General features: G+C 67.9%; 96 protein-coding genes. 61 read left to right on the top strand and 35 right to left on the bottom strand.

Going from position 1 to position 103,793, the window contains the following annotated elements:
- Nucleotides 1-97: 97 nt before the first annotated feature.
- From A3ES_RS48760 to A3ES_RS0128320, 4 genes are all read right to left on the bottom strand, one after another.
- Entirely contained in the window at nucleotides 98-1,651 is a 1,554-nt protein-coding gene (locus tag A3ES_RS48760) for a carboxylesterase/lipase family protein (RefSeq protein WP_020390222.1), read from the bottom strand.
- Between the two features lie 134 nt (nucleotides 1,652-1,785).
- Nucleotides 1,786-2,544 (bottom strand): IclR family transcriptional regulator, encoded by a 759-nt coding sequence (locus tag A3ES_RS0128330; RefSeq protein ID WP_020390221.1) that lies wholly within the window; start codon nucleotides 2,542-2,544, stop codon nucleotides 1,786-1,788.
- Between the two features lie 24 nt (nucleotides 2,545-2,568).
- The gene (locus A3ES_RS0128325) at nucleotides 2,569-2,760 is read right to left on the bottom strand and encodes a hypothetical protein (protein WP_157630785.1); all 192 of its coding nucleotides are present in this window, start codon (nucleotides 2,758-2,760) and stop codon (nucleotides 2,569-2,571) included.
- A gap of 3 nt (nucleotides 2,761-2,763) precedes the next feature.
- Nucleotides 2,764-3,660 (bottom strand): GNAT family N-acetyltransferase, encoded by an 897-nt coding sequence (locus A3ES_RS0128320; RefSeq protein WP_040455779.1) that lies wholly within the window; start codon nucleotides 3,658-3,660, stop codon nucleotides 2,764-2,766.
- 104 nt (nucleotides 3,661-3,764) lie between these two features.
- Between A3ES_RS0128320 and hutH the strand changes: the two genes are divergently transcribed.
- The 9 genes from hutH to hutI all read left to right on the top strand — a co-directional run bounded on the left by hutH (nucleotide 3,765) and on the right by hutI (nucleotide 14,264).
- Nucleotides 3,765-5,318 (top strand): histidine ammonia-lyase, encoded by a 1,554-nt coding sequence (gene hutH, locus A3ES_RS0128315; protein ID WP_040455778.1) that lies wholly within the window; start codon nucleotides 3,765-3,767, stop codon nucleotides 5,316-5,318.
- 30 nt (nucleotides 5,319-5,348) lie between these two features.
- On the top strand, nucleotides 5,349-7,004 hold the full coding sequence (hutU, locus tag A3ES_RS0128310) for a urocanate hydratase (RefSeq protein WP_026163277.1): 1,656 nt from the start codon (nucleotides 5,349-5,351) through the stop codon (nucleotides 7,002-7,004).
- A gap of 39 nt (nucleotides 7,005-7,043) precedes the next feature.
- Complete coding sequence (locus A3ES_RS0128305; protein ID WP_020390216.1) at nucleotides 7,044-8,042, top strand: ABC transporter ATP-binding protein; 999 nt, start codon at nucleotides 7,044-7,046, stop codon at nucleotides 8,040-8,042.
- Nucleotides 8,039-8,692 (top strand): ABC transporter permease, encoded by a 654-nt coding sequence (locus tag A3ES_RS0128300; protein WP_020390215.1) that lies wholly within the window; start codon nucleotides 8,039-8,041, stop codon nucleotides 8,690-8,692. Before A3ES_RS0128305 ends, A3ES_RS0128300 begins: the two co-directional genes overlap by 4 nt.
- Nucleotides 8,693-8,694: 2 nt before the next feature.
- Nucleotides 8,695-9,453: an ABC transporter permease gene (locus A3ES_RS0128295; protein ID WP_020390214.1), complete on the top strand. Its 759-nt coding sequence runs from the start codon at nucleotides 8,695-8,697 to the stop codon at nucleotides 9,451-9,453.
- A gap of 140 nt (nucleotides 9,454-9,593) precedes the next feature.
- Entirely contained in the window at nucleotides 9,594-10,526 is a 933-nt protein-coding gene (locus A3ES_RS0128290) for an ABC transporter substrate-binding protein (RefSeq protein WP_020390213.1), read from the top strand.
- Nucleotides 10,523-11,782: an allantoate amidohydrolase gene (locus A3ES_RS0128285; protein WP_020390212.1), complete on the top strand. Its 1,260-nt coding sequence runs from the start codon at nucleotides 10,523-10,525 to the stop codon at nucleotides 11,780-11,782. Before A3ES_RS0128290 ends, A3ES_RS0128285 begins: the two co-directional genes overlap by 4 nt.
- Entirely contained in the window at nucleotides 11,779-13,092 is a 1,314-nt protein-coding gene (locus A3ES_RS0128280; RefSeq protein WP_020390211.1) for a formimidoylglutamate deiminase, read from the top strand. Before A3ES_RS0128285 ends, A3ES_RS0128280 begins: the two co-directional genes overlap by 4 nt.
- Nucleotides 13,089-14,264, top strand: coding sequence for an imidazolonepropionase (gene hutI, locus A3ES_RS0128275; protein ID WP_020390210.1), 1,176 nt, complete (start codon nucleotides 13,089-13,091; stop codon nucleotides 14,262-14,264). The genes A3ES_RS0128280 and hutI overlap by 4 nt, the downstream gene beginning before the upstream one ends.
- Before the next feature lie 39 nt (nucleotides 14,265-14,303).
- On the opposite strand, the gene A3ES_RS0128270 is transcribed toward hutI, so the two are convergent.
- The 3 genes from A3ES_RS0128270 to A3ES_RS0128260 form a co-directional block, all read right to left on the bottom strand.
- The gene (locus tag A3ES_RS0128270) at nucleotides 14,304-14,942 is read right to left on the bottom strand and encodes a hypothetical protein (protein WP_020390209.1); all 639 of its coding nucleotides are present in this window, start codon (nucleotides 14,940-14,942) and stop codon (nucleotides 14,304-14,306) included.
- Nucleotides 14,943-14,973: 31 nt separating this feature from the next.
- Nucleotides 14,974-15,507, bottom strand: a complete 534-nt coding sequence (locus tag A3ES_RS51650; RefSeq protein WP_020390208.1) for a matrixin family metalloprotease — start codon at nucleotides 15,505-15,507, stop codon at nucleotides 14,974-14,976.
- 143 nt (nucleotides 15,508-15,650) lie between these two features.
- Complete coding sequence (locus tag A3ES_RS0128260; RefSeq protein WP_020390207.1) at nucleotides 15,651-16,559, bottom strand: DUF559 domain-containing protein; 909 nt, start codon at nucleotides 16,557-16,559, stop codon at nucleotides 15,651-15,653.
- Between the two features lie 1,164 nt (nucleotides 16,560-17,723).
- On the opposite strand from A3ES_RS0128260, the gene A3ES_RS0128255 reads away from it, so the two are divergent.
- On the top strand, nucleotides 17,724-18,293 hold the full coding sequence (locus A3ES_RS0128255) for a phosphoribosyltransferase family protein (protein WP_051084830.1): 570 nt from the start codon (nucleotides 17,724-17,726) through the stop codon (nucleotides 18,291-18,293).
- Nucleotides 18,294-18,323: 30 nt separating this feature from the next.
- Here the strand turns inward: A3ES_RS0128255 and A3ES_RS0128250 are convergent, their stop codons facing one another.
- Entirely contained in the window at nucleotides 18,324-18,809 is a 486-nt protein-coding gene (locus A3ES_RS0128250; RefSeq protein WP_026163275.1) for a GNAT family N-acetyltransferase, read from the bottom strand.
- A gap of 228 nt (nucleotides 18,810-19,037) precedes the next feature.
- On the opposite strand from A3ES_RS0128250, the gene dnaK reads away from it, so the two are divergent.
- From dnaK to A3ES_RS0128220, 6 genes are all read left to right on the top strand, one after another.
- Entirely contained in the window at nucleotides 19,038-20,927 is a 1,890-nt protein-coding gene (gene dnaK / locus A3ES_RS0128245; protein ID WP_020390204.1) for a molecular chaperone DnaK, read from the top strand.
- The gene (gene grpE / locus A3ES_RS0128240; protein WP_020390203.1) at nucleotides 20,924-21,619 is read left to right on the top strand and encodes a nucleotide exchange factor GrpE; all 696 of its coding nucleotides are present in this window, start codon (nucleotides 20,924-20,926) and stop codon (nucleotides 21,617-21,619) included. Before dnaK ends, grpE begins: the two co-directional genes overlap by 4 nt.
- Nucleotides 21,620-21,648: 29 nt before the next feature.
- Nucleotides 21,649-22,821, top strand: coding sequence for a molecular chaperone DnaJ (gene dnaJ / locus A3ES_RS0128235; RefSeq protein WP_020390202.1), 1,173 nt, complete (start codon nucleotides 21,649-21,651; stop codon nucleotides 22,819-22,821).
- On the top strand, nucleotides 22,821-23,279 hold the full coding sequence (locus A3ES_RS0128230; protein WP_020390201.1) for a heat shock protein transcriptional repressor HspR: 459 nt from the start codon (nucleotides 22,821-22,823) through the stop codon (nucleotides 23,277-23,279). Before dnaJ ends, A3ES_RS0128230 begins: the two co-directional genes overlap by 1 nt.
- A gap of 184 nt (nucleotides 23,280-23,463) precedes the next feature.
- Nucleotides 23,464-24,009, top strand: a complete 546-nt coding sequence (locus A3ES_RS0128225) for a GNAT family N-acetyltransferase (RefSeq protein WP_020390200.1) — start codon at nucleotides 23,464-23,466, stop codon at nucleotides 24,007-24,009.
- 290 nt (nucleotides 24,010-24,299) lie between these two features.
- Nucleotides 24,300-25,565 (top strand): right-handed parallel beta-helix repeat-containing protein, encoded by a 1,266-nt coding sequence (locus A3ES_RS0128220; protein WP_202806608.1) that lies wholly within the window; start codon nucleotides 24,300-24,302, stop codon nucleotides 25,563-25,565.
- Between the two features lie 44 nt (nucleotides 25,566-25,609).
- Here A3ES_RS0128220 and A3ES_RS0128215 read toward each other — a convergent pair whose 3' ends face one another.
- On the bottom strand, nucleotides 25,610-29,266 hold the full coding sequence (locus tag A3ES_RS0128215; protein ID WP_020390198.1) for a S8 family peptidase: 3,657 nt from the start codon (nucleotides 29,264-29,266) through the stop codon (nucleotides 25,610-25,612).
- Between the two features lie 208 nt (nucleotides 29,267-29,474).
- Between A3ES_RS0128215 and clpB the strand changes: the two genes are divergently transcribed.
- From clpB to A3ES_RS51645, 4 genes are all read left to right on the top strand, one after another.
- Nucleotides 29,475-32,057, top strand: coding sequence for an ATP-dependent chaperone ClpB (clpB, locus tag A3ES_RS0128210; RefSeq protein WP_020390197.1), 2,583 nt, complete (start codon nucleotides 29,475-29,477; stop codon nucleotides 32,055-32,057).
- Between the two features lie 165 nt (nucleotides 32,058-32,222).
- Nucleotides 32,223-32,780 (top strand): hypothetical protein, encoded by a 558-nt coding sequence (locus A3ES_RS0128205; RefSeq protein WP_020390196.1) that lies wholly within the window; start codon nucleotides 32,223-32,225, stop codon nucleotides 32,778-32,780.
- Nucleotides 32,780-33,133, top strand: a complete 354-nt coding sequence (locus A3ES_RS0128200) for an ArsC/Spx/MgsR family protein (protein ID WP_020390195.1) — start codon at nucleotides 32,780-32,782, stop codon at nucleotides 33,131-33,133. The genes A3ES_RS0128205 and A3ES_RS0128200 overlap by 1 nt, the downstream gene beginning before the upstream one ends.
- An 832-nt stretch (nucleotides 33,134-33,965) precedes the next feature.
- Nucleotides 33,966-34,565: a hypothetical protein gene (locus A3ES_RS51645; protein WP_020390194.1), complete on the top strand. Its 600-nt coding sequence runs from the start codon at nucleotides 33,966-33,968 to the stop codon at nucleotides 34,563-34,565.
- Between the two features lie 138 nt (nucleotides 34,566-34,703).
- Here the strand turns inward: A3ES_RS51645 and A3ES_RS0128190 are convergent, their stop codons facing one another.
- Complete coding sequence (locus tag A3ES_RS0128190) at nucleotides 34,704-35,855, bottom strand: pyridoxal phosphate-dependent aminotransferase (RefSeq protein WP_026163274.1); 1,152 nt, start codon at nucleotides 35,853-35,855, stop codon at nucleotides 34,704-34,706.
- 215 nt (nucleotides 35,856-36,070) lie between these two features.
- Here A3ES_RS0128190 and A3ES_RS51640 point away from each other — a divergent pair, with 215 nt between their 5' ends.
- Nucleotides 36,071-36,928 (top strand): MFS transporter, encoded by an 858-nt coding sequence (locus tag A3ES_RS51640; RefSeq protein WP_051084829.1) that lies wholly within the window; start codon nucleotides 36,071-36,073, stop codon nucleotides 36,926-36,928.
- Complete coding sequence (locus A3ES_RS51635; protein WP_051084828.1) at nucleotides 36,925-37,614, top strand: MFS transporter; 690 nt, start codon at nucleotides 36,925-36,927, stop codon at nucleotides 37,612-37,614. Before A3ES_RS51640 ends, A3ES_RS51635 begins: the two co-directional genes overlap by 4 nt.
- Before the next feature lie 85 nt (nucleotides 37,615-37,699).
- Here the strand turns inward: A3ES_RS51635 and A3ES_RS0128180 are convergent, their stop codons facing one another.
- Nucleotides 37,700-39,694: a glycosyl hydrolase family 28-related protein gene (locus tag A3ES_RS0128180; protein WP_026163273.1), complete on the bottom strand. Its 1,995-nt coding sequence runs from the start codon at nucleotides 39,692-39,694 to the stop codon at nucleotides 37,700-37,702.
- Nucleotides 39,695-39,993: 299 nt separating this feature from the next.
- On the opposite strand from A3ES_RS0128180, the gene A3ES_RS0128175 reads away from it, so the two are divergent.
- Nucleotides 39,994-40,860, top strand: coding sequence for a DMT family transporter (locus tag A3ES_RS0128175; protein WP_020390191.1), 867 nt, complete (start codon nucleotides 39,994-39,996; stop codon nucleotides 40,858-40,860).
- A gap of 7 nt (nucleotides 40,861-40,867) precedes the next feature.
- Here the strand turns inward: A3ES_RS0128175 and A3ES_RS0128170 are convergent, their stop codons facing one another.
- A complete protein-coding gene (locus A3ES_RS0128170; protein ID WP_026163272.1) occupies nucleotides 40,868-41,572 on the bottom strand; it encodes a FadR/GntR family transcriptional regulator in 705 nt (234 codons plus the stop codon).
- A gap of 196 nt (nucleotides 41,573-41,768) precedes the next feature.
- On the opposite strand from A3ES_RS0128170, the gene A3ES_RS0128165 reads away from it, so the two are divergent.
- The 3 genes from A3ES_RS0128165 to A3ES_RS0128155 are packed head-to-tail and all read left to right on the top strand — an operon-like array spanning nucleotide 41,769 to nucleotide 44,864.
- A complete protein-coding gene (locus A3ES_RS0128165) occupies nucleotides 41,769-43,076 on the top strand; it encodes an ABC transporter substrate-binding protein (protein WP_020390189.1) in 1,308 nt (435 codons plus the stop codon).
- Nucleotides 43,077-43,080: 4 nt separating this feature from the next.
- Nucleotides 43,081-44,031, top strand: a complete 951-nt coding sequence (locus A3ES_RS0128160) for a carbohydrate ABC transporter permease (protein ID WP_020390188.1) — start codon at nucleotides 43,081-43,083, stop codon at nucleotides 44,029-44,031.
- Nucleotides 44,028-44,864, top strand: a complete 837-nt coding sequence (locus A3ES_RS0128155; RefSeq protein ID WP_020390187.1) for a carbohydrate ABC transporter permease — start codon at nucleotides 44,028-44,030, stop codon at nucleotides 44,862-44,864. Before A3ES_RS0128160 ends, A3ES_RS0128155 begins: the two co-directional genes overlap by 4 nt.
- 316 nt (nucleotides 44,865-45,180) lie before the next feature.
- Here A3ES_RS0128155 and A3ES_RS0128150 read toward each other — a convergent pair whose 3' ends face one another.
- Nucleotides 45,181-45,846: a pyrimidine 5'-nucleotidase gene (locus A3ES_RS0128150; RefSeq protein WP_020390186.1), complete on the bottom strand. Its 666-nt coding sequence runs from the start codon at nucleotides 45,844-45,846 to the stop codon at nucleotides 45,181-45,183.
- 51 nt (nucleotides 45,847-45,897) lie between these two features.
- Here A3ES_RS0128150 and A3ES_RS0128145 point away from each other — a divergent pair, with 51 nt between their 5' ends.
- From A3ES_RS0128145 to A3ES_RS0128135, 3 genes are all read left to right on the top strand, one after another.
- Nucleotides 45,898-46,665 carry an SDR family NAD(P)-dependent oxidoreductase gene (locus A3ES_RS0128145; RefSeq protein ID WP_020390185.1) on the top strand — a complete coding sequence of 256 codons (768 nt, stop codon included), beginning with the start codon at nucleotides 45,898-45,900 and terminating at the stop codon, nucleotides 46,663-46,665.
- Between the two features lie 80 nt (nucleotides 46,666-46,745).
- Nucleotides 46,746-47,330 carry a hypothetical protein gene (locus A3ES_RS0128140; protein ID WP_157630784.1) on the top strand — a complete coding sequence of 195 codons (585 nt, stop codon included), beginning with the start codon at nucleotides 46,746-46,748 and terminating at the stop codon, nucleotides 47,328-47,330.
- Nucleotides 47,331-47,358: 28 nt separating this feature from the next.
- Nucleotides 47,359-47,892 (top strand): tetratricopeptide repeat protein, encoded by a 534-nt coding sequence (locus A3ES_RS0128135; RefSeq protein WP_020390183.1) that lies wholly within the window; start codon nucleotides 47,359-47,361, stop codon nucleotides 47,890-47,892.
- Here A3ES_RS0128135 and A3ES_RS0128130 read toward each other — a convergent pair.
- The gene (locus tag A3ES_RS0128130; protein WP_020390182.1) at nucleotides 47,889-48,749 is read right to left on the bottom strand and encodes an SDR family oxidoreductase; all 861 of its coding nucleotides are present in this window, start codon (nucleotides 48,747-48,749) and stop codon (nucleotides 47,889-47,891) included. The two genes, A3ES_RS0128135 and A3ES_RS0128130, sit on opposite strands and share 4 nt — an antisense overlap.
- 121 nt (nucleotides 48,750-48,870) lie before the next feature.
- Between A3ES_RS0128130 and A3ES_RS0128125 the strand changes: the two genes are divergently transcribed.
- Nucleotides 48,871-49,239, top strand: coding sequence for a winged helix-turn-helix transcriptional regulator (locus A3ES_RS0128125; protein ID WP_020390181.1), 369 nt, complete (start codon nucleotides 48,871-48,873; stop codon nucleotides 49,237-49,239).
- A 2-nt stretch (nucleotides 49,240-49,241) separates the two neighbouring features.
- Here A3ES_RS0128125 and A3ES_RS0128120 read toward each other — a convergent pair whose 3' ends face one another.
- From A3ES_RS0128120 to tdh, 6 genes are all read right to left on the bottom strand, one after another.
- Nucleotides 49,242-50,150, bottom strand: coding sequence for a LysR family transcriptional regulator (locus A3ES_RS0128120; RefSeq protein ID WP_020390180.1), 909 nt, complete (start codon nucleotides 50,148-50,150; stop codon nucleotides 49,242-49,244).
- 49 nt (nucleotides 50,151-50,199) lie between these two features.
- Nucleotides 50,200-51,024 carry an aldo/keto reductase gene (locus A3ES_RS0128115; RefSeq protein WP_026163271.1) on the bottom strand — a complete coding sequence of 275 codons (825 nt, stop codon included), beginning with the start codon at nucleotides 51,022-51,024 and terminating at the stop codon, nucleotides 50,200-50,202.
- Between the two features lie 62 nt (nucleotides 51,025-51,086).
- On the bottom strand, nucleotides 51,087-52,172 hold the full coding sequence (locus A3ES_RS0128110) for a winged helix DNA-binding domain-containing protein (RefSeq protein ID WP_020390178.1): 1,086 nt from the start codon (nucleotides 52,170-52,172) through the stop codon (nucleotides 51,087-51,089).
- Nucleotides 52,173-52,250: 78 nt separating this feature from the next.
- Entirely contained in the window at nucleotides 52,251-52,817 is a 567-nt protein-coding gene (locus tag A3ES_RS0128105) for a hypothetical protein (protein WP_020390177.1), read from the bottom strand.
- A 55-nt stretch (nucleotides 52,818-52,872) separates the two neighbouring features.
- Complete coding sequence (locus A3ES_RS0128100) at nucleotides 52,873-54,054, bottom strand: glycine C-acetyltransferase (protein WP_020390176.1); 1,182 nt, start codon at nucleotides 54,052-54,054, stop codon at nucleotides 52,873-52,875.
- Nucleotides 54,054-55,097: an L-threonine 3-dehydrogenase gene (gene tdh / locus A3ES_RS0128095; RefSeq protein ID WP_020390175.1), complete on the bottom strand. Its 1,044-nt coding sequence runs from the start codon at nucleotides 55,095-55,097 to the stop codon at nucleotides 54,054-54,056. The genes A3ES_RS0128100 and tdh overlap by 1 nt, the downstream gene beginning before the upstream one ends.
- Nucleotides 55,098-55,204: 107 nt before the next feature.
- Here tdh and A3ES_RS0128090 point away from each other — a divergent pair, with 107 nt between their 5' ends.
- From A3ES_RS0128090 to A3ES_RS0128050, 10 genes are all read left to right on the top strand, one after another.
- A complete protein-coding gene (locus A3ES_RS0128090; RefSeq protein WP_157630783.1) occupies nucleotides 55,205-55,837 on the top strand; it encodes a class E sortase in 633 nt (210 codons plus the stop codon).
- A 202-nt stretch (nucleotides 55,838-56,039) separates the two neighbouring features.
- Nucleotides 56,040-56,723, top strand: coding sequence for a hypothetical protein (locus A3ES_RS54355; RefSeq protein WP_157630782.1), 684 nt, complete (start codon nucleotides 56,040-56,042; stop codon nucleotides 56,721-56,723).
- Between the two features lie 81 nt (nucleotides 56,724-56,804).
- A complete protein-coding gene (locus tag A3ES_RS54350; protein WP_157630781.1) occupies nucleotides 56,805-57,398 on the top strand; it encodes a hypothetical protein in 594 nt (197 codons plus the stop codon).
- A gap of 19 nt (nucleotides 57,399-57,417) precedes the next feature.
- Nucleotides 57,418-57,906: a hypothetical protein gene (locus tag A3ES_RS0128080; RefSeq protein ID WP_169501812.1), complete on the top strand. Its 489-nt coding sequence runs from the start codon at nucleotides 57,418-57,420 to the stop codon at nucleotides 57,904-57,906.
- Nucleotides 57,907-57,961: 55 nt separating this feature from the next.
- Nucleotides 57,962-58,510, top strand: coding sequence for an orotate phosphoribosyltransferase (pyrE, locus tag A3ES_RS0128075; RefSeq protein ID WP_020390171.1), 549 nt, complete (start codon nucleotides 57,962-57,964; stop codon nucleotides 58,508-58,510).
- A complete protein-coding gene (locus A3ES_RS0128070) occupies nucleotides 58,507-59,211 on the top strand; it encodes a hypothetical protein (protein WP_020390170.1) in 705 nt (234 codons plus the stop codon). The genes pyrE and A3ES_RS0128070 overlap by 4 nt, the downstream gene beginning before the upstream one ends.
- A 37-nt stretch (nucleotides 59,212-59,248) precedes the next feature.
- Nucleotides 59,249-59,929, top strand: coding sequence for a hypothetical protein (locus A3ES_RS48740; RefSeq protein ID WP_020390169.1), 681 nt, complete (start codon nucleotides 59,249-59,251; stop codon nucleotides 59,927-59,929).
- 65 nt (nucleotides 59,930-59,994) lie between these two features.
- Nucleotides 59,995-60,819 carry a LemA family protein gene (locus A3ES_RS0128060; protein ID WP_020390168.1) on the top strand — a complete coding sequence of 275 codons (825 nt, stop codon included), beginning with the start codon at nucleotides 59,995-59,997 and terminating at the stop codon, nucleotides 60,817-60,819.
- 273 nt (nucleotides 60,820-61,092) lie between these two features.
- Nucleotides 61,093-64,074 carry an AfsR/SARP family transcriptional regulator gene (locus A3ES_RS0128055; protein ID WP_020390167.1) on the top strand — a complete coding sequence of 994 codons (2,982 nt, stop codon included), beginning with the start codon at nucleotides 61,093-61,095 and terminating at the stop codon, nucleotides 64,072-64,074.
- 134 nt (nucleotides 64,075-64,208) lie between these two features.
- The gene (locus tag A3ES_RS0128050; RefSeq protein ID WP_020390166.1) at nucleotides 64,209-64,613 is read left to right on the top strand and encodes a hypothetical protein; all 405 of its coding nucleotides are present in this window, start codon (nucleotides 64,209-64,211) and stop codon (nucleotides 64,611-64,613) included.
- Between the two features lie 44 nt (nucleotides 64,614-64,657).
- On the opposite strand, the gene A3ES_RS48735 is transcribed toward A3ES_RS0128050, so the two are convergent.
- On the bottom strand, nucleotides 64,658-65,347 hold the full coding sequence (locus A3ES_RS48735; RefSeq protein WP_040455776.1) for a DedA family protein: 690 nt from the start codon (nucleotides 65,345-65,347) through the stop codon (nucleotides 64,658-64,660).
- Between the two features lie 33 nt (nucleotides 65,348-65,380).
- On the opposite strand from A3ES_RS48735, the gene A3ES_RS0128040 reads away from it, so the two are divergent.
- The 3 genes from A3ES_RS0128040 (at nucleotide 65,381) to A3ES_RS0128030 (ending at nucleotide 67,908) form a co-directional block, all read left to right on the top strand.
- Complete coding sequence (locus A3ES_RS0128040; protein ID WP_020390164.1) at nucleotides 65,381-66,049, top strand: TrmH family RNA methyltransferase; 669 nt, start codon at nucleotides 65,381-65,383, stop codon at nucleotides 66,047-66,049.
- Nucleotides 66,050-66,406: 357 nt separating this feature from the next.
- A complete protein-coding gene (locus A3ES_RS0128035; RefSeq protein WP_157630779.1) occupies nucleotides 66,407-66,619 on the top strand; it encodes a hypothetical protein in 213 nt (70 codons plus the stop codon).
- A gap of 23 nt (nucleotides 66,620-66,642) precedes the next feature.
- Nucleotides 66,643-67,908, top strand: coding sequence for an alpha-amylase family glycosyl hydrolase (locus tag A3ES_RS0128030; RefSeq protein ID WP_020390162.1), 1,266 nt, complete (start codon nucleotides 66,643-66,645; stop codon nucleotides 67,906-67,908).
- On the opposite strand, the gene A3ES_RS48730 is transcribed toward A3ES_RS0128030, so the two are convergent.
- Entirely contained in the window at nucleotides 67,898-68,800 is a 903-nt protein-coding gene (locus tag A3ES_RS48730) for a LysR family transcriptional regulator (RefSeq protein WP_051084827.1), read from the bottom strand. The two genes, A3ES_RS0128030 and A3ES_RS48730, sit on opposite strands and share 11 nt — an antisense overlap.
- An 82-nt stretch (nucleotides 68,801-68,882) precedes the next feature.
- On the opposite strand from A3ES_RS48730, the gene A3ES_RS52205 reads away from it, so the two are divergent.
- Complete coding sequence (locus A3ES_RS52205) at nucleotides 68,883-70,106, top strand: nuclear transport factor 2 family protein (protein ID WP_026163270.1); 1,224 nt, start codon at nucleotides 68,883-68,885, stop codon at nucleotides 70,104-70,106.
- A gap of 101 nt (nucleotides 70,107-70,207) precedes the next feature.
- Here A3ES_RS52205 and A3ES_RS0128015 read toward each other — a convergent pair whose 3' ends face one another.
- Nucleotides 70,208-71,260: an SIS domain-containing protein gene (locus tag A3ES_RS0128015; RefSeq protein ID WP_237745077.1), complete on the bottom strand. Its 1,053-nt coding sequence runs from the start codon at nucleotides 71,258-71,260 to the stop codon at nucleotides 70,208-70,210.
- 114 nt (nucleotides 71,261-71,374) lie between these two features.
- On the opposite strand from A3ES_RS0128015, the gene A3ES_RS0128010 reads away from it, so the two are divergent.
- Together A3ES_RS0128010 and fbaA are read left to right on the top strand one after the other, a co-directional pair.
- The gene (locus A3ES_RS0128010) at nucleotides 71,375-72,094 is read left to right on the top strand and encodes a GntR family transcriptional regulator (RefSeq protein ID WP_020390158.1); all 720 of its coding nucleotides are present in this window, start codon (nucleotides 71,375-71,377) and stop codon (nucleotides 72,092-72,094) included.
- Nucleotides 72,095-72,300: 206 nt separating this feature from the next.
- Nucleotides 72,301-73,326, top strand: a complete 1,026-nt coding sequence (fbaA, locus tag A3ES_RS0128005; protein ID WP_020390157.1) for a class II fructose-bisphosphate aldolase — start codon at nucleotides 72,301-72,303, stop codon at nucleotides 73,324-73,326.
- Nucleotides 73,327-73,395: 69 nt separating this feature from the next.
- Here fbaA and A3ES_RS0128000 read toward each other — a convergent pair whose 3' ends face one another.
- On the bottom strand, nucleotides 73,396-74,013 hold the full coding sequence (locus A3ES_RS0128000) for a TetR/AcrR family transcriptional regulator (RefSeq protein WP_020390156.1): 618 nt from the start codon (nucleotides 74,011-74,013) through the stop codon (nucleotides 73,396-73,398).
- 78 nt (nucleotides 74,014-74,091) lie between these two features.
- Between A3ES_RS0128000 and A3ES_RS0127995 the strand changes: the two genes are divergently transcribed.
- Nucleotides 74,092-74,532, top strand: coding sequence for a nuclear transport factor 2 family protein (locus A3ES_RS0127995; RefSeq protein ID WP_040455775.1), 441 nt, complete (start codon nucleotides 74,092-74,094; stop codon nucleotides 74,530-74,532).
- A 71-nt stretch (nucleotides 74,533-74,603) separates the two neighbouring features.
- On the opposite strand, the gene A3ES_RS0127990 is transcribed toward A3ES_RS0127995, so the two are convergent.
- Nucleotides 74,604-75,647, bottom strand: coding sequence for a type IV toxin-antitoxin system AbiEi family antitoxin domain-containing protein (locus tag A3ES_RS0127990; protein WP_237745076.1), 1,044 nt, complete (start codon nucleotides 75,645-75,647; stop codon nucleotides 74,604-74,606).
- A 93-nt stretch (nucleotides 75,648-75,740) separates the two neighbouring features.
- A complete protein-coding gene (locus A3ES_RS0127985; protein ID WP_020390153.1) occupies nucleotides 75,741-76,190 on the bottom strand; it encodes an HNH endonuclease in 450 nt (149 codons plus the stop codon).
- Between the two features lie 145 nt (nucleotides 76,191-76,335).
- Here A3ES_RS0127985 and A3ES_RS0127980 point away from each other — a divergent pair, with 145 nt between their 5' ends.
- From A3ES_RS0127980 to A3ES_RS0127965, 4 genes are all read left to right on the top strand, one after another.
- On the top strand, nucleotides 76,336-76,743 hold the full coding sequence (locus A3ES_RS0127980) for a DUF3151 domain-containing protein (protein ID WP_020390152.1): 408 nt from the start codon (nucleotides 76,336-76,338) through the stop codon (nucleotides 76,741-76,743).
- 58 nt (nucleotides 76,744-76,801) lie between these two features.
- Nucleotides 76,802-77,575: a 2-phosphosulfolactate phosphatase gene (locus A3ES_RS0127975; protein WP_020390151.1), complete on the top strand. Its 774-nt coding sequence runs from the start codon at nucleotides 76,802-76,804 to the stop codon at nucleotides 77,573-77,575.
- Between the two features lie 125 nt (nucleotides 77,576-77,700).
- Nucleotides 77,701-78,936 carry an MFS transporter gene (locus A3ES_RS0127970; protein ID WP_020390150.1) on the top strand — a complete coding sequence of 412 codons (1,236 nt, stop codon included), beginning with the start codon at nucleotides 77,701-77,703 and terminating at the stop codon, nucleotides 78,934-78,936.
- Between the two features lie 149 nt (nucleotides 78,937-79,085).
- Nucleotides 79,086-83,456 carry a rhamnogalacturonan lyase family protein gene (locus A3ES_RS0127965; protein WP_202806607.1) on the top strand — a complete coding sequence of 1,457 codons (4,371 nt, stop codon included), beginning with the start codon at nucleotides 79,086-79,088 and terminating at the stop codon, nucleotides 83,454-83,456.
- Here A3ES_RS0127965 and A3ES_RS0127960 read toward each other — a convergent pair.
- Nucleotides 83,447-84,271 carry a helix-turn-helix transcriptional regulator gene (locus tag A3ES_RS0127960; protein ID WP_020390148.1) on the bottom strand — a complete coding sequence of 275 codons (825 nt, stop codon included), beginning with the start codon at nucleotides 84,269-84,271 and terminating at the stop codon, nucleotides 83,447-83,449. The genes A3ES_RS0127965 and A3ES_RS0127960 overlap by 10 nt on opposite strands.
- 85 nt (nucleotides 84,272-84,356) lie before the next feature.
- Here A3ES_RS0127960 and A3ES_RS0127955 point away from each other — a divergent pair, with 85 nt between their 5' ends.
- A complete protein-coding gene (locus tag A3ES_RS0127955; RefSeq protein ID WP_020390147.1) occupies nucleotides 84,357-84,848 on the top strand; it encodes a VOC family protein in 492 nt (163 codons plus the stop codon).
- 421 nt (nucleotides 84,849-85,269) lie between these two features.
- Nucleotides 85,270-86,562, top strand: a complete 1,293-nt coding sequence (locus tag A3ES_RS0127950) for an adenylosuccinate synthase (RefSeq protein ID WP_020390146.1) — start codon at nucleotides 85,270-85,272, stop codon at nucleotides 86,560-86,562.
- A 52-nt stretch (nucleotides 86,563-86,614) separates the two neighbouring features.
- On the opposite strand, the gene A3ES_RS0127945 is transcribed toward A3ES_RS0127950, so the two are convergent.
- Nucleotides 86,615-88,762 (bottom strand): serine/threonine-protein kinase, encoded by a 2,148-nt coding sequence (locus tag A3ES_RS0127945; RefSeq protein ID WP_237745075.1) that lies wholly within the window; start codon nucleotides 88,760-88,762, stop codon nucleotides 86,615-86,617.
- A gap of 212 nt (nucleotides 88,763-88,974) precedes the next feature.
- A complete protein-coding gene (locus tag A3ES_RS0127940; protein WP_026163267.1) occupies nucleotides 88,975-89,778 on the bottom strand; it encodes an alpha/beta fold hydrolase in 804 nt (267 codons plus the stop codon).
- An 85-nt stretch (nucleotides 89,779-89,863) separates the two neighbouring features.
- Here A3ES_RS0127940 and A3ES_RS0127935 point away from each other — a divergent pair, with 85 nt between their 5' ends.
- Nucleotides 89,864-90,487: a TetR/AcrR family transcriptional regulator gene (locus A3ES_RS0127935; RefSeq protein ID WP_020390143.1), complete on the top strand. Its 624-nt coding sequence runs from the start codon at nucleotides 89,864-89,866 to the stop codon at nucleotides 90,485-90,487.
- Nucleotides 90,488-90,660: 173 nt separating this feature from the next.
- Here A3ES_RS0127935 and A3ES_RS0127930 read toward each other — a convergent pair whose 3' ends face one another.
- A complete protein-coding gene (locus A3ES_RS0127930) occupies nucleotides 90,661-92,742 on the bottom strand; it encodes a sialate O-acetylesterase (RefSeq protein ID WP_020390142.1) in 2,082 nt (693 codons plus the stop codon).
- A 213-nt stretch (nucleotides 92,743-92,955) separates the two neighbouring features.
- On the opposite strand from A3ES_RS0127930, the gene A3ES_RS0127925 reads away from it, so the two are divergent.
- Nucleotides 92,956-93,546 (top strand): DJ-1/PfpI family protein, encoded by a 591-nt coding sequence (locus tag A3ES_RS0127925; RefSeq protein ID WP_020390141.1) that lies wholly within the window; start codon nucleotides 92,956-92,958, stop codon nucleotides 93,544-93,546.
- A gap of 6 nt (nucleotides 93,547-93,552) precedes the next feature.
- On the opposite strand, the gene A3ES_RS0127920 is transcribed toward A3ES_RS0127925, so the two are convergent.
- Both A3ES_RS0127920 and A3ES_RS0127915 read right to left on the bottom strand, forming a co-directional pair.
- A complete protein-coding gene (locus A3ES_RS0127920; protein WP_026163266.1) occupies nucleotides 93,553-94,701 on the bottom strand; it encodes a class I SAM-dependent methyltransferase in 1,149 nt (382 codons plus the stop codon).
- 59 nt (nucleotides 94,702-94,760) lie between these two features.
- Nucleotides 94,761-95,462 carry an SDR family oxidoreductase gene (locus A3ES_RS0127915; RefSeq protein ID WP_020390139.1) on the bottom strand — a complete coding sequence of 234 codons (702 nt, stop codon included), beginning with the start codon at nucleotides 95,460-95,462 and terminating at the stop codon, nucleotides 94,761-94,763.
- 97 nt (nucleotides 95,463-95,559) lie between these two features.
- Here A3ES_RS0127915 and A3ES_RS0127910 point away from each other — a divergent pair, with 97 nt between their 5' ends.
- On the top strand, nucleotides 95,560-96,150 hold the full coding sequence (locus tag A3ES_RS0127910; protein ID WP_020390138.1) for a TetR/AcrR family transcriptional regulator: 591 nt from the start codon (nucleotides 95,560-95,562) through the stop codon (nucleotides 96,148-96,150).
- Here A3ES_RS0127910 and A3ES_RS48725 read toward each other — a convergent pair.
- Nucleotides 96,130-96,927, bottom strand: coding sequence for a glycoside hydrolase family 88 protein (locus A3ES_RS48725; RefSeq protein ID WP_083933742.1), 798 nt, complete (start codon nucleotides 96,925-96,927; stop codon nucleotides 96,130-96,132). The genes A3ES_RS0127910 and A3ES_RS48725 overlap by 21 nt on opposite strands.
- A gap of 240 nt (nucleotides 96,928-97,167) precedes the next feature.
- Here A3ES_RS48725 and A3ES_RS0127900 point away from each other — a divergent pair, with 240 nt between their 5' ends.
- The gene (locus A3ES_RS0127900) at nucleotides 97,168-98,370 is read left to right on the top strand and encodes an alginate lyase family protein (protein WP_020390136.1); all 1,203 of its coding nucleotides are present in this window, start codon (nucleotides 97,168-97,170) and stop codon (nucleotides 98,368-98,370) included.
- Between the two features lie 40 nt (nucleotides 98,371-98,410).
- On the opposite strand, the gene A3ES_RS0127895 is transcribed toward A3ES_RS0127900, so the two are convergent.
- The gene (locus A3ES_RS0127895) at nucleotides 98,411-99,247 is read right to left on the bottom strand and encodes a siderophore-interacting protein (protein ID WP_020390135.1); all 837 of its coding nucleotides are present in this window, start codon (nucleotides 99,245-99,247) and stop codon (nucleotides 98,411-98,413) included.
- 124 nt (nucleotides 99,248-99,371) lie between these two features.
- On the opposite strand from A3ES_RS0127895, the gene A3ES_RS0127890 reads away from it, so the two are divergent.
- From A3ES_RS0127890 to A3ES_RS0127875, 4 genes are read left to right on the top strand one after another with little or no spacing between them, the layout of a single operon-like run.
- Nucleotides 99,372-100,454: a FecCD family ABC transporter permease gene (locus A3ES_RS0127890; protein ID WP_020390134.1), complete on the top strand. Its 1,083-nt coding sequence runs from the start codon at nucleotides 99,372-99,374 to the stop codon at nucleotides 100,452-100,454.
- On the top strand, nucleotides 100,454-101,506 hold the full coding sequence (locus tag A3ES_RS0127885) for a FecCD family ABC transporter permease (protein ID WP_020390133.1): 1,053 nt from the start codon (nucleotides 100,454-100,456) through the stop codon (nucleotides 101,504-101,506). Before A3ES_RS0127890 ends, A3ES_RS0127885 begins: the two co-directional genes overlap by 1 nt.
- A gap of 1 nt (nucleotide 101,507) precedes the next feature.
- Nucleotides 101,508-102,404 carry an ABC transporter ATP-binding protein gene (locus A3ES_RS0127880; protein ID WP_051084826.1) on the top strand — a complete coding sequence of 299 codons (897 nt, stop codon included), beginning with the start codon at nucleotides 101,508-101,510 and terminating at the stop codon, nucleotides 102,402-102,404.
- A gap of 41 nt (nucleotides 102,405-102,445) precedes the next feature.
- Nucleotides 102,446-102,964 carry a putative immunity protein gene (locus A3ES_RS0127875; RefSeq protein ID WP_026163265.1) on the top strand — a complete coding sequence of 173 codons (519 nt, stop codon included), beginning with the start codon at nucleotides 102,446-102,448 and terminating at the stop codon, nucleotides 102,962-102,964.
- On the opposite strand, the gene A3ES_RS54345 is transcribed toward A3ES_RS0127875, so the two are convergent.
- Nucleotides 102,940-103,110 (bottom strand): hypothetical protein, encoded by a 171-nt coding sequence (locus tag A3ES_RS54345; RefSeq protein ID WP_020390130.1) that lies wholly within the window; start codon nucleotides 103,108-103,110, stop codon nucleotides 102,940-102,942. The two genes, A3ES_RS0127875 and A3ES_RS54345, sit on opposite strands and share 25 nt — an antisense overlap.
- Nucleotides 103,111-103,793: the final 683 nt, after the last annotated feature.

Here is a 103,793-nt window from a genome sequence, read left to right as displayed (position 1 = left end):
CCGGGAGGTCGTGGGAGAGTAGGACGTCGCCGGACATTCACACTGTTAAGGGCCACCCCAATAGGGGTGGCCCTTAGCATTTCCCGCGCCGAATCCTTCAGCTCCAGAAGGCGATCCGGTGATCGGTGAGGAAGTCGGTCCGGGTGATTCCACTCGGAGTCAGCGACTGGACCTCCCGATCCTGCGGTCGCGTCCGCGGCCAGTTCTGCGAGCTGCTCGGCGACGTGCCGGGAAGGTTCGGATCGCCCGTTCGGGCGAAGGCACTCCACCGCGCGATGACCTCGTCCGCCAGCCGGCTCTGCGCCGGGTCGAGCCGCTCGAGCACCGCCAGGTCGAAGAAGTAGGCGACATCGCTCAGGTGATGCGAGCCAAAAGCCCAGGCCGGCTCCGGCAGACCGGCGTACCAAGGAGCCTTGCCGGCGAACTCGAAGGCGTAGGTCGGCATTCGTGCGGAGAGCAACTGGTTGGTCTTCGCTGCCGGCACGGACCATTGGGAGTCCGTCAGCACCGTCGACAGCGCGAGTCCGGCTGGGCGGATGTCCGAGTAGGCGGCAAGGATCGCGGGAGCCTTGGCTCCGAAGGTCTTCTGGACCGCGGCCTGATACTCAGCGTCGGTGATCGGCGTGCCGGTCAGAACCTCCTGGGCGCTGTAGCGGCCGTGCTCCTCATCGTGGTTCAGACCGTGCAACACAGGCACGCGGTTCACCTTGCCAGTGGTCAGGGCCGTCGTGGGATGGAGCGGAAGGACCGGCCCACCCAGGACAGGACCGAACTCGGCCGGCTCAGATGCCTTCAGTAGACGCTCAGTCGATACCGCACGCAGACAGCTCGCCGTCGTACAGCCGAGTGAGGTGGCGAGCGTGCGGCTGTACTGCTCGGCGACCGCTCGAGGCCGGGGCGCCGCGTAGCTGGTTGCCGAGTACTCCTGCGTGCACGGACCGCTCTGGATGATCGCGCGCTGGAAGAGTCCGGCCGCGGTCGGCGACGCCAGGTGATCGCAGACGCTGTAAGCGCCGGCAGATTCGCCCATGATCGTGACGTTGCGAGGGTTTCCACCGAAGGACGCGGCGTTCCGCTGGACCCAGCGCAGAGCGGCCTGCTGATCCTCCAACCCGAAGTTCCCCGATCCCCCGCCGAGTAGCGGACTTGCCAGGAAGCCGAAGGCACCCAGCCTGTACTGGGCCTGGACGACGACGACCTTGCCCTGCGCGGCGAAGCGCTTCGGTCCGTAGATGCTGGTGGCGCCGTTCTTGAAGCTGCCCCCATGAATCCACACCACCACCGGGAGCCCCCTGGCGTTGGTGGGTGTTGTCACGTCCAGGTACAGGCAGTCCTCGCTGGTGCTCGCTATGCCGACCGGGTGGTCTGTCTGCGCACAACTTCCGGCGTACTGCGTGGCGTCACGCACACCCGACCAGGCGGCTGCCGGGCGAGGGGAACGCCACCTCAAGTCCCCGGTAGGCGGTGCGGCGTACGGGATGCCGCGGAAGGTTCGTGTGTCCTGCTCTGCCAACCCACGGACTGCTCCACGGTCCGTGTGGACTACAGGGTCGGCGGAGGCGGCGACTGCCGCGGTGGCGCCAAAGGCGCCGAGCGTGGTGAGAGTGGTGAGGGCGACCAGGGTCGCGAGGGCTTTGGGGCGAGCTGACATGTGACACCTTCCAAGGGATGCGGCTGTAGAGCCTCAAGCTTGGAAGGCGGAGCGAAGTTCGGCACGGGCGTCAGGCCCACGACCGGGGTGGGGTCAGCACCACCAAGCGCGCGCCGACCACGCTCGGCTGGACGCTAACCGCGGAGGCGGCGGGTCAGGGCGTCGGCGGCTTGGCGGGTTCGGCGGGCCAGGAGGAAGCGTTCGCTCGGGGGGATGACGTCGGTGCGGAAGGTGACGCTGATTGCGGCTGCCGGGTGGCCGGCGTGGTCCACGGCCGCGCTGGCGACGGAGGCGACTCCGGCGGTGATGTGCGAGTCCTCGACCGCGTAGCCCTGGCGCTTCTCGTCGGCCAGGATGCGGCGCAGCTGGCTGAGCGTCTGGGGCCCCTGGTCAGTACGGCGTACGAAGCTCTCGGGGGTCGGGAACAGCGCGCGGACCTGCGCGGGTGGCAGCTCAGCCAGGAGAGCTCGACCGGAAGCGGTCAGCGTCGCGGGCAGCCGCACGCCGACATCGGTGACCAGAGTGACGGGCCGCGGTGGCTGTTCCTTGAGCAGGTAGACGAGCTCACGCCCGTGCAGTACGCCGAGATGCGCCGTCTGCCCGACTTCGGCGACGAGCTGAGCCAGCAACGGCCGGGCCAGTCGTTCGAGCGGATCGTGCCGCAGGTACGCCGAGCCGATCTCGAACGCGGCGACCCCGAGCCCGTACCGCTTCTCTTCCGGCAGGTGCACCACGAAGCCCTCGCTGATCATTGCCTTCAGCAAGTGGTACGTCGACGAGCGCGGCAGTCCGACCGCGGAGGCGATGCGCTCCATCGGTACCGGTCCGGGCTGGGTGGCCAGGAAGGTCAGTACCCGCAAAGTACGGGTCGAGGCGGGAACGTTGCCGCTCACAACAGTGAGCGTAGCTTCCCTGTCTCAGATCACGGACGATTGACGGCTCCTGGCGCGGCCGCGCCGGATCCAGAACCGCAGACCCTCACCGGCCACCGCCAGCCCGAACAGGCTGAGCGAGAGCCACCAGTCGAAATAGTCGTCGCCTGACAGCAGGAAACCGACGCCAAGGGACAACGCCGCGAAGAACGCGAGCGATAGGAACAAACGAATCACAGGTCAGAGCACCTTCTCCGCGGTCCACGCGGCTGCAGTCGGCCGATAGCCGAGCCATTCGTTCACCGCGAGCATCGGTGCATTGCCCGCGTCATTACCGGTGAAAGCAAGGTGGAAGCCGGCCTCCCGGCTGCGCGTGAGTGCCGCCGCCTTCACCACCTTGGCCAGCCCACGCCCGCGGTACGCCGGAATGGTGCCGGTCAGGTTCGACCAGATCACCCCGCGCTCCGGGTCGGCCGTGGTCGTCACGAACGAGACGACCTGGTCACCGGCCAGCAGCGCGGCACTCAGGTCCTGGCGCAGGTCCGGGTCGGCCCAGTCCATCGCCAGCCATTCGTCGTACGCCGGGGAATGCGACAGGCCGCTCGGATCTCCGTCGGCGACGGCCGCGTAGGCCTCCCAGAGCCGGTGCGGATCAACGTCGGCGTAGTCGACCAGGCGCAGGTCATCCGGCACGGGCGGCGCCTCCGGTACTGCGCTGAGCTCGGCTTGGGCGTGTGTCATCCGCCGGCCGATCACGAAGCCACGGCGGATGGCGAACTCCTTCGAGGCATCCTCGTCTGCCACGACAACGAGGAGCTTGTGGGCACCTGCATCGGCCGCTGCCGCGCAGATCTGGTCGGCGAGGGCACTGCCGATCCCGCGACCGCGATGCTCGGGCGGCACCTGCACGGTGATCCGCACCCGCGGAGCCTCGTCACCCGGCGTAGGCAGATAGATATTGCCGTAACCGACGACGGCGTCATCCTCGACCGCGATCAGCACGACCCTCGAAGTACTGGTGCGAAGCTGGGCCTCGACCGCCTTGGCGGTCCGCACGAGCTGCGGCATCGCCGCTGTCCAAACCCCGGCGATCCCCGCCGCATCAGCCGGCGTAGCCGCCCGGATCCCAAACCCCATCCTCAGAGCCTAATTCGCCCCAGGGTCTCTCCGTGTCTCGGGTTTGAGACGGGTGTTGGGTGGGGGTGCTGTCGGTGAGGCGTGCGGCGGGGTGCAATGGGCGGGTGAACAGGCAAACATCCGAGGTAGTGACAGTGGGCGTCGGGCCGCTCAGCGCGGCTGAGGTCGTCGCGGTGGCGCGCTACCGGGCGCCGGTGCGGATCGACGACCAGGCGCTCGAGGAGATCGCGAAGTCACGGGCGGCCATCGAGGCGCTGGCGCATGCGGAGACCCCGCACTACGGCGTCTCCACCGGGTTCGGAGCGCTCGCGACGCGACACATCGCGCCGGAGTTGCGGGCCCAATTGCAGCGCAGTCTGGTTCGCTCACACGCGGCTGGTTCCGGGCCCGAGGTCGAGGCTGAGGTAGTCCGCGCCCTCGCCCTGCTGCGGCTGTCGACGCTCGCGACCGGCCGGACCGGCGTGAAGGTCGACACGGCCCAGGCGTACGCCGGGCTGCTCAACGCCCAGCTGACTCCGATCGTGCACGAGTACGGCAGCCTCGGCTGTTCCGGCGATCTCGCGCCGCTGTCGCACGTCGCGCTGGCGGTGATCGGTGAGGGCCAGGTTCGTGATGCCGAGGGCAACCTTCTCGACGCGGCCGACGCGCTCGCCCAGCACGGGCTCGAGCCGGTCGTCCTTGCCGAGAAGGAAGGCCTGGCGCTGATCAACGGCACCGACGGCATGCTCGGCATGCTGGTGCTCGCGCTCGCCGACCTGGACCGGCTGCTGAAGACCGCCGACATCGCCGCCGCGATGAGCGTCGAGGGCCAACTCGGCACCGACCGCGTCTTCGCCGAGGACCTCCAGGCGCTCCGCCCGCACCCGGGCCAGGGGGCGTCCGCCGCCAATCTGCGCGCAGTACTGGGTGACAGCGGGATCGTCGCGAGCCATCGCGGGCCCGACTGCAACCGGGTACAGGATGCGTACTCGCTGCGGTGCTCGCCGCAGGTTCACGGTGCTGCGCGCGACACTGCGAGTCACGCCGCAACCGTTGCCGGCCGTGAGTTGGCGGCCGCGATCGACAACCCGGTCGTGCTGCCCGACGGACGCGTCGAGTCGAACGGCAACTTCCACGGCGCACCCGTCGGCTACGTGCTGGACTTCCTCGCGATCGCCGTCGCGGATGTGGCCAGCATCAGCGAGCGGCGTACGGACCGGTTCCTCGATGTCGCGCGCAACCATGGGCTGAATGCCTTCCTGGCGGACGATCCGGGCGTCGACAGCGGGCACATGATCGCGCAGTACACACAGGCCGCGATCGTGTCCGAGCTGAAGCGGCTCGCGGTACCGGCGAGCGTCGACTCGATCCCGAGCAGCGCGATGCAGGAGGACCACGTCTCGATGGGCTGGTCCGCCGCACGCAAGCTGCGCAAGGCGATCGACGGCCTGCAGCAAGTACTGGCCGTAGAGATTCTGACTGCGGCGCGCGCACTCGACCTGCGTGCACCGCTCGAGCCTTCGCCCGCCACGGCCGCGGTACTCCGGGAGCTGCGGGCGCATGTCGAGGGACCGGGCACCGACCGGCACCTCGCCCCCGAGATCGCCCACTCCGTCCGACTCGTTGCTGACGGCACCTACTTGTCCGCTGTCGAGGCCGTCACCGGCCCGCTGAACTGACTGTATCTATCGAGAGAGGCTGGATCACACATGTCCGGACCCCGTCCCGTTCGCGCACCCCGCGGCACCACCCTCACCGCCCAGGGCTGGCCACAGGAGGCCGCACTGCGGATGCTGCAGAACAACCTCGACCCCGAGGTGGCCGAGCACCCCGACGAGCTGGTCGTGTACGGCGGCTCGGGTAAGGCCGCGCGCGACTGGAACTCCTTCGACGCGATGGTCAGAACGCTGACCACGCTGAAGAACGACGAGACGATGCTGGTGCAGTCGGGCAAGCCGGTCGGCGTGATGCAGACGCACGAGTGGGCCCCGCGGGTGCTGATCGCGAACTCGAACCTGGTCGGCGACTGGGCCAACTGGGAGGAGTTCCGCAAGCTCGAGGCGATGGGCCTGACCATGTACGGCCAGATGACGGCCGGCTCGTGGATCTACATCGGTACCCAGGGCATCCTGCAGGGCACCTACGAGACGTTCGCCGCGGTCGCCGCGAAGAAGTTCGGCGGCACGCTGGCCGGCACGATCACCCTGACCGCGGGACTCGGCGGCATGGGTGGCGCGCAGCCGCTGGCCGTCACGATGAACGATGGCGTCGCGATCTGCATCGACGTCGACCCCAGCCGGATCGACCGGCGGATCGAGCACCGGTACCTCGATGTGCGGGCGAACTCGCTGGACGAGGCCCTCAGCCTGGCCGAGGAGGCCAAGCAGGCCCGCCGGCCGCTGTCCATCGGCGTACTGGGCAACGCCGCGGTGATGGTGCCGGAGTTGCTCGCCAAGGGTGCGCCGATCGACATCGTGACCGACCAGACCTCCGCGCACGACCCGCTGATGTATCTGCCGGCCGAGGTCGACTTCGCCGACTGGACCACGGCGCGGGAGAAGGACCCGGCCGGGTTCACCGAGCGCGCGCAGGAGTCGATGGCCCGTCACGTCGAGGCGATGGTCGGCTTCCAGGACGCGGGTGCCGAGGTGTTCGACTACGGCAACTCGATCCGCGACGAGGCGCGCAAGGCCGGCTACAACCGGGCCTTCGACTTCCCGGGCTTCGTACCGGCGTACATCCGGCCGTTGTTCTGTGAGGGCAAGGGCCCGTTCCGGTGGGCGGCGCTGTCGGGCAACCCGGCGGACATCCACAAGACGGACCAGGCGATTCTCGAACTGTTCCCGGACAACGAGCACCTGACCCGGTGGATCAAGATGGCTCAGGAGCGAGTGGCCTTCCAGGGCTTGCCGGCCCGGATCTGCTGGCTCGGCCAGGGTGAGCGGGACAAGGCGGGCCTGCGGTTCAACGACATGGTCGCCTCGGGTGAGCTCGAAGCACCGATCGTGATCGGGCGCGACCACCTCGACACCGGCAGCGTCGCGTCGCCGTACCGGGAGACCGAGGGCATGCTGGACGGCTCGGACGCGATCGCGGACTGGCCGTTGCTGAACGCGATGGTGAACGTCTCCAGCGGTGCTTCCTGGGTGTCGATCCACCACGGTGGCGGCGTCGGGATGGGCCGGTCGATCCACGCCGGTCAGGTATCGGTTGCCGACGGCACCGACCTTGCGCGGCAGAAGCTGGAACGGGTACTGAGCAACGATCCCGCCATGGGGGTGATTCGGCACGTGGATGCCGGGTATGAACGAGCAGACGAAGTAGCCGCCGAGCGAGGCATCAGGATTCCCAGCCGGGAGAGCTAGGATCGTTCGGGCGATCTCCGACGAGCGCGAAGGGGCGCCATGATCGAGTTCGAAGACGTCACCAAGCAGTATCCGGACGGCACTGTCGCCGTCGACGAGCTGAGCCTGCGGATTCCCAGCAACGAGATCACTGTGTTCGTCGGACCTTCGGGCTGCGGCAAGACCACCTCGCTGCGGATGATCAACCGGACGATCGAACGCAGCAGCGGCCGGATCACGATCGACGGCGAGGACATCACCGCGGGCGACCCGGTCACCCTGCGGCGCGGGATCGGCTATGTGATCCAGCACGCCGGGCTGTTCCCGCACAAGACCGTGGTCGACAACGTCGCCACCGTGCCGAAGCTGCTGGGCTGGGACAAGAAGAAGACCCGCGCGACGGCGATGGAGTTGCTCGAGCGAGTCGGCCTCGATCTCAAGCTGGCCGAGCGATATCCGGCCCAGTTGTCCGGTGGCCAGCAGCAACGAGTCGGTGTCGCCCGCGCGCTCGCGGCGGACCCGAAGATCATGCTGATGGACGAGCCGTTCAGTGCCGTCGACCCGATCGTGCGGCAGCAGTTGCAGGAGGAACTGCTCCGGCTGCAACGCGATATCGGCAAGACGATCGTGTTCGTGACGCATGACATCGACGAGGCGATCAAGCTCGGTGACAACGTCGCGGTACTGCGTGTCGGTGGCAAGCTGGCCCAGTTCGCGCCGCCGGCCGAGTTGCTCGCGAACCCCACGGACGACTTCGTCGAGAGCTTCATCGGCCAGGATCGTGGTTACCGCAAGCTGACGTTCCTCAAGGCCGACAACCTGCCGCTGGCCGGGCTGCCGGCCGACCTTTCGCTCGACGACGACGGGCAGCCGCTCGGCTGGAAGCGGGGCGGCGAGCTGATCCCGGTCGGTGCCACCTTCAAGCCCGGCGGCTCGCTGCGGGCCGCGATGGACTCCGTGCTGACCTCCGCGGTCGGGCAGGGGGTGTGCGTCGACGAGGCCGGCAAGGCGGTCGGCGTGATCGACTACACCGCGCTCGCCGGGGTGCTCCGGCCATGACCTGGATCGGTGACAACACCGCGCTGATCTGGGAGCAACTCCGCGAGCACCTCTATCTGGCCCTCGTGCCGATGCTGCTCGGACTGCTGATCTCGATCCCGCTCGGGTACGTCGCGACCCGGTTCAGCTGGCTGGCCAACCCGCTGGTGGCGCTGGGCGGCGTGCTGTACTCGCTGCCCTCGATCGCCCTGTTCATCGTGCTGCCGGCCATTCTGGGCACCCAGGTGCTGTCCTCGGTCAACATCATCGTCGCGCTGACCATCTACGCGGTCTCGCTGCTGATCCGCAACGTGATCGACGGGTTGCGCTCGGTGCCCGAGGACGTCCTGCAGGCCGCAGTGTCGGTGGGCTATGGAACCCTGCGAAGGGTGGTGACCATCGACCTTCCCATCGCCGTCCCGGTGATCTTCGCGGGGCTGCGGGTCGTCACGGTCGCGAACATCTCGATGGTCAGCGTCGGCGCGATCATCGGTATCGGCGGGCTGGGAGAGCTGTTCACTACCGGCTTCCAGCAGGACTTCCTGACCCCGATCGTGGTCGGAGTGGTGCTGTCCCTCGCGCTGGCGCTGGTCGCCGACATCCTGCTGGTCGGTCTGCAACGCGTGCTGACACCGTGGGCCCGAGTCATCAGCCCGGTGAAGGAGGCCTGACCATGCTGCAGGGCTTCCTCGACTTCATCAGCGACCCGGCGAACTGGTCAGGCGCCGAAGGCATCGGCAACCGGATCCTTCAGCACCTGGGTTACACGTTCCTGTCGCTGGCGATCGCGACGCTGATCGCGCTGCCGATCGGGCTGCTGATCGGCCACACCCGGCGGGGTGCGTTCCTCGCCATCAACACCGGCAACGCGGCGCGTGCACTGCCGACCCTGGGCCTGCTGACCCTGGTGGTGCTGCTGATCGGGATCGGTCAGGTGCCGGTGATCATCGCCTTGGTGGTGCTCGGCATCCCGCCGATCATGGCCTCGACGTACGCCGGTGTCTCCGGCGTCGACCGGTCCACCATCGACGCGGCCCGCGGGATGGGGATGACCGGGCGGGAGATCCTCACCAAGGCGGAGATCCCGATCGCGCTGCCGCTGATCATCTCGGGGCTGCGCAGTGCCACCCTGCAGATCGTCTCCACCGCCACCGTCGCGGCGTACGTCGCACTCGGCGGGCTGGGACGCTACGTGATCGACGGGCTCAGCCTGCGGGACTTCCCGCAGATGCTGACCGGCGCCGTTCTGGTCGCGGTACTGGCGATCCTGCTCGATCTCGTCTTCGCCGCGGCCGCACGGTACGCCGTGTCCGCCGGCCTCACCGGTCGTCGGCGCCGCAACAGTGACACTGGGTGGTCGTCGTCGCCGACTCTTCGGCGTCTGCGGCGCCCAGGGGGGCACCTCGCTGCGTTGGAGAAGGGGCCACGATGAACCCCGCATCGAGGCCCCTTCGCCGCCTTGCGATGCACCCCCCTGGACACCGCAGCCACTCGAAGACTCGGCGACGACGACCACCAACTTCATCTGCTCCGGCACCGGCCGGAGTGTAGTAGAGGACCCTGGAGGATCCCGTGTTCAGAAGAACCTTCATCGGCGCCATCGCCGCTACCGCGATGCTCGCCGTGGCGGCCTGCGGTGGCGGTAACGACGACCCGCTGGGCGGCGGCACCGACGCGGGCGGCGGCTCGGCGCCCGACAAGGTCGACTCGCTGACCGTCGGTTCGGCGAACTTCCCGGAGAGCCAGCTGCTGGCTGAGATTTATGCCCAGGCGCTGGAGGCCAAGGGCATCAAGGTCACCCGGAAGCTCAACATCGGCGCGCGTGAGCTCTACATGGCCGCGATCCAGGACAAGTCGGTGGACCTGCTGCCGGAGTACATCGGCGCCACCCTGGTCTACTTCAAGAAGGACGCGACCGAGAACGAGGAGGAGGCCGTCTACAAGGCGCTTCCCGGCGCGCTGCCGAAGGGCCTCGAGGTACTGGACAAGTCCACGGCCACTGACGAGGACGCGATCGTGGTGACCAAGGAGACGGCCGACAAGTACTCGCTGAAGTCGATCGCCGACCTGAAGGCGGTCAGCAAGACGATGGTGGCCGGTGGTGGCCCCGAGTTCAAGACGCGGACGGCCGGCCTGGCCGGGATGAAGGACAAGTACGGCGTCGAGTTCAAGGAGTTCAAGACCCTCGACCCGGGTGGCCCGCTCAGCCTGAAGGCGCTGAAGGACAACACCATCCAGGTGACCCAGTTCTTCACCACCCAGTCGGTGATCAAGGACAACAACCTGGTCATCCTCGAGGACCCCGAGCACATCCATCTGCCGAACAACGTCGTGCCGCTGATCCGGACCGACCACAAGAGCCCTGACGTGGCGTCCACGCTGAACGCGGTCCAGGGCAAGCTGACCACCGAGTCGCTGACCGACATGGTCAAGCGGGTCAGCGGCGGCGCCGAGAACGCGAACGCGGTGGCCAAGGACTGGCTGTCGAAGAACCCGCTGTCTTGACCGAGTCGTTCGAACAGATGTGGGTGGCGCTGGCCGCCGTCGGTAAGGATCCCTCGACCGGGGGCTACCGTCGCGGCGGCTGGACCCCGTCCGAACGCGAGGCCACGCACTGGTTCACCGACCAGTGCGTGTCCCGCGGCCTGACCCTGGAATCCGACGGCTTGGGCAACCTCGTCGCGTGGTGGGATCCGGCCGCATCGCCTGGAGCCGGGCCGGAGCAGTCGCCGGCCGGCAGGGCGCTCGCTGGAGAGGCGCTGAGCGAGGTGCCGGGAGTCGTGACGGGCAGTCACCTCGACTCCGTGATCGACGGTGGCGCCTTCGACGGGCCGTTGGGCGTGGTTTCCGCCTTGGCGGCCGTCGACCGGTTGCGGGCCGAGGGGTTCGTTCCCTCGGTGCCGATCGGCGTCGGTGCGTTCGTGGAGGAGGAGGGCTCGCGGTTCGGGATGCCCTGTCTCGGGTCGCGGATCGCCACCGGTGTCCTGCCTGCGGCCAAAGCCCTTGCCCTGAAGGACCGCACAGGCGTCACGTTGTCCGAGGCACTGAACGCCGCCGGCATCGACCCGGCTGGTGTCGGGCCGTCGCCGTTGATGGAGCGGATGGGGACGTTCGTCGAGTTGCATGTCGAGCAGGGGCGGGCGTTGACCGCACCGGTGGGCGTGGCGAGTTCGATCTGGCCGCACGGGCGGTTCCGGTTCACCTTCTCCGGTGAGGCAAACCACGCCGGCACCACGCTGATGGAAGACCGGCACGACCCGATGCTGACCTATGCGATGACCGCTCTGGCCGCGAACAAGCAGGCCCGGCTCGCCGGTGCGCGAGCGACCTTCGGCCGGTTGTCGGTGGAGCCGAACGGGACGAACGCCGTACCGTCGCAGGTGATCGCCTGGCTGGATGCCCGGGCCGCGACGGATGACGCGTTGCAATCGTTGCTTGCGGCAATCACTCGGCAGGCGACCGAGCGGGCCGAACGGGATGGCACCACGGTCGAGCTGGTGGCGGAGTCCGTCTCGCCGATCGTCGACTTCGAGCCGGGGCTGCGGGACCGGCTGAGCGCAGTACTGGATGGTGCCCCGGTGTTGCCGACCGGAGCCGGGCATGACGCCGGGGTGTTCTCGGATGCGGGGATCCCGACGGCGATGCTGTTCGTTCGCAATCCGACCGGGGTTTCGCATTCGCCGGCCGAGCACGCGGAGATGGACGACTGTCTGGCCGGGGTCGAGGCGCTGGCCGCAGTACTGAAGGATCTGGCTCGGTGACGGCGTACTGGTGCGAGCAGGCGCTCCTGCCGTCCGGGTTGGCCGCGAGTGTGCTGGTCACGGTCGTGGACGGGCGATTTGCCTCTGTCGAGGTGGATGCAGCGCCCGGAGACGCCGTGCGGCTCAACGGAATCGTGCTGCCGGGCTTGGCGAACTGCCACAGCCACGCGTTCCATCGCGCGTTGCGAGGGCGTACGCAGACCGAGCGCGGCACCTTCTGGACTTGGCGCGAGCAGATGTACGCCGTGGCCTCCGTGCTCACGCCGGACAGCTATTACCAGCTCGCACGGGCCGTGTACGGCGAGATGCTGCTGAGCGGGATCACGGCGGTCGGCGAATTCCACTACTTGCATCACGCGCCGGGCGGTCGTCGTTACGACAACCCGAACGCGATGGGCGATGCGCTGATCGCGGCCGCGCGGGATGCCGGTCTGCGAATCACGTTGCTCGATACCTGTTACGTGGCAGGCGGAATCGACCAACCGCTCAACGAGGTGCAGCAGCGGTTCAGCGACGGCGACGCGGCTGGCTGGGCCTCGCGGGTGCTCGACCTGCACGCTGCCGACGACGTGGTGATCGGTGCGGCCGCCCACTCGGTCCGGGGTGTGCCGCAGGAACAGTTGAGCGCGGTGGCCTCCGCCTTGCCGAACGCGCCGCTGCACATCCACCTGTCCGAGCAGGTCGCGGAGAACGAGGCCTGCCTGCAAGCGTATGGCCGGACGCCTTCGCAGGAGCTGGACGAAGCGGGATTCCTCAGCGGGCGAACGAGTGCGGTCCACGCGACCCACCTGACGCCGGTGGATGTCGGGTTGCTCGGGAGTTCGGGGACGTACTCGTGTTTCTGCCCGACCACCGAGCGCGATCTGGCCGACGGCATCGGCCCGTCGGTCGCCCTGCGGGACGCCGGCTCCGCGCTGACGTTGGGGTCGGACAGCCATGCGGTGATCGACCTGTTCGAGGAGATGCGCGCGGTGGAGCTCGACGAGCGCCTTGCCTCACAGGAGCGGGGGCACTGGTCGGCGCCGGAGTTGCTTGCCGCGGGCACCGTTGTCGGTCATCGCTCACTCGGGTTCGCCGATGCCGGCCGGATCGAGGTCGGCGCGCGGGCGGATCTGGTCGCAGTACGGGTGGACAGCGTTCGTACCGCGGGCACGGGCGCTTCATTGGAGACGGCCGTCTTCGCCGCCAGTGCGGCCGATGTCCGCGATGTAGTGGCTTCAGGCAACCATCTGGTGGCCTCGGGTGAGCACGTGAAACTGGATGTCGCGGCCGAGCTGGCCGCGTCGATCGGAGCGGTGACTGCCGGATGACCTCGTTGTTGCTGACCGGGATCGGCTCGCTGGTGACGAACGATCCCACCTACGGCTCGGTCGACGGCGCCGCGCTGGGTGAGCTCCGGGACGCGGCCGTCGTGATCGAGGGCTCGCGCTTCGCGTGGGTCGGGTCTCGCCGGGACGCCCCGGCGGCGGACGGTTCGGTGGATCTCGGCGGGCGCGCGGTGATCCCCGGGTTCGTGGACTCGCACTCGCACCTGGTCTTCGCGGGCGACCGGGCGCAGGAGTTCGCCGCCCGGATGACCGGTACGCCGTACAGCGCGGGCGGCATCCGTACGACGGTGGCCGCGACCCGCGAGGCCTCCGACGACCAGCTGACCGCCAACGTGGCCCGGTTGGTGACCGAGATGCGCCGGCAGGGCACCACCACGGTGGAGATCAAGTCCGGCTACGGGCTCACCACGCTGGACGAGTCGCGGGCACTGGCGATCGCGTCGTCCTTCACCGACGACACGACGTACCTGGGCGCACACGTCGTACCGGCCGAGTTCGCCGACGATCCCGCCGGGTACGTCGATCTGGTCACCGGGCCGATGCTCGATGCAGCTGCCCGGCATGCGAAGTGGGTGGACGTTTTCGTTGAGCGAGGCGCGTTCGACGCGGACCAGGCGCGCGCCATCCTGCGGGCCGGTGCCGAGAAAGGGCTCGGGCTGCGGGTCCACGCGAACCAGCTCGGCGAAGGGCCCGGCGTACAGCTTGCTTGTGAGCTCGGGGCTGCGGCGGCTGACCATTGCACGCACTTGTCCGATGCCGATGTGGATGCGCTGGCGGCTTCCGGCGTGGTCGCCGGGTTGCTGCCGGCTGTCGAGTTCTCCACTCGTTCGCCGTACCCGGATGCGCGGCGGTTGATCGACGCCGGGGTGACCGTGGCGCTGGCCACCGACTGCAATCCGGGATCGGGCTACTCGTCGTCCATGCCGCTGTGCATCGCACTGGCCGTGCGAGAGATGCGGATGACTCCGGCCGAGGCGCTCTGGTCGGCGACGGCCGGCGGCGCCCTCTCGCTGCGGCGTGACGATGTCGGCCGGATCAAGCCCGGTGCACGGGCCGACCTGGCCGTGCTGGACGCGCCGTCGTACCTGCACCTGGCCTACCGCCCCGGCGTGCCACTGGTGACACATACGTTCATCGCGGGACGGCAGGCCTAGTGCCTGAACACTGATAGGTGCCTAGCTACTTGCGGTCGGTCAGCCTGCTGACCGGAGCTCGGCCAGCACCTGGTCGGCGGTGCGCAGGGCCTTCGCCTGCTTCGCCACCGGTGTCGATCCCTCCAGACCGGAGACGACGGTGCCGTCCTTCTTCACCAGCAGCAGACCGCTCTGGTTGGTGAGGACGTACCCCTCGCGCTTGAACTCCGGGGCGATCTTGGTCAGAGTCAGGATCACTTCGGAGCCGACGCTCGGCGTCGGCCGATCCTCGACGACCACCTGAGAGCCGCTGATCTCGGTCATCAGGGCGAAGTCGATCTGCTGGGCCTGGTTGCCCCGGACCGTGTCACTGACTTTCACGGTGAAGACGGTGTACTTCGCCGTCGGGTCGCCCTTGGCGATCAGGACGCCCTTCTGGGCCTTGGTGATCTGGCCGCGGACCACCAGGTCGGAGGCCTTGGCCAACCCCTTCAGGTCGGCGCTGGGGACGCTGTCGTAGGTGTCCGTGTTCGCCTCCGTCCCGTCGGCGTGCTGGTAGAACGAGCGGTCGTCGTCGTGCTGATGGGTCGCGTGGTCGTGCTCCGCGGCCTGTGGTTCCTGACTGCTACCGCAACCAACCAATAGCACGGCCAGTGCGGCGGCGCTCAGCGCAGCGGCGATTTTCGATCGATTGAGCATCGGAATTCTTCCTTTCTGCCCGCTGGCCGGATCAGTAGTTCGCATTGATGGAACTCTTGTCGTGCGCGTCGAACACGGTGACGATCGGCGGCGCGGCGCCTTGGGTCATGCAGGAGGAATTGGTGCTGCGGTGACCCAGTCCGGCGACGTGACCGAACTCGTGCGTCGCCGTCTTGCGCCATTGGGTGGTGGTACCAATCGTGCGGCCGTTCAGCTTGACCGCCTTCTCCGCGCAGCGCGAGCCGGACCACCGGACGCAGCTGGTCGAGCCGTACCAGCTGTCGGGATAGCTGGCCGCGTAGGACGAGACGTTCCAGCTGCCAGGACAGTGCACGCTGCTGGCGTTGACCTCAGTCGCACTGACCTGTCCGATGGCGTAGTGGGACGCGTTCTGGCCGTCGATCCAGCCGGAGACGCAGACCCTCCAGGTGACGGTGTTCAGGATTCCACTGGCGGCGCCCTGGCCATGGCTGGCCAGTGCGGGTGGTGGCGTCAAGGCTGCGGCGCCGAGCAGAGCAGCGGCGGCGATAGCGATTGAGCGCAGGGTGAAATGGCGGAAGTTCATTCTTGAATAACCCCCTTCGAGGTGCCGAGATTGGGCGTTCAGGGCACTTCGCCAAAGCCTCCGGCCCAGACCGTGGAGCGTCAAGAGAAACGTCACTTTTTCCCGCTTTTCCGCCACATTTGATCAAAAGTCACGAATTCCCGTCAATGGACGGCCCGCAAGCCCGGCTGCTGTGTCCTTGCCGCCGCTTTTCCACGATCGACCGGGGTTGTCGCGCTTGCGCTCCTGACCGAGTTCACCACCCACTCCGGTTCGAGCATCACGTCCTCCCAGGAGAACCTGAGCAGGCGCCAGCCCCGGATGGTGAGTTGCGTGTGTCGTCGGCAGTCGCGGGCCAGGGCAGCCCGGGTCCCGTGATGCGCGAAGCTGTCGGCCTCCAGCGCGAGCCTGAGGGTCGGGTGCGCGAGGTCGATCCTGGCCGAGAAGGTCTCGTCCTGGATCACCCATTGGGGGACGAACCCCTCGATGCCGGCCTCCAGCAGCACTGCACGGAGTACGGATTCCAGTGGTGACTCTGCCCGGCCGTCGGCGGCCGCGGCGACCTGTCTCGCGCGGGCGCTGCCAGGACCTAGGAGCGTCGCCGCGGCGGCGAGCAACTGGTCACGCTGGATCCCGCCCTTGCGGAGCGCGGAATCCGCGACACAGAGACCGGCTGCGAATGGCAAGGTGCGGGCGCAGTCGAGGACGGTCCGCAGCTTGGTGGTCCGGCCGTCCAGAGCCTGTACGTCGTCGGCCCAGCGCAGCTCGCAGTCGATCGTGCTCTCCCGTCGGTGTTGCCCCCGTGGGACCGTCACCTGGGCGACGGCCGGCAGTTCGAGCACCTCGAACCCGTACAAGACGGCCGCGCTCAAGTGCGACACGACACCGCCCTGAGCACGAGCGGCGGCAAGCGGATCCGCGCCCGGCGGCAGCGCGTACACGCCAAGGGCGACGCGCTGAATAGCCCCACCCGCAAGCGCCTTCCGGATCGCGCGCTCGGACGCCCCGGCCCGCAGCTCCGCAAAGCCGGCCGCCCCGCCCCTCAGCCGCAACAACTCGACAACATCCGTCACCCGACGATAGTCGCCGATTTCCCCCCACCCCGTCGGCAGTTATCCACAGCCCCACTCCACCCCACCAACGCCCCCCGAACCCCCGCCAACGGCCCCCGGAACCCGCACGACCAGCGGCTCCCCGGAGCTCCACCCCAGTGGAGCCACGGAGGACCGGCGCCTGAGCGCGGCGAGTCCGCCCCGCGTCCTCCTTTGATGGGCTGGAGCTCCGCCCACGAGTTGGTGGGCTTGAATTCCGCCGCATGAGCGGGCCCATCGAGGACCGGGCCCGTCGGCGTACCGGGCCTGGCGGGGTCGGCGTTGCCCGCGGCCCCCGGAGCTCCATCCCATCAGTGGAGCCGCGAGGGGTCGGCACTTGAGCGTGGGAGGTCTGGCCGGCGCCGTCTTTTGATGGGCTGGAGCTCCGGCCACGCGCGTGGCCATCGACGGACCGGGCCCATCGACGGACCGGGCCCATCGACGTTTCGGGTCTGGCGGCGTGGTGTGCTCCGGGTCGGGGGTGGATCGGCGTTGCCCGCGGTCCTGGAGGTCCATCCCATCAGTGGAGCTCAGGAGGGTCGGCACCTCAGCGTGGGGAGTCTGGCCCGCGTCGCCCTTTGATGGGCTGGAGCTCCGCCCATGCGCGTGCCGATCGACGGACGGGGCCCTATCGAGGTACCGGGCCCATCGACGGACCGGGCCCATCGACGGACCGGGCCCATTGACGTACCGGCCCATCGACGTACCGGGGGCTGGCGTTGTCCACGGCCCCTGGAGGTCCATCCCATCAGTGGGGCCGCGGAGGGCGGCACTTGAGCGTGGGAGGTCTGGCCCGCGTCGTCCTTTGGTGGGCTGGAGCTTCGCCCCATGCGCGTGGCCGTCGACGGGCTGGGCCCGTCGGCGTACCGGGTGGTGGCGGGGTGTGTTCCGGGTCGGTGGTGGGGTTGGCGTTGGCCGCGGCCCCCGGAGGTCCATCCCAGTGGGGCTCTGGAGGGTCGGCGCCTGAGGGTGGGGAGTCCGGCTCGCGTGCCCCTTTGATGGGCTGGATCTCCGGCCCCTGGGACGAGCGCCCCGGGACGAGCGCCCGGGACGAGCGCCCCGGGGACGGGTGGGGTCGGATGGGTGGGGTGGTGGGGCGGGGGTAAATGCGGTGCGGGGTGGCTTGTGGGCCGTCACTCTTGGGGTATGTCCAGGGTGGTGGAGACGCGGCGGGTCGACGGGGGTGTTCGTCGGCGGCTTCGGGGTGCGTTCAGGTGGCGGTGGGACCGGGGGGACTGGCGGGGGTCGGCTGATCTGACCGGGTGGTGGCGCGATGGGGAGCTGCTGGGGGAGCTCGGGCCGGCGTTGGCCGGCTTGTACGACGAAGAGCCGACGGTGGTGCTCGGGCCGGTGTCGCGGGGGTCGCTGGTCGGGGCGTTGACGGCGGCTTCGCTCGGGGTCGGGTTCGTCGAGGTTCGCAAGAACGGCGGGCCCGCGAACGACAGCGATCGGTGGGTCCTGCGGACCACTGGGCCGGACTACCGGGATCGGCATGTGGTCTTCGGGTTCCGCCGTGGCCTGGTGAACGCCGGTGACCGGGTGCTGATGGTCGACGACTGGGCCGATACCGGCGCGACGGCTCGGGTCGTTCGTCAGTTGACCGACGACTGCGGCGCCCAGTGGATCGGCGCTGCAGTCATCGTCGACGGACTGATGGATCCCCGGTTACGTCATGACCTGCCGGTGCGCGCGCTCCTCGACGTACGGACGCTCTAGTCCGGCGGTCCTTGGAGAGCGCGGGGCCGTCTATTCCGCCAGTTCTTTCGACAGCATCGCGCTGGTGGTGCCGTTGGGGCGGCGGAGTTTGCCGACCTCTACGAAGCCGCGGGCGGCGTGGAAGGCGAGGGAGGCGGTGTCGGGCGGGTCGGACTGGACCCGGCAGACCAGGCGATCGAAGGGCTTGGCGGCGCGTTCCACGGCTCGGTAGACCGAGGTGGCCACGCCTTGGCGGCGGTACTGCTCGGCGACGACGATCCGGTCCAGGTGCAGGAACCGGTCGGCGTAGGTGGAGACGAACCACTGGAAGTCGAGGGAGTCGTGGGCGGAGCCGGGCGCGAAGGTGAGGACGAAGGCGGCGATCTCGCCCTCGATCTCCACCACGGCGGCGTGGGCAGCGATCAGCCGGAGCCAGTCCAGCCGGTCGGGGCCCAGCGGGTCCGTCTGCTCGACGGCGGCGGCGTTCAGGGTGAGCACGGCCGTTTCGTCGGCGGACGTCATGGGGCGGAGTTTCACGAGCACACCTTCCCACGCGGAACACCTTCCGCGGCAGGGGTCCGGCCAGGGCTTGACCCGGCCGTACCCCGAAAATCCCACCCCGGGGTTGGGAATGACCCGTGGGTCAGGCAATGTTGAGCCAGGTGAACTCAAGTCTGCGGAACCGGGCAGTGGTCCGATTTGAATCCGGACCTGAGGACCGGCAAACTTGAGTCTGCATCACTCAACTTCGTGGAGGTAACGCACATGGCCCGCGCGGTCGGTATCGATCTCGGTACGACGAACTCCGTCATCGCCGTACTGGAAGGTGGCGAGCCCACCGTCATTCCCAACGCCGAGGGAGCGCGTACGACGCCCTCGGTCGTGGCCTTCGCCAAGAACGGCGAGGTCCTGGTCGGCGAGGTGGCCAAGCGCCAGGCCACCACGAACGTCGACCGGACGATCCGTTCGGTCAAGCGTCACATGGGCGAGAGCTGGAACGTCTCGATCGACGGCAAGAAGTTCACCCCCCAGCAGATCAGCGCGTTCGTGCTGCAGAAGCTGAAGCGGGACGCCGAGGCGTACCTCGGGGAGCAGGTCACGGACGCGGTCATCACCGTGCCGGCCTACTTCTCCGACGCGCAGCGCCAGGCGACCAAGGAAGCCGGCGAGATCGCCGGGCTGAACGTGCACCGGATCGTCAACGAGCCGACCGCGGCCGCGCTGGCCTACGGGCTGGACAAGGGCACCGAGCAGACCATCCTGGTCTTCGACCTCGGTGGCGGCACCTTCGACGTGTCGCTGCTGGAGATCGGTGACGGCGTCTTCGAGGTGAAGGCCACCAGCGGTGACAACCACCTCGGTGGTGACGACTGGGACATGCGGATCGTCAACTGGCTGGTGACTCAGTTCAAGAACAAGAACGGCACCGACCTGTCCGGCGACAAGATGGCCATGCAGCGGCTGCAGGAAGCCGCCGAGAAGGCCAAGATCGAGCTGTCCAGCGCCGCTGAGACGTCGATCCACCTGCCGTACCTGAGCCTGACCGACTCCGGTCCGCTGCACCTGGAGGAGAAGCTCTCCCGGGCCGAGTTCCAGAAGCTGACCAACGACCTGCTCGAGCGCGCCCGCGCGCCGTTCAAGGCCGTCATCAAGGACGCCGGCGTCGACGTGTCGAAGATCGACCACGTCATCCTGGTCGGTGGCTCCACCCGGATGCCCGCCGTGGCCGAGCTGGTCAAGGAACTGACTGGCGGCAAGGACCCGAACAAGGGCGTCAACCCGGACGAGGTCGTCGCCGTCGGCGCGTCCCTGCAGGCCGGTGTGCTGAAGGGTGAGGTCAAGGACGTCCTGCTGCTCGACGTCACCCCGCTGAGCCTGGGCATCGAGACCAAGGGCGGCGTCTTCACCAAGATCATCGAGCGGAACACGACGATCCCGACCAAGGGTTCGGAGATCTTCACCACCGCCGAGGACAACCAGCCGTCGGTGATGATCCAGGTCTACCAGGGCGAGCGCGAGATGGCCCGCGACAACAAGTCGCTCGGCAACTTCGAGCTGACCGGCCTGCCGCCGGCGCCGCGCAACGTGCCGCAGATCGAGGTCACCTTCGACATCGACGCGAACGGCATCGTGCACGTCAACGCCAAGGACCTGGCCACCGGCAAGGAGCAGCGGATGACGGTCACGGGTGGCTCCGCGCTGCCGAAGACCGACATCGACCAGATGGTCCGCGACGCCGAGCAGTACGCCGAGGAGGACCGGCTGCGCCGCGAGGCCGTCGAGTCCCGCAACCAGGCGGAGGGCTTGGTCTACCAGACCGAGAAGTTCCTGCAGGAGAACGAGGACAAGGTCCCCGACGACGTCAAGACCGAGGTCAAGGACGCCACCGCGGAGCTGAAGAAGGCGCTCGAGGGTGAGGACGCCGAGGCGATCAAGGCCGCCTCGGAGAAGCTCGCCCAGTCCAGCCAGAAGATGGGCGCCGCGATGTACGCGAACGCCCAGGCAGCCGGTACGGCGGACGAGAGCGCATCCTCTTCCGACGAGAGCAGCAGCTCCAGCACCACTGACGACGACGTCGTCGACGCCGAGATCGTGGACGAGGAGCGCCCGCAGGACAAGCAGAGTGGTTCTTCTAGGCCAGAGGACGACAAGTGACCGATCGCGACCCAGGCAGCGAGTTCGGCGACGGTGAGCCCGTCGTCCGCGACAAGCGCCGGATCGACCCGGAGACCGGCAACCTGCGGGAGCCCGCCGAGCAGTCGGCGGCCCCCGCGGGTGGCGCGGCACCAGGCATGCCAGGTACGCCGGGCGCCCAGCCGCCGCGTGAGCCGTCGGACCTGATCGGCGGCCCGTCGGCCCAGGAGGCCCTGTTGACCGAGGCGCTCGCTGAGCGTACGGCGGACCTGCAGCGACTGCAGGCGGAGTACGTGAACTACAAGCGTCGCGTCGACCGGGACCGGGAGGCGAATCGCGAGGTCGTCATCGGTTCGGTGCTGACCGAGTTGCTCCAGACCCTGGACGACATCGGCCGGGCCCGTGACGCCGGTGAGCTCGAGGGCGCCTTCAAGGCGGTCGCCGAGTCGGTCGAGCGGGTCACCGAGAAGCTCGGGCTGGTCAAGTTCGGCGAGGTCGGCGACACCTTCGACCCGCGGATCCACGAAGCGCTGCTGCACAATTATTCCGACGAGGTCGACGGTCCGACCGCGACACTGGTGATGCAGCCGGGGTACCGCCTCGGCGACCGGATCCTGCGCGCGGCCCGGGTCGCCGTCTCGGAGCCGACCGAGCAGCTCCCGCCGGCCGAACCGGCCGACGAGGCTGACCAGGCCGAGAAGCCGACTGAGTAAGTGAGACTCCGCGAGGAGGTGGGGCGTCGATGAGCACGAAAGACTGGTTGGAGAAGGACTTCTACAAGGTTCTCGGCGTCTCCAAGACGGCTGAGGCCGACGAGATCAAGAAGGCCTACCGCAAGCTGGCGCGCAAGTACCACCCGGACGGCAACTCCGGGGACGCGTCGGCCGAGGCCAAGTTCAAGGAGGTCTCCGAGGCGTACGACGTGGTCGGGGACACCAAGAAGCGCAAGGAGTACGACGAAGCCCGCCGGCTGTTCGGCAGTGGCGGCTTCCGGATGCCGGGCGGCGCGGGCCAGGGCGGTGGACAGGGATTCGGCTTCGACGTCGGCGACCTGTTCAACCGGTCCGGTTCGACCGGCGGCGGTGGTCTCGGCGACATCCTGGGTGGCATGTTCGGTGGTGGTGGCCGGACGACGACCGCCTCCTCGACGGCCCGGCCACGCCGGGGCGCCGACATCGAGACCGAGGCGACGATCGAGTTCGCCGAGGCCGTCAACGGTGTCACTGTCGCGCTCCGGATGACCAGCGACGAGCCCTGCAAGACGTGCCGCGGGACGGGCGCGAAGTACGGGACTGTTCCGAAGGTCTGCCTGAAGTGCGAAGGCACGGGTATGCAGACCTCGGTCCAGGGTGGCGTCTTCGCGATGACCGAGCCGTGCACCGAGTGCAGGGGTCGCGGCCTGGTTGTCGACCAGCCCTGCGAGACCTGCCACGGTTCCGGCCGCGGTCAGTCGAGCAAGACCATGCAGGTCCGCATCCCCGCGGGCGTGCAGGACGGTCAGCGGATCCGGCTGAAGGGCAAGGGTGCCGCCGGCGAGCGAGGTGGGCCCGCGGGCGACCTCTACGTCAGCGTGCACGTCAAGGCGCACCGGATCTTCGGCCGGCAGGGTGAGCACCTGACCCTGGCGGTGCCGGTGAGCTTCACCGAAGCCGCACTGGGTGCCGAGATCAAGGTCCCGACCCTCGACGGCCTGCCCGTCACGGTGCGGATCCCGGCCGGTACCGCGAACGGCAGCAAGTTGCGTGTTCGCGGCAAGGGGTCGGCCCGGCGGGACGGCACCAGGGGCGACCTGCTGCTCACCCTCGAGGTCCAGGTGCCGCACGAACTGACCGACGAGCAGCGCGAGAAGCTGCAGGAGTTCAGTACGGCGTCGGCGCAGCCCGATCTGCGTGCAGGGCTGTTCGGGAGTACGTGATGGGCATCCCGTTCAGCCAGGTGCCGACCTGGGACGACCGCACCCCGATCTACGTGATCTCGGTGGCGGCCCAACTGGCCGGCATGCACCCGCAGACCCTGCGGCAGTACGACCGGCTCGGGTTGGTGACGCCGAGCCGGGCGAGCGGGCGCGGGCGGCGCTACTCGGCGTACGACGTGGCGAAGTTGCGGTATGTGCAGCACTTGTCGCAGGAGGAGGGGGTGAACCTGGCGGGGATCAGGCATGTCCTCGAGCTTCAGTCGGAGGTCGAGGACCTACGCCGCCGGGTGAACCAGCTCCTCGCCGAGGTCCAGCGCGGCGTCGGTGTCTCTCGTCAGCACACCCAACGGAGCCGGGTCTTCTCGGCCGGTCCGGCGGGCGACGTCATCGCCATGGGCCACCAGCAGACCACCACCCGTTGGATCCGGACCCAGCCCCTGGAACTGGACCAGCGCTGAAAACCTCCGGAAGTCTCCTACCCCCAGGGGCTTCCGGTTCCCGGCCGGAGACCTCCATCCCCCCGGAGTCTCCGGCCCCCCGAGCCCCCGGACCCGATGTGGTCCGGGGGCTTCGTCCTGCGTTCACCTGTTGCTCACAGTGAACGGCGTGGGTTTCGGGGCAGGTGCGCCTACGCTGGGTGGGGTGACGTTCACCTTGGGGACTGACCGGCTGCTGATCCGGGACTGGGTTGAAGAAGATACCGAAGCCGCGTTGGAGATCTACGGCTCGGCTGATGTGTCGCAGTGGTTGTCGCCGGCCATCGACAAGGTCGGTGATGCCGCGACCATGCGCGTCATCCTGCAGGCCTGGATCGAGGCCCAGCCGAACTTCGTCGTACCGGCGGGGCGGTGGGCCGTGGTCCGGCAGGAGGACGGCGAGGTGGTCGGCGGTCTGCTGATCCGGCTGCTGCCGCCGTACGAGGAGGATCTCGAGATCGGCTGGCAGTTCCGGCCGACCGCCTGGGGCAACGGCTATGCGAGTGAGGCGAGCCGCGCGTTGATGAAGTGGGCGTTCGAGGAGGGGTCGACCGACGAGCTGTTCGCGGTCGCCCGGCCGAACAACAAGCGCGCCATCGCGACCGCCGTCCGGCTCGGGATGGAGTGGGTCGGCGAGACCGACAAGTACTACGACCTGAATCTACAGGTCTACCGGATCCGCGCCTCCGAGTTCAAAGCCATCAAACTCTGAGCAGGGCGGTCTCCCGAAGCCGTGCAGAGGAACGCGAGGCCCAGCAGCACGTAGCTGGAGCCGAGGAGTTGCTCGGGCCAGGACCAGTTGCGTCCTTCCGGGTCGAGGAGCGCGTGCGGCCCGATCGCGAACACAATGGTTGCTGCTAGCAACCACCTGTTGCGCTGCCACAGGTAGAGCGCGGCGGCCGGCCAGCGCTGACTGTCAAGTATTGACGGCCAGGGTGATCAACCGGAAAGATAACTGCGACGCCGCTGCAGCCAGCGCCCCGTGAGAACGAGGAATGCATGATGCTAGCCGCAGTATCTGCTCTTGCCCTGTCCACCGCCCTCCTCCTTGCACCGGCAGCCGCGCAAGCCGCGCCCAGCGCTGCCGTCTACTACATCGACTCGTCCGCCGGCAACGATTCCGCAGCCGGTACCAGTACTGCGACCGCCTGGCGCAGCTTGGCCAAGGTCAACGGATTCGCCTTCCAGCCGGGTGACCGGATCGCCTTCAAGCGTGGTGGTTCCTGGGCCGGCACGCTCACTCTCTCGAGGTCTGGTACTGCCGCCAGCCCGATCGTCGTCGAGGCCTATGGCACCGGCAACCTGCCGGTCGTCGGCGGACCGGTGACCAACTGCGTGCAGGTCACCGGCTCGAACTGGTTCATCGGCGACCTCCGCGCGAGCGGTTGCAACTGGGCCGGCTTCGAACTGTTCGGCGACAACATCGTGATGGACACGATCCAGGCGGACAACAACGTCACCGGGGTCTCGATCATCGACGGATCGAACGGCAACACGGTCCGCTGGAGCACGATCAAGGACAACACCAAGATGAGCGTGCTGACCCCGAAGGAGATGAATGACGACGACGACTCCGGCGCGTTCGGCTTCCTGGTGCACGGCGACGACAACGTGATCAGCCGGAACGTGATCAGCGGGCACTACGCGTTCAGCTACGACTACGGGTTCGACGGCGCGGCGGTCGAGATCTTCAACGGCAACCGCAACCGGATCGAGTACAACACCACCGACGGGAACGAGACCTTCACCGAGCTCGGCCGCTACGGCACCGGCAAGACCGCCGACGGCAACGTCTTCGCCTACAACAGCGTCACGTCGACCAAGGCGCAGGCCGGCTTCCTGGTCACCCGTGGCGCGCTCAGTGACATCGGCCCGGTCCGCGGGACGGTGGCTCTGAACAACTCCGTGTACCTGCCCAACGGTGACGGATGGAGCTGTGACGCCGGCTGCAACGCCGGAATCCTCAAGCTGAGCAGCAACATCATCAAGGTCGGCAAGAAGGTCGGTTACGAAGACGCCTTCGACACCGGCAATCCGGCGGACAGCGCTGATGAGGACCGCGGCGTCTACTCCGGCAGCCAGTACCAGTTCACCCTCGGTCCCAACTCGGTGAAGGCCGATCCGCTCTTCACCAGTGCCACCAACCTTCGCCCCAAGGCGGGCAGCCCGGCCATCGGCCGCGGTGAGAACACCGGCTTCCCGTACGACCTCGGCGGCAAGTCCCTGGCCGGCCTGACCCGCTTCGACGCGGGGGCCTACCAGTCCTGATGGGTGGTGGAGCCGATCTGCTGTGAGCGGCTCCACCGCTTCGATCACTTCAGCCCGTAGGCCTTGGTCACCTCCTGCTCCAACTGTCCGCCGGAGGTGTCCTTGGCGGTCAAGCGGAGGGACGGCGCTTTGCCTGCCTGATTGGCGGGGTGCGTCACCGTCGTCCTGTACTTGCCTTCAGCAACTTTTGTCAGAGGCAACATCGTCCAGTTGGTGCCGTCGTAGGACAGCTCCAACTTGGCGGCGGTGAATCTGGCGGTCGCCTTCGAGCCCGCCTGGTGCCGCAGCCCCATCGTGATGGTGGTCGGCTTGCCCACCCTGACCTGGCTGAAGGTGTCCGCCTGCGGTACGTCGAGGTCGGCGAGCACCAATGGCATCACCTCGTCTTCACCGCCACGGGACCTGAACGACCAGACCGACTTCACCTGGGTCGAGTACTTCCAGAAGTCCAGCTCCCGGCTCGTGTCGAGAGTCACTCTGTAGTCGGCGGCGTCCGCAGGTGCTTCCGTCCACAACCCGTTCGCCGGAGCCGTCGCGAGCTCCTCGCCGTTGCGCTCCACCACCAACTGAGACGTGTCCGACTCGGGCTGGGCGAACTCGTCCCCATGGCGAAGCGGGCTGAGTACGACGGAGAGCCCGCCTTCGGATCGGAGTACGCCGAAGGACCAGGGCTTCTCGTCCGGCAGCCCGCTGTTCTCCACTGGTGCGATCCATCGAGCGGTCGAGTGGTCGCCGGCGCGATAGGTCCGTTCGGTCGAGCCCACGTTCAGGCTCGCGCCGCCGTTGTCCAGCACGAGGGTGCTCCGCCATTGGACGGCGTTCCCGAGCAGGTACGACGTACGCTGCAGCGGCGCCTGGAAGGTCGGGACCAGCCAGCCGCCGAAGGACGATCCGCCCGGTGTCGACGCGTGCCGGGATTCTGAGTTCTCTACGCCGGCCTGGTGGCTGCCGAACACCTCATCCACCCGGGCCAGCTGGTCCGGCTTGGCGACCACCTTCGCGACGGCTGGGATCTGGTTCTGCCAGGGCATGACCAGGTCGTAGACGACCGGCGTCGCCGCCTGCCCCGTCAGCTGGACCCGCTTCCCGAGTAGCGCCTTCGCGGTCACCCGCGACACCCGCATGGCCGGGATCGTGGCGACTTCGCCCTCGCCGGTCGCCCAGTAGGGGAAGACCGCTCCATCGCCCGAGGCGTCGGGCTTGTAGAGCATCGCGGCCGCGGCGCCGGCGTCCTCGGCAGCCTTGACGAGGATGCCGTTCCAGTCCTCGTCGTCGTATCGGATCAGGGCCAGCTTGCCCTTGACGTCCTTCAGGTCCTCCGGCGTCGCGTCGCCGGCGTCGGCGACCTCGAGTTCCTTGACGCCGGTGAAGCGCGGGCCGAAGTAGAAGTCGTTCACGGTATAGGCGTTGCCTCCGACAACCTTCCCACGGTACGGCGGTACTTCGAGTCGCGCGTGAGCCGCAAACTCGCTGCTGCCCGTGACAGGCTTGGTGGCCGGTGTTGCCGTGAAGACGCGGAAGTGGCCGGTGGTGCTGATGCCGTTGCCGCCGGCCAGATCGCCGGCGGTGTTCTTCCGCAGGTAGCTCATGCTGCGTTCGCGGTTGGTCAGGCCAGGTTGGCCCTGAGCGCTGACCTCCACCGGCTTGCCCTTGCTCGCGTCGAGCGTGACCGAGCGGTTCTCGGTCAGGTCGGCTGCAGGGCCGACAGCGAGGTTGAACTCGGGCAGCGTCTGGTCGGTGGATGGGGTGAAGAAGATCGACGAGGCCTCGTACTTGCCCGGTGGCAGCCGGACCGTCGCGGTGCCGTTCTCCAGGAACACACCGCCCGGCAGGTCGACCGGGTCACCGTCGAGCCGGCTGATGGCGACATCGCCGCTGGCTGGAGTGCCGTCCCGGTTGATGCCCTTGATGGTCAGGTCGTACTGCTCTGGCTCGGCATACCAGCCGAAGGTGGTGACGATCGGGTCAGTGCCAGTGGCTGTTATGCGGCCGCTGAAGTTGCCAGTGCCGGCCTTGGTGCGGTCGGCCGTGACGGTGACTTTGGCTTCGCCGTTTGCCGGTACGACGAGCTGGTCGGTGCTGAGTGTTGGTGTCGCGGCGGCGGGTTCCAGCGAGGCGGCCAGCTGCAGCGTGATCGCAGTACCGGTTGGGTTTCGGTAGGTGAGTTCGCGGGTGACCTGGTCGGTGGCCGGGCGGGGCCAAGGAAGTTTGCCCAGCTCGAGTTCGCCGGTGTCGACCGTGATGGAGCCGTCGGTGGCCTGGTCGGCGTCGATGCGGCCGGCGCCCTGCTCGTCCACGCGGCTGCCGGGCTGCGGGTCGGCCGTGGAGACCAGCCGTGCCTTGAGCTGAGTTGCCTTCCACTCCGGATGGGCCTGTACTACGAGCGCCGCCGTACCGGCGACGTGCGGGGTCGCCATCGACGTACCGGACAGGCTTGTGTAGTTGTCGTCGACTGGTTCGCCCATGTCGGTTCCGGCGGCCCGGGCGGCGACGATGTCGGTACCGGGGGCGGAGACCTCGGGCTTCAGGGCGCCGTCGCCGAGGCGCGGGCCGCGGCAGGAGCTCGGGTTCAGCGAGCCGTCTCGCCGGAGGTTGCCGACGGCAAGCGCATCGTCGGCGGCGGCCGGTGATGTGATGGTGGAGGGCCTGTTGCCGAAGCAGTTGCCTGCAGCAACTACGAAGAGGATGCCGGTGTCGCGACTGAGCCGATTGACGGCCAGCGACAGATCGTCGGTGCCGTCGCTCGGGTCCCGGCTGCCGAGACTCAGGTTGACCACCGAGGCGCCCTGGGTGGCCGCCCACTCCATCCCGGCGATGATGCCGGAGAAGTCGCCGCTGCCGTTGTTGTCGAGCACCTTGCCGTTCAGCAGGGTGGCCTCCGGCGCGACGCCTTTGTACTTGCCGCCGTTGCCCGCGGTGATGCTCGCGACATGCGTGCCGTGGCCGCGGTGGTCGACGGCGTCCTCGTCCGGGGTGAAGTTCTGCGCGGCGCCGATCCGGCCGGCGAAGTCAGGGTGGTTCGGGTCGATTCCGGTGTCGAGGATGGCGACCTTCACGCCCTTGCCGGTCAGGCCGCGCTGCCAGGCGGCGGGCGCGCCGATCTGGGGCACGCTCTGGTCGAGCGAGATCTTGACCCGGCGGTCCAGCGAGATGCGCTGGATCGTGGTCGCGACCCGCTCGGTCCTGCCCGGCGTGATCGAGCGCCAGAAGTCGCCGGTCTTGGCCTTGGTGATGGCGGCTGCGCGGGCGCCGATGCTGGTGAGCACCCGGGTCTTGGTGGCACCCGGGGTGGGAGTCGCCTTTGCGCGGCCGAGGGCGGCGGACGGCGTACCGGCGTACCGGATGATGACGGGCATCGTCGCGGAGTGGGCGTCGTCGCGTTGCTCGGCGAGGAGCGTGGTGATGTCGAAGAGGCTGCGGTCCAGGCGGCCGGAGCTGACGTCGGCGGCGGCTGCCGACGGTACGACGTACGTGCGGCCGCCGGAGTAGGTCGTGACGGCCGCGTCGGAGCGGCTGCCGGCGGCGGGTTCGAAGGAGATCCGCTCGGGGCTGCCGGGGCTGACGCGGACGCGGTCGCCGGTGATCAGGGTGATCCGGGCGCTTGCTTTGCTGGCTTGTGGTGTCGCGGTGGGCGGCGGTGATGTGGGCTGGGCTTGGGCGGGGAGCATGGCCGCGGTCAGGGCGAGCGCGGTCCCCAGCAAGGGCGGGATCCAGCGGTGGCGGGGCAAAAGTCCTCCAGAGAGATAGCTGTCGGTACGGAGGACGCCACTGACCGTGTAGAAGGTTCTGGGGTACGGCAGATCCCTGAGTTATCCCCAGGTTTTCGCAGAGTTGAGTGGAATGGACTCAAGTTTGGATAAGTTGTCTCTAGTAGGACTTGTTACTGAGCTTTGAAAGGCTGGAAACCAGATGGATGTTCAGCGGTTGACGACGCTTGCCCGGGAAACCCTGTCGGTCGCGATCCGCCAGACCTCCTCGGCGGGCAACCCGACCGTGGAGCCGATTCACCTGCTGTCGGCGCTGCTCGCCCAGCCTGAGGGGACCACTGTGGGTCTCCTCGAGGCTGCCGGCGGTGACCTCGACGCAGTACGCCGCCGTACGGCGGAGCAGCTGTCCCGCCTGCCCAAGGCGAGTGGTGGCAGCGTGCAGGCGCCGAGCCTGTCTGGGAAGACGGGTGACGTGCTCAACCAGGCCGAGCAGCGTGCCCTCGGGCTGGGGGACGAGTTCGTTTCCACTGAGCATCTGCTGATCTCGCTGGCCACGGTCGAAGGGGTCGCCAAGACGGCGCTGGGCGTGACGCCGGATGCGCTGCTGCAGGCGTTCGACTCGATGCGCGGCAATCGGCGGATCACCTCGCCGGAAGCCGAGGGGACGACGAAGACGCTGGAGAAGTACGGCGTCGACCTGACCGAGGGCGCCCGCGACGGCAAGCTCGACCCGGTAATCGGCCGGGACTCGGAGATCCGCCGGGTGGTCCAGGTGCTGTCGCGCCGGACCAAGAACAACCCGGTGCTGATCGGTGAGCCCGGCGTCGGCAAGACGGCCGTCGTCGAGGGACTCGCCCAGCGGATCGTGGCCGGCGACGTACCGGAGTCCCTGCGCGGTCGCCGGCTGATCAGCCTGGATCTCGGCGCGATGGTCGCCGGCGCGAAGTACCGGGGTGAGTTCGAGGAGCGGCTGAAGGCCGTGCTGACCGAGATCAAGGAGTCGGACGGCCAGATCATCACCTTCATCGACGAGCTGCACACCGTCGTCGGCGCCGGCGCGTCCGGCGAGGGTGCGATGGACGCCGGCAACATGCTGAAGCCGATGCTGGCGCGCGGCGAGCTGCGGATGATCGGCGCGACGACCCTGGATGAGTACAGGACGCGCATCGAGAAGGACCCGGCGCTGGAGCGACGGTTCCAGCAGGTGTTCGTGGGGGAGCCGTCGGTCGAGGACTCGATCGCCATCCTGCGTGGACTGAAAGAGCGGTACGAGGCGCACCACAAGGTCGCCATCTCCGACAGCGCGCTGGTCGCGGCCGCGACATTGTCGAACCGCTACATCAGCGGCCGGCAGCTGCCCGACAAGGCGATCGACCTGGTCGACGAGGCCGCCTCCCGGCTGCGGATGGAGATCGACTCCTCACCGGTGGAGATCGACTCGCTGCGGCGTACGGTCGACCGGCTGAAGATGGAGGAGCTCGCGCTGTCCCGCGAGGAGGACGCATCCTCGCAGGACCGGCTGGCCCGGTTGCGTGCCGATCTCGCCGACCGCGAGGAGGAGCTGCGTGCGCTCGAGGCCCGCTGGGAGAAGGAGAAGTCCGGCCTGAACCGGGTCGGTGAGATCAAGGAACGGATCGACGAGCTGCGAGGGCAGGCCGAGCGGGCTCAGCGCGACGGCGAGCTCGGGCGCGCCTCCGAGATCCTGTACGGCGAGATCCCCGAGCTGACCAAGGAGCTGGAGGCGGCCGCCGCCGAGCCAGTGGTGGTGGACGGCCCGGACGCGATGGTCAACGAGGAGGTCGGGCCGACCGAGATCGCCGAGGTGATCGCGATGTGGACCGGCATCCCGACCGGCCGGCTACTCGAGGGCGAGACCGGCAAGCTGCTCCGGATGGAGGACGAGCTGGGCCGGCGGCTGATCGGCCAGCGTGAGGCGGTCAAGGCCGTCAGCGACGCCGTACGCCGGGCCCGGGCGGGGATCTCCGACCCGGATCGGCCGACTGGTTCGTTCTTGTTCCTCGGGCCGACGGGTGTGGGTAAGACCGAGCTGGCGAAGGCGCTGGCCGACTTCCTCTTCGACGACGAGCGCGCGATGGTGCGGATCGACATGTCGGAGTACGGGGAGAAGCACAGCGTCTCGCGGCTGGTCGGTGCTCCGCCCGGCTATGTCGGCTATGAGGAGGGCGGCCAGCTGACCGAGGCGGTGCGACGCCGGCCGTACTCCGTGATCCTGCTGGACGAGGTGGAGAAGGCGCATCCCGAGGTTTTCGACATCCTGCTGCAGGTGCTCGACGACGGGCGGCTGACTGACGGGCAGGGGCGCACGGTCGACTTCCGCAACGTCATCCTGGTGCTGACCAGCAACCTCGGCTCGGCGTACCTGGCGGACATGTCGATCGAGGACGCCGCGAAACGCGATCAGGTGATGAACGTGGTGCGGCAGGCGTTCAAGCCGGAGTTCATCAACCGGCTGGACGAGATCGTGCTGTTCGACGCGCTCGGCAGCGAGGAGCTGACCAAGATCGTCGGGCTGCAGATCGCCTCGCTCCAGAAACGCCTCGGCGACCGGCGGATCACGTTGGACGTCGGCGAGGACGCGATGGAATGGCTCGCCCTGACCGGCTACGACCCGGTCTACGGCGCCCGCCCCCTCCGCCGCCTGGTCCAATCAGCCATCGGCGACGAACTGGCCCGGGGCCTGCTGTCCGGCGACGTCCGGGACGGCGACACGGTCCACGTGCGCCTGAGCGAGGCCAAGGACACGCTGGAGGTCACCTCCGCCTGACCCTTGCGGACGGCCACCACTACCGAACCTCGCCAGCAAACGTTTCCCCTCGGCGTGTCGAGGCGCTGGCGATGGGTTTGGTAGTGGTGGCGGTCCGGGCGACGTTTTTGTGGTGGTCTGGGAGGATCAGGGGAGAGCGTCTTTGGTGGAAGGAACTTGCAGGCGATGAGCGACCAGCACGGCGGGCCCGGGTCCGCCGACGAACGGCCGGGGCCCTACCAGGGCGTCTTCGGCTCATCCGGCCAGCAACTGCCACCACAGCAACCGCCGCAGCCGCCGCACGGCGGTCAGCCCGGCCCGTACGGCGGCTCCTTCGGCCAGAACCCGTACGCCTACCAGCAAGGCCCGGTCGCGCCGCCCAAGCAGGTCACGATCGCGTCGACGATCTCGTATGCCCTCGGCGCGCTCTGCGTGCTGCTCGGGCTCTTCAGCCTCACCTCAGCCGGCTCGGAGATCGCCAAGACCCTCACCGGCGACCCGTCCGCCAAGGGCCTGGTCGTCGGGGTCATCCTCTTCACCAGCATCGCCTACCTGCTCCCGGCGATCTTCCTCCGCAAACGCCGCCGCTGGGCTCGCACCATGCTGATCGTCGTAGCGGCCCTGGGGATCGCCGGCGGCATCACCGCCCTCCCCGCCTCCATCCTCGGCTTGGCGCTGCACGCCACCCTCCTGTACCTGATGCTCCAAGAACCCACCCGACGCTGGTTCCAGGGCCCGCGCTGATGGAGATCTGGATCAACCCAGCCTGCTCCAAATGCCAAGCCGCCACCGCGGCCCTGGACGAAGCAGGCGTCGACTACACAGTCCGCCGCTACCTGGACGACCCACCAACGGCTACAGAGCTGGAAGCAGTCCTAACCCGCCTCAACCTCGCCCCCTGGCACATCGCCCGCATGAACGAGCCCGGCGCCGCCGCATTCAAGTCCCTCCCCAAAGACGAGGCCCACCGCGCCGACTGGATAGAGGCCCTGGTCTCCACCCCCATCCTCATCCAACGCCCCATCCTCACCACAGACGACGGCACCACAGCCATAGCCCGAGACCCAGAAACCCTCACCCGCCTGCTCGGCAACTAAGCGCGCTCTAGAAGGCGCGAAGGCTGAGGCCCACCCTCCGAAGGGCGGTCCCCAGCCTCACTTCTCATCGAGCAGCGCTCGTGAGCCAGCGCGAGAGTTGGGCCCCACCATCCGGAGGGAATCCCAGTCTCACTTCTCCACAAGGAGCCCCTGGGAGCTGGCAATAGCCTTGCACACAAGGCGAACCGGCCGCCAGCCGCGCGGCGATCTGCCCCAAGCTGCCCCACCTAACCCCGCGATCGGCTCCCCGAACTACCGCCCAAGCCGCTGCATCTTCCCGCAGGGGCTCGGATGCGAAGGAGCGAACGGCTGTGCACGCACGACCCTGTCCCGATCCCCCGACACGCCGAGGCAAGCGCTTGCTGGCCGGAGCTGCGTATGCACGGGCGTCCGGCCCCTGTCCGGCATCGTGCGCGGCCGGCAACGCGGCCGGCTCGCGTCGTCTAGCGCGGTGGCTGCTGCGCTAATCCCAGTAGGGCGCAGCGCCATTTCCCCGTACTTCGGTACGCGACGCGGCAGTTGGTGCCGTTGGGGTTGCGCGCTGGGAGTGCTGCGGTAGAAAGCGCGAAAGCTGGGGCCGCCCTCGGGAGGGCGGTCCCCAGCCTCACTTCTCATCGAGCAGCGCTCGTTGAGCAAGCGCGAGAGTTGGGCCCCACCGTCCGGCGGGAATCCCAGTCTCACTTCTCCACAAGGAGCCCATGGGAGCTGGCAATAGCCTTGCACACAAGGCGAACGGGCCGCCACCCGTACGAATGATCTGCCCCGAGGCTGCCCCACCAAACCCTGCGAGTGGCTCCCCGAACTACCGCCCCCTGCACTGCATCATCCGCAGATGCCCTGCGACTCTCCGCCCGTCTTCAGCCTGTCGGCATGGGTCGACGAATCTGTCATCGTCGACCGCGGCGACAGGTTCGGGACCTACACCATGGCCGCCGCGATCGCCGATCCGATGGACTGTGCCGACATCAGGCGGCAGTTGCGGGATCTGACAATGGGCCGCAACGGGCGGCTCCACTGGGCCCACGAATCAGCCAAGCACCGCGACGCGATCGCCGCGACTATCGCGGCGGCCGACCTCGCGCTTGTCGTCGTGATCGGTGCTCCGATGTACGGGCCGAAGCAGGAGCGGGCCAGGCGGTGTTGCCTCGAGCGGTTGCTCTACGAGCTCGCACAGTGTGGGGTCAGCGAGGTCTGGATGGAGTCGCGGTCCGCGGCTCCCGACCGGCGAGATGTCAGGCTGGTGGACAGCGCTCGCCGCAAAGGGCTGCTCCCGGCGGAGCTGAAAGTGGGTTTCGGGCGTCCCCAGGACGAACCCATGCTCTGGATCCCCGACGCCGTCGCGGGGGCCGCGACCGCGGCGAGGCTGGGAGAGCCGCGGTGGCTTCTCGTCTTCTCGGAGATCCTCAGTCAGCACGAGGTCGACGTCCGGTAGAAACGCGAAGGCTGGGTCCCACCCTCCGGAGGGGTTCCCAGCCTCACTTCTCGATCGAGCAGCGCTCGTGAGCAGGTCTAGCTTCGCATACGTTGCTCGACATTGTCGCGGGGCATTGGCGGGCAACTGTGGGGCAGATCAGAGTTTGGTGAGGCGGACCAGGGCTTCTTCTAGGATTTCGGGTTTTTTGCAGAAGGCCCAGCGGACCAGGGGGCGGCCGGCTTCGGTGTTGTCGTAGAAGACCTGGTGGGGGATGGCTACTACGCCGGTGCGTTCGGGGAGCATGCGGCAGAAGTCGATGCCGTCGGTGTGGCCGAGGGGGCGGATGTCGGTGGTGACGAAGTAGGTGCCCTGGGGGCGGTGGACGCCGAAGCCGAGGGATTGCAGGCCGTCGCAGAGCAGGTCGCGTTTGGCTTGCATGGTGGCGCGCAGGGTGTCGAAGTACTCGTTGCCTAGGGCAAGGGCCCCGGCGACGGCGGGCTGGAAGGGGGCGCCGGAGACGTAGGTGAGGAACTGCTTGGCGGTGTTCACCGCCGTGACGACCTCGGGGGTGCCGGTGACCCAGCCGATCTTCCAGCCGGTGACCGAGAAGGTCTTGCCCGCGCTGCCGATCGAGACGGTCCGTTCGGCCATTCCGTCGTACGACGTGAGCGGCCGGTGCTGGAGGCCGTCGAAGATCAGGTGCTCGTAGACCTCGTCGGTGATGACGACCAGGTCGTGCTCGACCGCGATCGCCGCGATGCCGCGCAACTCGGTGTCGTCGAGGACGGTGCCGGTCGGGTTGTGCGGGGAGTTGATCAGCAGCACCTTGGTGCGTGGCGTCACCGCGGCGCGGAGCTCGTCGAGGTCGAGCCGGAAGTCGGGTGCGCGCAAGGTGACCGGGACGCGATGTCCACCGGCCATGGCGATGCAGGCGGCGTACGAGTCGTAGTACGGCTCGAGGGCGATCACCTCGTCGCCTGGTTCGACGTACGCGAGCAGGGAGGCGGCGATCGCCTCGGTGGCGCCGGTGGTGACGAGGACCTGGGTGTCCGGGTCGTAGCCGAGGTTGTAGAAGCGTTTCTGGTGGTCCACGATCGCCTGGCGCAGCGCGGGGATGCCGCGACCGGGCGGGTACTGGTTCGCGCCGGCGCGGATGGCGGCGATCGCGTCCTCGAGCAGCGAGTCCGGGCCGTCGGTGTCGGGGAATCCCTGGCCGAGGTTGACCGAGCCGGTCCGCACCGCCAGCGCGGACATCTCCGCGAAGATCGTCGTCCCAAGTCCCTGAAGCCGCTGAGCGTGTTCGCGCATGTCCCCGACCCTAACCCGCCCCACGATCGCCCGCCGGAACCATCCGTACGGCGGTAGCCGGGCGCGGCTACTCGCCACCGGATGAAGGCGGGCACCCAGAGCAGGCTCGCTCCCCGGCTGCCTACGGCTCGTCGATCGGGACTTCGGTGTTCACCATCCGGGTGAGCCAGGCGCGGGCTGCTGCTCGGTCGGCTGGGGTGAGGTCGGCCTAGAGGGTGCGTTCGACTGCCTGGACCGCGGCCAGCGCGGCGGCGAGGGCCGAGCGCATCGCGCTGGAGCGTCTCGCCGACCCGGTCGACGGCCTCGGCGCCACCCCCGGTCAGCTGCAGTGGGCGCTGGGGATCTACTCACTCTTCTTCGCCACCGCGCTGTTCGCCGCCGGTGCGCTCGGCGACCGCTTCGGTCACCGGACCGTACTGATGCTGGGGATGACCGTCTTCGGCGCCTCGTCGGCGTGGGCCGCCTGGGCCGACGGGCCGGTCTCGCTGATCCTCGCCCGTGCGCTGATGGGCATCGGCGGCGCGATGATCATGCCGACCTCGATGGCGATCATCGGCTGGGTCTTCCCGCCCGAGCGCCGGGCCGGCGCGATCGCCGCCTGGTCCGCGTCCGCCGGTATCGGGGTCGCCGTCGGGCCGGTGCTCGGCGGCCTGCTGATCGACCATTTCTGGTGGGGCTCGGTCTTCCTCATCAACCTGCCGATCGTGGCGGCCGGGCTGATCGGCGCCGCCCTCGTCGTACCGAATCCGCGCAGTCCACAGCGGCGGCGGCTCGATCCGCTCGGCCTCGGGCTGTCGACGCTCGGCCTGCTGGGCGTCACCTACGGGTTGATCGAAGGCGGCCGGGCCGGTGGCTGGGATCGCTGGCAGGTCTGGGGCAGCATCGCCGCCGGGGTGCTGCTGATCGCAGCCTTCCTGTTCTCCGAACTGAAGGAGGAGAACCCCAGCTTCGACCCGCGGCTGTTCCGCAACCGTCGCTTCGCCGCCGGGAACGTTGGCATGGCGGCGATGTTCCTGACGATCACCGGGCAGAGCTTCTATCTCACCTTCTACCTCAGGGCGCCCGTGGGATGAGCGCGCTGGACGCCGGCCTGCTGTCGCTGCCGGGCGCAGTCGGTGTCGTCGTTGGATCGGGGCTGGGTGCGCGGCTGGCGCGCCGCTTGAGTGTTGCCGGGGTCTCCGGTACTGCGCTCGTGGTGTTCGTGGCGTGCCATGCGCTCAACCTGACCTTCGCGGTCGACACGTCGCTCGTCTGGTACTGCGCGGTCGGCACCCTGGCCGGGCTGGCGATCGGGGTGGCGGTCGCGCCGACCAGTGCGGCCATCATGGCGGCATTGCCAATGGGCCGGATCGGTGCCGGATCGGCTGTCAGCAACGCGATCCGGCAGGTAGGCAGCGTCCTTGGCATCGCAGTACTGGGGACGATCGTGTCGAACGTCTACCAGCGCTCCATCGGACCTTCGTTGGCCGGACTGCCCGCTGAGGTTCGGGACGCCGCATCCGGTTCAGCCGAAGCAACACGTCGTACTGCGGCCGCGGTCGGGCAGCCCGCCTTGGTGGATGCAGCGAACGACTCGTTCATCCACTCGATGCACGTCGCAGCCAGCACCGCCGCGGGACTCGCCCTCATCGGCGCCATCGTGCTGATCCTGGGCTTCCGCGCAAAGGAAACGCCGGCGGTGGAGGCGCAGGGCGCCTCAGTCGAGGTGCTGATTGGGCCAGCGGAGGCAGGTGGGCTGGAGGCCGACAGGGCCAGGTAGCCCGGTGGGCTGAGGGGACAGGTGAGTTGGCGGTGGAGCGGGAGCACGCGGTGGGGCTGAGAGGGCGGGCCCCACCGCGTGGCTGTTAGTTCCAGGGGCTCGGGGGAGCGGGCGGAACAACCGGCGGACGATCCTCGCAGTGGCCAGGGGCGCCGGCATCGGTCGTCCAGTTGCCGTCGTTGCTGGTTCCGAGGAGGCGCACGTCGAATTCCGGCGTGCCGGTGAAGTGGAAGGTCCCGCAGTTGTTGACGAACGGGGCTCCCACATTGCGGGCGTCGACGTTCTCGAAGGTGGCCCAGCCGCCGACCCGGGCGTTGACCACGTTCGTCCCGGTGCCGTCGACCTTGATGTTGCGGAAGGCAACATTCGTCAAAGTGTGGTCGTCCTTGACCGGCCAGTCGACAACGAACATGAACGCGTTGTACGTCGAGTCGAGGAACGAGCTGTCGGTCACCTCGATCCGGCCGGACATGTCGGACTGCAAGGCATAGAGCCAGATCGCGCCCAGTCCGAGATTCCAGTTCAGGTCTCGAGGGCCGCCGCGAACCGTTGTGTTCCGGGCGAACGACAGCGTCCCCTCGAACGGTGTCGAGTTGAACCGCGACCCGGCGTGCAAGGTACTGCCCTCGCGGATCGGGTCGGCCACCAGATTGTCGGTCACCGCGTTGTCGCGGCCGCCGTAGATCGCGATGTTGTTCGCCAGTGTCGGGGTCTGGACGGTGTTGTGGTCGTAGACGTTGTCGTGGTTGACCAGCCCGTCGGGGTTGGCCTCCGACCACATCGCCAGGCCGTCGTCGCCGGTGTTGCGGATGAAGTTGTTCGTCGCCCGGACGTGCGAGACGCCGAGGTGCAGGTTCATCCCGTCGGCCACCGCGTCGGTGATGATGTTGTCGCGGATCAGCAGCCCGCTCATCGGCCCGTCCAGCCAGATGCCCACCTTGGTGCGGTGCAGGTAGAGGCCCTGGATCGTCGACCCACCGCCGATCGCGCCGCCGATGCCGTTCACCTGGTCGGTGTCGATCCGCTCCCGTACGTCGCTCTCGATCGCGAAGCCGGACAGATGGACCTTCGTGCTGCCGCCGTCGGCGGCGTACCGGCCGTAGAAGCCTGGCGCGCTGTGGACCGACTTGTCCGGCGCGGGTTGTGCGAGCGGCAGCACCTTGCCCTTGATGATCGTCCACCAGTTGCCGGCGCCCTGGATGGTGACCTTGTCCACGATGATGTGCCGGTTGACCTGATAGGTGCCCGGCGGGATGAACACCGTCCAGCCGATCCGTTGAGCCATCGCGATCGTCCGCTCGATCGCCGGTGCTGCGTCCCGCTTGCCGGTCGGGTCAGCGCCGAAAAGCCTTACCGACAAGGACTTCGCGGGTTGTCGGGCCGGTTGCGCGACCAGTTCGAAGTCGGCGACGTCGAGTACGGTCCACGCGGCCGTAGTACCGGCTGGGAGCTGGAAGCGGACCTTGTCGCCGGCGCGGTAGGTCTTGCCGAGCAGTAGTCGCTGCTCGTCGTAGAAGTGGTTCGGCCGGAACGGCTTGGCGACCGGGTCCGGTTCGGGTTTCCACCAGCCGGGGGTCGGGTCGACGTTCGGGTCGTTGGAGAACGGATACATGCCGTAGAGCCAGGCGTACTCCGATGTCAGCGTCATCGTCTGCCTGTGCTTGCCGTTCACCAGTACGTCGAGCGGAGAACGCAGTCCGCCACCGGTGGCGCTGTCGGGGATGCTGTAGCGCAGTGTCAGGGCGTTGGCCGGCTTGGACAGCGTGAACTCCACATACTGCCCAGCCTCGGTCAGCCGTACTGCGGTGCGCCCCGAAGCCTCGGCGGGCAAGGTGTAGGCCTCGCGGCTGGGGCCGAGCTTCTCGCCGTTGGTGGCGGCGTTCTCCGCCTCCTGCTCGACGAAGGGCACGGTCGCGCCGCGCCCCTGAGCCAACGCGGGATCAAGCCCGGCGCGAGTGATCACGGGCGCTGGCGGACCAGCGGCACTGGCAGACAGGCCGGGTACTGCGAGCAGCGCGCCGACGACGGCGCCGATCAGCACAGGCCGGCGGCGGAAGAGAAGCTGGGACACGGGCGACATCCCCTCGAACGAACGGCCGCCCCACAGGCGTGCCGTATTGAGCCCGGACACTACGCATCCCGACCTTTCCCTGCAAGATCTCGACAGATGAAAGAAATTCTCGTGCAAGGCTTCTATTTCGGTACACTGCCCGGGTAGTGCCTAGGGTTCCGCCGCTTGCCCGTCATCGATCGCAATCAGGGCGTAGGGACTGGTCCGAGCGGCACCACCGGACCGGCCGGAAGCCGGGCCGGACATCTGACGGGACAAAAGCCTGGAGGACCCGGTCGTTCGCGTGCGCGAACACCTGAAGGGTCCCGGTGAACGTCCAAGCTCTCACCCTCGTACTCATCGCCGCGGTCCTGCACGCGGCGTGGAACTTCGCCGCCAAGCGAGTCCGCCACGGCGGCGCGACCTTCGTCTGGGCCTACTACACGGCCGCCACCGTGTTCTTGCTCCCGGCGCTCGTCATCGCGTTGATCACCACGGATGCCAGGCCGCAGTGGACCTGGCTGCTCGCAGCTGTCGTCACCGCGGTGCTGCATATCGCCTACGGGCTGGTCCTGCAGCGCGGGTACGACGTCGGCGACCTCTCCGTCGTCTACCCGGTAGCGCGGGGGACGGGCCCGCTCCTTTCGGTACTACTAGCCGTGCTGCTACTTAGTGAGCGCCCCGGACCAGTCGGCTTGGCAGGAGACGCGCTGATCATCACCGGCGTGCTCACTATCAGCACTGGCGGCGCCAGGCTAGCGAGGCGACCGGCCGTCCGGGCAGGAGTCTTGTACGGCGTCGCAACCGGTGTAGTGATCGCCGCCTACACCCTCTGGGACGCGTACTCCGTGACGACCCTCGCTGTCCCGCCGGTCATCTATTTCGCCACCGGCTCCATCCTGCAGAGCGCACTGCTGACGCCCACGGTGCTCCGCAATCGGGAGCAGCTTCGCCTTCTCTGGCAGGAGAACAGTCGTGAGGTGATGATCGTCGGCCTGCTGTCGCCGATCGCCTATCTGCTCGTGCTCTTCGCGATGCGACTGGCGCCGGTGAGCCTCGTCGCACCCGCGCGAGAGGTGAGCATCGTGCTGAGCGGGCTGGCCGCCTGGCTCGTACTCGGTGAGGCCGGTGCGCGACGACGGCTGCTCGGCAGCGCCGTAGTACTGGCCGGCATCGTCGCCATCGCCCTTGCCTAAGGCGTGTCTAGTCGTCTTCCAACGCCACCTGCGGTTGCGGCCGGAGAGCGCGGAGCCAGAGCTCGGTCTGCGCTATGTGAGCAGAGGCGGCAGTGGCAGCCGCGGCAGGGTCGCGGTGGGCGATGGCGGCGAGGATCGCCCGGTGGCCGCGGTCGCTGGTCTGCTTGATCGCGTCGAAGTCCTCGCCCGGCTCGAAGATCCGGTAGTGCCCGCCGCGGCCACGGATCACCCCGGTCAGCGCGGTGACGGTCGGATTCCCGCCGGCCGTACAGATCGCGCCGTGGAACTCCGCGTCCAGCGCCTGGATCTCGGCCGCGTCGGTGGTCGCCTCCAGCTGATCGAGGATGTCACCCAGCTGCTTCTCCAGCGAAGGATCCTGCCGGGCAGCGGCCGCCGCCGTCGCATGCGCCTCGAGAACCCGCCGTACTTCGAGCAGCTGCAGCACCCCCTCGAGCGGGATCAGCTCGACCGAGAGCGAGAACCGGCTGATGATCTCGGCCGGATCCAGCGCCGAGACGTAGGTGCCCGAGCCGTGCCGCGACTCGATCACGCCCAGCGCCGCGAGTGAGCGGGCCGCCTCGCGCAGTGAGCTGCGAGACACCCCGAGGTGGTCGCAGAGTTCGGGCTCAGGCGGGAACTTCGCGCCCGGCCCGAGCTCGCCGGACGCGATCATCTGCCGCAGCCCGGCCAGTGCCTTGTCCGTCGCCGCCATCAGCACCTCCCCATCGAGAACACCCTCAGAGGGTAAGTCCTCAGACCACTTGCGGTCATCTCGGCCATAGGTCCTTGTCGTCAGAGCGCAGTTCTGGCTAGTGTTCGGGGATTGGTGGACCGACTCATCAGATGTCAGAGCAAACTCTGGCCGCTGACTCCCTACCCTGGCCCACATCCCCTGAGGAGAAGTGCCGATGCGCTACCGACAGATGTTCGCACCCTTCGCGGCATTCGCCCTGGTCGCCGCCGCGACCGCCTGCGGCCCCGGTCCCGCCGAGAAGGCGCAGAGCGGCGGCGAGGTCAAGCTGCAGATGGTCGAGAGCCTGACCAACCCGACCCGGACCGCGCTGCTGAAGAAGCTGATCGCCGACTTCGAGGCGAAGAACTCGGGCGTCAAGGTCCAGCTCATCTCGCCGCCGACCAACTCCGCGGACCAGAAGATCCAGCAGATGCTGCAGTCCGGCAAGGGCGTGGACGTGCTGGAGGTCCGCGACACCACCGTCGGCCCGTTCTCGACCAACAAATGGATCTACGACATGGCCCCCGACCTCAAGGGCTGGGACGGCCTGGGCGCGCTGACCGAGAACGCCCTCAAGGTCACCCAGCAGGGCGGCAAGTCCTACATGGTGCCCTACGGCTTCTACGGCTTGTCGCTGTTCTACCGCAAGGATCTGGTCCAGCAGGCCGGCTTCAGCGGCCCGCCGAAGAGCTGGTCCGAGATGGTCGAGCAGGCCAAGAAGATCAACGACCCGGCGAAGAACCGGTACGGCTACTCGTTCCGCGGCGGCCTCGGTGGGGCCGGCAACGCGATCACGGTGATCTCCGGCTACGTGATCGACGAGATCAACAAGGACAACGCGTTCAAGCTGACCAACGGCAAGACGATCTTCTCCTCGCCGAAGGCCGTCGAAGCGCTCAACCTGTACCTCGACCTGTTCAAGTCCGCGTCGCCGCCGAGCTCTGTGAGCTGGGGTTATCCCGAGATGGTGCAGGGCTTCACCTCCGGTACGACGGGCTTCCTGCTCCAGGACCCCGAGGTGATCGCCACGGTCAAGGAGTCGAAGACGATCAAGGAAGACCAGTGGGGTACTGCGCCCCTCCCGGTCGGTCCGACGGGCAAGGCGGCCCAGCCGCTGGCCAACGCCGGCTGGGGTGTCGCCCAGGGCAGCACCCACAAGAAGGAGGCGGTGGAGCTCGTGAAGTTCCTGACCTCCGGTGACGCGGCGATGACGTTCTCCAAGGAGAACAGCCTGGTCCCGATCCTGAAGAGCGCGGCCGACGACCCGTACTTCAAGGACGGCCCGTGGGCGTCGTACGTCGCGATGAACTCCTCGCCGGACACCTATGTGGTGGTGACCCAGCCGCGTGGTGTGCCGTGGTCGACCGAATGGGGTAACAAGGCCGACGCCGACGTACAGAAGCTGATCACCGGGAAGGCGCAACCGGCCGAGATCCTGAAGAGCTGGGACGAGTACTGGACCAAGAAGTGGGCCGGGAACTGACCCGATGGCTCTGACCGAGACGGACCGGCCGGTGCGGCAGACGCCGCCGCGGCGGCCGGTCACCCGGCGCCGCCAGTTCACCGGGCGGACCGCGCTGACCCTGTTCCTTTTCATGCTGCCTGCGATCGCTTTCGTCGGCATGTTCACCTACTACCCGTTGGCCAACGGCATCTCGATGGCCTTCCGCAACTACAACCTGAACGATCTGTCCGACACGTCCTGGGTCGGGCTGAAGAACTTCAGCACGCTGCTGCACGACGAGATGTTCCGCGGCACGGTGAAGAACTCGCTGATCTGGGTGGCCGGGTCGCTGATCCCGCAGTTCCTGATCGGCTTCACGATGGCGTTGTGGCTGCGGCGGAAGTTCCGCTTCCGCGGTGCGTACCAGGCGCTGGTGTTCTTCCCCTGGGCGGTGTCGGGCTTCCTGATCGGCATCCTGTTCCGCTGGATGTTCAACGGCGAGTTCGGCGTCGTCAACGACCTGCTGATGAAGACACACCTGATCAGTACGCCGGTGCCGTGGCTGGCCGACGCGAAGTACGCGATGGTCGCGGTCATCGTCGCGAACGTCTGGTACGGCGTGACGTTCTTCGCGATCATGATCCTGGCCGCGCTGCAGTCGGTGCCCGAGGAACTCTACGAGGCCTCGGCGATCGACGGTGCCGGCAAGGTCCGGACGCTGTTCAGCATCACCATCCCGTCGATCCGGACGACGCTGGCGCTGACCGTATTGCTGCGGGTGATCTGGATCTTCAACTCACCCGAGCTGATCTTCGGGATGACCGGTGGCGGTCCGGCGAACGAGACGCACATCGTCACGTCGTACATGATCCAGGTGACCCAGGAGGGTGACTACGGGCGTGCTTCGGCGATGGGCGTGATGGTGGTCTTCGTACTGATGCTGTTCGCGATCTTCTACCTGCTGTCCATCCGGCCACGGAAGGCGATGAGATGATCCGCGACTACAGCACCGGCGGGCGGATCGCGCGGTTCATCGGACTCGGCCTCTGCCTGCTGATCACGATCTTCCCGCTCTACTGGATCCTGGTCACGTCGTTCAAGGATCCGGGCACGATCTTCGCCTATCCCTTGAAATACTGGCCTTCGGACTGGTCGCTGGCCAACTACCGAGGGTTGTTCGAGCAGTCGAACTTCGCGGTCTTCCTGGGCAACAGCCTGATCGTGTCGCTGGTCGCGGCCGCGTTCGCGACGGTGATCTCGCTGCTCGCGGCGTACGTGCTGGCTCGTTTCGAGTTCGCTTCCAAGGGTGCGGTGATGGGTGCGTTCCTGGTCACCCAGATGATTCCCGGGTTCATCGCGCTCGGCTCGCTCTACATCCTGATGACGAGGCTCTACCTGGTCGACAACCGCTGGGGCCTGGTGCTGGTCTACGTCGCGGTCTCGATCCCGCTCTGCACGGTGATGCTGCGCGGCTTCTTCGAGAACGTGCCGGCCTCGCTCGAGGAGGCGGCGATGGTGGACGGCTGCTCGCGGCTGTCGGCGCTGTTCCGCGTGCTGGTGCCGGTGATGACGCCGGGCATCGCGGCGTCGTTCATCTTCAACTTCGTGAACTGCTGGAACGAACTGTTCCTCTCGGTCACGTTGATGAACAGCGACAGCAACAAGACGATCCCGGCCGCGCTGAACGGCTTCATCAGCAGCTACAACATCGACTGGGGGTCGATGTCGGCCGCGGCGGTGCTGTCGATCATCCCGACGATGGTGCTGTTCGCCTTCGCCAGCCGCTACATCGTCGAAGGCCTGACCGCCGGCGCCGTCAAAGAGTGAAGACCGCGGATACTGTCCCGACCGACAGGACATGGTCCTCAAATGGCGACCTGCCGCCGCTCTCGTGAGCGTGGCGCCCGGTCGAACGGACGACTATGTCCTGTCGATCGGGACAGGATCCGCCCAACCCGGCCACCACTTCGCCGGACTTGACCGCCGCCCGGTCAGCCCGGCACCCAAACGCCGGCAGGGCACCGGACACGAAGGGCCCGGACGGCTGTGCACGCACAGCCCGGTGCGGATGCCCCGACACGCCGAGGGAAGCGTTTGCTGGCCGGACCGGGGTGTGCGTGGCCGTCCCGCGCCCTCCCGGCGCTTAGCCCGGGGGGTTGCGCAGAGCGTGAAGGAACGGGGCCAACTGCCACACCCGCCAACGTCGCGGTGCCACCACCTGGTACTGCGCGGTGCCGGGTGCGGCCTCGCCGCCGACGTGGATGGTCGCCATCCCCAGCTCTTCCGGCACCGTCAGGTTCACGGCCAGATCGTCGAAGAAGGCCGCGCGGCTGGGGTCGATGGCGAACCGCTCGACGAAACGCTGGTAGCTCTGCGGGTAGGGCTTCGGGATCAGCTCGCCGGCCAGGATGTCGAACACGCCGTCGAAATGATCAGCCAGGCCGAGCCGGGGCAGCGCCTGCTCGGCGTGGTACGCGGATCCGTTGGTGAACACGAACTTGCGTCCCGGGAGGGCCGCGATCGCGTCGACCAGGAGCGGGTCGGGGCGTAGTACGGAGTAGTCGATGCGGTGCTCGAAGGCGAGGTAGTCGGCCGCCTCGATGCCCTCGGTCGTCATCAGCCCGCGCAAGGTGGTGCCGTGGGAGGCGATCAGTTCGGCCTGGATCCGGCGGGCGCCGGCCTCGTCCGTACCGAAGTACTCGCTGAGGTATGCCCGAATGTGCGACTTCATCTGGTCGGCCAGGCCGTTGCCCGGCGGGTACAAGGTGTCGTCGAGGTCCAGCACCCAGGTGTCGACATCGGCCAGCATCAGTCCAGAGTAGTGACAGACTGGACTGTCATCGACGGGAGGACTGAAGCTGTGGCGACCGCGCTCATCACAGGACCTACTGCCGGGATCGGGCGAGCCTTCGCGGACAAGCTGGCGATCGAGGGCTACGACCTGGTGCTGGTGGCGCGCGACGAGGCGAGGCTGAAGGAGGTCGCCACCGAGATCACCCTGCTGCACGGCGTCGCCTGCGAGGTACTGCCGGCGGACCTGACCGAACCCGACCAGCTCGCCGTCGTCGAGGAGCGCTTCCGGACCGGGCCGATCGAAGTACTGGTGAACAACGCCGGTTTCGGGCAGAAGAAACCCTTCTGGGCGAACCCGGTCGAGGTCGAGGAGAAGCAGTTCGATCTGCTCGTGCGCGTCGTCCTGCGGCTCACCCACGCGGCCGTGTTGCCGATGATCGAGCGCGGCTCCGGTGCGGTCGTCAACGTCTCGTCGGTGGCAGGCTTCATACAGCGCGGTAGCTACAGCGCGCACAAGTCGTGGGTGACGAACTTCTCCGCCGGCCTGGCCGTCGAGCTGCACGCCAAGGGCGTCGCGGTGATGGCGTTGTGTCCGGGGTTCGTGCACACCGAGTTCCACGCGCGGATGGAGATGGACAAGACGATCATCCCGTCCTTCCTGTGGCTCGACGCGACCGAGCTGGTCGATGCGGCCTGGGCCGACCTGATGCAAGGCAAGGCGATCTCGATCCCCAGCTGGCGCTACAAGCTCATCGTCGCCGCGGCCCGCTACACCCCCAGAACCCTGATCGCCCGCGTCTCCACCATCGGCCTGGACGGACGCCGCCGCACCTGACCAAATGCGGTACCAACCAAACAGTTCTCGCTAGCGTCCATAAGACCAAGAGAAGCATCGGCGAGAAGGTTGGTCGGGACATGTCCGCACGCGGATGGAGGAGCGCTCAGCTGGCCGGGGTCGCCGCGATGGGTCTCATGTTGGTGGCCTGCGGCAACGACACCAAGCCGTCCGGCGGCGGTGCACCAGCCGGTACGCCGACGCTGACGCCGAGCATCTCCGGCTTGCCGAGCACGAACCCCAGCGGTGGACCGCCCAAGCCCTCACCGTTGCCGCCCGGCAGCCTGAGCCGCAACTTCACCACCGAGCTGGACGCCTCCGGCGGTCAGTGGCTGACCCGGTACGCCGATGCCAAGGCCGCGCGGGCGGCGTACGACAAGATCATCAAGACGATCAAGTCCTGCAAGGCGGCGGTCCCGGCTCCGACCCACGCGCGCAAGCTCACCGAGAACCGCACCCTTCCGCTCGGCGACGCGACCCAGCTCCTCCGCTGGTACGACTACCCCCTGCCCTCCGACCCAGGCAGCGAGGACGGCGGCTTCCCCTCCGCGATCACCTTGCAGGGCAGGATCGTCAGCGTGCTGTCCTTCCGCGAAATGGGCCCCGGCATCAAGCCCGCCAACTTCGACCGCATCACCCGAACCGCCGCCGCCCACCTCGCCTGATTCCAGGCCGAGCCTTTAGCCTGGCTGCATGCGGATCTCAGGATCCACCGCCCCGCCCGCCGGCATCGCTGCCGGGGCACTGGGCGACCTGGCTGGACAGCGCGCGGCCTTCGACCGCGCCGCCGCCGTCCATCGCGAGCGGGGTACTGGCCAGATCCCGATGCTCCACCACGAGCAGATGGGGATGTCGCTGGTGGAGAGCCATCAGTACGACGCCGGCTGGCCGATGCTGACCGAAGCGCTGGAGCGGGCCCGGGCCGCCGAGTTGCCGTTGATCGAATTCGATCTGCTGTCCGATTTCGGGAGAGGCTGGTCTTTGCGGGGCGATCATTACCAGGCCCGGGAGCAGTTCGAACAAGCTCTGGAGATCGCTACCCGCTTTCCGGGCGAGAACCTGGAGGCCAAAGCGCGGGACCGCCTCGGCAGGACGCTGCTCGCACTCGGCAGGCCTGAGGAGGCTCGCACGCACTGGCAGCGTGCGGTGGTCCTGTACCGCCAGGTCGCCGACCCGGCGGCCGATGAGGTCCAGGACCAGCTCGACGGTCTAGCCGCCAGGAGTTAGCCCAGCAGCTTGGTGATCGTGGTCGCGATCGGGGTGGTGGGGCGGCCGGTCAGGCGGGAGAGGTCGCCTGGGGTCGCGGAGAGGACGCCCGCGCTCATCGCGGTGTCGACGTCGGCAAGCACCTCGGCGAGGTCTTCGGGGAGTCCGGCGGCGAGCAGGCCGGCCAGGATCTCCTTCTGTGGCAGGGACTGGTGGACGACCGGCTTGCCGGTCTGACGCGAGAGCTCGGCGGCGAACTCGCCGAACGTCCAGGCGACGTCGCCGCCCAGCTCGTAGGCCTTGTTGAGGTGGCCGTCCGTGCTCATCACGACCGCGGCGGCAGCGGCGTAGTCCTCGCGCGTCGCGGTGGCCAGTCGGGCGTCGGGCGAGGCGCCGTTCACGATCGCGCCGCTCTGGACTGCGTCGGCGACGTCGCGGACGGCCAGTTCGGTGTACCAGTTGTTGCGCAGGAAGGTGTACGGGAGGCCGGAGCCGAGGATGAGCTGTTCGGTCGCCTGGTGCTCCGCGGCGAGCAGCATTTCGGCCTTCGGGCCGCCGAAGACGCTGGTGTAGGCGAGCTGGGCGACGCCGGCTGCCTTGGCCCCGGCGATGACCACGGTGTGCTGGGGGATCCGGCGGCCGAGGTCGGTGCCGGAGATCAGCAGGACGCGGTCGCCCGCGCTGAAGACCTCGTCGAAGGTCGAGGGCTCGTCGTAGTCCGCGATCGCGACCTTGACGCCCTCGGCCGCGAGGTCGGCGGCCTTCTCCTTGCTGCGGGCAACGGCCGTGATGCCGTCGGCGGGAATGCCGGCTGCTAGCAGGTCGGCGATGACGAGGCGGCCGAGCTGGCCGGTGGCGCCGGTGATGACGATGCTCATCTGAGGTGCTTTCCGTAGAGTTTTGAGTACTGAGGCACTAACTCTAAGGTGGGTACTATCTTCCCAACAGTACCCACTTTGAAGTAAGGTACTGATGTTCAAGTAAGCAGGAGGTGGACCGATGACCGAGGCACTCATCCCGGACGTGGTCCGGATGGACTGTCCGTCCCGTCCGATCCTCGAGCACGTCACCAGTCGCTGGGGCACCCTGGTGCTGATCGTCCTGCTCGAGCGGTCGTACCGGTTCAGCGAGCTGCGCCGGCGGGTCGGCGGGGTCAGCGAGAAGATGCTCGCCCAGACCCTGCAGACGCTGGAGCGCGACGGTTTCGTACTGCGTGACGCGAAGCCCGTCATTCCGCCCCGGGTCGACTACTCGCTCACACCGGTGGGCGAGGAGGTAGCCCGCCAGGTCCGGAGCCTGGCCTTCTGGGTGGAGTCCAAGGTCCCCGCCGTCCTGGAGGCCCGCACCACGTACGACGCTCGCGGATAGCTTCAGAGCAGCTTCTCGGCGGCCTCTCCGAGGGCGGAGATGGTGGCGGCGATCAGCGGGTTGCCGATCCGGCCCGTGCGGACGGCGACGAAGACCCGGCGGGTGGGGGCCGGCTCGGTGAGGGGGCGGATCACCGCAGTACCGGCTTCGCTGTCGCGCAAGGCCAGGCGGGGGACGAGTGAGACGCCTGCGCCGGCCGCGACCAGGGCGGCGACCGCGCGGAAGTCGTCGGAGGTGTGCACGATCCGTGGCCGGAACCCGGCCTGTTCACAGGCCAGGAGGACCACGTCGCGGATCGGGTTCCCCGCCGACGTGGTCACCCAGTTGTCGGCGGCAAGGGCGGTCAGGTCGACGGTGGTGGCCTCGGCGGCACGGTGGCTTGACGGCAGCAAGGCCACGAAAGGCTCGGCGTACAAGGGGATTCGGGTCAGGCGTTCGTCGTCGGGTCGTGGCGAGCCGCGATGCTCGACGGCGACGGCGAGCTCCACCTCGCCGTCGAGCAGTTGGGTGATGCCTTGGTGGCCTTCGACGTCGCGGACGACCAGGCGCAGGCCCGGCGTACTGGCTCGGAGGCTGGTCAGCGAAGGGGCGACGAGGAGGCTGATCGCGGTGGCGAAGGCGGCTACCCGGATCTCGCCGGTGGCGCCTTCGGCGTGCCGGCGCATGGCTTCTTCGGCGCGTTCGACTTCGGTGAGGATCGTGTCGGCGTGGGTCAGGAGGAGGCGGCCGGCGGAGGTGATGGCGACTCGGCGGCCGCGGCGTTCGAGGAGTTCCTGGCCTACTTCGGATTCGAGGGCGGCGAGTTGCTGGGAGACGGCCGACGGGGTCAGGTGCAGGACCTCGGCGGCCGCGGTCACGGTGCCGTGGTCAGCAAGCGCTCGCAGTACTCGCAACCTGCGTACTTCGATCACGCAGGTCAGCTTCGCACAACGCCGTACTACGGCGCTTCTTGCAACTCGTCTAGCCGACGGTGTCGGGGTCGCCACCGACGCGGACGCCGGTCTCCAGGTCGGCGATCGCGGCCATGTCGTCGTTGTCCAGGGCGAAGTCGAAGACGTCGATGTTCTCCGCGATCCGGCTCGGCGTCTTGGACTTCGGGAGCACCACGTTGCCGAGTTGCAGGTGCCAGCGGATCGCCACCTGGGCGGCCGACTTGCCGTACTTGTCGCCGAGCTGCTTCAGCGCCGGGTTGTCGATCAGCCCACCCGAAGCCAGCGGGCTCCACGCCTGCGTGACGATGTCGTTCTCGGCGTTGAACGCGCGCAGCTCGTCCTGCGGCAGCTCCGGGTGCAACTCGATCTGGTTCACCGCCGGGCGCAGGTCGGTCTCGTCGAACAACCGTTGCAGGGCAGGGATGTGGAAGTTGGAGACGCCGATCGCGCGCACCCGCTTGTCGGCGTACAGCTGCTCGAACGCCTTCCAGGTCTCGACGTACTTGTCCTTCTTCAGCGCCTGCCAGTGGATCAGGTACAGGTCGACGGACTCCAGCCCGAGCCGGTCGAGGCTGGCGTCGAACGCCTTCAGGGTCGAGTCGTAGCCCTGGTCGCTGTTCCACAGCTTGGTGGTGATGAAGAGCTCGTCGCGGGGCAGCCCGGCGGCGGCGATGGCGCGGCCGACGCCCGCCTCGTTGCCGTAGATGGCGGCCGTGTCGACGTGCCGGTAGCCGGCCTCGAAGGCCGCTTCGACGACGCCGGTGACGATCTCGTCCTCGACCTGCCACACCCCCAGGCCCAGCTGCGGGATCTCGACGCCGTTGTCCAGAGTGATCATGGGGACTGTGCTCATCTGTCTATTCCACCGGCACAGGCGGCGCCAGCACAGTCATCCGACGTGTGACAACAACCTCATCAACTGGCCGTAACCACTTCGTAGGTCGCCGCATCGGGCTCCAGGAAGCGCAGCAACCCGGTCCCTTCACGCTCAAGCTCGGTCGCCGTCTTCTTCGGCGTCCGGCCGAACGGGGTGAGGGTGAGAGTGGCCACACCGCGCTTCTTCGCGGCTGTCCACAGGCCGGCGACGAGCCCGTCGACCAGGTACACCGACTTCACCCGCAGGTTCTTGGTGAACACCGCCGGGCGGTGCTCGTCGGCGATGATCCGCTCGCGCTTGGCATGTGCGAGCAGCAGATTGTCGAACTCCGGCAGGAACCTGACCGGCGCAGCCGTCTCCGGATCAGGCCGCGGCGCCCCCGGTACGTCGTACAGGGTCTTGCCGTTCTTGTCGGTGAACTCCTGTAGGTCGAGCTTGTCGAACACCGGCTTCGCCTTGGGCAACCCCGACCAGGTCTGGAAGTCAGCGGGCGTGGCCGGCCCGAACGCCTCCAGATATCGGACGACCAGCTCCTCCGGTACTGCGCTGTCCTGCGGCTCAGCACCGAGCCAGTCCGCCGCGGGGGTGAAGCGTGAGTTCGCGGTGAAGCCCCAGCGGGTGTCGGCCGGGAACATCACCAGCGGCACCATCATCCGCGTGGTGAACCCGAGCGCCCGGTCGTTCACCTTCGGAAACTGCTCCCGCAGCGCATCCCTGACCTCGGTGAACGTCAACGGCTCCGCAGCCAACAGTTTCTCCGCCGCGGCGACCACCTTGTCCGCCTCAAGCCCCTCGCCCCGATCCCCGAGGATCCGCAGCCCCGCCTCGAGTACCGGACTGATCGTGTTCCGAAACCGCAGGTAGTCAGCCGCCGTCACCAGATGCAACGTCCCCCGGAACATCGTCGCCCGGACCACCTCGCGCGCCCCAACAGCGGCCGTCAGGTCCTCATCCGCAAACCCACCAACCCGCGACCACAACCCCACATACGGATGCTTGGCCTCCTGCCCCTGCATCCCCACCAACCGCCCTACCGCCTCCACCGCGGAAACCTCAGCCCGCCCCAACAACAACTGCCGCGCCAGTGTGGCCCGGTTCACTGCCCGCGCACTCAACACCGCCATGTGCCCATCCTGCCGCCACCCACCGACAGCCTCGTCATCACGCAGAGTGAGACCCAGAGCGTTGCCGCCGAAGCCGGATCAGCTGTAGTCGGACTCGTCGTACTTCGGCAAGCCGAGCAGTTTGCGGATCTCCGCGGCGGGATTGTTGCCGCCGGCTGCGGAGGCGCGGCGGATGTGGCCGGCCATCTCGCTGAGGCTGTCGGACGCCGCGACCTTCAGCCAGTACGGTCTGGCGGTGGCGTCAGCCTTGGCCAGCTCCCGGATCTGGGCGGCGACGGAGGTTGGCCAGGCGATCGACAGCAGCAGCCGCGATTCGGCCAGATTCGTGGCAGCGACGGACCGGGCCCGGGCGCGGAGCGTCTGCACCGAGGAACCGCTGTTAGCTGCCTTCTCGAACCGCTCCAGCGCGACGTTGTACGGCCGCGTCACCGTCAGGTATCGCTTGCCTGCCTGAGCTGTCGTCAGGCGCGCCGGCGTCGGCCTTGCAGTCACTATCGGCGTACTGCGGGGTGCCGCCGACGGCTCCGCACTCGACACAGCCGACGTACTTGAGGTCACCACCGCGACAGGCTGGTTCCCGCCGGCACCACACCCGGCGACACCCAGCAATCCGACAACACCGGCGATGGCCAGCACTCCGCGCATAACACTCCCTCACCCAGACGAACCGGATCACCGTAGTCCCAAAAAGCGCGACTACCTAGCTGAGCGCGGCGCGGGCCTCGATGAAGGCTGCGATGGTGCGCTCTACGTCTTCGGTGGAGTGCGCGGCTGAGAGTTGGGTGCGGATCCGGGCCTTGCCGTGTGGGACGACGGGGTAGGAGAAGCCGATCACGTAGACGCCGAGCTCCAGGAGTTTGTCGGCCAGGCGGCCGGCTTCGGCGGCGTCGCCGATCATCACCGGGGAGATCGGGTGATCGCCGGGGAGGATGTCGAAGCCCGCCTCGGTCATCTTCGTGCGGAAGAGCTTGGTGTTCGCGGCGAGCCTGTCGCGCAGGTCCGTCGAGCCGCCGATCAGCTGCAGCGCTTTCAGCGACGCCGCGGTCACGGACGGGGCCAGCGAGTTCGAGAACAGGTACGGACGGGACCGCTGGCGGAGCAGCTCGACGATCTCGCGACGGGCGGAGACGTAACCACCGGACGCGCCACCGAGCGCCTTGCCGAGCGTGCCGGTGAGGACGTCGATCCGGTCCTGTACGCCGAACAGCGACGGAGTACCGGCGCCGTCCGGGCCGACGAACCCGACAGCATGCGAGTCGTCGACCATCACCAGCGCGTCGTACCGCTCGGCCAGGTCGCAGATCTCGTCCAGCGGGGCGACGTACCCGTCCATCGAGAAGACGCCGTCGGTGGCGATCAGCCGGTACCGCGCGTCGGCCGCGTCCTTGAGCTGGGCCTCGAGGTCGGCCATGTCGCGGTTCTTGTAGCGGAAGCGCTTGGCCTTGGACAACCGGATGCCGTCGATGATGCTGGCGTGGTTGAGCTCGTCGGAGATGACCGCGTCCTCGGCGCCGAGCAGGGTCTCGAAAAGGCCGCCGTTGGCGTCGAAGCAAGAGCTGTAGAGGATCGTGTCCTGCTGGCCGAGGAAGGTGCTGAGGGCATCTTCCAGGTCCTTGTGGATCTGCTGCGTTCCGCAGATGAACCGGACCGACGCCATCCCGAAACCCCAACGATCCAAGGCGTCCCGGGCCGCCGCGATCACCTCGGGGTGGTCGGCCAGGCCGAGGTAGTTGTTGGCGCAGAAGTTCAGCACCTCCTTGCCGGAGGCAACCGAGATGGCGGCGTTCTGCGGTGAGCTGATCACCCGCTCGGACTTGTACAGCCCCGCGTCGCGGATCTCGCCGATCGTGGTCACCAGGTCATCGCGCATCCGGCCGAACATCAGTGCTTCTCCTCCAGGTTGGTCCAGTCCAGGATCACTTTGCCGCAGTCGCCCTGGCGGGCGACGTCGAAGGCCTGCTCGAAGTCGGCGTAGCCGAACCGGTGAGTGATCACCGGGCCGAGGTCGAGGCCGCGTTCCAGCATCACCGACATCGAGTACCAGGTCTCGAACATCTCCCGGCCGTAGATGCCCTTGATGGTCAGCATGTTGAGCACCACCGTGCTCCAGTCGATCGCGATCTCGTCGGCGGGCAGGCCGAGCATCGCGATCTTGCCGCCGTGGTTCATGTTCGCCAGCATGTCGCGCAACGCGGCCGGCTGGCCGGACATCTCCATCCCGACGTCGAACCCCTCGCGCATCCCCAGCTCGCGCTGGGCGTCGGCGATGGTCTGCTCGCGCACGTTCACCGCGTGCGTGACGCCGATCTTGCGGGCCAGATCGAGCCGGTAGTCGGACAGGTCGGTGATCACCACGTTGCGCGCGCCGGCGTGCAGCGCGACGGCCGCGGCCATGATGCCGATCGGGCCGGCGCCGGTGATCAGCACGTCCTCGCCGACGACGGGGAACGACAGCGCCGTGTGTACCGCGTTGCCGAACGGGTCGAAGATCGCGGCGACGTCGAGGTCGACCGGATCGCGGTGCACCCAGACGTTCATGGCCGGCAGCTTCACGTACTCCGCGAACGCGCCCGCCACGTGCACCCCGAGGCCGCGCGTCTTGATGCACAGGTGCCGGCGGCCGGCCCGGCAGTTGCGGCAGCGGCCGCAGACGAGGTGCCCCTCGCCGCTGACCACGTCACCCACCGCGACGTCGCGGACACCCGCGCCGATCTCCACCACCTCGCCGGAGAACTCGTGCCCGGTGACCATCGGCACCGGCACGTTCTTCTGCGCCCAGGGGTCCCAGCTCTGGATGTGCAGATCGGTCCCGCACAGACCGGTTCGCAGTACCTTGATCAGTACTTCGTCCGCCTCGATCCGCGGCTCGGGGACGTCCTGCAACCAAAGTCCCGGCTTGCTCTCGGCCTTGACCAGCGCCTTCACCGCTACCTCCTAAATTCATTGCCGTTCACATCGTTATCCCCGGCCCTCACTCCCGTCCATCGACACGTCGTACACAGCCTGTGCAGTTCAACTGCATACTTGTGGTCATGGCACGGGGCGTCGTACGGGGATTGGGAGTCGTCCTGCTGGTGGCCGGGCTCGGGCTGCTCGGGTGGGTGGGGTGGCAGTACTTCGGTACCGGTATCACCTCGAACCACGCGATGGACGACCTCAAACGCGACCTGCACGACAACTGGCAGCCGTCGGCCCAGAATCCGCCGGCCAAGGCCGAAGCCGGTACGCCGATCGTGCTGCTGCGGATCCCCAAGTTCGGCAAGGACTGGGAGAAGCCTGTCGTGGAAGGTGTCGGCAAGAGCGACCTGACCCGCGGGATCGGGCACTACCCGCAGACCCAGTTGCCGGGGCAGCCGGGCAATTTCGCGGTCGCCGGGCACCGGGTCACGCACGGGTCGCCGTTCCGGAAATTGCTGGAGCTGACCAAGGGCGACCAGGTGATCGTGGAGACCGCCGACGCCGTCTACACCTACGAACTGGACGGCTCGCCCCGCGACCTGACCGTCAAACCGGCGGACAACTGGGTCCTCGAACCGGTCCCGGGCAAACCGCGCGAGACGCCGACCACGTCGATCATCACCCTCACCACCTGTCAGGACCTGTTCCACTCCCCGGACCGCTCGGTCGCCTTCGGCTACCTGGTGAAGGCGGACAAGAAGAACTGACCGCTTGTACGGCGCATCGCCGCAGACGGAGGGCTGATTTGCCGGATCATCCGTTAGGACATGAGTCGGTTCCTTAAGCCTGTCGCCCGTTGTCATTAAGAAACTGTCGGTGGCACCCCTTACTCTTGGTTATTGGCTGCGAACCGGGCGGGAGGATGGGCCCCGATGTCGTAGCCAACGCCGGATGCGACGAGGGGGATGGATGGCGAAGGCTGGGTGGAAATCTCCTGCCGAGCAGTGGGCGGAGCATTCACGGCCTGAAGCACAGAAAGCGCTGCAGCGAGCACGGCGGGGCGGATGGTGGCTTAAGAAATCGGCTGGCGGTGCCAAGGTTTGGGGCGCGATCACTTGCAGCGATCCGAACCTACCGGCGGACCAACGGTGTGCCACCATTGTCATGTCCACGTCGGGTTCTGCCGATGGGAGTGAAGCCGCGCGAGCACTCGATAGCTTTATGCGTAAATGTCCGCATGACCGGGTTGCCGTGCCGCGCGATCTGATGGTTCAGGCGAAGGCCCTGGTTGCCTCGGCTGGCAAAGCCTTGGAGGCGGCCCGCGCATTGATTGAAGCTCGCGGTCACCGTGAACTCATGGAGGACTTCCTCGCCGCGGCCATGGAGGCTTCGGATGAGGCGCAGCGACTGCTCGACCTGGCTACGGATCAGGAGGAGAGAGCGGTGACGGCTGAACACTCGGCCGGTCACTCCAGAAGCGAGGCTGGCGCGCCGGCCGATTCGGGGCCGATCGACCTTGCCAGGTTTGCCGAGACCCGCGCCATATCCGCGGCGCGGTTGGTCGCTGACGAGAAGGATAGGGAATCGCGGAGCCTCCGCAGTCGGTGCGAAGCCATCCGCTCTGAGGCCAAGATGATCATCGCCGACCTATGAGCATCCTCTGTTGGCAACTGCCAACAGAGGATGCTATCTTTGGCTTCGCGGGAAGAGCGGCCCGCGCTCAAAGGGGGAAGTATGTCCACTTACCAGATCTCGGTTTCTTACGATCGGCTGGATATTGAGGACCTGGATCGAATGGAACTGATTGCGGCGGCTGTGCCTGACGCGAGCTTTTGCGCTGTCGATGGCCAAACCAGGGTAGAGGCGACTCTGTCCGCGGACTCCGCCGTTGAAGCTGTCGAATCACTGGTCAACAGGATCAGGTCGGTTGATAATCTTGCTGAGCCGCTCCGACATGAATTGTCGCTCATGGCTGTGCCTGATATCGCGGTGATGGTGGGCGTAAACCGCGAAACTGTCCGCCTGTGGACAATCGGCAAACGTGGCCCCGGTAAGTTTCCCTCCGCGCTGGATTCTGTTGGCGACCGGGTGAGGGTCTGGGCTGCCCATGACGTATACCGATGGCTCGTTGACAACTCGATTCCTTGCCCAAGTGGCTATCCGCTTTCACCACACGAGGTAACCGACGCCAACAGGGCGATTCAGCGGATGCGGCACTGCTGGTCGAACAAGCCGACACTGGCGATGGTTCCTGAATGGACCATGGTGAGGCATGAAGAGGCTACTGTTCCGGTGATTCGTGGTACCCAAGATGCAGCCAGGTGCTGAGGTAGGCCGGACGGCTGCCGTGCAGCCTGCGAGCATCGATGATGAGCAGTTGAAGGCTCGAATGCAAGCATTGCTCGATCATTGCGAGCTTGCCAACATCCGACTGATCGAGTTCAGCGCCAAGAGGCATGAGGGCAGTGCCGAGCCGGTGGACGCGAGGCTTTCGTCCGAGGTCTCCTTCGTGGTGGGAAAGAGCTTCATGGCCAACCGCTTCACCTGGCAGCTGGATCTGGCCGATGGCGAGGGTGCCACCGTGGCCGAGTTGGCTGCGACCTTCGTGGTCGATTACGAGATCCTCGATGGCTTCGAGCCTGATGATGAGGCTGCCGACGCTATCGCCGGCAACACGGGCTTCTTTGCTGCCTATCCCTATGCTCGCGAACTGTTCCAATCTCATACCGCTCGGCTGCAACTGAACCCGCTCGTTCTTGGCATGCTGCTCAGGGGGGCCTCGCAGCCTCGAGCCGTGACGGCCGTAAAGGTCAGCAGCGCGGCGGTGGCAGACTAACCGACTACTGGGTTAGGCGTAGGGCGGAACCGGCGACCTTCTATGCTCGGGCGCTATGAGCTTTGATCGCGCTGCGTTGCTGGACCAGGTGAAGAACAAGGCGGTCGTGCACGGGCGGGTGACGCTGGCCTCGGGCAAGGAAGCCGACTACTACGTCGACCTGCGCCGGATCACGCTGGACGCCGAGGCGGCGCCGCTGATCGGGCCCGCGTTGCTGGAGCTGACCGCGGATCTCGAGTACGACGCCGTCGGCGGGCTGACCCTCGGGGCGGACCCGGTGGCGATGTCGATGCTGCACGCGGCCGCTCAGCAGGGCCGCAAGCTGGACGCGTTCGTCGTCCGCAAGGCTGAGAAGACGCACGGGCTGCAGCGCCGGATCGAGGGTCCGGACGTGAAGGGCCGCCGGGTGCTCGCGGTCGAGGACACTTCGACAACTGGTGGTTCGGTACTCACCGCGGTCGAGGCGTTGCGCGAGGCCGGTGCCGAGGTGGTCGCCGTCGCGGTGATCGTGGACCGGGCGACCGGCGCGCAGGAGAAGGTCGAGTCGGAGGGGCTGGAGTACCGCTCGGTGTTCGGCCTCGAGGAGCTTGGCCTCGGCTCGTGACCACGAGCATGGCGGTGATGGTCGTCGTCGGTCTGCTGGTCGTCGGCGTGGCTGCCTATGTCAGCCATGTGATGGCGAAGAAGCGGCGCGAGGAGTTCGCTGCCTTCGCCGCCCAGCTCGGCTTCAGCTATCAGCCGCAGAACCACGCGCTGGCCGGCCAGTGGGCCGGCACGCCGTTCCAGAAGGGTGACAACTGGCGGGTCCGCAATGTGCTCGCCGGTGGGTACCAGGGCCGGCAGATCGTTGCCTTCGACTACAGCTACCAGACCCACACGAGCAACGGGAAAGGCGGACGGCGGACCACGACGCACAAGTTCGGCGTCGTGGTGATGCAGTTGCCGGGCGCCCTGCCGAAGCTCGAGGTCACCCACGAGGGCATCTTCGGTGGCGCGGTGATGAACGCGCTGGGCTTCGCCGACCTCCAGTTCGAGAGCGAGCAGTTCAACCGCGCCTTCCGGGTGCTGGCCGACGACCAGCGCTTCGGGCACGCGGTGATCCACCCGCAGATGATGGAGATGCTGCTCACCCGCGGTGAGATCGGCTGGCGGATCGAGGGCAACTCCCTGGTCGGCTGGGACTCCGGCGCCCACTCACCCGTCGAGGTGATGAACCGCCTCCAGCTCCTGCAACTGGTCGTCGACAACGTCCCGCCGTACGTCTGGCGCGACTACGCCGGCATCGACCCCCGCGTCACCGGCTGACCGCGTGGTGACACCTACCGGCTGAGAAGCTCTGCCGGTGGACTACTCAGCTCTGCTGCCGCTACTCGTCATCGTCGCGGCCGCGGTCGTCAGCAACCTCTACCGCAAACGCCGGGCCGACGACCGGGGCCAGGCGGTCAGCACGATCGCCTCGAAGAGCGGCTGGCGGTACTACGATGCCGAGCCCGCGCTGGGCGACCGGTGGCCGGGTGACCCGTTCGGCCGGGGCGACCACCGGGACGTCGCCAACGTGATCCGCGGCAGCTGGGGAGCGCGGAAGTTCATCGCGTTCGACTACAGCTACGAGACCCGGCAGGGCTTGTTCCCGCAGGCCCGGGGCGCTGGGTGGGTCAACCGGTTCGGGGTCGTCGTGATGCAGCTGCCCGGGAGCCTGCCGTACCTGCAGGTGCAGCACGAGAACCTGCTGGGCGAGAAGGTCGCCGACCTGCTGACGGGTGAGCAGGACATCGCGTTCGAGAGCGAAGAGTTCAACCGGCTGTTCAGGATCACCGCCGACGACACGTGGTACGCGCGGGCAGTGATCCATCCGCGGATGATGAACCTGCTGATGGACCGCGGGGAGCTGGGCTGGCGGCTGTCGGGCGGCGACCTGATCGGCTGGCACCGCGGCCACCACACCGAGGAAGAACTCCGCCGTCGGCTGGACTTCCTGGCCACCCTGATCGAAGAGATCCCCCGGGACCAGTACGCGGGGTGAGTGGGGACGGACCTGGGCAGCGTTAGAGTCGCTGGGAGTCGTACCCAACACTCGGGAGCAGGGAAATGACCCTCGTCATCGTCATCATCGTCGCGATCGTCGTGATTCTGGCCATCGCGCTGATGGTCTCGTACAACCGGTTCGTCAAGCAGCGGAACCTGATCCAGGAGTCCTGGCGGCAGATCGACGTCGAGCTGCACCGGCGCTACGACCTGATCCCGAACCTGGTCGAGACCGTCCGGGCGTACGCCGCGCACGAGCGGCACGTGTTCGAGGAGGTCGCCCGGCTGCGCACCCAGGCGGTGAACGTGCAGGGCGCGAACCCGGAGCAGCGGGCCGCCGCCGAGGGTGAGCTGTCCGGCGCGCTGCGGCAGATGATGATCTCGGTCGAGGCCTACCCGCAGTTGCAGTCGAATCAGAACTTCCTCAACCTGCAGCGCGAGCTGACCGACACCGAGGACCGGATCGCGGCCGGCCGGCGCTTCTACAACGCCAACGTCGGCGACTACAACACCCGGATCGAGGCGTTCCCCTCGAACCTGATCGCGAACGGCTTCAAGTTCGAGAAGGCCGGCTACTTCGAGGTCAAGGACGAGCAGGTCCGCTCGGTCCCGCAGGTCTCGTTCGGCACCATCGGCTCGGTCGAGGGCGAGCAGCCGCAGCCGCAGATGCAGCCGGGCGTGCAGTCGTCGGGCCAGATCCAGCCGCAGATGCCGGGCCAGAACCAGGGTGGCTACCAGCAGCAGCAGCCGCAGTACCAGCAGCAGCCGCAGTTCCCGCCGGCCGGCGGTCAGCCGCCGTACCAGGGTCAGCCCCCGGTCGGCGGGCCGCCTGCGGGAGCCCCCGGTCCGAAGGACGGCCAGCCGCCCTTCACCGGCGGCGGTCAGTAACCACAGCCGGTAGTCGATAGGGCACTGGGCTCCCCCCGGCCAAGTGCCCCCACCGGCCGATGCTCAGTGCCCTGAGGTTCCGAAATTCAGGCCCGGGCGCGACGATGGTCACTCGTCACTCCCGGGCCTGCCCTCCCCCCGGTACCGTCCACCACGATGCCGGGTGCGGATACATCGCGCGTACATCGCGACGTATATCGCAGTCCCGAACCTTCCCGGCGAGCACGGCGGGATGACACGATGGGGCGGGCCAACAGTTGAGAGGGCAGGCAAGTGGACAGTCTGAGGTACGAGATCCTCGGACCTCTGCGGCTCACTCATGTCCAGGGTCAGCCGCTCCGCGCGAGTAAGCCGCGGCAGCTGCTCGCGACGTTGCTCCTGCACCCCAACCGGTTCGTTTCCACCGACCTGATCGCTGACGCGCTCTGGGAGGGCACCCCGCCCCGCTCGGCGACGGCCAACATCCGCACCTACGTCAGGGCCCTGCGCGGTGTCCTGAAGGAGGCCGGGCTGCCCGCGCCGATCGACACCTCCGCGGCCGGCTACAGCATCGGGGTCGGCGTCGACGAGCTCGACGCGAGCCTGTTCGAGTCCCTGCTCGCCGAAGGCGGTCACCTGCGCGACGCGGGTGACAAGCGCGAGGCCATGCTCGTCCTGTCCAGCGCTTACTCGCTGTGGCGCGGGCACCCGCTCGAGGACCTGGCCATCCCGTCCGCCTGGGAAGGCTCGATCGCCCGCCTCGACGCGCAGTACCGGGGGCTGGTGGACACACTGCTCGACCTGCGACTCGAGTACGGCGACGCCAGCGGTGCCGCCGTACTGCTCAGCGGTCGCCTCACCGAGGACCCGTACGACGAACAGCTGTGGCGGCGACTCGTCGACGCGTTGCTCGCCGCCGGGCGGGCCGGCGAAGCCAGAGCGGCGTACGCGAAGGCCGTGCAGACCCTTGCCGACGAGCTGGACGTCAAGCCCGGCCCCGAACTCGAAGCAGCCGGTGCCCGCGCGGAGAACGGCCGCTCGGCCAACTGGCCCGACCCGGGCATCCCAGCCGACACCCGTACGCCGAAACGCGCCGAGCCGGAACCCGCCGGACCGATGGCGTCGCCGGTGCTCACGGTGCCGCATCGGCCGCCCAGCCAGCTCCCACTCGACCTGGCCGACTTCAGTGGCCGACGGCAACATCTGGAGCAGTTGCGCGATCTCGTCTGTGGCCGCGACCCGGTCCGCCCGCCGATCGCGGTGATCTCCGGCGCCCCGGGAACGGGCAAGACTTCGCTCGCGATCCGGCTCGGGCACCTCGTGCGGGAATCGTTCCCGGACGGCCAGATCTACCTGGACATGCGCGGCGCCACCGAGCCCCGCGACCCCGCGGCCGCGCTGACCGATCTGCTGCTGAGCCTCAACATGTCGGACTCCGCGGTACCGGCTGATCCCGAGCGGCGATCGGCTGCTCTGCGGTCCGAACTCGCCAGCCGGCGGGTGCTGATCATCCTCGACGACGTCGCGGCCGCGAGCCAGATCGCGCCGCTGATGCCGGGCACCGGGGCATCGGCCGTCGTCATCACCAGCCGGAACCGGCTGATGGATCTGGCCGGCGCGGACAGTACGCCGCTCGACACCTTCGACGACGGCGAGGCGGCCGAGCTGCTCCGCCAGGTCGCGGGTGCCGGCCGAGTCGACATCGGTTCACCGGCGGCCACCGAGATCCTCCAAGCCTGCGGGAATCTGCCGCTCGCGATCCGGATCGTCGCCAGCCGGCTGGCCCAGCGTCCTGACCTCAGCCCGGCCGAGCTGGCCCGGCGGCTTCGCGACGAGACCCACCGGCTGGACGAGCTGAGCATCGGTGAGCTCGCCGTCCGGACCAGTGCCGACCTGAGCTACGACTCGCTGAGCGCCGAGGAGGCCCGGCTCTACCGGCTGATCGGTCACTTCGCGGTCGGTGAGTTCTCGGCCCGCATCCTGGAGTCGATCGCCACGCCGTCCTCGGTACGCCGCAGCATGGACCGGCTGATCGAGGTCAACCTGGTGCAGATCAACTCGGTCGACGCGAACGGTACGGCGCGCTACCGGGTGCACGATCTGCTGCGGTTGCACGCCATCGGTGTCGGCGACGAGGAGCAGAAGGCGCAGGCGACCAAGGACCTGCGGACCGTCTTCGATTCCCTGCTGCAGAAGGTGCGCCGGGCCACGGCGGCGTTGCCGTTCGGGTACTTCGGTGTGCTCGAGCACACCGGCCCGCTGCTCGCCCCGGACCCGCAGCCGTTCACCCCGTCGGACGCGATCGCGTGGTTCGACGCCGAGCGTTCCACCTTCGCCCCGGCGATCCGTGCGGCCGCACAGAACGGGCTGCACGACTACGCCTGGCGGATCGCCGCCGCCTGGGGCCCGTACCTCGACATGCGCGCGTACTTCGACGACTGGAACGAGTCGCACCAGCCCGGCCTGAGCAGCGCGATCGCCTGCGGGGACCGGCGCGGCGAGGCGATCATGCATCGCAACCTCGGCCAGCTCGCGATCTACCAGGACAGTTGGGACGCGGCCAGGCATCACCTGAACGAGGCAGTCTCGATCTTCGAGCAGATCGGGGATCGGCAGGGCACCGGGATCGCCGCCGTCGCTCTGGGCACCTGGCTGCGCGAACGGGGCCGGCCGGACGAAGCGCTGACGCAGTACGAGCGGGCGGTCCAGGCGCTGGTCGAGGTGGGCGACAAGAACGGGGAAGCAGTGGCCCGGAGCGCGGCTTCCTCGATCTGGCTGAGCCGCAACGATCCGGTCACCGCCGGGCGGTATCTGGCCGAGGCGTTCCTGGTCGGGGTCCGGCTCGGCGACTCACATCGCGAAGCGAAGGTCCGGCGCCGGATCGCCGCGCTGCGGATGCACCAGGGTCGCCCCGACCAGGCGGTCCGGCAGTTGCAGGCATCCTTGGCGATCTTCACGAGTCTGGGCGACGACCACTGCGCGGCGTACGGGCGGGCTGAGCTCGGGCGGGCGCTGATCGCCCTCGGTGACGGCGCGGCGGCACGACGGATGCTCCTGGACGCGATCGAGATCGGTCACCGGCTGGGCGATCGCAGCGTGGAGGGGCAGGCGGCGTACGACCTCGGGCAGCTGCACGCGAAGACCGGGAATGTGGAATTTGCCCGCCGCTACCTGGATCGCGCGGCCCGCGTGTGGCAGCTGGTCGCCAACGACGCCAAGGTCGCCGGGGCCCGCTCGGCACTGGCGGCGCTGAACACCGATCTCGCCGTCGGCTGACGGCCACAGCCCTTCTGTACAGGGCTTTTTTGGTTGCCGTGTGTAGTTGAGGTTTTGGAATGTACGGCGGGTGTATGCGGCGGGGAGAAGATCGTCTTACCACGGCAGGGGCCGGAGGATGGGGGAGCACGGCCATGGGGGAGATTGTTGTGGAGCGCCGCACAGTGCAATGGGCGGCTAACCCACGCGACACGGAAGCCGCGCTGGCTTGGCAACTGGAGCGGGTGGGATCTACGGCCTGGCAGGACTGGTCGCTGAAGTTCCAGCGGATGGCCTTCGGCTATGCGCAGGACAGCGGCTGGCACGATCCGGCCGACGCGTTGCGGTGGCTCGACCATCACGCCCTGCTGCACGAGGGGGCGGCGCCACGGGGGGCGCTGGTCTGGTACCAGGCGGCAGACCTGATCCGGGTGGCTTGTTCACTCGGCTCAGGCCAGGTGGTCGGGCCATTGCCGTGCGGTCAGATCGCTTCCGCGGATCTGGCCGGCCTCAGCACCGACTACGTGTGGTCAGACCCGCACTTTCCCTTTGGACACTGACCCGTCGGGCACTGACCCTTTCGGGCACTGAGTAGACCGACGGCTCAGTGCTTGCCGTCGTTCGCGATGGACTCCTCGATCTGGGTTTCCACGCCTTCGACGACCTTGCCGTGGCCGCGGCGCTTGGCCAGGACGAACTCGACCAGCATCGGGAGCAGCGAGACCAGCACCAGCAGGAGCAGCGCCGACTCGAGGTGGTCGTGGATGAACTTCACCCGGCCGAGCGCGTGGCCGAGCAGGGTGACACCGGTGGCCCACAGCACGGCGCCGATCCCGGTCCAGACGAAGAACTTGCGCGGGTCCATCTTGCCGGCGCCGGCCACCACCGTGATGAAGGTCCGCACGATCGGGACGAACCGGGCCAGGACCAGCGCGCGCGGGCCGTACCGCTCGAAGAACTCGTGCGTCTGCTCGATGTACTTCGGTTTCAGGAAGCGCGCGTTCGGGTTGGTGAACAGCGTCGTCCCGAGCACCCGGCCGATGTAGTACCCGGACACGTTGCCGAGGAACGCGGCGACGGTCAGCACCACGCAGGCCAGCCAGAGCGGGACGTCGATCGTGCCGTGCGCGATGAACAGCCCGACCGCGAACAGCAGCGAGTCACCGGGCAGGATCGGGAAGAGCAGCCCGCACTCGATGAACACGACCGCGGCCGTCCCCCACAGGGCCCAGTCACCCAGCCAGTTCAGCAGGAATTCCGGGTCCATCCAGGACGGCATCAGCATCGCGATCATTGGGAGCACGCCGACAGGGTAGCGTCCCGACCCATGCAGGAAGCCAATCGTGACAACCCCGGAGACCTGATCGGAACCGATCTGGCCGGTCCGGCGGAGGTCGGCGTCGGGCCGTGGCAGGGCGAGCTGCCGGACGATCCGCGCCTCGACCCGGAGCTGCTCGCCGCCGGGGACCGCCGCAACGTGGTGGACAAGTACCGGTACTGGCGGCTGGACGCCATCGTCGAGGACCTCGACACCCAGCGGAACCCGTTCCACGTCGCGATCGAGAACTGGCAGCACGATCTGAACATCGGCTCGGTTGTCCGGACTGCGAACGCCTTCCTGGCCAGGGAGGTGCACATCGTAGGCAACCGGAAGTGGAACCGCCGTGGCGCGATGGTGACGGACCGCTACCAGCATGTGCGGCACCACCCACAGCTCGCCGACCTCGCGGCGTACGCCGAGGAGCACGCGCTGGCCGTAATCGGCATCGACAACCTGCCCGGCGCGGTGCCCTTGGAGACCTACGAGCTGCCCACCGACTGCGTCCTGCTGTTCGGCCAGGAAGGCCCCGGCCTGACCGAGGCGGCACACGCCATCTGTACCGACGTACTGTCGATCGCCCAGTTCGGCTCGACCCGCTCGATCAACGCCAGCGCGGCGGCGGCCATCGCGATGCACGCGTGGATCCGCCGCCACACTTTCCACCAGAAGCCTTAGCCGACCGGCTGCGGTACCGAAGGCTGGGTGACCAGGCGCGGGATGAAGAGCCCCTCGGACTTGTCGATGAAGGCCTGATCGAGCTTGGGTTGCCAGCGCGGGCTGACGGCGATGGTGTCAGCTCGGCCAAGGTGATGGCCGGCCGGGCCGGTGAGGTGTTGACGGCAAGGTCGGCATCGGGCAGCAGTTCAGGGCCAAGAAAGTTGCCGGAAAAGTTGTCTGCGCAGGAGCCGTAACCCCGGGCTGGGCAGGTGCGTTGGAAGAAGCGTCAGTCCCAACTCGGAGGGGGACTGCGCTTGCTTTGGCATGCGCTGGTTCGGGGTCAGGTTCGACAGTGGGGGCACTATGAGTTCGAATATGCATGTCCGTCGTGCGATGGAAGAGATGTGGGGCGTACTGGTGCACGAGGTCGCCACGGTGCAGGCGATCTCGACGGCGGCGGTGGAAGCTCGCAGTGACGAGTCGCGGGTGGCTCTGCTCAAACTGCTGGAGGCCGAGACGGCTGAGGTCGTCGCGCTGGTGGAAGAGGTAGGCCGCGAGTTCCCCATGCCCGCGAGTGAGGCAAGCTGAGTCCTCCACACTAGGAGGAACAGATGGTGCCGTGGGCCGACCATGCGATCTGGTGGCATGTCTACCCGTTGGGCTTCGTCGGGGCTGAGGCCACCGCGCTTCCCGCCGGCTTCAGGACTCCCAGGCTCGGGCGGCTGGAGAACTGGCTCGACTACGTGATCGAGCTGGGCTGTTCAGGGCTGCTGCTCGGTCCGGTCTTCGAGTCGGAGACGCACGGGTACGACACCATCGACCACTTCCGGATCGATCCCCGGCTTGGCGACTACGAGGATTTCGACTCGCTCGTCGCCGCGGCGAAGGAGCGTGGACTGCGGATCCTGCTCGACGGGGTCTTCAACCATGTCGCCCGGAGTTTCGCGGCGCCACCGGAGTGGTTCAAGCATCGGCCGGACGGGTCGATCGCGACCTTCGAGGGACACGAGCACCTGGTGGTGCTCAACCATGACGAGCCCGCGGTCCGCGAGTACGTCGTCGAGGTGATGTGCCACTGGCTGGATCGTGGCGTCGACGGGTGGCGCCTCGACGCGGCGTACGCGGTGGCGCCCGAGTTCTGGCATGGGGTGTTGTCGCAGGTTCGCGAGCGGTTCCCGGAGGCGTGGTTCGTCGGCGAACTGATCCATGGCGACTACGCCGGCTATGCCGCGACGAGCACACTCGACTCGGTGACGCAGTACGAGTTGTGGAAGGCGATCTGGAGTTCGCTGAACGATCGCAACTTCTTCGAGCTGGCGTATGCGCTCGAGCGGCATCAGCAGTTCGTCGATCCGCTCGTGCCGCAGACGTTCGTGGGCAACCACGACGTGACGCGCATCGCCAGCAAGCTGGACGATCCACGGCACCTGGGCCATGCGTTGGCAGTGCTGTTCGCGGTGGGCGGAATACCGAGCATCTATGCCGGTGACGAGCAGGCCATGCAGGGCATCAAGGAGGACAGGGTCGGTGGTGACGATGCGGTCCGGCCGGAATTCCCCGACAAGCCGGGGGAGCTCACTGCGCCCGACTGGGCGACGTACCGGCTGCACCAGCGACTGATCGGCGTACGGCGTCGCAACGCGTGGCTGACGCGGTCGCGGACCAAGGTCGCCCACCTGACGAACCAGGCGCTCGCATTGCGTTCTGGTGATGCCGGTGGCCAGCTGCTGCTCCTGCTGAATGTAGGCGACGAGGCTTACCGCTTCCCAGTGGAAGTGGCGGGCCTCGTCGTTGCAGCCCAGTCGGATCCCGGCCACCTGCCGGAGGACCCGTTGCTACTGCCTCCACACAGCTGGCTGATACTCGCTACCGGCTGAAGCTAGTGGTCAGTGCTACTTGGCCGGCCCGGCTGTTGACGAGTGCGTATCGGAGTGTGTCCACGGGTTCGTCATCGCGTCGGGTGAGCAGGTAGATGCCTCGGTGAACTGATTGCTCCAGCCGGAGGAGGACGAGGTCGCTGCGCAGTGACGGGATAAGGAGTTGCGGCACCAGTGCCACGCCCAGGCATGCAGCTACGAGGCCGGTCTTGGTGGGCAGATCCTCGGCGCCGCGGTGCAGCCGTGGTTCGAAGCCAGCCCGTCCGGCGACCTGCCGGAGCAGGGTCTCCGACCCGGTGTTGTCCTCGACCCAGACCTCCCCGGCGAGGTCGGCCATTCTCACTCGAGACTTTCCTCCCAGGCGATGCCCGAGTGGCGCGACGACCACCATCTCGTCGTCGAACAGATGGGCGGCGTGCAGTTCCTTGGCGGAGGGAAGGCCGGGTGGCGCGTCAGTGACGACAGCGGCGTCGATCTCCTGGCCGAGCACCATTTCGGCCAGCTGCGGGGTGAGTCCGGAGATGACCGTCCACTCCAGACCCGGCTCGCTCATCATCAGTGACCGGATCGCCTGGGGCACGAGAGAGGCCGCCGCAGAAGGGACAGCGCCCAGCACCAGCCGCTGCTGACCCTCCCGTGCTTGACGAGCTGCCTCGGCGCCTCGCCTTGCCTCGTTGACGACGAGCCGTGCATGTGGCAGCAATGCCTCTCCGGCCGGGGTAGGGGATACCCCTCGGGAACGCCTCACGAACAACGTGACCCCGAGACCACGTTCCAGTGCCGCTACCTGACGAGACAGCGCAGGCTGAGTGAAGCCGGTGGCCTCGGCTGCGGCCCGAAATGTGCCGGCCCGGCATACCTCCACAAACGCGGTCCACTGGGTAAGGGACATGGGAGGCAGTATTCCATTCGGGTATGACGCTGATGCAAGGGTTGCAATTGTTGCATCACTTTCCAGCGCGCAACATAGGTCCATGACGAAAAGACTTCACGTCGCTGTCCTTGGCCTGGGCCGATTGGGGTCAGCCATGGCCACCCGCGCCGGCATGTTCCACGACCTTCGCACCTGGAACCGCACCCCGATGCCGGGCAGCCCCGGCCGGACCACGACGCCCGCGGACGCAGTCACCGATGCTGATGTCGTACTTGTCTGTCTCTATGACGCCGCTGCCTGCCAGAGTGTCCTTGAGAGTTGCCTTGACTCGATCCCCCGAACAGCAACGGTCGTCAACACCAGCACCATCAGCCCTGACGAGGCCAAGCAACTCGAACAACTCGTCTCGCAGTACGGACGCGCCTACCTCCACGCACCGGTGATCGGATCTGTTGCGTCTGTAGAGTCCGGTCGACTTACCATCCTCACCGGCGGCCAGCCCGCTGAGCCGGCCAGGAAGGTCCTTGAAACCCTCGGTGACATCCTCCCCGCGGAAACGTCGGGTGAGGCCGCGGCCCTGAAACTCCTGGCCAACGGCGTCCTCGGCGACTCTCTCCTCGCCCTGAGACGAGCACTACACAGAGGTGAGTCCCTCAGCCTGCCACGTGCCACCGTCCTCGACATGCTCGAGCGGACCGCCCTGTCCGGGACGGTGACCCAGAAACGCAACCTTCTCACGAAGGCACCCCTGCAGAACTCCCTCAGCGCGTTCACCGTGGCGGCCCTCGGCAAGGACCTGCGGCTGCTGGCCGACAGCCTCGCGGCCACCTCGGATGTCTCTGCCGTCCTCGGGACCCTGCTGTCCGACAGCGCGCTCGTCACTACCGATGATGTCGCTCGCCTCTGCGCAATCACCCAAGACTGGGGTCACCTCGCCGACGCCCGGCTCAGGATCTCCCCCGAACTCACCGCCGACCCCGCCGTACTCGGTCCGCTCCACGCCTACGCCCGGGGGCACGCCACCGGCGACCCACAACACTTCCGCCACGCCTTCCTCCCAACTGCGCACATCGAGGGATTCCGCGACGGGGTGTTCACGTCCTGGGACCTCCAGACGTACTGCAGTATCTTCAACGGTCCAGCCCCCGACGAAGACAGCAGGCGCCGCACCCTCGACCACCTCACCGTCCAGGGCGCCATCGCGACCGCCACCATGACCCTTCGCCATGGATCAGCCACGTTCGTCGACATGTTCGTGTTGATCACGGACTCCGCAGGCGACTGGCGGATCGCCAACAAGGTGTACGAACGCCAACCGGGATAGCTCGCAGAGCGAGCCTTCAGCCGTGGATGGCGGGCAGTCTGAGATCGGTCCCTGGAGACAGAAGCCGGTACTGCGAGCAGCGGGGGCTCCGTCGTACGGGGTCAGTCGGTCTGGGTGACCTTGCGGAGGCCGCGGGGGGCGTCGGGGTTGAGGCCGAGCTTGCGGGCCAGGGCCTCGATCGCGCGCTGGGCCGGGATGATCAGGGCCAGCGGGGCGAGCGTCTCGGGGAGGTCCGGGCCGGCCAGGTTGACGTCGCAGCGGGAAGCGAAAGTGGCGTCGCCGCCGATGCCGAGGATCTTGCTGCCCTTCTCACGGACGATCGAGGCCAGCTCGGTCATCCCCGGCAGCGCGGGGCCGTCGGCGGCGGCGACCAGGATGGTGACCAGGTCCGCGTCGACGACCGCGATCGGGCCGTGCTTGAGGTCGGCGTACGAGAGGCCGCGGACCGGCTGAAGGCAGGTCTCCTCGAGCTTGAGCGCCACCTCCAGCGTCGTACCGAAGGTGAGGCCGCGGCCGCTGGTCAGCACGTCGTGGGCGCCGGCGAGCAGGTCGGCGGCGGCGTCGACCGAGCCTTCCAGCATCTTCGCGGCGGCGTCCGGGACGCGGGCGATGTCGGCGTCGAGCGTGCCCGGCTTCTGCGCCAGCGCGTCGACCGCGACGGTGATCGCGGCCAGCTGGGTGGTGTAGGTCTTGGTCGCCGGAACGGCCAGTTCCTTGCCCGCCTGGGTGATCAGCGCTACGTCGGCGGTCGAGGCCAGCGGGCTGTCGCCGTCGTTGGTGATGCCGACGACGGCGGCGCCGTTGCGCTTGGCCCACTCGGCGGTGTCGACGATCTCCTGGGTGGCGCCGGACTGGCTGACCGCGACGACGAGCGAGTTCGACAGGTCGAGGTTGGCGCCGTACAGGGTGGCCACGGACGGCGCGGCCAGGGAAGCCTGCCGGCCGGCGTGGATCTCGGTCAGGTAGCGGCCGTAGACGCCGGCGTTGTCGGACGAGCCGCGGGCGACGAAGATCACATGCCGGCGGCCGGCGGCCAGCCGGGTGATCTCGTGTCGCAGCGGCAGCACGTGCTCGAAGGTCGCGGCCAGCGCCGCGGGCTGCTCGGCGATCTCGCGGGCCATCTGGGTGGCAGGGGCGGGGACGGGCGTTGACACCACGACGATCACTGGTCCTATCTGGTCTTAACAGGTATGCTGCGCACGATAGCAGTGAGCGGTGGACCGGGGCACCCCCCGCGTCTTCGCCCAGGTCTGGAGGATCGAGATTCGATGGTGGCGACCAAGCGGGCCCAGGTCCGAGCGGTACTGGAACGGCTGATCGACGTCGAGTTGCACCCGGGTGACCCGATCCCTTCCGAGCGGGCCCTGGTGGACAAGCTGAACGTGTCCCGGGTGACCGTCCGGCAGGCGATCAGCGACCTGGTCGAGTCCGGCGCGCTGGAACGCGTGCACGGTAAAGGGACCTTCGTCACCGGTCCGCAGGTCGACTCCCAGCTGCACCTGACCTCGTTCTCCCGGGAGATGCGCGCCCGCGGTCTGGAGCCCGGCACGGTCGTCTTGTCGGCGACCGAGATCGAGGCGTCCGACGAGACCGCGAAGGGTCTGCGGGTCCCCAAGGGCACCAAGGTGATCCGGGTCGAGCGGCTGCGCACCGCCGACGCCTCGCCGATGGCCTACGAGATCGGCTACTACCCGTCCGCGCTCTTCCCCGGCCTGCTCGGCCGCGAGCTCGGCACCCTGTACGACGTCTTCGCGAGCGAGTACGACGTCGTCGTCACCTCGGGTGAGCAGACCGTCCGGGCGGACAACGCCGACGGTCATGTCGCCCGGGTTCTCGGCGTGGCCCGGCGGGCACCCCTGCTGGTCCTCGAGCGCACCACCTTCGCCGGCCGCAAGGTCGTCGAGCTGTCCTGGTCGGCCTACCGCGCCGACCGCTATCGCCTGCACATGGCCCTGACACCCCGGGGGCCGCGCTCCGGGTCGGCTTGAAGCAGCCGACCCGACTCGGCCGCCTGACCCGGCCGGTCAGTAACAAACTGGACCGGTCCTGTTCATCAACTGGTCTGTTCTCCTGCTGTTCGCTCCCCGGTTACCTGACCGGCTCAGCAGGCGGGCCGCCGTGCACGACGAAGTGCCTGGTGGCGATACTGGAGCTCAACCCACATGGAACTTTGCTGTGAGGAGTACCGCGAGACATGCCTATTGCCACCCCTGAGGTCTACGCCGAGATGCTGGACAAGGCCAAGCAGAACAGCTTCGCCTACCCGGCGATCAACGTCAGCTCGTCGCAGACGCTGACCGCCGCGATCCGTGGTTTCGCCGAGGCGGGCTCGGACGGCATCGTCCAGGTCTCCACCGGCGGTGCGGAGTACCTGTCCGGTTCGACTGTGAAGGACATGGTCACCGGCTCGGTCGCGCTGGCCGTGTACGCGCACGAGGTCGCGAAGAACTACAACGTGAACATCGCGCTGCACACCGACCACTGCCCCAAGGACAAGCTGGACGGCTTCGTCCGGCCGCTGCTGGAGATCTCCGCCGAGCGCGTCGCGCGCGGCGAGAACCCGCTGTTCCAGTCGCACATGTGGGACGGTTCCGCGGTGCCGCTGGAGGAGAACCTCGAGATCGCCAAGGACCTGCTGGCCCGGGCCGCGGCGGCCCGGATCGTGCTGGAGATCGAGGTGGGGGTCGTCGGCGGTGAGGAGGACGGCGTCGCCAACGAGATCAACGACAAGCTCTACACCACCGTCGAGGACGGCCTGGCCACGGTCGAGGCGCTCGGCACCGGCGAGCACGGCCGCTACCTGACGGCGCTCACCTTCGGCAACGTGCACGGCGTCTACAAGCCGGGCTCGGTGAAGCTGCGTCCGGAGATCCTGAAGGAGATCCAGGACGCGGTCGGCGCCAAGGTCGGCAAGGAGCGCCCGTTCGACCTGGTCTTCCACGGCGGCTCGGGCTCCACGCTCGAGGAGATCCGCGCCGCGGTCGACCACGGTGTGATCAAGATGAACGTCGACACCGACACGCAGTACGCGTTCACCCGGCCGGCCGCCGCGCACATGTTCGCCAACTACGACGGCGTGCTGAAGATCGACGGCGAGGTCGGCAACAAGAAGGCCTACGACCCGCGCGCCTGGGGCAAGGCCGCCGAGGCCGGCATGGCCCAGCGCGTCGCCGAGGCCTGCGAGAACCTCCGCTCCACCGGAACCTCCCTCCTCGCCTGACCCAGCTCCACCTGTCCTCTCTTGGTCAGCTTCACCTGAAGGGATCCGCCACCCGGCGGATCCCTTCTTTTATTGGGTTTTCCGGCCGGACTGTGCTGTCTTCACCAGGGACTTGGCTGCCCAGACCATGGTTTCGGTTGCCTCCTCGGGGTCGAGGCCGGCGGCGTCGCGGGTGGCGACCAGGGCCTCGACCCCGCAGACGAGAACCACCGCGCTGACCAGGCGCGAGAACTCCTGCTCAGGAAGCTCTTCGGCGAGTGGCTGCAAGGCGAGCAGGACGCCGTCGCGTCGTGCGGTCGACCGGACCGGCACCATCTCGCCGCCCTCCTCCCACTGCGCGAACCACCGCTCCAGCGTCGCCTGTAGCACTCCCCGCCAGATCGGCTCGTCCTCGAACTGCCAGCGCGCGATCGTCCGCACCAGTACCTCGAGCCGGACCAGCGGATCCTCGCCCGCGTCCGCGAGCACCTCGTCGAAACTCGGCACGTCACGGGTCGCCGACACCGCCGCGTCCGCCCGCAACGACTTCGGGCTCGGGAAGTACCGGTACGCCGTCGCCACCGAGATGCCCGCCTTCTCGGCCACCTGCACGACGCTCGGCGACTCGCCGCCGTCGCGCAGGACGGCGAAGTACGCGTCGATGAGTGCTTGGCGGGTGCGTTGCTTCTGCTGTTCGCGGCCGCTCATCCAACTCCCTTGATGTGAGAATGATTTCTCATGATGATAAACCTATCGCATCACGACGAAACCTGGGGGATCGAAGAAATGACACCAGAGGAGATGGATGACGTCCTCGCCCGGCACTTCGCGGGGGAAGAGGCGCACGACCTGGACGCAGTACTCGCCACGCTGACCGAGGACATCGAGCACGACGTCGTCGGCCTCGGTGTCCGCAAAGGGCACGCGGAGGTGGCGCCGCTCTACCAACTGCTGTTCGACGGAGCCACCGACGAGGTCTACGCACCGATCCGCCGGATGCACGGGGAGAACTTCCTCGTCGACGAGGTGATGATGACCCAACGCGTCCTCGGTGACCTGTACGGCGTCCCCGGCAACGGCACGGTGGTGACGGCTCGCCTGTTGCATGTCTGCGAGTTCCGCGACGGACTGATCAGCCGGGAGAACGTCTGGATGGACACCGCCGCTATCCTCACCCAGCTGACCGCGGCCCAACCCAGCGCAGAGGCCGAAGCCAATGCGGACTGAGCAGCTCGGCGCCACAGCCGGTGCCTACCGCGTCCTTCACAACCCGCCAGCGAAGAAGCCCCGTCCCACCGTCAGCCCGGCTGGTCTGGGACACCGGCGGGTGGGATCAGGTGCCGGCGTGGCGACCGGCGGGGGCGGTCGGGGCTGAAGTGGTGAATGCCCGTACGCCGGCTGGCGCGGGTGAAGGCGGTCCGGATGTCGGCGACGACCTGAGTGGGGTCGTCGAGGTCTGGCCAGGAGATCCAGCAGTACTCCAGGGGCTCGGGTGGTTCGGGGTCGCCTGGTGCGAGAGCGCCGAAGGCGCGGTCGGCGGCTTCGGAGGGGTAGTCGTCGAATTCCTCGGTCCAGAAGGGGTTTCGGGCCTCGAACTCGACGACGGTTCGCTCGTCCGGGAACCACAGATTGCAGGTGGCGAGGTCCATGCAGTGCTCCTCAGAGAGGGGTGGAAGTGAGGGGGAAGGTGTGGGGAGACCCGCCTCCGTCAGGATCAAGCGGAGACGGGACTCGGCCACCGAGGCGGAGGCGGCGCCGGCCAGCGCGAGCGCCCGATGAGCGCGGGCCGGGCCGGTTGCAAGGTGATTGGCGGCCCGTTTGAGATCGGCCGGCGTCACCAGCCCGGCGTACAGGGCGGCTTCGGTCAGGACGACGGCGGGAGCTAGTGGTGACGTGGCGGCGACCTCGGCGATCGCCCGGGCAGGGCTGACGAGGCGCAGCTTGTTCCACACGGTGACGCCAGGGCCGACCGGGTCCCGGACGTGGCGGTGGATTCCACCGGCGTGCAGGCCCGCGCGTCCCGTCCGGGTGGTGAGGTGGAGATGTGTGAGGTCGAGACCCCAGAGTGGCAACGCGTGCAGGGCGGCCGCCGACTGGTGGCTCGCGATCAAGCCGGGCTCGCCGCGGCGCAGTACGTGGTAGAGCCGGCGGAGATGGAGCATCTCGTCGTCGACCAGGGTGAGGGTCTGGTGTGGGGCATAGGTGCCCGGCCGGATCCGGCGCCAGCCGCCGGTGTCCAGTAGAGAGTCGATATCAGGGTCGGGGTAGCCACACGCGCGCGCATCGGCCCGCGTGAACACCCCGCCGCGGATCTGGTTCATCACGCTGAGTTGTGGGTTCACACCAGAGAAGATGCACCGATCGCACGCCCGAGTCAGCGATCAGTTGAAACCTGTGGACAGTGCGCCTCTAAAAGAGGGCATGAAAAAAGCCCGTCATGTCTGTATGACGAGCTCGGCGCGAGTCGGTACCCAGGGTTGCCAAAGGAGCGGCATGTTGGCCTCGGACGGCGTCCGATTGCCTTTGCGCTCATTACAGGAGGCATGGGCGGCGACCGCGTTCAGCCACTCTGTCCGGCCGCCGCGGGATCTGGGCTGGACGTGATCCATCGTGTCGGCGTTGGCCAGCCCGCAGTACGCGCAGCGGAACTTGTCGCGGCGCAGGACGCCGTGCTTGCTGTACTTCATCCGGCCGGCCGCGTAACGCCAGTGAGTCACCACGTAGCGGACCAGTCTCAGGACGCGTGGCACCGGAAAAGGGCCGATGGTCCGCTCTCCGTGCGCCTCCTCGACCACTGCTACCTCGCGCACCAGCATCCGGATGGCGTGCTGGATCGACACGGTGTGCAGCGGCTCGTATGACGCGTTCAGGACGATCACGCTCATCGGGTGCCTCCTTCCGGCCGTAGCTGGGAACCACGGCGGTCTCGACGCAGGGTCTCAAGCATCCGTGGCCGTCCGGTGAACGGTCAACGGATTTCGTCAGACGGTCACGTGCCGGGACGGCTGCGTGATCGGCGAAGATGTGCTTATGGAATTGAACAATCTGCTGTCAGGTCCACCCGAGACACTACTCCCCGTCGACCCGGCGGCTGCGGAACTCGCCGCGGGGGCGGCCGCGGTCGACCTCGCGGCCAAGTTCCCGACCTCTTCGCTGGCCTGGTCCGCGCTCGCCGAGGCGGCCCTCGCGGAGGGTCACACGATCGAGGCCTACGCCTATGCCCGGACCGGCTACCACCGCGGTCTGGACCTGCTTCGCCGCAACGGCTGGAAGGGTCACGGGCCGGTCCCGTGGGAGCACGAGCCGAACCGCGGCTTCCTGCGCTGCCTGGCCGTTCTCGGCAAGGCAGCCGCGATCATCGACGAGAAGGACGAGGCCGAGCGCTGTACTACGTTCCTGCGCGACTCGTCGGCCACAGCGGCCGACGTACTGGCCTAGCAGCGTCTATTGGGAGGGGTAGTTGTAGGGCTGGTCGTCGGCGGGACATGATCCGTCGGTGACCAGCCCCTATGCCCAACAAGGATTCCGCGTCGGCTTCGACTGGGGGCCGGCCGGTGCTGCTGCCGTACCCGGCAGCCTCGTGGCGGTGGTGGACGTCTTGTCCTTCACCACCGCCGTCACGGTGGCCGTCGACTGCGGCATCGACGTGTACCCCTACCGGTGGCGAGACGAGACAGCAGTCGGGTACGCCGAGCAGTTGGACGCCACACTGGCCGTCGGAAGATCCCAGGAAGGCGTGACCCTGTCCGCCGTGTCGATCCGGCAGGCCGAAGGGATTCAAAGGCTGGTGCTTCCCTCGCCCAACGGATCGACGATCTCGCAGCAGTTGAGCGAGAGCGGTTCGACGGTGATGGCCGTGTCACTACGCAACAGGTTGGCCGCTGCTGAATGGGCGGCTCAGAAGCTGGCAGCTGACCCCTCGCTGACCGTGGTGGCGATTGCCGCGGGGGAGAGGTGGCGGGATGGGTCGCTGCGTCCTGCGGTTGAGGACCTCTGGGGCGCTGGTGGGTTCCTGGCCGCGCTGGCCGATCGGGGTGTGGGGCCGCTGTCACCGGAGGCCCGAGCCGCAGTAGCGGCGTACAGGGAGGTGGCCGATGAGTTGTCTCGGCTGTTGCATGACTGCGTTGGTGGACGTGAGCTGGCGCTGTACGGATTCCGCGAGGATGTGGCGATCTCGGCTGAGCTGGATGGCAGCCAGTCGGTGCCGGTGCTGCAAGGCGATACACTGAGCGGGTCATCAAAACCCTCGAGGTTCTGCCCGGTGACATAGCCGGCAGGCGGCGTGCGTCCCCGCTTCCTGCCGAACTTGGACGGTTGTAGGCGGCAAAGACGGATCGGCGCAGTAGGACGCCCACGATCAGGTCGCCGCCCCGCCGGGCAGCGGAAGGTACTACCGTGCCGGCACTCACCGGACGGATCCGCACGCCCCAACGACCGCAGCAGGCGCCACACGGCTACCGCGTCGCCCTGCGTACACCGGGAGCGTTGAAGTTCTACCTGGCCGCCGCACCAGCCCGCATCGGCATCGCCATGACCGGACTGGGCATCGTCTGGCTCATCCACGGATCAACAGGCTCGTACGCCGTCGCAGGCACGGTGACAGGTGGTTTCGCCGTCGCCGAGGCTGTCGGCGGCCCGCAGGTCGCCCGGCTGATCGACCGCTTCGGGCAACCACGGATGCTGCCCATCATCCTGCTACTGCACAGTGCGGCGATCGCCCTGCTCATCGGCCTGGCAATGACGTCGTCGACGGTGTGGATGCTGGTCCTGGCCGGAGTACTCGCAGGCGCTTCCTTGCCGCAGATCGGCGCCCAGACTGCGGCTCGTTGGTCGCATGCACTGCGCGGTGGCTCGGCTATCTCCTCAGCCTTCGCCCTGGAGTCAATGGGCACAGGCCTGGCCTTCCTGGTCGGCCCTGCACTCATCGGCACTGTAAGCGCACTGGTGTCTCCAGTAGCCGGCTCAATCCTCGCGACAGCCCTTGTCGTCGGTGGCGGCCTCTCCCTGGCTCTGCAACGCCGTACTGCGCCGCCGCCCTCCGCTGGTATTCGCAAGGAGGGCTCAGGACGCCTGCTGCACAAGGGCTTCCTAGCACTCGTCGGTACGAACATCGGCGTCGGACTGTTCTTCGGCAGCATGCAAGTCTCGGTGACGGCGTTCGCAGTCGGCCGCGGCTCCGAATCACTCGCCGGACCGCTCTACAGCATCACCAGTCTGATCAGCCTGGTGGCCGGAATCGCCTATGGAGCAAGGCGTTGGCGCCTGCCTGCCAGAACCCAGTTCGTCATAGCCATGACAGTCCTGTTCGCCACTACCTTGCCGCTGCTTAGTGTGGACACACCGCTGGGCCTTGCGCTCGCACTAGCCCTGCCGGGCCTGGCGCTGGCTCCGATTCAAGTGCTGTCGTCAGTCCTTGCCGAGTCGGAGGTTGAGCCCGCAGTACTGACTCAGGCTTTCACCTGGCTCAACTCCGGCAGTGCTGCGGGGATCGCGATGGGTGCAGCGGTCGCGGGCCGGGTGGTGGACAGTCACGGCGCGCACGAGGGCTTCGCTCTTGCTCTGGCCGCGACGCTTGTCGCCACCGCGATGGCGTACGTCGTCCGCGCTTCCCGGCCGAAGGTCGCGCCCTGATCGACGCCGGTGTCCGATAGTGGCCATGGCCGGCTCCCCTGGGACCGCTGGCGAACCGTTGTTCGCCAGCGGATCGGCGTGATACTCATCCGGGACTAGCGGGAGAACGCTTTCCATTGAACCCCGCACCTGTCCCCAGGAGTTCGATGATGACTTCGCATCCGCCTCGGTCCAAGGCCGGCAGATTCGGAAACAGGGCGCTCGCCGCCCTGCTTCCGCTGGCCCTGGCCGTTCCCCTGATCCAGCCCACCGCCGCGGCCGCTGCCACCGCAGAGGTCGCCTACCGCTTCGACTTCGGTCCCTCGAGCAGTGCGGTCGCCGACGGCTACACGGCGGTCGGCCCGGTCGCCTACGAGGCCGGCCGTGGCTACGGCTTCGCCGATCCGGCCAAGGTGACAGCGGTCGACCGGGGTACCGATGACGCCGTTCGGACCGACTTCGTCGCGGTCGCCGGTACTTCGTTCGTCGTCGACCTGCCGAACGGCGACTACACGGTCGCACTGGTGGCCGGTGACGCCACCGAGTCGAGCGAGATCGCGATCACCGGCGAGAAGATGGCCAAGGTCCAGCTGACCCCGAAGCCGGCTGCCGAATATCTGGCGATGACGTTCCCGGTCTCGCTGGTCGACGGCCAGCTGAACCTGGACTTCAGCGGCTCGGCGGCGAAGCTCAACTCACTGGTGATCACCCGGTTGCCGGCCCGGACGGCCGGTCCGAAGCCGACCGCCTTCCTGGCCGGTGACTCGACGGTGCAGACCTACGACCCCGGGTTCGCGCCGCAGGCCGGCTGGGGGCAGATGCTGGGCCGGTTCCTCAGCGATGACGTGCTCGTCGTGAACAAGGCGATCGGCGGCCGGAGCTCGAAGAACTTCATCAGCCAGGGCCGGCTGGACGAGATCCTGCGGGCGATCCGGCCGGCCGACTACCTGTTCATCCAGTTCGGCCACAACGACGCCACTCAAGGCGTCGACGACCGCTACGCCTCACCGGCCGACTACAAGGAATACCTGCGGACGTACGTGCACGGGACTCGCCAGCGCGGGGCGGTGCCGGTCCTGGTCACCCCGGTGTCCCGGCGCAGCTTCGATCCCGCGACAGGCAAGTTCAACGTGAGCTTCCCGGAGTACGTCGCCAAGATGGTCGAGCTGGCCGCCGAGGAAGAGGTGGACCTGGTTGACCTGTCCGCGTCCAGCCGGGCCTACCTCGACCAGATCGGGCCGGACACGGCGAAAGCTGTCTTCCTGCACGTCGACCCGGGCGTCTACCCCGGCCGCCCGAACGGAACCGTCGACGACACACACTTCCAGGAGTACGGCGCGATCCAGCTGGCCCGCCTGGTCGCCACGGACGTCGCCAAACTGGATGTCCCGCTAGCGGACGAAGTAGTCGAGGTAGAGCCGCCCGCGAACGTCCCGGCCGCTCCTACCGGCCTGCTGGCCAGCAGCGTCTCCAACGCCGGCGCCGTACTGCGCTGGACGGCGCCCGCCGGTGCCGACATCTACCGCATCTACCGCAAGACCGCCTCAGCCCCAGACACGGCGTACGCGCTCGTCGGTACTACGACGAGCACTAGCGCGGTGGTGCAGGGACTGGCCGAGGGGGAGAGCTACTCGTACCGAGTTGGCGCAGTCAACGGGCGTGGCGAGTCGGAGCCCTCTGTGGCGACCACGTTCACCACCAAGCGAGCGAAGTACAAGTTCGACTTCCAGCCGGTCGGAGCGCAGGTGGCCGCCGGGTACACCGAGGTCAACAGGACCATGACGTACTCCGTGGAGCGCGGCTTCGGCTTCACGCAAGCACCGGAGGCCATGGCCGACCGGGACCGCGGCAGTACGGCCGGAGTGCCCAACGACCTGCAGCGGGACTTCGTGCTGTCGGGGAGCCCGTTCGAGTTCAAGCTGGACGTTCCGAACGGGACGTACATGGTCAAGACCTACAGCGGCGACTGGATCGGCAGCAGCCGGACCGACTTCGCCATCGAAGGCAAGCCGGCCGGTAGTGGGAACGCAGGCAAGGAGAGCGTGACCGAGAAGCTGAAAGGTCCGGTCTCGGTGGCCGACGGGCAGCTGAACATCGTGATCAGCGGCACCGGTGCGCGGCTGAACGGGATCGACGTCACGCCACTGCTGGTCGCTCCGGCGAACCTGAAGGTCGATTCGATCGCCCCGCAGGCACACACCGCGACTCTCAGTTGGGACGCGGAGGCCGATGCTGTCGGCTACCGGGTGTACCGGCAAGGGCCGGGCGACGACAGGCCGGTCAACGTGGCGGATCAAGCCGCTCTCGGCTTCGTCGACTCCACTGTGACCGCGGGTCTGGACTACGCGTACTACGTCACCGCGATCGACAACACCGGCTTGGAGTCGGTGCCCTCCGCGGTGGTCCGCGCCTCGATCGTCGACCCGGCCGTGGCTGTCCCGGACGCACCGACGAGGCTCAAGCTGCTGGCGATCCACAAGCACGACCTCACCTTGGACTGGAAGAAGAGCAAGACGGCCTGGAGCTATCTGATCGCGCGGGCGGAATCCCCGGACGGGCCCTACAAGGTCGTCGGCAGGACGACGGCGACGTCGTTCAAGGATCGTATGGTCCTCACCACCATCAAGTACTACTACCAGGTCTCGGCAGTGAACGTCGGCGGCGTCTCAGCTGCTTCAGTAGCGCTGGAAACCCCTGCTGTCACAGTGCTGAAGCGGCAGGCCGAGTACCTGGATCGCGCGCCGTCCGCAGTACCGACTGCAGACGGCAAGGTGCTGGTGGGCTGGCGACTGCTCGGGACGGATCCTGAGTCCATTGCGTTCCACCTGTACCGCGACGGCGTCCGAATCACTCCGAAGCCGCTAGTGAACGCCACTAGCCTGCTGGACCCGGCCGGTACTGCGACGTCGCGCTACCGGGTGGCAGCGGTGTCCAACGGGAAGGAGTCGCCGGCCACCGCCGAGTTCGGCACCTGGGCCAAGGGCTACTTCTCCCTCCGCCTCGACAAGCCGGCGGACGACTACACGAAGGACGGGCAGCCGTACACGTACAGCGCCGGTGATGCGAGTGCCGGTGATGTCGACGGCGACGGCAGCTACGAGATCATCCAGCTGTGGACGCCGTCCAACAGCAAGGACAACTCCCAGGCCGGCTACACCGGCCTCGTCTACCTGGATGCGTACAAGCTGGACGGCACCCGGCTCTGGCGGATCAACCTGGGACCGAACATCAGGGCCGGTGCTCACTACACGCAGTTCCAGGTCTACGACCTGGACGGCGACGGCCGGGCCGAGGTCACCCTGCGGACCGCGGACGGTACGACGGATGGCAGCGGAACCGTCATCGGCGATCCGAACGCGGACTACCGCAACAGCAGTGGCTACGTCCTGACCGGTCCCGAGTTCCTGAGTGTCATCGAAGGCTCGACCGGCAAGGTCCTGGACACCGTGGACTACACGCCGCCGCGGGGTGACGTCGGATCCTGGGGCGACACCTATGGCAACCGGGTCGACCGGTTCCTGGCCGGCGTCGCGTACCTGGACGGCGAACACCCCAGTGTCGTGTTCAGCCGGGGCTACTACACCCGCGCCGTACTGGCGGCGTACGACCTGGTCGGCGGGGAGCTGCAGCAGCGGTGGGTGTTCGACTCAGGAGACAAGGGCAGCGAGGGTGGCTACGGGATGGGCAACCACAACCTCTCGGTGGCCGATGTCGATGCCGACGGCAAGGACGAGATCGTGTTCGGCTCGATGACCGTCGACGACAACGGAAAGCTGTTGTACAGCACGGGTCTCGGGCATGGCGACGCTCTGCACGTCAGCGATCTGATCCCGGCCCGGCCAGGGCTGGAGGTCTTCGCGGCGCACGAGGACATGGGGCGCAGCGGCAACCGCGGTGCCACGATGCGCGACGCCCGGACCGGCTCGATCATCTGGGACATCCCGGCGACCCGGGACACCGGCCGGGCCGCGGCGGGCGACATCGATCCGCGCCACCCAGGCGCCGAGGGGTGGGCCGTCGGTGGTGACGCGGCCTGGAACTCCCGGGTCGGTCAGCTCAAGTCCTCCACCGGCGAACTGGTGTCGACCACCATTCCGGCGGCCAACTTCCTGGCCTGGTGGGACGGCGATCCGCTGCGCGAGATCGTGGACCACGACTGGAACACCACGACTCTGGCCGGCACGCCGACGATCGCGAGGTGGAACTGGGAGGCGAGCACCACCGACGTCCTGCTCACCGATCCCGATGCCCGCTCGAACAACGGGACGAAGGGCACGCCGGTGATCCAGGCCGACCTGTTCGGCGACTGGCGCGAGGAGATCGCCTGGCGCAGTACGGACAGCTCGGAACTGCGGATCTACAGCACGCCGCATCCGACGGACCGGCGGATGCACACGTTGATGCACGATCCGGTTTACCGGCTGGGCGTCGCGTGGCAGAACACGGCGTACAACCAGCCGCCGCACCCGGGCTTCTTCATCGGTCAGGACATGGTGCAGCCGAAGCCACCGAGCATTGTGGTCCGCAGCCCTCAGCGGTAGGCGGTGATGGAGCGTTCGGCCTGGGCCCGGAGGGCGTACTCCGCAGGGGTCAGGCCGATCTGCTCCTTGAACTCGTGGGAGAAGTGGGCCTGGTCGTAGTAGCCGAGGGCAGCGGAGAGGTCGGCCAGTTCGGTGACCTCGCCGCGGGCCAGCAGGTCGGCGCCGTCGTGCAGGCGGTAGCGGCGCAGTACCCACTTCGGGCCGACGCCGACGTAGCGGCGGAAGAGGCGCTGGAGCTTGCGGATCGGCAGGTCGAAGCGTTCGGTGACCTGGTCGACCCGGGTCAGCTCGCGATCCTCGCTCATCGCCGCGATCACGCTCCGGACCAACTCGTACTGCGCGTCCGCCGCGACCAGGTGATCGGCCATGAACGCCTCGAAGACGGCGCGGCGGCGGACGTCGTCGGACTCGGCGAAGACCAGGTCGGCCAGCCGGTCGGCGTCGTCGAACACGGCGGAGAGCGGCAGCACCTGGTCGCGGAACGAGCCGACGTCCAGCCCGGTCACCGCGCCGAAGCCGCCGGCCCAGAACTTCACCCCGAAGGCGCGGCCCCGCCCGATCAGTTCGCGCTCGAACTTGCGCGTGCAGACGCCGTTCACGAAGGCGCCACCGGGTTCCTCAAAAGTCACGTTCACACACGGGTAGGGCAGCACCTCGGCGACGTACGGCTCCTGGAGGTCCCACTCGACGATCCAGTACCACTCCACGAACCGGTCGATCCCCGGTCCGGGCAAGAGCCGGGTCAGGCTCCGGTGCCGGGCCTGCTCCCGCGGATGGAGGATGCCCTTCTCGCTGTCGAACGGCTTCCTGGACACGCTCCCAACCTACGGCAGCCCGCCGACAGAAACCTGTCGCGTTCTTACAAGACCCGGCCCACCCCGCTCGCGAAGACTGTCCGCTATGACGACGAACAAGGTGAACCCCATCCCGGCCGGCTACCACTCGCTCACCCCGTACCTCGCCGTGTCCGACGGGCCGAAGGCGATCGAGTTCTACCAGGAGGTCTTCGGGGCCGAGGTGGTCAGCCGGCAGGACATGCCCGACGGGCGGCTCGGCCAGGCCGAGCTGAAGTTCGGCGACTCGATGCTGCAGCTGAGCAACGAGATGCCGCAGATCGGGCTGCAGGCGCCGAACGGCGAGTGGGTGCACTCCTCGCTGGTGCACTACGTGCCGGACGTGGACGCGACCTTCGCGAAGGCGATCGAGGCCGGGGCACGGCAGGTGGAGGCGGTTCAGACGTTCATGACCGGGGACCGGTTCGGCACGGTGATCGACCCGTTCGGGCATCGCTGGGCGATCCTGACCAAGGTCGAGGACGTCTCACCGGAGGAGGCCGACCGCCGGGTCAAGGAGTGGCTGGCGTCGAATCCCGCGGAGCTGGACGCGAGCTGATCGTCGCTGGAGGCAACCAGGCCGGGGCGCCGGGCAACAACCCCCGGGCGGGTGAGCTTGAGTGTTTGTGAAACGCGTGGAACGCCTTGTTTGCAAGGGGTCTGCGGGCTCCGGGCATAAGAAAGCGGCCCGCCGGAACCGTCCCCTGCGGCAGTTTCGGCGGGCCGCTGACTAAGAGTGTGCACGCGATCACCGAAAATGGCAACCCGTCGTGATGAATTGCGCGCTCGGTGTCACGTGTTGACCGCTCGGACGCCTCCGAGCGTGGTAATGCGCAGTTCCGGTAGGCTTTGGCCGCAAGAGCCTAGATGCGGTGCTGGATGACTGTCCGGTGAGCGCGTCTGGGCTTCACCGTTTCTAGCGGCCGGCTTGCGCACGGCGATGGAGCCGTCCGGGCCGACGCGTGAAGAGGAGGGCTGAGATGCCCGCAATCGTGCTCGTCGGCGCCCAGTGGGGCGATGAGGGCAAAGGCAAGGCGACCGATCTGCTCGGCAACACCGGGGCCGAGATCGACTACGTGGTGAAGTTCAACGGCGGTAACAACGCCGGCCACACGGTCGTGATCGGGGACGAGAAATACGCCCTGCACCTGCTCCCGAGCGGAATTCTGACCCCGGGCGTGATCCCGGTGATCGGCAACGGGGTGGTGGTCGACCTCAGCGTGCTGTTCGAGGAGCTCGACGCCCTGCGGGTCCGCGGGGTCGACACGTCCCGGCTGGTGGTCAGCGCGAACGCGCACCTGATCCCGCCGTACAACCGGACCCTGGACAAGGTGGCCGAGCGCTTCCTGGGCAGCCGCAAGATCGGCACCACCGGGCGCGGCATCGGCCCGACGTACGCGGACAAGATGAACCGGATCGGCATCCGGGTCCAGGACCTGTACGACGAGAAGATCCTCGAGCAGAAGGTCACCGGCGCGCTGGAGCAGAAGAACCAGCTGCTGGTGAAGGTCTACAACCGCCGCGCGGTCGAGATCGCCGAGGTGATGGACGAGCTGCTCGGGTACGCCGATCGCCTCCGGCCGATGGTCGCGGACACGCCGCTGCTGCTCGGCCGCGCCCTGGACGAGGGCAAGACGGTGCTGATGGAGGCCGGCCAGGCGACGCTGCTGGACGTCGACCACGGCACCTATCCGTTCGTCACGTCGTCCAACGCGATCTCCGCCGGCGCGTGCACGGGCTCCGGCATCCCGCCGACCCGGATCGACCGCGTGATGGCCGTCGTGAAGGCGTACACCACGCGCGTCGGCGAGGGGCCGTTCCCGACCGAACTGCTCGACGCCGACGGTGAGTGGCTGCGGCAGCAGGGCTTCGAGTTCGGTACGACGACGGGTCGGCCGCGCCGCTGCGGTTGGTACGACGCGGTGATCGCCCGGTACGCCGCTCGCATCAACGGGGTCACCGACTTCGTGCTCACCAAGCTGGACACGTTGACCGGGCGCGAGAAGATCCCGGTCTGCGTCGCGTACGAGGTGAACGGTGTGCGGCACGATGAGATGCCGATGACGCAGACGGACTTCCATCACGCGAAGCCGGTCTATGAGGAGTTCGACGGCTGGAGCGAGGATATCACCGGCTGCCGGAGCTTCGAGGATCTGCCGAAGAACGCGCAGACCTATGTGAAGGCGGTCGAGGCGCTCAGCGGCGCCCCGATCTCCGCGGTCGGCGTCGGCCCGGAGCGTTCCCAGATGGTCATCCTCGACAACCGGATCTGAGTCTTTGTCGCAGCCGGTCGTTCAGCCCTCGTAGGGCCGGCGGCCGGCTGGGTCAGCGGCCGACGATGGGCAGGTCGCGGATGATCGGCCAGTCGCGGAGGTCGCCGAGGCCGGGTCTGTCCGGTAGCTCGGGGGCGCTGATCGGCTCGCGGGCCCAGCCGGCGCCGTTGCCGATGGCCGCGCTCCGGAACGACAGTGCGCCGCCGGCGATGAGCAGTGCCGCGACGAGCAGGCTCAGCCAAGCGGGGCGGAAGGCTTTGCGCAGGGTGATCTTGGAGCCGCGGCGAAGCGACGTGCCGCCGGGTCCCCACCAGGCGACGAACAGGCCCGCGATGGCGCCGGTGCCGAAGCCGACTGCAGACAACGGTTGCCAGTCGAGGCCGTTCGAGTTGGCGGCGCCGGCGGTGATGATGCCGCCGACGATGAAGCCCATGATCACCGGAAGGATCAGGCAGAACAGCGTGATCAAGCTGGCTGCGATCAGGTGTACTGGGCTCGCGGCGGCAGCAACCAGGCCGTCGGACTTGCCGCGGCCGCCGCGGACCTGACGGCGGCGCATGAGAGCTGTACTGCCGCGGTCGACCGTCCGGGCGAGGATCATCAGCAGGGCGGCGAGCAGTGCGCCGAAGCCGGGTGTGTAGGCGATGACGCCGGCGAGGGCGAACATGATGCCGACTACGACGACCGACCGCGCCAGTTGCTGGTCGGCTGACGGGGGTCTGTCCGCACGAGCGACCGGCTCGTGACTCTGCCGCTTCGCAACCTCGGTACCGCGCTGCGGCTGGCTGTACCCCTGCGGCTCGTACTGCGGTTGAGGCTGCGCCTGGTACTGCTGTTGAGGCTGCGCCTGGTACTGGGGCTGGTACTGGGGTTGGTACTGCGGCTGCCCAGCTGCCGGGTACTGCTGCTGGTAGGGCGCCGGCGGGTATCCCTGGTAGTTCACAGGCAACGCGGCCGGGGCAGCAGCGGTAGGCGTCGGGCTGTAGGTCGCTGGGTGGATGGGCATGCCTCCCACAGCCATCCCGGCGCCTCCCCCGCTTGCTCCGGCTAGGCCGGCAGCGCCAGCCGTTCCGCCGGCCAGGCTGGCGGCGCTGCCCGCGGCGGCCGCTGCGGCGGCCTTCTTGGCTTTCTGCTGCGCGGCGACGTCGCGGAGCTTGTCGCGGACGGGCGCGAAGGCGGACAGCGGCGGGATCACCGACGGCACCAGCTGTCCGACCTCCGTCGGCCCGTGCTCGCCAGAGCCAGAGCCAGAGCCAGAGCCGGAGCCAGAGCCAGAGCCGGAGCCGGCTGCCGCGGCCACAGCCTCGTCCTCGGGCATCACCCGGGTCATCACGGCCGTCGCCGGCGTGAGGAGCACGGTCTTCGGGTTCTCCTCGTTTGCCGCGCGCGGATCGGGGATCAACGCGTCGCGACCCTCGGCGTACCGGTTGAGGGCGGCCATGATCTCGGTCTGGGTCGGGCGGTCCCGGCGGTCAGGGGCGAGAGCGGCGGCCAGCAGTGGCTTCAGGCGAGGGTCAAGCCCTTCCAGATCGGCCTGACCGCTGTGCACCCGATGCAGTACGACCTCGAACGGCCCCTTGCCGAAGGGACGTCGTCCGGTAGCCGCGTAGGCGACCGTGGCCGCCCAGCCCCACCAGTCGGCCGATTCGGAGACCATCTCGCCTTCGATGAGCTCCGGCGCGAGGTAGCCCGGCGTACCGATCACCAGGCCGGTCTGGGTGAGGCGGAGGTCGTCGGCGGCCTGGGCGATGCCGAAGTCGATCATCACCGGCTTGCCGTTGAACATCATCACGTTGCCGGGCTTGAGGTCGCGGTGGACGACACCGGCCTGGTGGATCGCCTGCAGCGACTCCGCCAGGCAGCCGGCCACCGGCAGCCAGCGCTGCGGCGTCAACGACCCGCGCTCGTCCACCTGCTCGTCCAGCGGCCGCCCCGGCACGAACCGGGTCACCAGGTACGGCCGGTCGCAGTGCAGATCGTGGTCCAGGATCCCCGCCACGCCAGGGTGGTTCACCTTCTGCAACGTGGTCGCTTCGCGCTGCAACCGGGCGCGCGCGGTCGGATCGTGAGCCACGTGCGACCGCAGTACCTTGAGCGCCACCTCTTTATGCTCAGGGCCTTCCGCCAGGTACACGACGCCCATGCCGCCCTGGCCGAGCCGCCGGATCAACCGGTACGGCCCCACACGCTCTTCCAACACCTCGGTCGGTGTAGAAGGTCGTCCCCCTGTTGCTGACATGGCATCCACCGTACGTCGGGATCAGCCCACCCGCTGGGCCTGGACGGAGACCTTCTCCATGACCTCGGACGTAATCGTCCTTTAGCGCGTTCCGTCCGAGGCTTTCTCCTACCAAGGAACGACGAGGAGTGGACACAGTGACGCACTACGCGACCACCTGGCGACCGGCGTACTCAGCTGAAGAAGCGGAGCAGTACCGGGGCGATCGCGTCGGCCGCGACGTCGTGGGTCTGGCCGGGCAGTACTTCGAGGGTCGCGTTCGGCACGACCTTGGCGAGCAGCTGGTCGCCCTCGATGATGGAGGCGTCGGTCTGGTCGCCGTACGCCACGAGCGTCTCGGTCACGATCTCGGCGTACCGGTCGAGCGCGGCGGGGTCGCCGGACATCGTCTTGCCGACGATGGCGCCGTCGTTCGCGATGGTGTGCGCGACCTCCAGCATGGTCGGCCAGAACGGGCTGCCCACCACGCCGCCGAGATACTCCTCCGGCATCCCGACCGCCTTGGTCAGGAAGATCTTCGCGGCGTCGTCGCGGCGCCCGTCGGCGACGGCCGTCTGTAGCTGCTCGACGTAGTCCGTCGGCAGCGGCGGGCGGATGTCGGAGACGATGAACGGCGGCTCGTAGACGGCCAGCTTGGTGACCGGAAGGCCCACCCGAACCGCCTCCAGGGCCAGGATTCCGCCGGAGGAGATGCCCCACAGCGCGGCGGATCCGCCGGCCGCGCCGATCATCGCGGCGAGGTCGGCGATCTCGTCCTCGGCGGGCGTGGTGGACGCGTCGTTCCAGCTGCTCTCGCCCCGGCCGCGGCGGTCGTAGGTGTAGACGGTGAACGAGCCGGACAGCAGGTCCGCGATCTGGCTGGAGGTCTGGTTGAAGGCGCGGAAGCCGGTGGCCCCGTCGATCAGGATCACGGCCGGGCCGGAGCCGACCTGGGAGTAGGCGAGCTCGGTGCCGTCGGCCGAACGAACTGTAGACATCGGATTCTCCTTCAGAGGATGAGTACTGAACGGTACCGTACCCATAAGAGTACGGTACTGTCTAGTACTGCGAAGGGAGATCGTGATGCCAGAACTGACCGCACGGGCGGCGCTCAAACGCGAGCAGATCCTCGAAGCCGCGCTGGAGGCGTTCCTGGAGAACGGCTACGTCGGCGCGAACATGGACCAGGTCGCGGCGACCGCGTCGGTGTCGAAGCAGACCGTCTACAAGCAGTTCGCGGACAAGGAGCACCTGTTCCGGGCACTGATCGTCGAGATCAGCGACCGGGTCGAGGACCCGTTCGCGGAAATCGGCCGAGAGGTGGCGGAGGCCGACGACATCGACCAAGCGGTACGGCGGCTGGCCGACGAGTTCGTAGGCGCGATCATGACGCCTTCGGTGCAGCAAATGCGCCGACTGGTGATCGCCGAGGCGGGCCGCTTCCCGGATCTTGGCCAGGAGTACTGGAACCGCGGCTTCGGCCGAGTCCTCCCAACCCTGGCCACCTGCCTAGCCCGCCTCACCGAGCGCGGCCTCTTGAAGACGAAGGACCCGTTGGTGGCCGCCAACCACCTGGCCGGCCTACTGCTGTGGATCCCCAGCAACCGAGTGATGTTCTTCGGCCGCATGGACGCGGTGACCCCCGATGAACTCGCCGAGTTCACGGAAGCAGGCGTCGAGGCGTTTCTCGCTGCGTACAAGGCTTAATTTGTCCCGACCGACAGGACATAGTCCCCAAAAGACCCTGTCAGCCCGCTTCCTTGAGCGTGGCGAGCGGTCTGTTCGATGACTATGTCCTGTCGGTCGGGACAGTCTGCGGATGAGTGGCCAGTCGGGCGCGGCCGGTGCCTCGGGGCGGTGGGCGCCGGCCGCGCCTGGTTTCAGGTGGTTGGCAGGGTGAAGGCGAGTAAGCCGGTGCCGCTCGCGTTGGTGATCCATGGCCCGGCTCCGTTGTGTCCGTGGTAGGTCAGGGCTGTCACGCCCGTCGCAGGACCCGACAGTGTCAGCACGAGCTTCCCGCCGGCCTGGTAGGCGACGGACGACACAGTGACCGCCGCACCATCCACCCGGAAGTCAGCAGCAGCCCCAGCATCAACAGTCAGCGCATCAGCCGACCGAAGCTGTACGACGAGCTGCGAACCACTAGCGCTCACACTGGCCGGGTTAGGCGGAGCCACCCCCGCCGACGGCCCGCCGTACAGATCCCGAGCCAGTACTGCGTACGCGTGGTCGCCCATGTCGCGATACCCGCCGAGGTACGCGTAGTGGCACCCGTCATGGCCCGACAGACCATTGGTGGAGAGCACCGTGACGCCAGCCGTGTCGCCGAGAGCCCGTTGAGCTTCGCGCAGGCTCATGGCAGTCGTGTTGCCACAAGGCGACGTGCGGACTTGGTAGACGTAGTACCGGCTTCCACCGGCGATGGCACTCCCGAAGTCGGCTCGCCAGTCCTGCAGCAGTGTGGTGAAGCCAGCGACATGCACCGAGGCGTTGTCGTTGTCCGACTCGCCCTGATACCAAAGCACTCCCCGGACCTGCCCCATCACGCCAGCGCCCATCAGACGCTGACGAAGCCTTCCATAGTTGGTGTTCAGGTCATTCGGGTCAGCGTCGTTGCGCTGGAAGAAGTCGATCGGCCTACCGCCGTGTGCTCCGTTGAAGAGCGCCACCGGCACCTTGTAGGTGTCTACGAGCCGCCGACCCATCCGAACAGCCCACTGACCAACAGAGCCGGACTGCCGACTCACGTCGCCGGTCGCGTAGTGCCAGACCCGGTCTGCGCCAGAGATAGTCCCGTCAGAGGTAGGAGAGCCATAACTACGCAGGTACGGCGATTCCTCCACATTCGCCGCCCCGCTGTACTTCGCCGCCTCCGCATTCGACTGCCCCTGTACTACGTAGACGTCCCCGGACACGACTCCCTCCCGGCGAGCCACCACCCGGTCCAACCCCGGCCCTGTAGCCCGCAGCTCGAACGTGTACTCCCGCAACCCCGCCACGATCCTCGGCGCAAACCGGAACGCGCTAGCCGACGAGCTGAACGTCTCGGTCCTCCCATTGCTGCTCACCCGCAACTGCACCCGGCGTACCCGGCTGTCGGTGATCCGCCCGGCCACCGGCACTGTCGAGCCGCCCTTGGCATCGCGGGGAATCAGCTGCCGATCCTGCGGAGACTCGGTCAGCGCGACGACCGCAGTACGAACGTAGGCGGTCAATCGGCGCTGGGAGTAGCGGTTGGCGTTGTTGGCGAAGGTCCAGTCGGGCTGGCCGCTCGGGTTCGTGCCGATGCCCAGCGACAGCGTGCTGGTGTCCGACTCGGTGAACGTATTGATCGCGAAGACCTGCTTGGCCGCAAGAGTCGACGGCCGGGTCGGGCCGATCTGGGAGACCTGGAACGAGCCGTAGCCGAGCGGTGAGGTCGGGTTGTCGTCGACGTCGAAGGTGATCGGCGACGCGTTCGCGACCTGGGTGCTAGCGCTCTCCTGGTACTGGTTCGGCCACATCTCCAGGTAGCCGGTCTGGCCCGTTCCGCTCGTTACGCTGGGCACGTTGGACTGGACGTCGAGGTCGCCGACCCGCTGCCGGACGAGTTCACCAGGCCTCGTCGGCAGGCCGATTCGCCTTGCGTCATTGGAGAACGGCTCCATCGCCGTCCATACCCACTGCGGCCCGTCGGGCCCGGTCAGCTCCAGGCAGTAGCCGACCCGGTCGAAGTTCGGGCCGATCTCGGCGGTCCGGTCGAGACTGTACGGCGGGGTCTTGTTCAGGTACCCACCTCGCTCGGGCAGATCGAGTTGCAGGACCTGGGTGAAGCCGGCCGCGGCGGTGTCGCAGCTGGTCGCGGCGGCCTGGCCGGAGGCGGTCGCGGCAGCCGGTGCCACCACCGCCTGCAGGGTGGCGGTGGTGGCGATCAGGGTGGTGGCGATGGTGACGATCGGGCCGGCGTTGACGCGTCGAGGCATGGCGGACCTCCGAAGGGCGGGATGTCTCCACCATGGGTAGCGGGTCGATCACCCATCGTGCGAGCCTTCTGCGCCCAGCGGTCTTATCCCTGCGCCCAGCGGTTGTGGCTACCACTTTCCGTGCGGGCCGGTTCGAGGCTGATGGCTGGAATCTAGTGAACGATGTCTATCGAGCCACTTCCGCCGCAAACCCGGTCACGATGAGGTGGGGCCATGCGAATCGAGATCCTGGTCTTCGACGGCGTGGACGAGATGGACGTGATGGGCCCGTTCGAGGTCTGGAGCCACGCGTCCCGGCGGCCGGAGTTCGAGCTGGCGCTGGTCGGGCTCGACGGACCGGCCGAGGTCACCGGAATGCACGGCCTGCAGTTCAAGGCACCCGAAGGACTCGGTACGCCGGACGCCCTGTTCGTCCCCGGCGGTGGCTGGATGAGCCGCGCGGAACGCGGCGCCTGGGCCGAGGCCCGTCGCGGCGTGCTGCCGGCCAGGATCGCCGAGGTCGCGCAGCACACACAGTGGATCGGATCGGTCTGCACCGGCTCGATGCTGCTCGCCGAGGCCGGCCTCGTGAAGGGCCGACCGGCGACGACGAACCGCGGCGCCTGGGACGAGCTGGCGACATTCGGCGCCGACGTGAAGCACAACCGGGTCGTCGACGATGGCGACCTGGTGACGGCCGGTGGCATCACCGCGGGGATCGACCTGGCCTTGCGCATCGTCGAGCGAGAGATCTCAGCCGAGATCGCGGACGGCATCGCGGCGACGATGGAGTACGCCCGCGTCCGCGACGTCTACGTCAGCTGACCTGGTTCACCTTCTCCGCAGGAGTACTCCGCGGCTGCCGCGCTTGCGGAGATAGGCACGTCCGCCGACGACCGTCTCGACCCGCGGCTGGACCAGCTCGAGTTCCTGCTCGACCGACCACGCGGCCGGCCAGACCTTCTCGGCCAGCTCGGCAGGCTCCATCGACACGAACACCCTGTCGGTCGGAAAGCGCTCCAGCAGCGTCAGGTTCTGGCCGTAGTACAGCAGCTCGATCAGCAGGTACGCCGAACCCGTCAGCCGCCGCGTCGTGGTCAGCTCCTCGAAGCTGTGCGGGTGGATCCGGACGTCACCCTCGACGTTCTCGTGCGGCCTGGCCAGGCTCTGCAATCGGGAGAGGAAGGTGGGATTCGGCTCAGTGGCATCGATCGAGTAGCCGTCGTCCAGCAGCCGCCGGGTCAGCGCGCCCTCGCACGCGCCGACCTCGATCACTCGGCCGGCGGCGGGATCGAGATGCTCGCGCACCCACGCCGCGGTCGCGTCGAGCCGCTCGATCTCGTACTGCGATGTCGCGAACTCCCACGGATCCGGTACGAGCGCCGCGTCCGGACTCATGCTGTTCACCAACGCGAACAGCCGGGCCCGTTCGTCGGGCGTCGAGCTGAAGAACCGTTCGACCGAGTGGATCCGGCGCGTGAGCAGCGCGTCCTCGTCGTCCTCGCCGAGGCGGAGCAGTTCAGCGCAGTGCGTGTTGACGAAGTCGAGCTTGGCGTCGATCAACTGCTGGTCGAGCCGCACGTCGAGCTCGGTCGCCCACTGGAAGCGATGCGCGTCGCCCACCGCGTGCTGCACCGGCGCCCGGACCGCGGCGGCGAGGTCGAGCCCCCACCGGCCGCGGCGCTCACGGCTGTCGGCCGGCGAGTGGGTCCACACGGTCGTCGCGACGTCGCCGGTCTCCAGCGCGATCGCCTCGGCAGCGCTCCCCGGCGAGAACGGTTTGTCGCCCTCGCCGGAACCCTGCAGCAGCTCTGCCAGCGGGGCCAGCCTGCCGGCGAGCGGGACACCCGCCGGCAGCCGCAGATAGGACCCGCGGTCCGCGATGACCAGATGCACTTCGCGGTCGGAGCCAGGGTCGAGAACGGAGAGGAAGTCCACCACAACGTCCTCAGGACGCGGTACCGCAATGACATCGATCATCTGGACCCATTTTACGCAAGAAGCCTACGAAAAGGTGTCCAGCGCGTGTCGGCCTTTGGTCAGTTCTGGAGCTGGGGGTAAACGGCGGTCAGCTCGCCGGACAGTGCGGCCTTGGCCCAGCGCGCGGTGTCATCGGCCAGTACTTCGTACGCGCCGGTCTCGATGCCGTCGAGTGCGGCCTTGGCGATGTCGGCCGGATTCTCCTTCGGGCCAGGGACCGAGGTGGTCATGTCGGTCTCGACGTAGCCCATGTGCAGGCCGGTCACGCCGATGCCGCGGTCCAGCAGCTCCAGGCGCAGCGAGTTGCTCTGCAGCCAGAGCGCGGCCTTGGTGGCGGAGTACGCGCCGTGCCGGGCGACCCAGGACAGTGCGGAGTGCGCGTTCAGGATGTGGCCGCCGCCGTTGCGCTCGATCACCGGGACGAACGCCCGGGTGACGGCCAGCGGGCCGAAGAAGTTGACGTCGAAGACCTCCCGGATCGCTTCCATCGGCGCGTCCAGGTAGGTGTCGGGTGAGCTCCCGCCGGCGTTGTTGATCAGCACGGTGACGTCGGGCGCGGCGGCGACCAGCGCGTCGATCGAGGCCTGGTCGGTGACCTCGAGCGGCAGGGTGACGACGCGGTCGTCAGCGCTCGGCTCGGGCTTGCGGGCGGTGGCGTAGATCTTCTTCGCACCGCGGGTGAGCAGGTCGTCGACGAGTGCCTTGCCGATACCGCGGGTGCCGCCGGTGACGAGGACGACGGCGCCTTCGAGGGTGGTCATTGCTGAGCTCCAGGGAGTTGTGATGAGAAAACTGATCTGTTTCCAGAGCGTAAACCGATCAGTTTCCTCACGCAAGCCGAGCCGGTACGCTCGATCCATGACCACCCAGGCGACACCCCGCGAGCGGCTGCTGGACGCGGCGGGCGAACTCTTCTACCGAGACGGCGTCAACATCGGCGTGGACGCGCTCTGCAAGGCGGCCGGCGTCTCGAAGAAGTCGATGTACCAGCTGTTCCGCTCGAAGGACGAGCTGATCGCCGAAAGCCTCGCCAGCGTGGGGCCGTCGTACCAGCGGGCGCTGGAGCCCGGGCCCGAGGACGGGACGACGCCTCGGGAGCGGATCATCGCCGTCTTCGAGCGGCAGGACCGGCTGTCCGCGAGTGCCGACTTCTTCGGCTGCCCGTTCGTCAGTACTGCGGTCGAGCTCAAGAACCCGGAGCATCCGGGCAGCGTGGTCGCGCGGCACTTCAAGCAGCGGATGACCGACTTCTTCCTGGGAGAACTGGTGGCCGCGGGGGTGGCTGACCCCGAACTGATCGCGCTGCAGTTGACGATGGCCTTCGACGGCGCGAGCGCCCGGGCCGTCGTACGGGCCCAGGCGCTCGGCGGTGTCGGGATCACGATGGCCGCGGCCCTGCTGGACGCGGCCGGAGTCAAGGGCTCGGTGTTAGTAGGCCAGGCCCGCTAGCTCTGAGCCGGCGAGCAGGAAGGCGCCGACGCCGAAGTCGGCGGTGGAGTTGTAGTTGACCGGCTGGCTCGATTCCGGCCGGTCGCCGACTTTCTGGACATAGCCGAGGAATCCGTTCGGGTGCACGGCCGTTGCGGCCATTCCGTTCCAGGCTCGGGCCGCGACCGCTCGATAGCCGCTGGCTGTCACCAATCCGGTTTTGATCGCGTACGCCGTCGCATAGGTGAAGAATGCGGTGCCGCTGGTCTCCGGTCCGGGCAGATGCTGGGGGTCGGCGAGATTGACGTTCCAGAATCCGTCGGACCGCTGGATCGGCCGCAACGCACCCACCAACTGCGCCAAGGTACTGCGGTATTCGGCGACATTCTGCTGGGTCGCGGGCAATGCCTTCAGCGTCTTCACGTGTCCCGCCGCGACCCAGCCGTTGCCGCGCGACCAGAGCACCGGCTTGCCGTTCGGCGAGACGATCTTGCCGGGCAGGAACCGCTCGTCGCGGTACCAGAGTCCGCTCGACGCGACGTACAGGCCGCGGGTTCGTTTGGTGTGGTTGTAGAGCTGATAGAGCTTCGTCCAGTACGCCGGATCGTTGCGCAGGCGGCCGATCCGGGCGAACGGTGGCATCGCCATGTGCAGCGCGTCGCCCCACCACCAGTCGTCGATCTTGCTGCTGGCAACCATTCTGCTCAACGTCCCCGTTGCCGCGGAGGCGGTGACGGAGGGTAGTGCCGGGGCGGCCAGGGCGGCGGTTCCAAGACTCAGGAAGTGGCGTCGTTTCATGGGACAAGACCTCACTTTGTTCCATAGCTGATGGGACAAATCAGAATTTTGTTCCAGAGTGAATTTAGTACTCGCTTGGATATTGACGCCTTCACGCTCTGTCGTCAAACTTCCGAAAAGACTCTGCGGTACTAGTGCCCTGCGGTGGTTGTTGCTTTGCACTAGCAAAGCAACAACCACCGCAGGGCGCTAGGGAATCGCAGCGTCAAACCGCCCCCGCCCCATGCAAGGAATCCGCCCATGAGAAAGAAAGCAGTCTTACCGGCGCTGGCCGCTGCTTGCGCGGCTCTGCTCGCCGGCACGCTGACCAACCCGGTCAACGCAGCGACCAAGGCCGACACCGCAGTACAGGCGCCCGCTGTCTTTACGCACCCCGGTGTCGGGGTCAGCCGGCCGCAACTGGACTTCATCCGCGCCAAGGTCCAGGCCGGCGCGCAGCCCTGGACGAACGCGTTCAACCAGGCCAGGAACAGCACCTACGGCTCACTGAGCCGGACGCCGAAGCCTCGCGCCGTGGTCGAGTGCGGCCCGTACTCCGACCCCGACATCGGTTGCCGGGACGAGCGCGGCGATGCCATCGCGGCGTACACGGATGCGGTGCTCTGGTACATCACCCGCGATGATCGCTATGCGCAGAAGGCGATCCAGCTGATGGATGCCTGGTCGGCGACGATCCGGGACCACACGAACAGCAACGCGCCGCTGCAGACCGCCTGGTCGGCATCGTCGTGGCCGAAGGCCGCCGAGATCATCAAGCACGTCTACGGCAACTGGCCGAACTCGGGCCGCTTCGGCACGATGCTGCGCAACGTCTACCTGCCCGAGATCATCAACGGCTCGAACTCCAACGGCAACTGGGAGTTGAGCATGACCGAGGCCATCCAGGGCATCGGCGTCTTCCTCGAGGACCGGACGGTCTACGACAAGGCGATCTCGCTCTTCCGGGTCCGGACGCCGGCCTTCGTCTATCTGGAGTCCGACGGCGCGCTGCCGAAGACCAAGCCGAGCCAGAACCTCAACACCCGCGAGAAGATCGTCGCGTACTGGCAGGGCCAAGGCACCTTCGTCACCGGCCTGACCCAGGAGACCTGCCGCGACTTCGTCCACACCGGCTACGGCATCTCGGCGATCGGCCACGTGCTGGAGACATCCCGGATCCAGGGCATCGACCTGTACCCCGAGTTCGGCGAGCGGCTGCGCCAGGCCCTGGGCTTCCAGTCCCGCTGGGAGCGCAACCTGGAGCCGGTCCCGTCCTGGCTCTGCAAGGGGGTCCTCAAGCGCGGCCTCGGTCCGATCACCGAGGTCGGCTACAACGCCCTGCACACCCGCCTGGGCATCGCGATGGCCAACACCCAGGTCATCACCGAGTCCCGCCGCCCAGCCGGTACGAACGACCTCTTCGTAGCCTGGGAAACCCTCACCCACGCAGAGAACCCCAGCTGACCCGAGCCGGATGTGGTGGCCTCCGGGTCACCACATCCGGTCAGGCCTGGGCTTCGCCGCGTTTCCAGTAGCCCTGGAAGGAGATGGCGGCCTTGGGGAGGCCGACGACATTGACGAGATGGCGGCGGACCTGCTTGATCATGCCGGACTCGCCCGCCACCCACGCATAGTCGGCGTCGAACGGCAGCGTGGCGGCCTTAAGGGCCTCAAGCAACGACTTCGGTCCGTCGGAAGGACCGCCGGTGTGCGGGATCCAGGTGATGTCCACGCGGCCGGCACTCGGCAGCGCGCGGATGTCGCGGATGTCGGGGACCTCGACGAAAACAGTCGCCCGTACTGCGGCCGGCAGCTGCTCCAGAATTCCTGCCAGCGCTGGCAACGCGGTCTCGTCGGCGACCAGCACGCGACTGAGACTCGTTGCCGGAGGCACGTAATCCACTCCGGACATCAACAGTCCCTTGGTGCTGGTGGTGTCGACCGCGAACGGCAGGATCAGGCCGATCTCCTGGCCGAGCTCGACCTCGCTGACCCACGCCGAGGCCGGGCCGTTCACGCCGTGCAGCACGAACTCGATGTCGAGCTCGGCCACCTCCGGCCGGAGCGCGCGCACGGTGTAGGTCCGCATGATGAACCGCTCGTCGGCGGGCAGCGCGCACCATTCGGCGTACCAGTCGTCGCCGGTGGGTAGTCGCAGTTCGCCGCCGTCGGGCGGGGAGAGCAGCACCTTGATGCGCTGGTCCGGGCCGGCCGTGACCACGTCGGCGATCCGCGGGGCCACGAAGGTCACCCGGCGCAGGTGCGGGCTGAGGTCGTCGACCGCCGCCACGGTGGCGTGCACCGCGGCGAAGTCGATCGGGCGCTCGAGCACTGTCGTCATGCCAGTGTCTCCGTCAGGGGAAAGTAGTGACAAAGCAGGGGGGGTTCAGGTGCGACCCGGCGCACTAGCGGGTTATGGTGATGCACCTAAAGGTTAGCCTTACCTAAGAGGATCCTAAAGTCCAATGCCCCCGCCCTCCGTCACCGACACGGCCACCACCGGCCCTTCGGGTGCTGCTCCTCGCGCCGAGAAGCGGCGGCCGCGGGCCCGGCGTACGACGCTGATCGTGGGGCTGGTGGTCTGTGTCGCGCTGCTGGTGCTCGTCTCGCTGCTCAGCATCGCGATCGGGTCGAAGCAGATTCCGTTGCCGACGGTGATCGATGCCCTGCGCCACTACGACGACGCGAACACCGATCACGTGATCGTCCGGTCGCTGCGGGTGCCCAGGACGGTGATCGGCCTCCTGGTCGGCGCGGCCCTCGGCCTGTCCGGAGCGCTGATGCAAGGCGTCACCCGCAACCCGCTCGCCGACCCGGGCATCCTCGGCGTCAACGGCGGTGCCGCGCTCTTTGTTGTCGCGGGCATCTACTGGTTCGGGCTGAGCTCGCTGACGGCGTACGTGTGGCTCGCATTCGCAGGCGCGGCCGCGGCCTCGGTGGCGGTCTATCTGCTGGGATCACTCGGCCGCGAAGGCGCGACTCCGGTGAAACTTGCGCTGGCGGGCGCTGCGATGACGGCGATGCTCGGCTCGCTCACGACCGCCCTGCTGATCGGTGACGTCGACACCTTCGACCAGTTCCGGTTCTGGGCGGTCGGGTCGCTGGCCGGCCGTGGTTCGGACATCGCCAGCCAGGTCGCGCCGTTCATCCTGATCGGCATCGTGCTCGCGCTGGTCTCCGGCCGGGTCCTGAACGCTCTCTCGCTCGGCGACGACGTGGCTCGCTCGCTCGGTCAGCGGGTCGGGATGGCCCGGCTCTTCACTGCGGTGACCGTCGTCCTGCTCTCCGGGGCGGCGACCGCGGCCGCGGGACCGATCGGTTTCATCGGCCTCACCATCCCGCACATCGCCCGGCTGGTGACCGGCCCGGACTACCGCTGGATCCTGCCGTACTCGATGCTGCTCGCGCCGATCCTGCTGCTCGGGTCGGACGTCATCGGCCGGGTCGTCGCGCAGCCCGGTGAGCTCCAGGTCGGCATCGTCACGGCGGTCATCGGAGCGCCGTTCTTCATCGCGCTGGTCCGCCGGCGGAAGCTGGCGGACCTCTGATGGCCAGCCTCACGGCGGAGCACTCGCCGGCTCAGGTGATCGCCCATGCGCGCGCGGTCCGGCAGGCCCGGAACGTGGTCGTGGTCGTCGTCCTGGCGGTGCTCGTCTTCGTCGTCTTCTGCGTCTCGCTCTCGCTCGGCGACTTCAAGATCCCCGTCATCGACGTCGTGAAGACCCTCTTCGGTGGCGGCGACAAGGCCACCGAGTTCATCGTCAACCGGCTCCGGCTGCCCCGCGCGCTGACCGGCATCCTGGTCGGCGTCGCGCTCGGGATGTCCGGCGCGATCTTCCAGAGCGTCGCGCGCAACCCGCTGGCCAGCCCGGACATCATCGGCGTCACGTACGGCGCGAGCGCCTTCGCCGTCTTCGCGATCGTCACCCTCGGCCTGACCGGTACCGCGGTGTCGGCACTCGCCATCGCCGGCGCGCTGCTGACCGCGTTCACCATGTACCTGCTCGCCTGGCGTCGCGGGGTCTCGAGCTACCGGCTGATCCTGGTCGGGATCGGCATCGGCGCGATCGCGACCAGCGTCACGTCGTACCTGCTGACCAAGGCGCGGGTCGAGATCGCCCAGCAGGCGCTGATCTGGCTGACCGGCAGCCTGAACGGGCGGGACTGGTCGCACGTGCGCTCTTTGGCGATCACCCTCGTCGTGCTCGCCCCGGTCATCGTGATGCTCGTGCACCGGCTGCGCATCCTGCAGCTCGGCGACGAAACGGCGTACGGGCTGGGGATGCGGGTCGAGGGCTCACGGCTCGGGCTGATCGTGATCGCCGTCCTGCTCGCCGCGGTCGCCACGGCGGCTGCCGGGCCGGTCGGGTTCGTCGCGTTCGTCGCGCCGCCGATCGCGCGGTGGCTGACCCGTTCACCCGGGCCGGCGATGCTCGCGTCCGCGCTGATGGGTGCGCTCGTGGTGGCGCTGTCCGACCTGGTCGCGCAGCACGCGCTGGGTGAGACCCAACTGCCGGTGGGTGTCGTCACCGGCGTGATCGGAGCTCCGTACCTGATGTTCCTCTTGGCCCGGACGAACCGGATCGGAAGTGGTGGCTGACATGGAGGCGGAAGTGCAGCACAGTCTGTCGGCCGAGAACCTTGCCGTCGGCTACGACCAGCGGGAGATCATCCATGACCTGTCGGTGCGGATCCCGACCGGCAAGATCACCGTGATCGTCGGCGCCAACGCGTGCGGCAAGTCGACCCTGCTGAAGACGCTGGCCCGGTTGCTGAAACCGAGCCGGGGGACGGTGCTGCTGGACGGCAAGAGCATCCAGTCGATCCCGACCCGGGCGGTGGCGACCAAGCTCGGATTGTTGCCGCAGTCACCGACCGCGCCCGAGGGAATCACCGTCGCGGACCTGGTCGGCCGCGGCCGCTACCCGCGGCAGGGCTGGATCCGGCAGTGGACCAAGGGCGACGACGAGGCGATCGCCGACGCGATGCAGTCGACCGACGTCCTGGAGATCGCCGACCGGCCGATTGACGAGCTGTCTGGTGGCCAGCGGCAACGAGTCTGGATCGCGATGGCGCTCGCGCAGGAGACCGACATCCTGCTACTCGACGAGCCGACCACGTTCCTCGACCTGACGCATCAGTTCGAGGTACTGGATCTGCTGGTCGACCTGAACAAGCGGGACGAGCGGACCATCGTGCTCGTGCTGCACGACCTCAACCAGGCCTGCCGCTTCGGTGACCACCTGATCGCGATGAAGGACGGCGCGATCGTTGCCGAAGGCAACCCCCGCCAGGTGATCACCGAGCAGGTCGTCCAGGACGTCTTCGGCCTGGCCGTCAAAGTCATCCCCGACCCGGTCGCCGGCACCCCGATGGTCGTCCCCGTCGGCCGCCACACCACCCGCGACGACCAGATCCCGACCCCGGACAACCCGGCCGCGAAGGCACTGGCCGCCTCGGCCGCGGCGAACGGAATCTGCCGGCCCGCGGATCGCTGACAAAGTCTCAACCGGCAGGTTCAACGATACGGTTGAACCTGATGAGCGATGAACTGATCACCATGATCGACCGGCGCCGACTGGGCCTCTGGGCCGTCGGTTGCGTCGAGCGGGTACTGCCGCTGTTCGAGTCAGTGGCCCCAGGGGACAGCCGTCCGCGCGAAGCCCTCGACTGCATCCGCATCTTCGGCAACGGCGGTGACCGGACGAAGCAGATCCGCACGGCCGCATGGGCGGCAAACGCCGCTGCCCGCGAGGTCAGTGACCCGGTCGCGGTGCTGGTCGCCCGCGCCGCTTTGTATGTGGCGGGGACGGCTTATATTCACTCGCTCGAGTCGCCCCATCAGGTGAGCCATGTGCTGGGGCCCGCTGTTGCCGCCGCGCAGGCGCGCGAACTCGAGGCGGGAGGCGACGAGCGGGTGGGTGACGCCGAGGTCCGCTGGGCGATCGAGCACGCGCCGGTCGAGGTCCGGGGGATCGTCCGGCGGCTGCCGGCGGGCAAGTTCCCCAAGACCCGCCAAGGCACCCTCCGCCGTCAACTCGCCGAGGGATTGCTGTAGTTACGCCGTACCCGGAAGACGATCAAGCCGGCCAGTAGGGCGCCGAGGGTGCCGAGGGCCAGGTCGCCGAGGGTGTCGGTGTAGGCGGTTTGGAGTTCGGTGGAATGGCGGATGAAGGCGACGTACTCGCCGGCCTCCCAGATCACCGCGGCGGTCGGCAGGCCACGGGAAAGCCTTGTGCAGCTTGCTTTTCGCGCGTCCGGAGGCGAGCCACCACAGCGGCAGCAGCATCGCGCCGATCGGGTAGACGACCAGCCGGGCTGTCGAAGCCTTGCCCTTGATACCGCTCAGGTCCGGCCAGATGAGTGCCGTGAGCAACAACATGAACAGCACGGCCTTGGCCAGCAGGGCACCGTACTTCGTCCAGCTGGTCCGACCTGCTATCGGAACTGTCGTAGCCACCACCTTCGTCATGCTCCCCAGTCAACCTGCTGGGCCGGTAACGCGGATGCGTAGTACTACGGAATTACGCTACTAAGCGGCAACGGTCCGGGACGGCTGGTCCACTAGCCGGTTGCTTGACCGATAGCGCCCTACAGGGCCTGTTGCGAATTGGCTCGGCAGCGGCCGATTGTGTACCGACCGACAGGAAGTAGTCGACCGTTCGGCCGCGCGCCACGCTCACGCAGGCCGCGGCCGGCCGCAGAACAGGCACTACTGCCTGTCGGTCGGAACACAACGCAAACCCCAGACCCACTTCCCAACAGGCTCTACAACCGGCCAGCCGTCCAACGACCGGCTAGCCGACCCGGCAATGCCGCCAGAGATGCCGACCGGGGAGGAAAATACGCCCGTCCGGCTTGCACCACCAGCCGGCGCAGGCAACACC

Source organism: Kribbella catacumbae DSM 19601 (assembly GCF_000372465.1).
In the GTDB taxonomy this organism is placed as follows: domain Bacteria; phylum Actinomycetota; class Actinomycetes; order Propionibacteriales; family Kribbellaceae; genus Kribbella; species Kribbella catacumbae.
This window is presented reverse-complemented; position numbering and strand designations above follow the sequence as displayed.

Coding starts and splice junctions, on each gene's coding strand:
- A3ES_RS54355 (WP_157630782.1), top strand. CDS start 56,040: ATGGCGAAGGCTGGGTGGAAATCTCCTGCCGAGCAGTGGGCGGAGCAT.
- A3ES_RS0128190 (WP_026163274.1), bottom strand. CDS start 35,855: ATGCGCGAACACGCTCAGCGGCTTCAGGGACTTGGGACGACGATCTTC.
- A3ES_RS51635 (WP_051084828.1), top strand. CDS start 36,925: ATGAGCGCGCTGGACGCCGGCCTGCTGTCGCTGCCGGGCGCAGTCGGT.
- A3ES_RS0127985 (WP_020390153.1), bottom strand. CDS start 76,190: ATGAGCGTGATCGTCCTGAACGCGTCATACGAGCCGCTGCACACCGTG.
- A3ES_RS0127925 (WP_020390141.1), top strand. CDS start 92,956: ATGCGAATCGAGATCCTGGTCTTCGACGGCGTGGACGAGATGGACGTG.
- A3ES_RS0128150 (WP_020390186.1), bottom strand. CDS start 45,846: ATGCTGGCCGATGTCGACACCTGGGTGCTGGACCTCGACGACACCTTG.
- A3ES_RS0128180 (WP_026163273.1), bottom strand. CDS start 39,694: ATGTCGCCCGTGTCCCAGCTTCTCTTCCGCCGCCGGCCTGTGCTGATC.
- A3ES_RS0128125 (WP_020390181.1), top strand. CDS start 48,871: ATGACCGAGGCACTCATCCCGGACGTGGTCCGGATGGACTGTCCGTCC.
- A3ES_RS0127965 (WP_202806607.1), top strand. CDS start 79,086: ATGACTTCGCATCCGCCTCGGTCCAAGGCCGGCAGATTCGGAAACAGG.
- dnaJ (WP_020390202.1), top strand. CDS start 21,649: ATGAGCACGAAAGACTGGTTGGAGAAGGACTTCTACAAGGTTCTCGGC.
- A3ES_RS48725 (WP_083933742.1), bottom strand. CDS start 96,927: ATGAAACGACGCCACTTCCTGAGTCTTGGAACCGCCGCCCTGGCCGCC.
- A3ES_RS0128200 (WP_020390195.1), top strand. CDS start 32,780: ATGGAGATCTGGATCAACCCAGCCTGCTCCAAATGCCAAGCCGCCACC.
- A3ES_RS48760 (WP_020390222.1), bottom strand. CDS start 1,651: ATGTCAGCTCGCCCCAAAGCCCTCGCGACCCTGGTCGCCCTCACCACT.
- clpB (WP_020390197.1), top strand. CDS start 29,475: ATGGATGTTCAGCGGTTGACGACGCTTGCCCGGGAAACCCTGTCGGTC.
- dnaK (WP_020390204.1), top strand. CDS start 19,038: ATGGCCCGCGCGGTCGGTATCGATCTCGGTACGACGAACTCCGTCATC.
- A3ES_RS0127910 (WP_020390138.1), top strand. CDS start 95,560: ATGACCACCCAGGCGACACCCCGCGAGCGGCTGCTGGACGCGGCGGGC.
- A3ES_RS0128220 (WP_202806608.1), top strand. CDS start 24,300: ATGCTAGCCGCAGTATCTGCTCTTGCCCTGTCCACCGCCCTCCTCCTT.
- A3ES_RS0128090 (WP_157630783.1), top strand. CDS start 55,205: ATGGCACGGGGCGTCGTACGGGGATTGGGAGTCGTCCTGCTGGTGGCC.
- pyrE (WP_020390171.1), top strand. CDS start 57,962: ATGAGCTTTGATCGCGCTGCGTTGCTGGACCAGGTGAAGAACAAGGCG.
- A3ES_RS0127930 (WP_020390142.1), bottom strand. CDS start 92,742: ATGCCTCGACGCGTCAACGCCGGCCCGATCGTCACCATCGCCACCACC.
- A3ES_RS0128165 (WP_020390189.1), top strand. CDS start 41,769: ATGCGCTACCGACAGATGTTCGCACCCTTCGCGGCATTCGCCCTGGTC.
- A3ES_RS51645 (WP_020390194.1), top strand. CDS start 33,966: ATGCCCTGCGACTCTCCGCCCGTCTTCAGCCTGTCGGCATGGGTCGAC.
- A3ES_RS54350 (WP_157630781.1), top strand. CDS start 56,805: ATGTCCACTTACCAGATCTCGGTTTCTTACGATCGGCTGGATATTGAG.
- A3ES_RS0128140 (WP_157630784.1), top strand. CDS start 46,746: ATGTCCGCACGCGGATGGAGGAGCGCTCAGCTGGCCGGGGTCGCCGCG.
- A3ES_RS0127880 (WP_051084826.1), top strand. CDS start 101,508: ATGGAGGCGGAAGTGCAGCACAGTCTGTCGGCCGAGAACCTTGCCGTC.
- A3ES_RS0127935 (WP_020390143.1), top strand. CDS start 89,864: ATGCCAGAACTGACCGCACGGGCGGCGCTCAAACGCGAGCAGATCCTC.
- A3ES_RS0127940 (WP_026163267.1), bottom strand. CDS start 89,778: ATGTCTACAGTTCGTTCGGCCGACGGCACCGAGCTCGCCTACTCCCAG.
- A3ES_RS0128255 (WP_051084830.1), top strand. CDS start 17,724: ATGTCCAGGGTGGTGGAGACGCGGCGGGTCGACGGGGGTGTTCGTCGG.
- hutI (WP_020390210.1), top strand. CDS start 13,089: ATGACCTCGTTGTTGCTGACCGGGATCGGCTCGCTGGTGACGAACGAT.
- A3ES_RS0128100 (WP_020390176.1), bottom strand. CDS start 54,054: ATGTTCGGCCGGATGCGCGATGACCTGGTGACCACGATCGGCGAGATC.
- A3ES_RS0127900 (WP_020390136.1), top strand. CDS start 97,168: ATGAGAAAGAAAGCAGTCTTACCGGCGCTGGCCGCTGCTTGCGCGGCT.
- A3ES_RS0128160 (WP_020390188.1), top strand. CDS start 43,081: ATGGCTCTGACCGAGACGGACCGGCCGGTGCGGCAGACGCCGCCGCGG.
- A3ES_RS0128110 (WP_020390178.1), bottom strand. CDS start 52,172: ATGGCGGTGTTGAGTGCGCGGGCAGTGAACCGGGCCACACTGGCGCGG.
- A3ES_RS0127885 (WP_020390133.1), top strand. CDS start 100,454: ATGGCCAGCCTCACGGCGGAGCACTCGCCGGCTCAGGTGATCGCCCAT.
- A3ES_RS51650 (WP_020390208.1), bottom strand. CDS start 15,507: ATGAACTTCCGCCATTTCACCCTGCGCTCAATCGCTATCGCCGCCGCT.
- A3ES_RS0128300 (WP_020390215.1), top strand. CDS start 8,039: ATGACCTGGATCGGTGACAACACCGCGCTGATCTGGGAGCAACTCCGC.
- A3ES_RS0127950 (WP_020390146.1), top strand. CDS start 85,270: ATGCCCGCAATCGTGCTCGTCGGCGCCCAGTGGGGCGATGAGGGCAAA.
- fbaA (WP_020390157.1), top strand. CDS start 72,301: ATGCCTATTGCCACCCCTGAGGTCTACGCCGAGATGCTGGACAAGGCC.
- A3ES_RS0128170 (WP_026163272.1), bottom strand. CDS start 41,572: ATGGCGGCGACGGACAAGGCACTGGCCGGGCTGCGGCAGATGATCGCG.
- A3ES_RS0128035 (WP_157630779.1), top strand. CDS start 66,407: ATGCATGTCCGTCGTGCGATGGAAGAGATGTGGGGCGTACTGGTGCAC.
- A3ES_RS48735 (WP_040455776.1), bottom strand. CDS start 65,347: ATGATCGCGATGCTGATGCCGTCCTGGATGGACCCGGAATTCCTGCTG.
- A3ES_RS0128030 (WP_020390162.1), top strand. CDS start 66,643: ATGGTGCCGTGGGCCGACCATGCGATCTGGTGGCATGTCTACCCGTTG.
- A3ES_RS0128050 (WP_020390166.1), top strand. CDS start 64,209: ATGGGGGAGATTGTTGTGGAGCGCCGCACAGTGCAATGGGCGGCTAAC.
- A3ES_RS0128305 (WP_020390216.1), top strand. CDS start 7,044: ATGATCGAGTTCGAAGACGTCACCAAGCAGTATCCGGACGGCACTGTC.
- A3ES_RS0127955 (WP_020390147.1), top strand. CDS start 84,357: ATGACGACGAACAAGGTGAACCCCATCCCGGCCGGCTACCACTCGCTC.
- hutU (WP_026163277.1), top strand. CDS start 5,349: ATGTCCGGACCCCGTCCCGTTCGCGCACCCCGCGGCACCACCCTCACC.
- A3ES_RS48730 (WP_051084827.1), bottom strand. CDS start 68,800: ATGTCCCTTACCCAGTGGACCGCGTTTGTGGAGGTATGCCGGGCCGGC.
- A3ES_RS0128205 (WP_020390196.1), top strand. CDS start 32,223: ATGAGCGACCAGCACGGCGGGCCCGGGTCCGCCGACGAACGGCCGGGG.
- A3ES_RS0128130 (WP_020390182.1), bottom strand. CDS start 48,749: ATGAGCATCGTCATCACCGGCGCCACCGGCCAGCTCGGCCGCCTCGTC.
- A3ES_RS0128320 (WP_040455779.1), bottom strand. CDS start 3,660: ATGGGGTTTGGGATCCGGGCGGCTACGCCGGCTGATGCGGCGGGGATC.
- A3ES_RS0127890 (WP_020390134.1), top strand. CDS start 99,372: ATGCCCCCGCCCTCCGTCACCGACACGGCCACCACCGGCCCTTCGGGT.
- A3ES_RS52205 (WP_026163270.1), top strand. CDS start 68,883: ATGACGAAAAGACTTCACGTCGCTGTCCTTGGCCTGGGCCGATTGGGG.
- A3ES_RS0128135 (WP_020390183.1), top strand. CDS start 47,359: ATGCGGATCTCAGGATCCACCGCCCCGCCCGCCGGCATCGCTGCCGGG.
- A3ES_RS0127995 (WP_040455775.1), top strand. CDS start 74,092: ATGACACCAGAGGAGATGGATGACGTCCTCGCCCGGCACTTCGCGGGG.
- A3ES_RS0128230 (WP_020390201.1), top strand. CDS start 22,821: ATGGGCATCCCGTTCAGCCAGGTGCCGACCTGGGACGACCGCACCCCG.
- A3ES_RS0127915 (WP_020390139.1), bottom strand. CDS start 95,462: ATGACCACCCTCGAAGGCGCCGTCGTCCTCGTCACCGGCGGCACCCGC.
- A3ES_RS0127920 (WP_026163266.1), bottom strand. CDS start 94,701: ATGATCGATGTCATTGCGGTACCGCGTCCTGAGGACGTTGTGGTGGAC.
- A3ES_RS0128105 (WP_020390177.1), bottom strand. CDS start 52,817: ATGCGCGGAGTGCTGGCCATCGCCGGTGTTGTCGGATTGCTGGGTGTC.
- A3ES_RS0128000 (WP_020390156.1), bottom strand. CDS start 74,013: ATGAGCGGCCGCGAACAGCAGAAGCAACGCACCCGCCAAGCACTCATC.
- A3ES_RS0128115 (WP_026163271.1), bottom strand. CDS start 51,024: ATGAGCACAGTCCCCATGATCACTCTGGACAACGGCGTCGAGATCCCG.
- A3ES_RS0128010 (WP_020390158.1), top strand. CDS start 71,375: ATGGTGGCGACCAAGCGGGCCCAGGTCCGAGCGGTACTGGAACGGCTG.
- A3ES_RS0127980 (WP_020390152.1), top strand. CDS start 76,336: ATGGAATTGAACAATCTGCTGTCAGGTCCACCCGAGACACTACTCCCC.
- A3ES_RS0128295 (WP_020390214.1), top strand. CDS start 8,695: ATGCTGCAGGGCTTCCTCGACTTCATCAGCGACCCGGCGAACTGGTCA.
- A3ES_RS0127895 (WP_020390135.1), bottom strand. CDS start 99,247: ATGACGACAGTGCTCGAGCGCCCGATCGACTTCGCCGCGGTGCACGCC.
- A3ES_RS0128040 (WP_020390164.1), top strand. CDS start 65,381: ATGCAGGAAGCCAATCGTGACAACCCCGGAGACCTGATCGGAACCGAT.
- A3ES_RS0128155 (WP_020390187.1), top strand. CDS start 44,028: ATGATCCGCGACTACAGCACCGGCGGGCGGATCGCGCGGTTCATCGGA.
- A3ES_RS0128060 (WP_020390168.1), top strand. CDS start 59,995: ATGACCCTCGTCATCGTCATCATCGTCGCGATCGTCGTGATTCTGGCC.
- A3ES_RS0128270 (WP_020390209.1), bottom strand. CDS start 14,942: ATGCTCAATCGATCGAAAATCGCCGCTGCGCTGAGCGCCGCCGCACTG.
- A3ES_RS0127875 (WP_026163265.1), top strand. CDS start 102,446: ATGAGCGATGAACTGATCACCATGATCGACCGGCGCCGACTGGGCCTC.